This window comes from Arthrobacter sp. TmtSoilC79, assembly GCF_059739405.1.
Genome location: NZ_AP046051.1, coordinates 1,527,362 through 1,640,849 on the forward strand (window position 1 = coordinate 1,527,362; position 113,488 = coordinate 1,640,849).

Consider the following 113,488-nt stretch of genomic DNA (forward strand, 5'->3'; position numbering starts at 1 on the left):
CCGGCAGCTCCAATGTGCAGAACGTCAGCAGGGAACAGGCAGCAGCCAACCTTGCCGAACTGTTCGGCAAAATCGGTGGCGGCGGGATCGACGAGGTTTACGCCGGTGCCGGCGGGATCGATACGGACGAAGATGCACAGGCGCTCGCAGACCTGATCGCCCCCCATGCGCCCGGGGCCCGTATCACTGTGGTCCATGATTCCCGCTTGCTGTTGGCGGCCGGTGGCGCCAGTGCCGGTGTTGCCGTCATCGCCGGTACAGGCTCAGCCGCGTGGGGGAAGAACGACGCCGGCGAAGAGGCCCGCGCAGGTGGCTGGGGCTACCTCCTGGGCGATGAAGGAAGCGGCTATTGGCTGGGGCGTGAGGCCGTCCGGCACAGCCTGAAGCGCATGAACCAAGGTCTGGAGCCCGATGAGCTCAGCCAGGCCTTGTTGGACGCGTGCGGGGTGGATGAACCCGGCAAGCTGATCGCCTTGTTCCATTCGCCGGACACCGGTCGCCGCTACTGGGCACAGCAGGCAAGGATCGTGGTGGAAGCCGCCGCTGCCGGAGACGGGGTCAGCAGGGCAATGATGGCCCAGGCAGCCCAGGATCTGGCTGATCTGGCCGAACAGGCCGTTCGGCAACTGGGCCTGGACGGTCCGGTGATTCTCGGCAGCGGACTGGGCATGAACGTCCCGCTGCTGCAGGAAGCCTTCAAGGCAAAGCTGGCCGAACGTGGCATCACTGATGTCCGCATCCTCCAGCAGGATCCTGTGTTCGGTGTGCCGCGGCTGGTGGCCGAGCAGCGCCGTTAGGGGAGTTTTGTAGCGCCAATACCCCACACCGCGTGGGGGTATTGGCGGTACTAGGACTCAGCCTGGGACTTCGCCTTGGACTCAGCCGCGGGTTCTGGGGCGCAGCTTGACGCCTGGCAGCGGGGGAGCGGGAATTCGTCCGGCCTCCGGTCCGGCGTCGGGCCCGTGGCCTTGGACGTGCCCGAAGCGTGAGGTGGCGGCAGCGGCGTCGTCGAGCAAACCCTCTGCCTCCCATTGTTCGCGGGCCTGTTCCACTTCCTCGTGCGTCCGCCCAACGAAGTTCCACCACATGAGCAGGTCTTCACCGAATGGCTCGCCGCCCAGGAGCATGAAGCGGGTGTCGGGTTTTGCTTCCACGCCCAGAAGCGACCTGCCTGCGCCCAAGTAGGCCAACGGGCCGGCCTCGACGTCCTGGCCGTCAATGACAAGGTGGCCGTCCAGGACCAACACGGCGTGTTCGAACTCCGGTTGCAAAGGCAGCTCAAGGGTTCCAGTGCCGGTGATATCGGCTCCAAGGATGGGGCTGAACATGGTGGCGGGGGAGCGCTGGCCCGCAAATTCCCCCACCATCACGGTGGCGGTGAAACCCTGGCCCACCGCCACGGGCAGGTCCCGGACCTGCTCGAACGACGGCGCCCGGTGGCGATGCTCTTCGGGCAATGCAACCCACAGTTGCAGCCCACGGGAGACAGGCAGCTGTTCCACCAGCGGGCTTGTACTTGATCCGCTGGTGGCGGGCAGGACTGAGAACTCCGAGTGCGAGATTCCATGGCCCGCGGTCATGATGTTGAGCTCGCCTGGCCGGACCACGACATCGCTGCCCACGCTGTCCCGGTGCCTGACGGCCCCTTCGAGGGGCCACGTGACAGTTTGAAGGCCACTGTGCGGGTGGGGCAGGACGCTCATGGCCACCCGGTCCGGGCCAAAACTGTCCAGGAAGCACCACGCACCTACAGTGGGCAGCCCACGTTGGGGCAGGGTCCGCATGACGTTCATGGCCCGGACACCGCCGAGGGGAACTTCGCGTTCGGGCCACAGCTGCACGCAAGGCCCTTGACCTTCGTGGGCCGCCGGACATACTTCCTGGGCGGGGGAAGTATCAAGATTGGTCATGTGATCATCGCCTGTGCATAAATGTTGGAAATTGAGCTAATCTGTTCCACGTGAACAACGCCCTCCTGAGCTACCACGACGCCGTCCTTTACCGTTCGGGTGAACCGTATCGCATCCTCGCTGGAGCCATCCACTACTTCCGCGTGCACCCGGACCTGTGGCAGGACCGGCTGCGTCGTCTCAAAGCCATGGGCGCCAACACCGTGGACACTTACGTTGCTTGGAACTTCCACCAGCCTAAGCGCGACCAGGCCCCGGATTTCAGCGGCTGGCGTGACATCGGGCGTTTCATGGACCTCGCTGCAGGGGAGGGCCTGGACGTCATCGTTCGTCCGGGGCCCTATATCTGTGCTGAGTGGGACAACGGGGGTTTTCCGGCGTGGTTGACCGGCATTCCGGGGATCGGCCTGCGCTGCATGGACCCCGTGTTCACTGCGGCCATTGAGGAGTGGTTCAATCACCTTCTGCCGATCGTGGCTTCACGGCAGGCCTCGTCAGGAGGTCCTGTAGTGGCCGTGCAGATAGAAAACGAATACGGCAGCTACGGTGATGACCACGAATACATCCGATGGAACCGGCGGGCCCTGGAAGAGCGGGGCATCACCGAGATGCTCTTCACTGCCGACGGCGGCACCGACTACTTCCTCGACGGCGGCTCAATCGACGGCACCTGGGCCACCGCCACGCTGGGAAGCCGGGGCGATGAAGCCATAGCCACCTGGCAGCGGCGCCGCCCCGGAGAGCCGTTCTTCAACGTTGAGTTCTGGGGAGGTTGGTTCGATCACTGGGGCGAACTCCACCACCGCCGCGACGCCGATGACGCGGCAGCGGAAGCACGCAAGATGCTCGATCCCGGTGGATCGCTCTGCGCCTACATGGCTCACGGAGGGACCAACTTCGGCCTCACCTCGGGCAGCAACCACGACGGCACCATGCTCCAGCCCACGGTCACCAGTTACGACTCCGACGCTCCGATCGCGGAGAACGGCGCCCTGACGCCGAAGTTCCATGCTTTCCGAAAAGAATTCTTCCGTGCCCAAGGCATCGAAGAACTCCCTGAACTCCCAGTGGAATTGCTGGCGGATTCTCCCGTTATTCCGGCCCAGTCACTGCCACTGGGTAGCGGGCAAGGCCTGCTTTCGATCGTCCGGAACGCGGGGATTGCCGTTGCCAGCGTCAAGCCGCTGAGTTTTGAGCAGCTGGGACTGGACGCCGGCTTGGTGTTGTATTCAGCCGAAGCCATCCTGCCCGGACAACCCGGGATGCCCGTTGAAAGCCGGCTCAAGATCACCGGCCTTAATGACCGCGCCTATGTATGGGTGGATGGTAATTTTGCCGGTGTCCTTGATGACGTCACCGGTGCCGAAGGGCTGTTGGTTACCGGCACGGGTGTTGCTGCCAGGCTTGAGATCCTCGTGGAGAACCTGGGCCGGATCAACTACGGTCCTTTGACCGGACATGGCAAAGGCATCCTCGGAGGCGTCCTCATCAACCAGCGATACACCTTCCACTGGACGCAGACTCCGGTGTCCTTGGCCGAGTGGACGCAGGACCACCTGGATGTCCTGTCCGGAGTCGAGTTCGAGATTGGCGAGGCGGCCAATACCTACATCGCTTTGCCGGATTCGGAGAAGGGCTTCGTCTGGCTCAACGGCTTCCTGCTCGGCAGGTACTGGAACAAAGGCCCCCAAGTAACCCTTTACGCACCCGCTCCGTTGCTTAAGCCCGGCCGTAACAGCATCAAGGTGCTCGAACTCGGAAAGCCGGGGACCGTCGTCGAACTTCGCGAGGCGCCGGATCTGGGTCCGGTGGAAGCCGGCCCCATCGAGGCGGCCGAACTTCCCTAAGGGAGCCGGACAGGCAATTATGCTGGCACCATGACCCTGCAGTTCGACACCCGCCCAGCCGCGTACGCCGTAATGATCCGGGAAGGGAAGATCCTGCTGGCCTATTGGAAGCAGGATGGCAAAGAAGGGTGGACACTTCCCGGCGGAGGTTTGGACCTCGCTGAACATCCTGTGGACGGCTGCCGGCGCGAAGTTTTCGAGGAAACCGGCTACGAAGCGCGTATTGATCGCATGCTGGGAATCGACGTCGGCCACTGGCCCGGCGATGTCCGCCCGGATGGCTCAGTCAGGGACTTCCAGGCCTTGCGCCTGGTATATGAGGCCACGGTGGTGGGCGGCGAACTGACCCACGAGGTAGATGGAAGCACCACCCATGCCGCTTGGGTTCCGCTGGACGACGTCGGCAAACTCAACCGGGTTTCTTTGGTTGACACTGCCTTGCGGCTCCACCGGGAGCGCCCGGTAAATGGGAAGCTCGACTAAAACCGCGGAGCCTGGGACTAGCCAAAGTTGCGCGCCTTGGCTACGCTGAACAACGTTGCCGGCTTTTTAGTTGCCGGCCTGGATGCCGAGGAGGTGGATTTGATGATTGCCATGATCTTGCGTGCCCCGCTGCCCGTTGCAGCGCGCCGTCATCAGCCCATCATTCCTGTCCCGGCATCAGCCAGCCAAAGCTAGGCGGCCGGACCTCATCAGAGGCTTCCATTGAAAACTTACGCTTCAATAAGCGACCCATCTTTCAGCCCGGCATCAACCAAGCAACGTCCCGCCAGGGGACCAGTAGAGTACGGTTACACCGATAAAACCGCGGAGCTCTTCCGCGTCCACACTCCACCGGAACAGCAGGAAAACTCCAGCCCGGGCCGTATTGTGCGCCTGGACCGCAACCGGGTGCTCGTAGCGTCGGCAGAGGGTCTGCTGCACTTGCCCTATCCAACACAGGGACCGGTACCCGCTACCGGTGACTGGGTATGGCTGGGCCATAACACCGCGGGTGAGCCTGCCGTCGTCGAGGTTCTTCCCCGGCAGTCGGCGCTGAGCCGGAAACGCGCCTTTGAGGCCTCCTCCGAGGAACAGGTCCTTGGCAGCAACATCGACATTGTGGCCGTAGTGGTGCCGGTGGACCGTCCCCTGACCCACAACCGTCTTGAGCGGACGCTGGTTGCGGCGTGGGATTCCGGTGCTACACCGCTGGTGGTCATCACCAAAGCCGACCTGGCCGATCTGGCTGACGACGTCGTGGGGGAGGTCATTCTGCAGGCTGCAGGAGTGGAGGTGGTGACCACTTCTGCAGAGCAAGGGGACGGGCTCGATGAACTCCTGCAACACATACCCACTGGTGCAACCCTTGTCCTGTTGGGTCCTTCCGGTGCAGGAAAATCAACGCTCATCAATGCCCTTGCCGGCCATGAGGTCCAGCAAACCGGTGCGGTCCGGGCAGGTGACGGCAAGGGCAAACACACCACAACCTCACGTGAACTGGTGCCACTGCCCGGCGGTGCGGTGCTGATGGATACCCCGGGCGTCCGTGGTTTTGGACTCTTTGACGCGGACGAGGGCATGGAGGAGATGTTCGGCGATCTTGAAACTCTCTTCGCCCAATGCCGCTTCGCCGACTGTGCCCACCAAGCGGAGCCGGGCTGCGCGGTCCAGGAGGCGCTGGCGGAGGAAACACTGGATCCCCGGCGTTGGGCCAGCTACCAGAAACTGCAACGTGAGTTGGCTGCCCTGGCCCGGAAACACGACGCAGCAGCCCGGCGGGCGTACCAGCGCGAATGGCACCAAAAGGTCATGTCGGCGGACCGCGGCCAGCGCGCGGCGGAAAGGTACAGGCACGACCAAGCTGAGGCACGGGGAGGCAAAGCAGGCAAACGGCGGAAGCGATGAACATTGCCGATTCATTACAGAACTCGTGGCGGCGCTGACATCGTCGGTGGTGCTGGCTACGCTGGGTGAAGATTGCTTTGCAGCCAAGTAATAAGAGTGCATATGATCATGTGGCTCTACCGATGTTCTCCACCACAGATAGGTAAGCCCGGGTATGGCCGAAGCCATGATTGAGTTCAAGAGCGTCACCAAGCAATACCAGGGTGGGCAGCCGGCCGTGGACGCTCTCAGCATGTCCATCGACAAAGGCTCCATCACCGTGTTTGTTGGCCCATCGGGCTGCGGCAAGACCACATCCCTGCGCATGATCAACCGGATGGTGGAGCCAACCAGCGGAACCATCACCGTTGGGGGCAAGGACGTTTCGCAGGTTCCCGCCCCGGAGCTACGCCGCTCCATGGGCTACGTCATGCAGTCATCGGGCCTGCTGCCGCACCGGTCGGTGCTGGATAACATCGCTACAGTCCCGCGGCTCAACGGGGTATCCAAGTCCGATGCGCGCAAACGCGCAGAGGAATTGCTCGACGTCGTGGGGCTGGCTTCGGTTCTTGGCAAGCGCTACCCGTCCCAACTCTCAGGTGGCCAGCAGCAGCGCGTCGGGGTTGCCCGGGCGCTCGCTGCTGATCCACCCGTCCTGCTGATGGATGAACCCTTCAGCGCGGTGGATCCAGTGGTCCGTGACGAACTTCAGCAGGAGCTCCTTCGACTGCAACGGGAACTGGCTAAAACCATCGTCTTCGTCACCCACGACATCGATGAGGCAACTGTTCTTGGCGATAAAGTTGCCGTCTTCGCCGTGGGAGGAAAACTGGCCCAGTATGCTGCGCCGGAAGAAATCCTTCGGGCGCCGGCCAACGACTTCGTCGCATCCTTCGTCGGGCGCGACCGCGGTTTCAGGCACCTTGCGTTCAATACAGCCGATGCCGTCACCCTGCACCCGGTAACCATGGTCAGCCCTTCGGCTGGTCATCAGGCGGGCCGGGCATCGGGGGAGTGGGCCTTGGTAGTGGACGCCGACTCCCGCCCACTGGGATGGTCCTCGCCGCGTGACGGCGCGGGTTTGATCCCGGGCGGTTCGTTGTTCCGCAAGGGAGACACCCTGCGCCGCGCCCTGGACGCGGCGTTGTCCTCGCCGTCGGGTCTTGGCGTAGCAGTGGACGACGACGGCCGCGTCGCCGGAGTCCTGAAGGCGCCCGAAGTCCTGGCCCTCATTGAAGAAGTCCGGCACCACAGGGAGGACGCCACCTGATGGAGTGGTTCCTCGGCAATACCGGCCTGGTTTTCGGGTTGGCTGGGCAGCATATGGTGCTCGCCATCATTCCCATGGTCCTTGGCCTCCTGATTTCCATCCCGTTGGCCCAGCTGGCCCGGGCCAACAGCACGCTCCGCTCCGTAGTGGCTACTGCCACCTCGCTGCTGTACACGATTCCTTCCCTGGCTTTGTTCATCATTCTTCCCACCATCCTGGGCACCCGGATCCTGGACCCCCTGAACGTGGTGGTGGCCTTGACGATCTACGCCGTAGCCCTGCTGGTCCGTGCAGCGATGGACGCCTTTGATTCAGTGGATGACGACCTCCGGAATGCAGCCGTGGCCATGGGCTTCAAACCCCTGGCGCGCTTCTTCCAGGTGGACCTGCCGTTGTCGCTGCCGGTGCTGTTTGCCGGACTCCGGGTGGTCTCGGTCAGCAACATTTCGCTGGTCAGCGTCGCGGCGCTGCTGGGCGTGGGAAATCTCGGCGTCCTTTTCACCGACGGGCTGCAGCGGACCTTCGTCACCGAGGTAATGGTGGGCATCATTGCCATTCTGGTGCTGGCACTGCTGATGGATGCGGTGCTGGTGGTTCTGGAAAGGCTTCTGACTCCCTGGACCCGCGCAGCCGGTGGACAGTCCTCCCGCACCGACGCCAACACCCTGCTCACTGAGCCCAAGGCCGGACCCCGCGTGGCGAAGTCGGGCCTCCGCCCGGATCCGGGGGCGTCCGCATGAATATCTTTGCCGAGACGATTGCCTGGCTCGTTGACCCCAAGCACTGGGCCGGCAGCGGTGGCATTCCCACCCGTGTCCTGGAACATCTCCAGTACAGCGCCCTGGTCCTCCTCATTGCGGCCGCCATCGCCGTTCCCATCGGTCTCTTCATCGGGCACACAGGCCGTGGACGCGTGGTCGCTGTTGCCGTGGCCGGTGCGCTCCGGGCGCTCCCCACGCTCGGGTTGCTGGTGCTGTTTGCGTTGCTCGCCGGCAGCGGTTTGATGCCACCGGTGTGGGCGCTCGTGATCCTCACGGTCCCGCCGCTGCTTGCAGGTACTTACGCCGGTATTTCCAGTGTGGACGCCACGGTGGTGGATGCTGCCAGGGCCATGGGCATGACCGAGCTGCAGATCCTCTTCCGCGTGGAACTTCCCAACGGCCTGCAAGTCATGTTCGGCGGAATCCGTACCGCGGTGTTGCAGGTCATCGCAACCGTTTCCGTGGTGGCTTACCTGCCCCTCGGCGGGCTGGGCCGCTATTTGTTTGACGGACTCGTCCTGCAGGATTTCCCCAGGATGCTTGGCGGTTCCCTGCTCATCGCCGGCCTGGCCATCGCGGTGGACCTGATCCTCGCCGGCGTGCAACGGCTGGTCCTCTCCCCGGGCCTTACCCTCGACTCAAACGGCAGCCACAAGGCAGCCGACGATCTCACAGCCGCGGCTCCAGCCGGGGCTGCCGTTCAAGGAGGTACACCATGAAGAACCCCGTCCCCATGACCCTTACGCGCCGTGGTCTCGGCGGCCTCGCAGCCGGACTGGGTGTGGCCCTTGCGTTGAGCGCATGTGGCGGCAGCCCGTTGGCCACTCCGTCCACTTCGGCTTCGGGCGGTTCCGCTGCCGGTGGCTCGCTGGTGGTTGGATCGGCTGACTTCCCGGAAAGCCAGGTCATCGCCGAGATCTATGTTGGCGCCCTCAACGCGGCAGGACTCACTGCCACGTCCAAGCCCAACATCGGCTCCCGTGAAATCTACTTCAAGGCTGTCCAGGACGGCTCCGTGGACCTCGTCCCGGATTACTCCGGCAACCTCCTCTCCTTTGTGGATACCGAGGCAGCGGAAGTATCAGCCGAGGACGTCTACAAGGCCCTTCCCGGCAAACTTCCGGACGGCTTGGCAGTGCTGGATGCTTCCAAGGCCGAGGACAAGGACGCCATGGTAGTGACCAAGGCGACGGCGGAGAAGTACCAGTTGAAGTCCATCGAGGACCTGGCCAAGGTGTGCAAGGACTTCACCATGGCAGCTCCGGCCACGTTCGAGACGCGCTCGTACGGCTTCCCGGGGCTGAAGAAGAACTACAACTGCGAGCTCAAGGGACTGCAGCCGTTCAGCGACGGCGGTGGCAACCTGACCCTGCAGGCGCTGCTTGAGGACAAGGTCCAGGTGGCCGATATCTACACCACCACCCCGTCCATCGTCGACAACGACCTCGTTGTTCTTGAGGATCCCAAGAACAACTTCAAAGCCCAGCAGGTCCTGCCGCTGGTCAAGGAGGACAAGATGACGGACAAGGCCAAGGAAGCGCTGAACAACGTCTCCAAGATCCTCACCACCGATGACCTGATCAACCTCAACCGCGCGGTCAGCGGTGACCAGAAGCAGGCACCCAAGGATGCCGCCGCTGCGTGGCTCAAGGACAAGGGCATCGTTAAGTAACGCCTTTTCAATACCGTGCACGACGGCGGTGACGGACCCGTGCGGGCCCGTCACCGCCGTCGTCGCATGTGTGAGTTAAGTCTCAACTGAAGTGCATCACCCGTGTGGCATATTTGAGGAATGGCGAAATTCAAGCAGTCCACCAAACTTCATAATGTCCTCTACGACATCCGTGGACCGATTCTTCAGGCCGCCCAGCAGATGGAGGCGGAGGGTCACAGGATCCTCAAACTGAACATCGGAAATCCGGCCCCGTTTGGTTTTGAAGCGCCTGACGCAATTTTGGTGGACATGATCCGCCACCTTCCCAATGCCCAGGGTTACAGCGATTCCCGCGGAATTTTCTCGGCCCGGACCGCAGTCTCGCAGTACTACCAGACCCGTGGCATCCAGAATATCCACGTAGATGACATCTACCTCGGCAACGGGGTCAGCGAACTTATCACCATGTCCCTCATGGCCCTTCTTGAAGATGGCGACGAGGTCCTGATTCCCACCCCGGACTACCCCTTGTGGACAGCTTCCGTAGCCTTGGCCGGTGGCCGCCCGGTGCACTACCTCTGTGACGAGGATTCCGGCTGGCAGCCCGATCTTGAGGATATGGAAGCCAAAATCACGCCGCGAACCAAGGGCATCGTGGTGATCAACCCCAACAATCCCACCGGCGCCGTGTACCCGGAAGAGACACTCAAGAAGATCGTCGCCCTCGCAGAGAAACACGGATTGGTGCTCTTCGCCGACGAAATCTACGAGAAAATCCTTTACGAGGACGCCGTCCACATCAACTTGGCCGGCCTCACCGGCGACGATGTCCTGTGCCTGACATTCAGCGGGCTCTCCAAGGCCTACCGCGTCTGTGGCTACCGGGCCGGTTGGATGGCCATCTCAGGGCCGAAGAAGGACGCTGCGGACTACCTTGAAGGCATCAACCTGCTGGCCAACATGCGCTTGTGTGCCAACGTTCCCGCGCAGCACGCCATCCAGACTGCCCTGGGCGGGTACCAGAGCATCAACGACCTCATCCTGCCCGGCGGCAGGCTGCTTGAACAGCGCAACAAGGCCTATGACCTCCTGAATGCCATTCCCGGAGTGAGCACCCAACAGGCCAGGGGCGCCCTGTATCTGTTTCCGAAGCTGGACCCGGAGGTCTACCACATCCGCGATGACGAGAAATTTGTCCTCGACCTCTTGAAGGAACAGAAAATCCTGGTTTCCCACGGACGGGCCTTCAACTGGGTGCGCCCGGACCACTTCCGAATGGTCACCCTGCCCAACGTCAAGGACATTGAAGAGGCCATTGGCCGCATGGCGGACTTCCTGTCGAGGTACCCGGGGAACTAGCCTGAGGTCCATGGCCGTTCCACGAGGGCGCGGCCCTGCGGAAAGGCATGCCGGTGGCTGCAGTTGAGTTTGCCAAGAGTCCTGCTGAGGTATTGAGGGTCGGGCCAGGGTTCACGCTCGCCAGTGTGGACTCTGGCTCCACCCCCGGATATCCGGGCGCGAAAGCTGACGGCAAGGCCTTGCTGGGAGCCCAGGATGCACGGCTGGCAGAACTGCAGGAGAAGCTCTTTGCCCAAGGCCGGTTCGGGAGCACCAAGAGGCTGCTGCTGATCCTGCAGGCCATGGATACGGCAGGCAAGGGCGGCATCGTCAGCCATGTAGTGGGCGCCATGGACCCGCAGGGCGTTCAACTGCGCGCCTTCAAGGCTCCCACTGACGAGGAAAAATCCCATGACTTCCTGTGGCGGATCGAAAAGGAAGCTCCCGCTGCCGGGATGGTGGGAGTTTTCGACCGTTCGCATTACGAGGATGTCCTGATTCATCGGGTGCACGGATGGGCCGACGCTGCGGAGCTGGAACGCCGCTACGCCGCCATCAACGACTTCGAGGCCCGGCTCGCGGACCAAGGCACCACCATCGTCAAAGTCATGCTCAACATCAGCAAAGACGAGCAAAAAGAGCGGCTGATAGCGCGCTTGGATGACCCCAGCAAGCACTGGAAGTACAGCAGTGGAGACTTGGCCGAACGCGCGTTCTGGGACGACTACATGGATGCCTACAGCGTGGCGTTCGAGAAGACGTCAACGGACATAGCGCCCTGGCACGTGGTCCCGGCCAACAAGAAGTGGTACGCACGAATCGCTGTGCAACAGTTGCTGATCGATGCCCTTGAACGCCTCCAACTGGACTGGCCAAAGGCCGGGTTCGACGTAGCAGCCGAACGCGCACTGGTGGTGGATTCCTAGGGATCCCCCGAGGGCTGCTTGGACGTTGCTGCGCGGCTTGGACGCTGCTGCGCGGCTTGGACGCTGCTGCGCGGCTTGGACGCTGCTACGCGGCTGGGCGTTACTCCGCTGCTTGGACGTGCCTGCGCGTTACTGGGCGGCAGCACCGGCGTCGTTGCTTGCGTCCCGGGCTGTGGCCAGGCGTTTGCGGGCGCCTTCCAGCCAGTCCTCGCAGCGTTTGGCCAGGGCTTCGCCCCGTTCCCAGAGCGCCAGGGATTCTTCCAGGCTGGCACCTCCGGCTTCCAGGCGGCTTACAACGCCCATGAGCTGTTCGCGTGCTTCCTCGTAGCTCAAGGAATCCAGGGATTCCGGTGAAGATGCGGATGAGTTGTTCTCGGTCATGATGTCCTTTTGTGTTCGGTAGTGACGATGGTGACCGATTCATCAACGGTCCACGATGTGTCCTTGGCCTGTGGACACTGCCCTGAAGCGACCTTCGGCTACTCGAATGGCCAGGGAGGTTCCTTCAGGGGCTTCCTCAGGACTGCTGACCACTGTGTGCCCGGCTTGGTCCTCGCCAACAATCTGGACCACGGCATAGCCACGGTCCAGTGTCTTTTGCGGGGAGAGGGCCCTGACTTGTGCGCGCAGGTGATGGACCTGGTCCAGGGCGCGGGCAACGGCAGTGCTGACGGCTGAATGGGAGCGGCGCTGCAGGCGATGGATGTCATCGGCCCGGGCGTCCACCATCGAGGCCGGGGTGGCCAGCACCGGCCGTGACTTCAATGACTGCAGCCGGTCCGATTCCCGGTCCACCATCCTGCCGATGCTCCGGCGCAAGTGGTCCCTTGCCTGCCTCACCATGGCCAGTTCCTCGGCCACGTCAGGAACTATCCGCTTGGCGGCATCGGTGGGCGTCGACGCCCGAAGGTCCGCCACGTCGTCAAGGATGGGGCGGTCGGCTTCGTGCCCGATCGCGCTGACAACCGGAGTGGTGGCCGCCGAGACCGCCCGGATGAGGTCCTCGTTGCTGAACGGAAGGAGGTCTTCCAAAGCGCCGCCCCCGCGTGCCATGACAATGACGTCTACCTGGGGGTCGGCGTCGAGCTTCTTTAACGCCGCGATGATCTGGGCGACGGCGGTATTGCCTTGGACGGCAACCTCACGGACATCGAACTCGACCGCGGGCCAACGCAGCGCGGCGTTGCGCAGGACGTCCTTTTTGGCGTCGGAGTCGCGGCCCGTGATGAGGCCGATCCGGTGGGGGAGCAGGGGCAGCTTGCGTTTACGGGAGTCGGCGAACAGTCCTTCGGCTGCCAGAGCCTGCCGGAGCCGCTCGATCCTGGCCAGCAAGTCGCCCAGGCCCACAGGGCGGATGTCTTTGACGGACATGTTCAGCCGGCCCGTCTTGACCCAGAAATCCGCCTTGACCAATGCAACTACGCGGGAACCGCGTTCGAGGGGGATCTTTTGGCGATCAAGCACCGTGGACCACACCGAGGCAGGAAGGGAAATTTCGGCGTCAACGTCCCGCAAGGTCAGGAAAGCGTTGCCGCCCCGGCGGTTCAGTTCAATGACCTGCCCCTCGATCCACGCCGCGGGTGCCCTTTCAATATGGGCTTTGAGCTTCCGGGAGAGCAGTTGCAGCGGCCACGGATTGTCCGGGCTTGTTTCAGCCGCTGTTCCCGGCAAGGTGGATTCGGGTGTGGCTTCAGCGGACATGCGTGGTCCGTGCCCGTTCCGGTCTCCGTGTCTGTTGCTGCATGATGTGTCCTTGCTCGGGGATGCGGCTTTGGTGGCGGCCGCTTTCCAACTCTATCCATAGCTTCCCAACCCGCCCCGACATTTTTCCTATCATGTGGACAGACCTAGGATGGTGGCACAGCCGACGACCCTGAGGATGACCTTGCGTACATTTGTTTCAGCATTGGGAGTGATCCTCGCCGTTCTTTTGACAGCCGTCGCTGTCCCCGCGGCCTGGGTGGACCAAAACATCGTCAAAGAAGAGGGTTTCGTCCGGATTGCCGGCGGGCTGGGCAATGATCCCGAATTCCAGAACCGTCTGGCTGCCGCGGCGGTTGGAACCTTCGAGTCTTCCGTTGATCTGCCTGGACCTCTTCAGTCCCTTGCGGCCGGAGCACTTCGGAACGCGGCCACGGGGATGCAGTCCTGGAGCGATTATCCCCAGGCTTGGGAGGAAACCGTGCGGAGCAGCCACAGGCTGAACTTTGGGACCGCGGCCCCTGGCGACGGGTCGGCTGCATCCACGACGCTCGTCCTGGATATCGGGCCGCTTGTCAGGCTGATTCGCGACCATTTCGCCGAAGCGACACGCATCCGTCTTGATGTTCCCGCCGAGAGCCTCGTATCCCTGGGCGAACCTTCACATCGGCAGCTTGTGGAGCGTGTGGCAGCCTATGCGCCGTTGTGGTGGGTGGCTGCTGCCGGGGCGCTGGTTTCTGCCCTCCTGGCTTTGGTTGCTGCCCGACGACGCTCCCTGGTGTTGGTTTTCCTGGGGCTTGGGGGCCTGGCTTTGGCGGCTCTTTGGTCCGTGGGGGCAGATATGGCCGGTGGCATGGTCGGAAATCTTGCCAGCGCCAACGATGTTGCAGAACTCTTCAAGAACGAGTTCCTCACCACCGCGCGCAACGGCTTTGGTCAGTGGGTGGGGGTCGCGGCCCTGATCTCCGGAGCCATCCTGGTGGCGGGCGTCATAGCGGCAGTGCTCACAGGGCGACGAGGGTCACGTTCGGCCCGAAGCTAAAGGCTGGGCCGGTAGCATGGATGCATGACCAGCACAGCAGTTTCCATTCCTATGCCCACGGTGCCCCGCAGACGGCGATCTCCGGAAGAGGTACAGGCAGCGGCGCCCGTGACGGGTCCCAAGAAGGTTCTGCTGGCGGCCCCGCGAGGGTATTGTGCCGGCGTGGACAGGGCAGTCATTGCTGTTGAGAAGGCCCTGGAGCACTACGGGCCTCCGGTCTACGTCCGCAAACAGATCGTGCACAACGTTCATGTGGTCAGCTCCCTTGAAGAACAGGGAGCCATCTTCGTTGAGGAAACAGACGAGGTCCCGGAAGGCGCCTTGGTCATTTTCTCTGCCCACGGCGTATCTCCGGCCGTGGTCCAGTCTGCTGAAGACCGTGGCCTTCGGACCATCGACGCAACCTGCCCGCTGGTGACCAAGGTCCACAAGGAAGCCGTCCGCTTCGCCAAGGACGACTACGACATCCTGCTGATTGGCCACGAAGGCCACGAGGAAGTCGAAGGAACCGCCGGGGAAGCGCCGGAACATATCCAAATCATCAACGGGCCCCACGAGGTCGATAAGGTCACCGTCCGGGACCCCGAGAAGACGATTTGGCTTTCCCAGACAACCCTGAGCGTGGATGAAACCATGGAGACGGTGCGCCTCCTCAAGGATCGGTTCCCGACCCTCCAGGATCCGCCCAGCGACGACATTTGCTACGCCACCACCAACCGCCAGGTGGCTATCAAGAAGATTGCGCCCCAGGCAGACCTCGTGATCGTGGTGGGTTCAGCCAATTCGTCCAACTCCGTGCGGCTGGTTGAGGTCGCCCTTGAATACGGTGCCAAGAGCTCCTACCGGGTGGACTTCGCCAATGAGGTGGACGAGGCCTGGTTTGAAGGAGTTGCAACAGTTGGCGTCACCTCAGGGGCCTCGGTTCCGGAAGTATTGGTTCAGGATGTCCTGCGGCTGCTGGCGGACTACGGTTACGGCGAGGTCCAGGAAGTGGTGACGGCTGAGGAAGACCTGCTGTTCTCGCTTCCGAAGGAGCTGCGGGCCACCCTGAAGAAGGCCGGCGACGTTACACGTGCGCTTGGCGGGCGCGGAAACCGCTCCACGTCCTAGAACAACAGATGTAATCGGGCCAGCCCGTAGTGGTTGCCGTCCCAAGGACGGGAACCACTACGGGCTGCTTCGTTTAAGCGGCAGACTCGCGGTCTTCTTCATCCATGTCACTGTGATGGCCGAGCGATGTCTGCTGTTCGTGGGGTTCCACGGCCAGAAGCTCCGGTGCAGCCAGAGTGCGGGGGACTGCCTCTACTGACATGGGCGCGGCAAGACCGGCTTCGTCCATGGTGTTGAGCTTGCGTGCTGTCGGAAGGACCCGCGCCTCCAGCGTTCCCACCATTGCGTTGTAGCGGTCCACGGACGTTTTCAGGGAGCTGCCCAGCTTGCCCACATTTTCGCCCAGGGTGCCCATGCGTTCGTACAGTTGTTTGGCGAGCTCGAACAGTTCATGCGCGCTGTCCGTGAGGACGTCCTGGCGCCAAGTGAAGGCAACAGACTTCAGGACCGCGAGCAAGGTGCCAGGCGATGCCAGCACAACGTTCCTGGACAGGGCATATTCCAGGAGTGCCGGATCTGCCTCCAGGGCTGAGGCCAGGATGGACTCAGCAGGGAGGAAACAAATCACCAGCTCAGGGGAGTTCCCGGGGATGTCCCAGTACTTCTTGCCCGCCAAAGCATCAATGTGGGCCTTCAAGGCTTTGGCATGGTTGGCCAGCAAAGTCTTTGAATCATGGTTATTGGCCGGCGCTACGGACTCCCCAAAGGAACCGTCGCCGTGCATCTGTTCCTGCGCGGCCAGGTAGGAAGCCAGCGGGACTTTGGCGTCAACCACCAATTGCTTTCCCCCCGGCAGCTGGACCACCAAGTCCGGGCGAAGCGTGTTCTCGGTCCGGCCCGAATGGACTTGCTCGTGGAAATCCACATGCCGCAGCATTCCGGAAGCCTCCACCACCCTGCGGAGCTGAACTTCGCCCCACTGGCCGCGGGCACTGTTGGAGCGAAGGGCCGAGGCCAAAGCATGCGTGGACCGCAGGAGTTGCTCGTCGGACAGCCTGGCATCCTGGAGTTGCTGGGCAAGCTGGCCGTATTGTTCCACCCGGTCCCGTTCCAACAGCGACACTTGCTGCTGAACGGCCGTCAGCTTCTCAGCGACCGGAGCGAGGGCACGCAGAACACTGCCGTCCGAGTTCCTGGACGCGGTCAACTCGCGGTTCTGTGAGAACAAAAGCCGCCGTTCGGCGTCGGCCGCTGCAAGCTGCGCCGTCACCTCCGAGAGGCGCGCCGAAACGGCGTCGAAGTCTTCCTCCAAGCCCGCGCCCCGGCGTCGATATACAACGTAGCCCGCTGCCAGGCCTACGGCGGCGCCGATCAAGAGCATCAGCAGGGCCAAAACCAATCCAAATCCATCCATGAGGCAACCCTGTCACAGGGCTACGACAGTTTTAGTGAGGCTGCATGGGAGACACTGCCCTAGTGAGCGCCCTTCGCGGCCACCAACACGCGGGGATCAGGTTCCAACGGGTAGAATCAATGCTCGTGGCTCTTACTATTGGCATCGTCGGACTGCCCAACGTCGGCAAATCAACTCTTTTCAACGCACTGACCCGCAACCAGGTGCTCGCAGCGAACTACCCGTTCGCAACGATCGAACCCAACGTCGGCGTCGTGAACCTTCCGGATCCCCGCCTGGCAAAGCTGGCTGAGATCTTCGGTTCCCAGAAGTTGCTGCCCGCTCCTGTGTCGTTCGTGGACATCGCCGGCATCGTCAAGGGCGCCTCGGAAGGTGAAGGCCTGGGCAACAAGTTCCTGGCGAACATCCGCGAGGCCGAGGCCATTGCCCAGGTTGTCCGCGTGTTCGACGACCCCGACGTCATCCACGTTGACGGCAAGGTGGATCCGCGTTCCGACATGGAGACCATCAACACCGAGCTGATCCTGGCCGACCTTCAGACCATCGAAAACGCCATCCCGCGTATCGAAAAAGAAGTCAAGATCAAGAAGCGCGAAGCTGCCGAGCTCGCCGCCATCAAGGCCGCCCAGACAGTTCTGGAACGCGGAGACACCATCTTCTCCTCGATCAAGAGCGACAAACTGGAGATGGAGCACCTCAAAGAACTCGGCCTCCTGACCGCCAAACCCTTCATCTACGTCTTCAATGCCGATGAAGGCATTCTTGGTGACCAGGAAAAGCAGGATGAACTGCGCGCCTTGGTAGCCCCGGCTGATGCTGTCTTCCTTGATGCCAAGCTTGAGTCCGACCTCGTTGAACTGGACGAGGAAGAAGCCCGCGAGATGCTGGAAATGAACGGCCAAAGCGAATCCGGCCTGGACCAGTTGGCACGCGTTGGCTTCCACACCCTTGGGCTGCAGACCTACCTGACGGCCGGCCCCAAGGAAACCCGCGCCTGGACCATTCGCCAGGGCGACACCGCGCCCCAGGCCGCCGGCGTAATCCACTCCGATTTCCAGCGCGGCTTCATCAAGGCCGAGGTTGTCTCCTTCGATGACCTCATCGATGCCGGTTCCATGGCCGAGGCAAAGTCCCGCGGCAAGGTCCGGATCGAAGGCAAAGAGTACGTGATGGCCGACGGCGACGTGGTGGAGTTCCGCTTCAACGTCTAAGGTCATGAGCCGCGACAGGAATCCCCGATCCACGGCTGGCCGCCGCCAGCACTCTTCGGGCACAGATGAAGTAGCTGGCTGGGCTTTCCGTGGGAGCTCCGCGATAGGCACGGCCCTGCCAGCGGTGACTACATTGCCTCCAGCGCATTGGTGGTTCTGGTCATATTTGTGGCGGTATTCCCTGCGCATATGCATCCCAGGCAGTGCCATGGGAATGTTCTTCGGGTACCTGGACAGCACCGGCTACAAACTACACACGGATGCGGAGATGGTGGCCAACATTGGCATGTTCGGCCTCATGTTCGGAAGCCTTAGCCAGATCATTGCCTTCGTGGTTGCCTTGATTGCCTTTTTCGTGGGGAGGCCCGCCCGTCGGCAGTGGGCTGCTTACCGGCGAGCGGGTTGGACCACCACCGAGTGCCGGTCCGCGTATTTGCTTCAAAAGCAGGAGGCGGCCGCTCTTAGGCTGAATTCCCGTCTCCGCGGACTCGGGTTGGCCCCTGGCACAGCCTCCGGGTCCCATCACGCCTCGGCCGCGCAGGAAGCCGTCATGGACGGGGCGGGTTGTTCTTGGGCTCGCCCTTCTCATGCCAGCACTCCTGATCTTTATTCTTCTTGGTCCTTGGTTGGACTCGAAGGATGTCCAGACATTGGAGTGCGAGGTTGTGGCCGCAGAGCCGGTAACGAGTTCGGGCGGGACCAGAGGGGGAGCCTCGACTGCCTCCGTCCTGGTAAAGACGTCCAACTGCGGGACGCTTGGAGTATCGCGCGGCGTTACTTTCGAAAACCGGGACGAGGTGGCGTCGAGTTTCACCGTTGGCGCGACCTATGGCTTCGATATCGGCTGGTATAGCCGCACGTTCTTCAGGAATGGGGTTCAGTCAGTTCGGGGGTACCGGCTCATCTGACCTGGGCCGGCACAGCACAACTGACAAGGCATTCGCAACGTAAGCCACGCCGTATCTCAAAGGACCTTGATTCGACAGAACCAGGGTCCTTTTTCGCGATTAAAGCGTCCTGTCCTGCTGTCAGACAGCGAATGCTACCACCGGGTAACGTTTGACTTGAAATCCGCGGCAATTTAGGCATGTGTAGGTTGCGGAACGGTTACAGTTTGGCCAGCAAGTCCCAACATCCGGACACAATGTGGGTAGGCTTACACTCACATGTAGGCAACGTCACAGTAGGAAACTGTGCCTGTGCCTGGGGGATGTCACGAATTTCCCCTGCTCAACTCCACGACTCATAGGAGGCGGAATGCGTTTCTCGCGCACTTCCAAAGCTCTAGGCGTAGCGGCGATCATCGCCCTCGCAGTGACCGGTTGCGGCGGCGGTGGCGGCAGCAACACGAACAGCTCTGCCGCAACTGACCCGAACAGGGTCATTTCCGCATACAGCAACGAACCGCAGAACCCGCTGCTTCCGGCCAACACCAACGAGGTGTACGGTGGCCGCGTCGTCGAGCTGCTGTTCGAAGGCCTTCGCGCCTACGACTCCGACGGCAAGCCCGTCAACGCCTTGGCGGAGTCAATCGAGACAACGGACTCACAGAACTGGACCATCAAGGTCAAGTCCGGCGCCAAGTTCACCAATGGTGAGGCTATTACGGCCAAAACCTTCGTGGACTCCTGGAACTTCGCCGCGCTGAGCACCAACCTCCAGAACAACGGCTTCTTCTTCGAGTCCATCGAAGGCTATGCCGACGTCAGTGCAGTCAACGAGACCACCGGCGCGGACGGCAAGAAGACCTCCACCCCGGCTCCGACCGCCCAGACCATGTCCGGTTTGGCTGCGACCGATGACCAGACCATCACGGTCAAGCTCACTCAGCCCGAGGCTGACTGGTCCCTGCGCCTCGGCTACTCCGCCTTCTACCCGCTTCCCTCCGAGGCCCTGAAGGACCCGAAGAAGTTCGGCGAGAACCCGATCGGCAACGGCCCGTACAAGTTCGAGAAGGAAGGTGCCTGGGTACACGACCAGTCCATCTCCCTGGTCAAGAACGCTGACTACTCCGGCCCGCGTGCTGCCAAGAACGGCGGCGTGACCTTCAAGTTCTACACGGATCCGGGCCCCGCATACACCGATCTCCAGGCCGACAACCTGGACATCACTGACGTTGTTCCGTCGAACGCGCTGAAGACCTACACCACGGACTTCCCGGACCGTAACTCCACGCGTCCGAACGCCAACAACTCCACCCTGAACATCCCGGGCTACAACCCGAACTTCCAGGGTGAAGCCGGCCTCCTGCGTCGCCAGGCTCTGTCCCACGCGATCAACCGCGATGAGATCACCAAGGTTATCTTCAACGGCACGCGCACCCCGGCAACCGAGTACACCGCACCCGTCCTCGACGGCTACAACGACTCCATCCCCGGCAGCGACGTTCTGAAGTTCGACGCACAGAAGGCAAAGGATCTCTGGGCACAGGCCGAAAAGATCAAGCCGTACGACGGTTCCAAGCCCCTCCTGATCGCCTCCAACACTGACGGTGGCAACAAGGAATGGATCGACGCCGTTGCCAACGGTTTCAAGAACAACCTCGGCATCGAGGCTGAAATCCAGCCGTTCGCGAAGTTCGCTGAAGTTCTGGACCTCCGCAAGTCGCAGTCCCTCCCGGGCCTGACCCGCGCCGGCTGGCAGGGTGACTACCCGTCGCTCTACAACTTCCTCGGACCTGTTTGGGCAACCAACGCATCGTCCAACTATGAGAAGTACTCGAACCCCGAGTTCGACAAGCTCCTCAAGGAAGGCCTTGCAGCCAAGACTCCGGAAGATGCCAACAAGAAGTTCAACCAGGCACAGGAGGTTCTGTTCAAGGACCTCCCCGGCCTGCCCTTGTGGTACCGGGCAACCCCGATCGTTTGGAGCAACCACGTTGTCTCAGCTGAAACCGGCTGGAATGGCGGCATCCGTTACTTCGACATCGAGGCCAAGTAGTCCTCAGGATCTGAACTTGCCTTAGGGCAGCGGGGGTCCGGCCAGAGCGCCGGGCCCCCCTTGCTTGCTTGGCAGGAAGGCACACATGACATACCAACGCCCGACCACCGGAGAGGGGTGACCCGTGGTTCGCTTCATTTTCCGTAGGCTCCTCCAGGTCATCCCGGTATTCCTGGGGACCACGCTCCTTGTGTACTACATGGTCTTTGCACTCCCCGGCGATCCGATTGCAGCCCTTTTCGGGGACCGCCAGCCGCCGCAGAGCGTCATCGACGCACTTCGGGCCCAGTACAACCTTGACCAGCCGTTCTGGGTTCAATACGGGCTGTTCATCAAGAATCTTTTCACTTTCAACCTCGGCGTTGATTTCACCCAGCAGCCAATTGCGGATTCACTTGCCAGGGCGTTCCCGGTAACTGCAATGCTCGCCATCGAGGCCCTGATCATCCAGGCCGTTTTTGGCATCGCCTTCGGTGTCTTCGCAGGCCTGAAGAAGGGCAAGCTCTTCGACTCCACCGTTCTGGTGGTTTCGCTTCTGGTGATCGCAGTCCCCACGTTTGTGTTGGGCTTCGTTTTCCAGCTTGTGTTCGGTGTCCAGCTCGGCTGGGCCAAACCTACGGTGGGGGCCAACGCGGACTGGGGCAACCTGATCCTCCCCGCTGTTGTTCTCGGCTTGGTGTCCTTCGCCTACGTCCTGCGCCTGACCCGGGCCTCCGTCAGCGAGAACATGAACGCTGACTACGTACGTACTGCGACGGCCAAGGGACTCTCCCGGCCCCGCGTCGTGATGGCCCACATCCTCAGGAACTCATTGATTCCGGTGGTGACCTACTTGGGCGCCAACCTTGGCGGACTCATGGGTGGGGCCATCGTTACCGAGGGCATCTTCAACGTCCCCGGAGTGGGTAACAAACTTTTCCAGGCAATCCAGCGCAGCGAAGGTCCTACCATCGTCGCCATTGTGAGTGTCCTGGTTCTGGTTTTCGTTATCACCAACCTCTTGGTTGACCTCCTGTACGCCTGGCTTGACCCGAGGATCCGCTATGACCAGTAATAATGAACACTTTGTGGCTCCCATCGAGGAGACCCCGCTTCTGGCCACCGATGCCGTCAAAACAGACCAGGCGCCCCTGAGCCTCTGGGCTGATGCATGGCGAAAGCTTCGCCGCCGCCCTCTGTTCATCGTCTCCTCACTCTTGATCCTCCTTCTGGTGATCGTTGCCGTCTTCCCGGGACTTTTCACCAGCGTGGAGCCGAACAACGACTGCCAGTTGGCAAATTCCGAGGGCGCGCCCACGGCCGGCCACCCCCTTGGGTTCACCCTTCAGGGTTGCGACGTCTACTCCCGCGTGATCCACGGTACGCAGGCTTCGCTGTCCGTTGGTGTCCTGTCCGTGCTGGCCGTCGTCATCATCGGCGTCACGCTTGGTGCGCTGGCTGGATACTACGGCGGATGGCTTGACGCCGTTCTCGCCCGTCTGGGCGATATCTTCTTTGCCTTGCCGATCATCCTTGGCGCGTTGGTCATCACGCAGCTGCCGTTGTTCCGTGAAAACAGGAGCGTATGGACAGTGGTCCTGACAATCTCCTTGCTTGCGTGGCCCCAAATGGCGCGTATCACCAGAGGTGCCGTCATCGAAGTGCGCAACGCGGACTTTGTTACGGCAGCCCGGTCGCTGGGTGTTTCCAAGTTCGGTGCTTTGGTGAAGCATGCGCTACCAAACGCGCTTGCACCCGTGATTGTTTTGGCCACCCTGGAATTGGGTGTCTTCATCGTTCTGGAAGCCACGTTGTCCTTCCTTGGAGTCGGGCTTCCGGGCAGCGTGATGTCGTGGGGTAACGACATTTCCGCGGCCAACGCTTCCATTCGTACCAATCCTGGAATCCTGCTTTATCCGGCAGCTGCTCTGTCCATCACCGTCCTGAGCTTCATCATGCTTGGCGACGCCGTCCGCGATGCTCTTGATCCCAAGAGCCGTCAGCGCTAAGGAGGCGACCATGACTTCTGCGAACATCAGAATTGATGAAGCCGCGGCACCCGTCCGGCCCATCCTTGAGATCAAGGACTTGGCCATCACGTTCAAGACCGGCTCCGGTGAGGTTAAGGCGGTAAAGAACGCCCACCTGTCCATCATGCCGGGCGAAACGGTCGCCATTGTGGGGGAGTCGGGTTCAGGAAAGTCGACGACGGCGCTGGCCGCCATCGGCCTCTTGCCCAACAATGGACGGGTCTCTGCCGGGCAGATCCTGCTCGACGGCGAAGACATCGCCCACGCTTCGGAAAAGCGCATGATCGAACTTCGCGGCAGCCACATTGGCATGGTTCCCCAGGACCCCATGTCCAACCTGAACCCTGTGTGGAAGATCGGTTACCAGGTTCGGGAAACCCTGAAGGCAAACGGTCGCCCGGATGGTCCGGATGATGTTGCCCGCGTCCTCGCGGAAGCCGGACTCCCTGATGCTGCACGGCGTGCCAAGCAGTACCCGCATGAGTTCTCAGGCGGCATGCGACAGCGCGCGCTGATTGCCATCGGCCTGAGCTGCCAGCCCAAGCTCCTGATTGCCGATGAACCTACATCGGCACTGGATGTCACGGTGCAGCGCAGGATCCTGGACCACTTGGACACGATGACCACTGAGTTGGGCACTTCCGTGCTGCTCATTACCCACGATCTCGGTTTGGCCGCAGAGCGGGCAGACAAGGTGATCGTGATGTACCAGGGCAACGTGGTTGAGGCAGGTCCTTCCTTGGATCTTCTTCGCAACCCGCAGCATCCGTACACCCGTCGCCTGGTTGAGTCGGCACCTTCACTGGCTTCCCGCCGTATTCAGGTGGCCAAGGAACAAGGTGTGGAGTCTGAGGATCTTTTGGCGCCTGTAGCGGCCGCAAAGGACCGTGTCCAGGACGAGGTCCTGCAGATCAAGAACCTGCGCAAGATTTACAAGCTGCGCCAGGGGCTTGGCCAGGCTTCCGATTTTGCTGCAGTTGACGATGTCAGCTTTGCGGTCAAAAGGGGAACCACGACGGCGATCGTGGGCGAATCCGGTTCGGGTAAGTCCACTGTGGCCAAAATGGTTCTCCAGCTGGAAAAGCCCACTGAGGGCCAGATCATTTTTGATGGCGTGGATACCGCAGGGCTTAAGGGTAAGGAACTCTTCAAGTTCCGCCGCCGCGTCCAGCCCATCTTCCAGGACCCTTACGGTTCGCTTGATCCGATGTACAACATCTTCCGGACCATCGAAGAGCCGCTGCGCGTTCACAAGATCGGCAACGCTGCGAGCCGGGAAAAGAAAGTTCGGGAGCTGTTGGACCAGGTGGCTTTGCCGCAGTCCATGATGCAGCGGTACCCCAACGAACTTTCCGGTGGGCAGAGGCAACGTATTGCCATCGCGCGCGCATTGGCGCTGGACCCGGAAGTCATCATCTGTGACGAGGCAGTTTCGGCCCTGGACGTCCTTGTCCAGGCCCAAGTGCTGAACTTGCTGGCTGATCTGCAGGACAACCTCGGCCTGACGTACCTGTTCATCACCCACGACCTCGCCGTCGTTCGCCAGATTGCGGACCACGTTTGCGTTATGGAGAAGGGCAAGCTGGTGGAGACCGGCAGTACTGACGGCGTCTTCGACAATCCGAAGCAGCCCTACACGCAGGCCCTCCTGGATGCTATTCCGGGTGGTTCGCTCCTCTTGCCGCCCGCGGTGGCCTGACCGGCGTCGTACGTTCTAAAAGCCGTTCACAACAAGAGCCGGTGGGTTCCGAAAGGAAACCACCGGCCCTTGCCGTTAAAACGCTTGTTGCGGGGCCCGCTTTGCGCGCCCTAAGGTCCATGAACCGAGCAGAGCGGGCCTCACAACGCCAGACGCGGACGACGCCACAACGCAGGAGACGACGACGCCGCGGGCTACTTCGCCGGGATGGCGCTGTCCGGGCGTGCAGTGAGGCCCAGGGCGCCGAGCTCCTTCGCCAGAACCCCACCAAGCTTGGCGTGGCCGGAGGGTTTGAGGTGCACCCCATCCTGGAGATCGCCTACGGCGTTGTATCGGGTGAGCCAGTCGCCCGTGCTGACAAAGGGAATCCCGTGTTTCGCAGCGATACGTCCAAGGAGGGCATCGACTTCCGTCCGACGACCGCCACCATTGTCAGCCCCGCGTGCCAAGGTGCCGATCATGGCGACGGCTGCGCCTGGGTAGCGCTTCTTCAAGGCAGCCAGCAGGCGCTCAGCGTTACTGGTGATCTGTGCGTCCGTTGCCTTCTGGGAAGCGTCGTTGCCGCCGCCCTGCACCACGATCAACGGCGGATCTCCATAGGGGAGTATCCAGTCTCCGCGCTGCAGGGCGTCGATGTAGTTGCCAGTTTTGCCATTGGAGGCCACAAAGCCGGTGCCGCCCATGCCCACTACCAGCAACTTGTAGCCCAGGGCTGCGATGCCTTGCTGCGGCCACGACTCTTTGGGCATGGCCTGGGAGTCGCCGATCAGTACCGCCGTGTGGCGCACGTCGGCGAGCACCACTTCATTGCGGTTGTTCGCCGGGTTCTTGTAGAGCGAGCCGACAGGCAGGTCCAAGGGTCCGGGGGCCTGAGCGGCCCGCAGGGGCGGGGCAGCGGCTGTCTGGGCGGGCCCGGGCGCAGCAGATCGGGTGGGTGTGGAAGCGGGGTTGGTGGGGCTGGGTCCGCAGCCTGTTGCCAGAACGCCGACGGCGATCAATGGTGCGAGCAGGCGGAACGCGGCCGAAGATTGTCGCATCAATGGGTCTCCGTGTGGCACTGGTTCTGCAGCAATCATGAGGCACAACGAACAGAAAATCCAGCATCTGGAGTAGCGGTTACTAAAGCGTGACGATATGTGAGCAGCACCACATTCGGCAGGTCAATGGCTTGCTTTTTAGGCTGGGAAATGCAACTGCGTTTAGACTGGATGCAGGTGCCCTGTGTCCCGGGGTCTTTTCGCTGTGTGTTCCGATCAAGTCGATCAGGTATGCGCGCGGATACAAACAGCTGACTTCACCACTGAATCGAGTCATTAACGCATGTCTGAAACCATCACCAACACTGCGTCGCGGAGCGATCTGCGCAACGTCGCGATCGTCGCACACGTTGACCACGGTAAGACCACCCTGGTCGACGCCATGCTCAAGCAGACCAACTCCTTCGCTTCCCATGGTGAGGTTGAGGACCGTGTCATGGACTCCGGTGACCTGGAACGCGAAAAGGGCATCACCATCCTCGCCAAGAACACCACGGTTGCCTACAACGGCCCGTCGTCCAACGGCGAGACCATCACCATCAACGTCATCGACACCCCTGGCCACGCCGACTTCGGTGGCGAGGTAGAGCGCGGCCTGTCCATGGTTGACGGCGTCGTCCTGCTGGTCGACTCCTCCGAGGGCCCGCTGCCGCAGACCCGCTTCGTGCTCCGCAAGGCCCTTGCTGCGCACCTGCCGGTCATCCTCCTGGTCAACAAGACCGACCGTCCCGATGCCCGCATCGATGAGGTCGTCCACGAGTCCATGGACCTGCTCCTTGGCCTCGCTTCCGACCTCGCCGACGAAGTTCCGGACCTGGACCTCGACAAGGTCCTCGAAGTTCCCGTCGTCTACGCTGCCGCCAAGGTTGGCCGCGCGTCCCTGGACCAGCCGGAGAACGGCTCGGCACCGGAGAACGAGGACCTCGAGCCCCTCTTCAAGACCATCATCGAGCACATCCCCGCTCCGACGTACAACCCGGACGGCGTGCTGCAGGCACACGTGACCAACCTGGACGCTTCGCCGTTCCTTGGCCGCCTTGCCCTGCTTCGCATCTACAACGGCACGCTCCGCAAGGGCCAGACCGTTGCCTGGGCACGTGCCAACGGTGAGCTCAAGAACGTCAAGATCACCGAACTGCTCGCCACCAAGGCACTGACCCGCGTTCCGGCCGAGTCCGCTGGACCCGGCGAGATCGTCGCCGTCGCCGGCATCGAGGAAATCACCATTGGTGAAACCCTCACCGACGCCGAGAACCCGCAGCCGCTGCCGCTGATCACCGTGGACGATCCCGCGATCTCCATGACGATCGGTATCAACACTTCGCCGCTGGCCGGCAAGGTCAAGGGTGCCAAGGTCACGGCCCGCCAGGTGAAGGATCGCCTGGATAAGGAACTGATCGGTAACGTCTCCATCAAGGTTCTCCCCACTGAGCGTCCCGACGCCTGGGAAGTCCAGGGCCGTGGCGAGCTCGCGCTTGCCATCCTGGTGGAGCAGATGCGCCGCGAAGGCTTCGAGCTGACCGTGGGCAAGCCGCAGGTAGTCACCAAGACCATCGACGGCAAGCTGCACGAGCCGATGGAACACATGACCATCGATGTCCCCGAGGAATACCTCGGCGCCGTCACACAGCTCATGGCTGCCCGCAAGGGCCGCATGACCAACATGGCCAACCACGGCACCGGCTGGTGCCGCATGGAGTTCATCGTCCCTGCGCGTGGCCTGATTGGCTTCCGTACCCGGTTCCTGACGGACACCCGTGGCGCCGGTATCGCTGCCTCCATCTCCGAAGGCTACGAGCCGTGGGCCGGTCCGATCGAATACCGTACCAACGGTTCGATGATCGCTGACCGTGCCGGTGTTGTGACGCCGTTCGCCATGATCAACCTGCAGGAGCGCGGTTCCTTCTTCGTCAAGCCCACCTCCGAGGTTTACGAAGGCATGATTGTTGGCGAGAACTCCCGCGCTGATGACATGGACGTGAACATCACCAAGGAAAAGAAGCTCACCAACATGCGTGCCGCTTCCTCCGACACCTTCGAAAACCTGACGCCGCCGCGCGATCTCACCCTCGAAGAGTCCCTCGAATTCGCCCGCGAAGACGAGTGTGTCGAGGTAACTCCGGAATCCATCCGTATCCGCAAGGTCATCCTGGACTCCAACGAGCGCGCCAAGGCCAACCGCGCCCGCGCCAAGTCCTAGCCCGCACTGACTGACGCAGTCAAAGGCAGCTGAATGAAGAGGGGAGCCGTTGGTACGGTTCGTGGCATTGCCGCGGCCGTACTGGCGGCTCCTTTCGTTGCCATTGCAGGAACAGGCCTGCACCGCCAGGTGCTGCAAGTGTCAGGCGTCGAGGTCCCGTGGGGTGTTGCAGCGGCCCTGCTGCTGCTGGCATCGGTGCAACTGTGGCTTGCTGCCTGGTCCCGCTCAATAGTCCCGACGGCGGTTGCCGGCGTGGTGGGCTATGCCGCCGTCGGCGTCTTCTCATCAGCCGGAGCCGCCAAGCAGCTGGTACTGGGCGACGCAGCAGGCAACGTATGGGTCTTTGGTATCGCTGCAGTCACGCTGGTCATGCTGGTGGCTGCGAGCCGCCTGCGTGCCGGATGGACTGCCGCCGGGGCGGTGGCGGGGGAACCTCTTTCGCCGCGATGACCATGGCCAAAGGAATTTCGACGTCGGAGGTGCGGGTCCGTACGGTGCAACTGTTTTCGCCGGCGTCCAGCAGGTAGCCCAGGGCGTCGGTCAGGCCGTCGTCGATCCTGTACCGGACCACCACCCGGATGCCTGGCTCCGCAGTGAGTAGGAATTGTCTGGGCGGCAAATGCGGGGGAGTCACCGTTTCATACTAAGACGCGGGCTAGGTTGGCGTCATTGCACTGTTGGATAATAGGCTCAGAAGTTCAGTGCCCGGCATGATGCCGGCCGTATTACCCCGGTCATCGCCGGGACAAACTGTGGAGAGGTCTGGGACGTGACGTACGTAATCGCGCAGCCGTGTGTGGATGTCAAGGACAAGGCATGTATTGAAGAGTGCCCTGTCGACTGCATTTACGAAGGTGAGCGTTCCCTCTATATCCACCCCGATGAATGTGTCGACTGTGGTGCCTGCGAACCTGTGTGCCCGGTGGAGGCCATTTATTACGAGGATGACACTCCGGAAGAGTGGGCCGACTACTACAAGGCCAACGTTGAATTCTTCGACGACCTCGGTTCCCCGGGTGGAGCAGCCAAGATCGGCAACACGGGTAAGGACCACCCGTTCATCGCCGCGCTGCCCCCGCAGAACCAAGACCACTAAAGGCGGTAGCTTCGTTGATTTCCGCGGCACCGGCTTTCGGCCTGAACCTGCCTGACTACCCGTGGGAGGCCATGGCGCCGTATGTTGCCACAGCTTCGAAGCATCCGGGCGGCGCAGTAAATCTTTCCATTGGAACGCCAGTGGACCCCACTCCGGGGCTTATCAGGGATGCCTTGGCAGCGGCAGCGGACGCCCATGGCTATCCCACGGTGCATGGTACCGAAGCCCTGCGCCAGGCCGTAGTGGACTGGTTCGCCGGCCGCCGCGGAGTTCCGGGCCTGGATCCCAAGGACGTCATGCCAACCGTGGGCTCAAAAGAGCTTGTCGCGTGGCTGCCATTCCTGCTCGGCCTCAACGCCGGAGACGTCGTTGTGCGGCCTACGGTTGCTTACCCGACCTACGACATCGGCGCCTCACTGGCAGGCGCCACAGCCGTTGCTGCCGATGACCTGGATGAACTGGATCCGGCCACCCGTGCCAAGGTCCGCCTGATCTGGATCAACTCTCCGGGGAATCCAACGGGCAGCGTCCGGGATGTCGAGTCGCTGCGCAGGATAGTGGGCCAAGCCCGCGAGCTCGGTGCAGTGGTGGCATCGGACGAGTGCTATGCCGAACTGGGCTGGGGCGAGTGGGATGCACAGCGCGGGGGAGAAGCTGTCCCCAGCATTCTTGATCCCCGCGTCACCGGCGGTTCCACGGATGGCCTGCTCTGCGTGTACTCGTTGAGCAAGCAGTCCAACCTCGCTGGTTACCGTGCCGCCTTCGTCGCGGGAGATTCCGCCATCGTGGCCAACCTGGTCAACAGCCGCAAGCACGCAGGGATGATCGTTCCCTACCCCGTGCAGGAAGCGATGCGCGTCGCTCTCGGCGATGTCGGCCACGTGTTGTCACAGAAAGACCTCTACCGCGGCCGCCGCGAGAGGATTGTCCCTGCCCTTGAGCAATTCGGGCTGAAAATCCACGAATCCAAAGCCGGGCTCTACCTCTGGTCCACGGCCGGCGAAGCCACCTGGGATACGGTGGCACGGTTCGCCGAACTTGGGGTCGTCGTGGGGCCGGGCGTTTTCTATGGAGATGCCGGGAACGGTTTCATCCGGGTGGCCCTGACGGGCACTGATGAACGGATTGACGCCGCAGTGGAACGGCTGGCCACAGCCTCATAACATTGCTGTGACTTGCGCCACTATCAGCGCCATTCCGCCAGTAACCCGACGGCACGGATTAGTTCCGGAGGGTTACTGGCGGTAGCTTTTAACTGACTATCAATGGTGGCCTTCTCTAAGAAAGCACTTCGGCCGTTGGAGCCCTGCAACAGCAGGGTCAAGGGCGGCGGCACCAGAAGTTGGTTGGACAAGCGTTCGATAGAGGCCCAAAGGCCTCATGAAGGGGACTCCATGACTGAGACCACCAGCGCAACACTGCGCCATGCCGGCGGCGAACTCGAACTGCCGCGCATCAAGGTTGTAGAAGGAAACGAAGGTTACGACGTTTCCAAGCTGCTGAAGCAGACGGGCGCCGTTGCCTATGACCCCGGCTTCATGAACACAGCGGCCACCACCTCGGCCATCACCTACATCGACGGCGACGCAGGAATCCTGCGTTACCGCGGTTACCCCATCGAGCAGCTCGCGCAGCACTCGAGCTTCCTCGAAGTTTCCTACCTGCTGATCTACGGCAACCTCCCCACTCCCACGGAGCTGGAAGAGTTTGACCAGAAGATCCGCCGTCACACCCTCCTGCACGAAGAGCTCAAGGGCTTCTTCGGCGGGTTCCCGCGTGACGCCCACCCCATGCCGGTGCTCTCCTCGGCAGTTTCCGCGCTGTCCACGTTCTACCAGGACTCGTTGGATCCCTTCAACGCGGAGCACGTGGAAGTATCCACCATCCGGCTCATGGCCAAGTTGCCTGTCATCGCGGCCTACGCCCACAAGAAGTCCATCGGCCAGCCGATGCTCTACCCGGACAACTCCATGAACCTGGTGGAGAACTTCCTTCGGTTGAGCTTTGGCCTCCCGGCCGAGCAGTATGAAATGGACCCGGTAGTGGTCAAGGCGCTGGATCTCCTGCTCATCCTGCACGCAGACCACGAGCAAAACTGTTCCACGTCCACCGTTCGCCTGGTGGGTTCGTCCAACGCGAACCTCTTCGCTTCGGTGTCCGCAGGCATCAACGCCCTCTTCGGCCCTGCCCACGGCGGCGCCAACGAGGCCGTGCTGAAGATGCTCCGCCAGATCCAGGCCGACGGCATCAAGCCCGAGGACTACATGGAGAAGGTCAAGAACAAGGAAGACGGCGTCCGCCTCATGGGCTTCGGGCACCGTGTCTACAAGAACTACGATCCCCGCGCCAAGATCATCAAGGCAACGGCCCACGAAGTTCTCGGCAAGCTCGGCGGCAACGACGAACTGCTGGACATCGCCATGCGCCTGGAAGAGAAGGCCCTGGCTGATGACTACTTCATCCAGCGCAAGCTGTACCCGAACGTCGACTTCTACACCGGCCTCATCTACAAGGCCATGGGTTTCCCGGAGAAGATGTTCACCGTACTGTTCGCCATTGGACGCCTCCCGGGCTGGATTGCCCAGTGGCGCGAAATGATCAACGATCCCCAGACCAAGATCGGCCGCCCGCGGCAGCTCTACACAGGGGAGCCGGAGCGCAACTACCCGGCCAACTGACACGGCAAAAATAGTCAATAACGACGGCGGCCGCTCACCTCGCGCGAGGTGAGCGGCCGTCGTCGTTGGTAGCGGAGGCTTCTGCAGCCTAGGCGTTGTTTGCCGCGGACGTCGCAGCAGAAGCGTTGTAGCCGTAGGGGTTGTTCTTCTGCCAGCGCCAGTGGTCCTCGCACATCTGGTCCACGGTCTTGGTAGTTGACCAGCCGAGGTCGGCCAGGGCAGAGGAAGCATCGGCCCAGAAAGCCGGGAGGTCTCCTGCACGGCGGCCGGTGATCTCGTACGGGATCGGCTGGCCGACTGCCTTTTCGAAGGACCGCAGGACTTCCAGGACGGAGGAGCCGCGGCCGGAGCCAAGGTTCCAACGCCGGACGCCTGCCCGCTCAGCGATGTAGTTCAGGGCTGCTACGTGGCCGTCGGCAAGGTCCACCACATGGATGTAGTCGCGCTGGGCGGTGCCATCGGGGGTGTCGTAGTCGCCGCCGAAGACCATGAGCTTCTCGCGGCGTCCCACAGCCACCTGGGCAATGAAAGGGACAAGGTTGTTCGGGATGCCCTGGGGGTCCTCGCCGATGCGGCCGGACGGGTGTGCGCCCACCGGGTTGAAATAGCGCAGCAGTGCGATATGCCAGCGGTCGTCCGCGTTGCCCAGGTCCGAGAGGATATCCTCGATCTGTTCCTTGGTCCGGCCATACGGGTTGTTGGCGCCGATTTCCATCTTTTCGATGTAGGGGATGGGGTTGTGCTCGCCGTAGACCGTAGCTGAAGAGCTGAAAACGATTGATCGCACGTTGTGCTTGTCCATGGCCCGGAGCAGGTTCAGGGTGCCCACAATATTGTTGTAGTAGTAGGCCAGTGGTTCCTGGACGGATTCTCCCACGGCCTTCAGGCCGGCGAAATGGATCACGGCGTCGATTTGGTGCTGCTCGAACACGGCCTCGACCGCAGGCTCGTCCACCAGGTCAACCTTGTGGAACGCGGCAGTCTTGCCGGTAAGCTCCGAGACCCGGCGGAGGGATTCCTCGCTGGAATTCACCAGGTTATCAAGCACGACGACGTCGTGGCCGGCTTCCTGGAGGGACAAAACGGTGTGGGAACCGATGTAGCCGGTGCCGCCCGTGACAAGAATTTTCATGGTCTCTACGCTATCGGAAAGTGGAGCCACGCCGCTCAGTGTTGAGCGGTGTTGAAGCACATTTGTGCTAAAAACAATTAGTGCCCAAAATTGTTGATGCCGAAGCCCGGCGCCAGGAAGTTGTCCAAGCCGTTTTCCGGATCATTGCCAGCGATGGCTTGGAACGGGCGTCCCTCCGGGAAGTAGCGGATGAGGCCGGTCTGGCCGTGGGCTCGGTCCGGCACTACTTTGCCAGCAGCGACGACCTCCTGGTGTTCTCTTTCGGCGCTGTCATTGACCGCATAGCTGCACGGCTGGAAGAATCCCTGGCACCCGTCGAACAGGAGCCGCAGGGAAGCCCGGAACAGCATTCTGCAGTGGTGAACTTCCTGGGCCAGTTCCTGCCCCTGGATGAGGAGCTCGCCGTGGACGCCTGCGTGTGGATGGCTTTCAGGCACGCAGCACGGATCAAACCTGTCCTGGCAGCCGAAGCCGAGCGCAGCCATCGCACCGTAGCTGCCGCCGTTGGGCGCTTGATCATGCTCCTGAACCCCGGAGGGGCCGATGCCCAACAAACCCTGGTTACCGAGGCTGAACGACTCCTGGCCACGATGGACGGCCTGTGCATGCACGCCCTGCTGCAACCGGAGTGGATGACAGCGGAGATGTGCAGCGATGTCATCACTGCCCATCTCCATTCCCTGTCCGGCGCACCCGCTGCCGGTTAGGGAGCGGGTGCCTATGCCTCAGCAAAGCAATGAAATCCGCCCCTGACGTCGCGTCCCAACGGGAATAGACTGGGAGATGTCGGCACCCTGCCAAGGGAGGAATTCGTATGCACGAGTCAGGTGGCCCGGGTTGGCGCATCACTATGGACACGTCCGGGCCGATGCTCATCGCACTGTACCTGCGGGAGATTGCCGGCCTGGATGGTGCGGGAACGCCGAGCCTGTCACATGCAGCCCCCAAAGTCCGGCACGCAGACCATAGCCACCTCACCTCGGACGTCGGAGGCATCCACGCCCTCAAAACCGAATGGGAAGCCTGGTGGGAAAGCCTGCTCAAGTCCTACCCCAACCCCGCCTCCGAACTGGCGCCACCCAGCTTCAAGGCTTTCGGTAACTCCCCGGCACTGCAGCGGGTGCTGCAAGCCCACTTTGGCTCTGCTTTAGGTTGGGCCACTGACAGGATTGACGAGTACGCCGAGATCGAGGCTGCCCGTGAGGTGAACGGTGTGACCCAGGTCCTCAATGAAATGGTGGAGGACAGGCTCTTGGAAGTCGGCCGGAGTTCGCGTGACTTTGAATTAACCATCATTGAGTTGCCGCTGAACGAGCCGCGTGCCTGGTATCTGGAGCCCAGCACCATGATCATGAGCCACAAGCTCTTGTCCGAGCCGGATGTTTTCCGGAGCTATGTTCAGCCGGTGGTAGAGATCCTCGCCTAAGCAGCGGGAGTGCAAAAACCTACGTGGCAGGTGCGGAAACGGTAATGGTGACCGCCCCGGAAGGAGCCGGAGAAACCTGCCAGCCGTCACGTTTCTCCCGGTTCCAGGCCTGGCCTCCAACATCCACCTGGGTAATTGACAGCGTTTTGGCGTTTGCCACAGCCCAATGCGCAACGGCCCAAGCTTGAGTGCCGGTGATGTCCAGTTGCACCGAGCGGCCTTGGACGGTGGCCGGCAGGGTGCCGAAGGCCGTGCTGAGTTCGTCGACGACGGCGGCAGGATCACCCGCCGCTTCGGGCATGCGCAGTTCGCAGCTCAGTGCCGCCCCGGAGTGCCCGGTAAGCGCAGAAGCGAAGGCCCTGCCCATGCCTTCATGCTGGGCGTAGGCCCGTGGGAAGGCCGAGCGTTGAACGGCTTGGGCGGCCTGGGTGATTTCCATGGATTCATAGCCAGGGACCTTGACCAGGCCGTCAAAGAACGCGTTCGCGGCGTAGGTGGGGTCCATGACCTGTTCCTCGGTTCCCCAGCCCTGGGAAGGTCTTTGCTGGAACAGGCCGCGGGAGTCAGGCCCGGCGTCGTCGCCGTAATTGATGTTCCGCAGCCTGGATTCCTGCATGGCCGTAGCCAACGCAATGGTTGCTGCCCGGGGTGGAAGCCCGCGCTGGACGGAGATGGCAGCGATCAGGGAGGCATTGGCGGCCTGATCCGTGGCCAGCTCATGGCTTTCAGTGCCGACAACAGCGAAGCAGCGCTCCGTGACCAGGGTCTCGGAGCGCTGCAGCACTGCGGCTATTGCGTAAATGGCACCTGCTACCAGTGCCAAAGCCAGCACCGCAACGATGCCGAGGCGGAACCGGCGCATTGGTTGATCTCCTGCTAGTTGGCGTGGAGGGCCTCGTTCAGCTCCACCGTCTGGCCCTTGCGCGGAAGGACTTCCACGCCGCCTGTGGTGGAGTTGCGGCGGAACAGCAGGTTGGGAACGCCGGAGAGTTCCACAGCCTTGATGATCTTGCTGGTGTCCTCGCCGTTCTCGTCCTTGGGGCCGGGAACGCGGACGCGGGTACCGGCGGTGACGTACAGGCCGGCCTCCACTACGGAGTCATCGCCGATGCTGATGCCCACACCGGAGTTGGCGCCGAGCAGCACCCGCTCACCCAAGGCAATCTTTTCCTTGCCGCCACCGGAGAGCGTGCCCATGATGGACGCGCCGCCGCCAACGTCGGTGCCGTCGCCGGCCACAACGCCGGCGGAGATGCGGCCTTCCACCATTGAGGTGCCCAGGGTGCCGGCGTTGAAGTTTACAAAGCCTTCGTGCATCACGGTGGTGCCTTCGGCGAGGTGCGCACCCAAACGGACGCGGTCGGCGTCGGCAATGCGCACGCCGGTGGGAATCACGTAGTCGACCATGCGCGGGAACTTGTCCACGCCGTAGACCACCACGTTGCCGCGCTTGCGCAGGCGTGCGCGGGTCAGTTCGAAGCCGTCCACCGCGGCCGGGCCGAAGTTGGTCCAGACCACGTTGGGCAGCTTGCCGAAGACGCCGTCCAGGTTGATGCTGTTGGGCTTGACCAGTCGGTGGGAGAGGAGGTGCAGACGCAGGTACGCGTCGGCAGTGTCTACCGGGGCGGCGTCGAGGTCGATCTGCGCGAAGACAACTTTCTGCTCCGTACCGCGGTCAGCATCCTGGCCTTCCTCGGCAAGTGCGGTGAGCGCGGGATCGGCGTTCCCGACGTCGCGCAGGGACTCGGCGGCAACGCCCAGGGCAGGCGCGGGGTACCAGACGTCCAGCACGGTTGCTTCCCCGGAAGCCGAGGTGGCGATGGTGGCCAGGCCGAAGCCGTAGGCCGATCGGTGGTTGTCGGACGCGTTTGCGGGCGCAGCAGAGGAAGCAGTTTCAGTCATGGGGCAAGTCTATCCAGCAGGCAGAGGTCGGTTAAAACCCGTCTCATGCCAGAGAAGTCGCAATACGGGTGCAACTTGGTGGCCCGGATGACCAAGAATGGTAGATATTGTGGACGGGTGACCCTGAACCCTGCTCCCGCCCTCCTTGACCTGCGCCAGGACGTTGCCTTGCTGACGGCCGCGATCATCGACTTCAACAGCGTCTCCGGCAACGAGACTGAGCTCGCGGACGCCGTCGAGGCAGCTTTGCGCGCCATCCCTGCCTATACGGTGATCCGTGACGGCGACGCCATCATTGCCCGCACCGAACTGGGCCGGCCCGAACGCGTCATCCTCGCCGGTCATTTGGACACTGTGCCCCTGCCGACGGTTGACGGTTCGCTGGGAACTGTCCCGGCCACCTGGGAATCCGGTGTTCCCGGTGAGGGTGTGCTGTACGGGCGGGGGACCACGGACATGAAAGGCGGCGTCGCGGTCCAACTCGCCCTTGCCGCAACACTGTTCGACGACGACCGCCAGCCGGACAAGGACGTCACGTTCGTCTTCTACGACCATGAGGAAGTGGAAGCGGTCAAGAGCGGCCTGGGAAGGCTGGTCCGGAACCACGGGGACAAGTTGGAGGGTGACTTCGCAATCCTCCTGGAGCCCACGCACGGCACGGTGGAAGGCGGCTGCAACGGCACCAGCCGGTTTGAGGCCACCACCATCGGCGAAACAGCACACTCAGCGCGGGCATGGATGGGCGTAAATGCCATCCATGCAGCAGCCCCCATCCTGGCCCGGCTCGCCGCTTACCAGCCGCAAACCATCAACGTGGACGGGCTCGATTACCGTGAGAGCCTCAACGCGGTGAAGATCAAGGGTGGAACCGCCGGCAATGTCATCCCGGACCGCTGCGTGGTGGAAATCAACTACCGCTTTGCCCCGGATAAGACACCGGACCAGGCCGAGGCCCATGTCAGGGACTTGCTGGAAGGATTCGACGTCGTCCGTACGGACGCTGCTGCCGGCGCGAGGCCCGGACTCAACCACCCCGCCGCCGCGTCCTTCGTTGCCGCAGTAGGTGCTGAGCCCAAGCCCAAATACGGTTGGACCGACGTCGCGCGATTCAGCGAACTGGGTATCCCGGCGGTGAATTTCGGCCCCGGCGATCCCCTTCTGGCGCACAAGGACAACGAGCACGTCGACGCCGATGCCATCCGTGAGTGCCTCCGTGCACTGAGGACGTGGCTGGCGCCGTAGTCTGCCGGGGCTTCCTGAACGAGGGCATAAAAGAAGGTCCGCAGCCTGGTGGCTGCGGACCTTCCTAGTTTGGTGCAGGACTACTTCTTGTCCGGTCCTTCTACCGAATCCTTGGCGATGGGGTCGTTTCCGCCCACCATCAGGCCGGTGCGAAGGCTCGGGGCAGCAACGCCACCGGCTGCCTTCTTGGAACCGCGGCGCTCGATCATGATCGCAATCCGCGAGACGGTGAGGTTGATCAGGATGTAGATCGCGGCACCGACGAAGAAGGCCGGGAACAGGAAGTCGGGACCCAGGAAGTCGGCCATGATCTGGATCTTCCGCAGGAGTTCCTCATAGCCCACGATGTAGCCAAGCGAGGTGTCCTTGAGCAGGACCACCAGCTGTGCGACCAACGAGGGCAGCATGCGGCGGACAGCCTGGGGGAACTCGATGGACATCCGCGATTGGAAGCTCCGCAGGCCAATGGCGAGGCCGGCTTCGCGTTGACCCTTGGGCAGCGACTGGATGCCTGCACGGAGGATTTCGGCGAAGATGGCGGCGTTGTAGAGGGTCAAGCCCACCACGACGGCCTGGAACTGACCGGTTGCGAAGACCAGCAGCACGAACAACATCATGAGGACCACGGGCATGCCGCGGAGGAACTCAAGGACCACCTGGGTGGGAATGCGGACCCAGGCGATCAGGGAGATCCTCAGCAGGCAGAGCGCGATGCCCAACGGGAAGGCAATGACTGCTGCGACTGCGGCTGCGGCCAGCGTGGACAGGATGCCCTGGCCGATCAGGCTCCAGACATCCGGTGCCATGGGACCGTAGAAGATTTCCCAGCGGTCGGCGTCGAAAATTCCCTGCTGCGCGAGGGTCATGACCGCAATGGCAAGGATGCCAAGAATGATCAGGATGCCCGCTGCGGAGCCGATGAGCGAATAGAGGCGGGCCTTGGGCCCGGGGACGTCGTACAGGACCGAAGTCATCGGGCAATCGCCACCTTTCGTTCAACAAAGTGCGCCAGCAGGCCCAGTGGAACCGTGATCAGGAGGTAGAAGAAGGCCACCCCGAGGAGGATCCAGAGGACCTGGTCACCGTAGTCGTTGGAGAGCTTGCGGCCGTAGCCAAAAAGCTCGAGGACGAAGAACGCGCCGGCCACCGAGGAGTTCTTCACCAGTGCGATCAGGATGTTGATCAACGGCGGGATAACGGTACGGACGGCCTGGGGAAGGACAATGAAGCCCAGGACCTGGGTAAAGGTCATGCCGATGCTGCGGGCAGCTTCGGCCTGGCCCACGGGCACGCTGTTGACACCGGAACGGACGGCTTCGGCGATGAAGGCGGCCGTGTAACTGCTCAGCGCGATGATGGCGGCAACTTCGAACTGTTCGAACTTAACGCCCAGCCGGGGGAGAACGATGGCTGCGAAGAAGAAGATGATGGTCAGTGGGGTGTTACGGGCGACTTCAACATAGAACATGCTGAAACCGCGCAGCGCAGCCACGGGGGAAACCCTCATGGCCGCCAGGAGTGTGCCGACAATGAGGGCAATGATTCCTGAAATTACGGAGAGATAGAGGGTGCGGAGAAATCCGTCCCAGTATTCGGGGAGGCTTGCTATGACGGCGTCCATGGCTTCCTTTGGCTGCAGCTAATCAGGGAACAGGGTCCTGGAGTCGTCAACTGCCGCCACCCGGACGGGCGGCGGCAGTCAACGGATCCCGACTAGTAGCGGTTGATCGCAGGAAGTTCAGGAGTGGTCTTGATGACCTTGCCTGCAGTGGCTTCCCAAGCCTTCTTGTAATCGCCGTCCTTCTGGAATGCCTCGAGCTGGTCGTTGATCCAGTTTCGGAAGACGGTGTCGTCCTTCTTCAGGCCGATGCCGTAAGGCTCCTTGGTGAAGGTTTCATCCGAAGCAAGCTTGAAGGCATCCGGCTCCTTGTCCACGTAGCCGGCGAGGATCACGTTGTCCGTGGTGACTGCAACAACCTGCTTGTTGCGCAGCGGCTCCAGGCAAGCGGTGTAGGTTGCAGCGGGAACAACTTCAGCGCCGTACTTCTCCGCGATGGTCTTGGCGGGGGTGGACCCGGTGACGGAGCAGACCTTCTTGCCCTTGACGTCTTCAGGCTTGGTGATGGAGTTGTCGTCCTTGTTCACCAGCAGCGCCTGGCCTGCTTCGTAGTACGGTCCGGCGAAGGCGACCTTTTCCTTGCGGGCGTCGTTGATGGTGTAGGTGGCGATGACCAGGTCAACGCGGCCCTGCTCGATGAACGATTCGCGGTTCTGGGAGACGGTCTCTACCCATTCGATCTTGTCCGGAGCGATTCCCAGCTTGGCGGCGATTGCCTTGCCCATTTCAACGTCGAAACCGACAGGCTTGCCGTCCAGGCCCTTCTGGCCGAACAGGGGCTGGTCAAACTTGGTACCGATGGTGATCTTCTGCGCCTTGTTCAGCTTCTCCATCGTGGTGCCGGCTTCGAAGCTGGCCGAGGCAACAGGAGTGGTGGTGGTGCTGCCGCCGCCACATGCGCTCAGCGAGAGGGCGAGGGCCGCGGATGCGGCCACCAGGAGTGATTTCCTCCGGGTAATGAAAGCCTTCATGACATTCCTTTCATAGATTGGCCGTCTTGCGGCCTGGGTGCGGTCTTTACGGCCTGGGTGCGGGCGGTAAAGAGCTAGTGGGTCAGGAGCTTGGACAGGAAGTCCTTGGCTCGGGTGCTCTTGGGGTTGGTGAAGAATTCCTCGGGGGTGGCATCTTCGACAATTTGGCCGTCAGCCATGAACACCACGCGATCGGCAGCCTTGCGGGCGAAGCCCATCTCGTGGGTGACGACGATCATGGTCATGCCCTCTTTGGCCAACTGGATCATGACGTCGAGGACTTCGTTGATCATTTCGGGGTCCAACGCGGACGTGGGCTCGTCGAACAGCATGACCTTCGGCTTCATGGCGAGGGCGCGTGCGATGGCCACACGCTGCTGCTGGCCGCCGGAGAGCTGCGCAGGAAGCTTGGGGGCCTGGTGACCGACCCCAACACGCTCCAGGAGGGCCATGGCTTCCTTGTCGGCCGTGCCCTTGGCCACGCCCTTGACCTTGATGGGACCCAACGTGACGTTCTCAAGAATCGTCTTGTGGGCGAACAGGTTGAAGGACTGGAAGACCATTCCGACGTCGGCACGCAGGTGTGCGAGGTCCTTGCCTTCTTCGGGAAGCTTCTTCCCGTCGATGGCGATGTCGCCGTCGTCGATGGTTTCCAAACGGTTGATGGCACGGCACAGCGTGGATTTACCGGAACCGGAGGGCCCGATAACCACTACCACTTCACCCTTCTTGACCTGAAGGTTGATGTCCTTGAGGACATGGAGTTGACCGTAATGCTTGTTGACGCCATTCAGGGAGACGAGGGCATCGCCGGACGCTTGAGTAGTCATACGACGAATCTAGCGAACAAAGAAGCAAATATGACCACGGTCACGGCAACTTCCCCAAGATCGTGACTGAACAGAAACCTGCCCCACAGCGAGATATCAGACTGCAATGCAAGAAGCGGGTCGCAGCAACGGGGCAGGCAGGTGAAAGCGCTAGCCTTGTGCGATGAGCATCAGCCAGCACCCAGTACCCCGCCCGGATGCCAACGGCCAGGTCAGGGCCACCCAAGTGCCCCTGCCCTCGGACATCGCTCCGGCCAAGCACAAGGGCTCCTTGGAGCTTCGCCGCAAACAAGCGGATACGGGGATGTCTGATCAACACTTGCTCGATACCAGCGGCGCCGGACAGTTCATCCACACCGATCCCTGGCGTGTCTTGAGGATTCAGAGCGAGTTCGTGGAGGGCTTCGGAGCCCTCGCGGACCTGGGTCCTGCGGTCAGCGTGTTCGGCTCTGCCCGGACCAAGCCCGGAACCGAGTACTACGAAATGGCCGTGGATGTAGGGCGCAAGCTCGCTGAAGCGGGCGTTGCCGTGATCACCGGCGGCGGTCCCGGCTCCATGGAAGCTGCCAACAAAGGTGCCGTGGAGGGCAACGGAATCTCCGTGGGCCTGGGAATCGAACTTCCCTTCGAGCAGGGACTGAACCAGTGGGTGGACCTGGGGATCAACTTCCGCTACTTCTTCGCCCGAAAGACCATGTTCGTCAAGTACGCACAGGGCTTTGTGGTCCTGCCCGGCGGCCTGGGCACCCTTGACGAGCTTTTCGAAGCCATGGTGCTGGTCCAGACACGCAAGGTCACCTCATTCCCCATCGTTCTTCTGGGGGTCCGGTTCTGGGGGCCCATGATCGAGTGGATCCGGGAGACCTTGGTGGCCGAGGGCATGGTGTCCGAAAAGGACCTCGACCTGATCCAGCTGGTGGATGACCCCGCGGACGCTGTGCACCGCGTTCTGCACGGCGAACCGCTGCCTCCCACCCCCAACGGAAACCAGCGCCCGGAATAGCCGGCCGTTTCTGGCACGATGGACCTGTGAGCTTTTTCCTGGTGTTTCTCGCGATCGTCATCGTCGGCGCTGTGCTGTACCTCGGAGCCGGGATCGTCCGGGGGCGCCCGGTCGGGGCCGGCCTTGACGAGCCCGTACCCAACCTGCCCCCGGTGGTGCTGCCGTCCAAGGCCAAACCGTCCGACGTCGACTCCCTGCGTTTCGCCCTTGGCCTGCGCGGCTACCGCATGGACCAGGTTGACCAGGTACTCGATGATCTCCGGGACCAGTTGCAGGCCAAGGACAGCGAGATCGAACGGCTCAGCGCGCTGGCAGAGCCACGGCTTGAGGATGGCGGAACCGGCCGGATCAACCTGTGAACCGACCGGCCGGGAGCAAGGCCGGGCTGGGGCCCGCGGAGCGGATCTCCCGCTCCGCAACAGCAGCCACCGCAAGAATGGCGGCCTGGCCGTGGTGGGTCCAGGTGTCCTTGGCCTTCGTGGTGGCCAGGCTGGTCAGCGCGTGCATCTTCATGGCCGCGGCCATTCACCAGGGCACCAGTCCGTGGTTTCCGCCTGCACCGGATTATTGGAACTTCATCACCATCTGGGACGGGCGCTGGTACCAGGAGGCAGCGGACAAAGGCTATCCCGCTGAGCTTCCCGTGGACGCCAACGGCGTCGTCAAGGAAAACGCCTGGGCCTTCTACGCGTTGTTTCCTTTCCTGGCCAGGGGCTTGTCTGCCATCACCGGGATGGGGACGTTGCCCGCCCTGACGGCAATTGCCATGCTGGCCGGCCTCGGGGCGGCCCTGGTCATCTACCTGCTCTTCCGGGAGTTCGCAGGCCGGCGGTCGGCAATGTGGGGCGTTATCTTCGTTTCCACCTTCCCGGTCTCTCCAATCCTGCAGGTCCCGTACGCGGAGTCGTTGAACCTGCTGCTCCTGGCGGCATCGTTACTGCTCGTGGTCCGGCGCCGCTATCTTGCCGCCATTCCCGTGGTGCTCCTGATGTGTCTGTCCAGACCCACGGGCGTGCCGTTTGCCGCGATGCTGGGTCTGTTGTTCGTTGGGCGGTTGTGGCAACGGTACCGGGAGTCGTCCACGGAGCTTCCGGGCAATGGCGCCACCGGAACAACGGGCAGCAACAGGAAGCCGACGTCCACCCGCAGCCTGGTATCGATGGCCGTCCTCGTGGTCGCCACAGGCCTGGCGGCTCTGGCATGGCCGGGCATCGCGTGGGCCGTCACGGGAGATCCGACCGCCTATACGCGCACTGAAACGGCGTGGCGTGGCCATGATCTGGTGCCGTTCAAGCCGTGGTTCGATACCGGCCGTATGTTGTTCGGTCCGGTGCTGGGAGTACTGGCACCCTTCGTTTTCACAGGGCTCTTTGTCCTGGTGATGGTTTCCAGGCCCGTCCGGGCGATCGGAACGGAGCTGCGGCTGTGGTGCGCCTGCTACATGGGCTACCTGCTGGTCTTCCTGCACCCGCAGACCAGCACGTTCCGTATGCTCCTGCCGTTGTTCCCCCTGGCCCTCGGCGCGGCCCTGCTGTCCAAATCCAAGGCCTACCGGGGCACCGTGGTGACCATGTTCATCCTGCTCCAGATTGTCTGGGTGGTATGGCTGTGGGCATGGGCCCAGTTGCCCGGGGGAGGCGACTATCCGCCCTGACGTGGAGCTATGCCGGAGAACGGCAATATGTACAACGCCCGGACAAATGGCGTGCTGATTAGCTTACGGGCGGGTAAGTACGGGATAATGGTCTACGAGCAAGGACAAAGCACCTAAAAGTGCCCGGCCAAGGCGGCCTCCCAAGCGTTGCCGCCGGCTGCAATTGCGATGCGGATCCAGCCCGGCCGGGTTGGGCGTGACTTGGGACAAATGGAGGGGATTTTCCTAATGGCGGCGATGAAACCACGTACTGGCGACGGCCCGATGGAAGTTACCAAAGAGGGACGCAGCCTGATCATGCGTGTGCCGCTCGAAGGCGGAGGGCGGCTTGTTGTCGAACTCAACGCCGCTGAAGCGGAAAACCTCAAGGAATGCCTCGTAGGCGTCACCGAATAGATCTACCAAGCAGGGCCCGGCTGAGCCGGGGCCCTGCTTTTTGGTTTAAGGCAGGGCTGGTGCCTTACCTCTTGACAGCTACCAGCAGCCCATCGCCGGTGGGAAGCATCGCTGAAGCGAGCCGGTCGTCGTCGCGGATTGCCTTGCCGATCTGGCGCAGCACCACGGTTGTGGAATCGCGTGCTGCCGGATTGGCGACCCGGTCCTTGTCCAGGGCATCGTTGATCACCAGTGTCCCGCCTGACTTGAGGAGGCGGATGGCCTGTTCAACATACTTGGGGAAGTTGGGCTTGTCAGCGTCGATGAACACGAGGTCATAGGCAGAATCGGTAAGCCGCGGCAGGACGTCGGCCGCGCGGCCTGAAATGGTGCGCGTGCGGTTGGCAGGGCTGCCGGATTCAAGGAACGCCTCCCTGGCCGCCTTGAGGTGTTCGACGTCGACGTCGATGGTGGTCAGGACGGCCTGCGGGCTCAATCCGCGCAGGAGGCAGACGCCGGACACCCCGGCCCCCGAACCGACCTCGACCACGGTCTGTGCCTTGGACGCCGCAGCCAGGACGGTCAGCACCGCACCTACGCCGGGGCTGATGGGCGTGACTCCGAGCTCGAAAGAGCGTTCCCGGGCGCGCAACAAGACGTCATCCTCAGCAGGCAGATCTTCTGCATAGGACCAGCTGCTTGACTTGTCGGCACTCATGAAGGGTTTCGCTTTCCGCGGGTAGGGGTGGTTGTACCAAGACTACTGTGTAAGCACCGGGAAACCCGCTGTTGGATGGCCGCCCCGGCGCTTGTGTCCGGGACAGTTTTCAGCCCTGCGGGAAAAACCTGCACCAGTCAGGAAATTCCCAGACAACCTTGGGATGATATTGCTCCGGCCACCCATGAGGCAGCCGGCGCCGAAGGACTCGGTGAACCACATTTTGAGGGGAGTGGACGATGCCGGCATCGCATGCTGCGCCAGTCCAAACATCGGAGAGCATTGAGGGCGTTGCCGACTGGGTCATGCCCAGCTGGGAGGAAGTGGTTTCCAACCACTCCGCCAAGGTTTATCGCCTCGCCTATCGCTTGACGGGCAACAAATTCGACGCCGAGGACCTCACGCAGGAGGTCTTTGTCCGGGTTTTCCGTTCACTCGAGAACTTCAAACCGGGGACATTGGACGGCTGGTTGCACCGCATCACCACCAACCTGTTCCTGGACCAGGCCCGTCGCAAGAGCCGGATCCGGTTCGATGCCCTTGCCGAAGACGCCGATTCCCGCCTGCCCGGCCGCGAACCGGGGCCCGAACAGAGCTTTGAACACAACAATCTTGACCTGGATGTCCAGCGTGCCTTGGAAGAACTGCCGCCTGACTTCCGCGCCGCCGTCGTGCTGTGCGACCTTGAAGGCCTCTCCTATGACGAGGTCGCAGAGGCATTGGGTGTGAAGCTGGGAACCGTGAGGTCCCGCATCCATCGCGGCAGGACCATGCTGCGCGAGAAGCTTGCCCACCGCGATCCCCGTCCGGCAGAGGCCCGCAAGCCACGCCTGAAGATGCCGCGCATCGCAAGTATCCTCTAGGACGTCGATGCCTCGACATCCCCGCCGTCCGGGACTGTTTTCCCGGCACAAGCTGGCTGCCCTGCGCCACACACGAAACCCCGATCATGTCCGGGAATGCACTGAGTGCCGCAGTGCCCTTCGCCGGGAACGGCAGTACCTTGAACGCCTACGGGGTGCTTCGGTGCCCGAAGCCAGCCAGGATCTTGCCACGCGGCTGATTCAGCATACTGAACGCCTCGCCAACGAACCGGATGAACATCTGGAGGCCAGGTCAACGCCAGGCGAAATGCGCCGTGGACTTCGAGTTGCCGCAGCTGCTGCCGGTACTTTGGCTGTCAGCGCCGGCGCCCTGGCGTTGTCGGCCTACGTCGTGGCCGGCAACGACGTTCCCCAACTGAGCGCCGGCAGCGACGTCGGTGCCCTCGCCGGAGCGTGGACGGGAAACCCTGTGGGAAGCATGGCGGGCCCCACGTTCCGGGCAGGGAGCACTGTCAGCCTGGACGCTGCCCAACTCGATGCCCTGCGGGAAGAAGGGTGGGCATGCCCTGAGCTTGCAGGGATGGGCTTCACCGTGGTCTCTGCCCACAGCACCATGTACAACGGGCGCCCTGCAGTGGAGATCAGGCTTGAAAACAACGGCCACTACGCCACGATCGTGGAGGAGCACCTGCCAGTCGATCAGTCCGGGCAGGGCACCACCACGTCCGCGCGGCTATCTGTCACGCAGGGGAGCCCCTGGAAGGCCGTCTACACCATGCCTGCGGCCGTGATCAGCTACGTCTCCGACCTCCCAGCCGATGCCGCGGATGACGCCGTTCCTGAAATCGTCAGGGCAGGCGAATCCATGGCAGCTTCACACCCCAACGAAGGAACCGAGGCCTGGTACGCGCGACTGCTGCGTGGGCTCCAGACCCTTCTCCGTCCCGCTGGTTTATGAGCGGCACCACAGACAAGGTAATCTTCGTAGCGTGTTTGGAATCAACGGCCCGGAGTTCATACTCCTTCTGATTATCGGCGTACTCGTCATCGGTCCCAGCCGTTTGCCCGAATACACTCAAAAGCTTGCCAACTTGGTCAAGGAAGTCCGGCGGATGGCTTCCGGTGCGCGTGAGCAGATCAAGGAAGAAGTCGGCATCGACATCGATGAGGTCGACTGGAAGAAGTACGATCCCCGCCAATACGACCCGCGTCGCATCATCAAGGATGCGCTGCTGGATGACGACACCAAGCCAGTGAGCGCCGGAGGGCCCGCCATGGCCGCTACGACAGCCGCCGCAGCATCGGTCGAGACCAAGCCAAAGGCACCCACCCGGGTGATCGAGCGGCTTGCAGAAGGCGAAGCTGCGCCCTTCGATACCGAAGCGACCTGATCCGCGCCAGCCCCTAGGCGAACAGGGGCGGCGGTCACCTGACTGCGGCCACCAGGAAACGGTCGCCCGACTGCGAACACAGGTCCTAGCGGGGTTCGATGCCCAGCGACAATCCCGACAATCCCCGCGGCCGGGATGCAAGGCCCGAGGCGATGTGCTGCATGGCCTTCGCTGCGGCCGTTTCCGGGGCGGCCAATACCACCGGGTTCCCGGCATCACCGCCCTCCCTCAGCCGGATGTCCAAGGGAATCTGGCCAAGTAGAGGAACATCGCTGCCGACTGCGGCGCTCAAGCGCTCCGCCAGGATGGCACCGCCGCCACTTCCGAACAATTCCATCCTGCCGCCGTCGGGCATTTCCAGGAACGACATGTTCTCGATCACCCCGGCCACCTTCTGCCCGGTCTGCGTCGCGATGGTTCCGGCACGTTCGGCGACGTCGGCAGCAGCAGCCTGGGGGGTGGTCACCACAAGGATCTCGGCGTTGGGCAGGAGTTGGGCCACGGAAATGGCGATGTCACCCGTGCCCGGCGGCAGGTCAAGGAAAAGGGCGTCCAAATCGCCAAAATAGACGTCGGTGAGGAACTGCTCCAGTGCCCTGTGCAGCATGGGACCACGCCAGGCCACCGGCTGGTTGCCTGCCACGAACATCCCAATGGAGATGACCTTGACGCCATAGGCCACCGGCGGCAGGATCATGTCATCCACCTGGGTGGGCTTTTGCGTGATGCCCATCAGGGCGGGAACAGAGAAACCATGGACGTCGGCGTCAACGATGCCCACGCGAAGACCCTGGGCGGCCAAGGCACAAGCCAGGTTGACGGTGACCGAGGACTTGCCTACGCCGCCCTTGCCGCTTGCTACGGCGTAAACCTTGGTCAGGGAGCCCGGTTTGGTAAAGGGTATGCCGCGCTGGCCGCCTGGTCCGCGGAGCTGTTCCTTCAGTGCCTCGCGTTGGGCCGGGGTCATGACCTTCAGTTCCACGTCCACGGCCGTGACGCCGTCGAGTTTGGACAAAGCCGCAGTGGCGTCCTGGGTGATGGTCTCCCGAAGGGGACAACCGGCGATGGTCAGCAGGACAGCGACGCTAACGGTCCCGGTGTGGTCGGAGGAGACCGATTCCACCATCCCGAGCTCGGTGATCGGGCGGCGGAGTTCGGGATCGATGACGGTTGCCAGGGCAGCATGGAGCTCCTCGGCAGATGGGGCGCTCATGTTCTCAAGCCCGGCTTTCAGGGGTTTCAGGCGAGGGTTTTGCCGTGGAGTGTTGTGGCCCAGTGGGCCGCGGCTGACGGACTTTGGGGATCTGCTGCGTGCGGGGACCGCGGGACTTGTCCCGTTTGTCCTTGAGTTTGTCCTTGACCTTCTCGCCGGGAGACTCAGTTCCATCACCGGCATCGTTCTCGCGCAGCTCTTCCTGGGCATCAATGATGTCCTCCAGGAGGCTGCGGAGTTCGGCGCGGACGTAGTCACGGGTGGCTACTTCGCGCAGGGCGATGCGCAGCGAGGCCAGTTCCCGGGTCAGGTACTCGGTATCGGACAGGTTCCGTTCGGCACGCTGGCGGTCCTGCTGGAGGGAGACGCGGTCGCGGTCATCCTGGCGGTTTTGGGCCAGGAGCAGCAGCGGAGCGGCATAGGAGGCCTGGAGCGACAACATGAGGGTCAGCAGGGTGAAGCCCAGCTCCATCCGGTCGAACTGCCACTCCGTGGGCGCGAACGTGTTCCAGACCAGCCAGAAGACACAAAAGATGGTCATGTAGACCAGGAAGGTCGGCGTCCCCATGAAGCGGGCGAAACCTTCCGTTGCGTTCCCGAATGCGTCCGGGTTGGGAGAGAACTTCGGCAGGATCCGCTGGCGGCCGCTCAGTGGCGTGTCAAGGCTGCTGCTGGAGCGTCCCGGCGACTTGGGGGATCGGGTGGCGTTGTTATCAGCCAATGCGGCCTCCAAGTTTCCTTATAGGGGCGTCGTCCTCATGGGCGCGCCAGTCATCCGGCAACAGGTGATCCAGCACGTCATCAACAGTCACCGCCCCGACAAGGCGGCCGTCGTCATCGACGACTGGAAGGGAATTGAGGTTGTAGGTGGCCAAGGTCCGGGCAACTTCGCTGATGTGGGCCTGGTCCGACAACGGTTCGAGGTTTTTGTCCACGAGGTTGCCCAGCGGTTCCGGTGGCGGGAAACGTAAAAGCTGCTGGATATGCACTACGCCCAGGAATCGGCCGGTGGGTGTCTCCAAAGGCGGCCGTGCGATGAAGATGGAAGAGGCCAGCGCCGGGGAAAGTTCTTCGCGGCGGACGTGTGCCAATGCTTCGGCAACAGTTGCTTCGGGCGGGAGGATGACCGGGACCGGGGTCATCAGACCGCCTGCGGTGTCTTCGTCGTACTCCAGGAGGCGGCGGACGTCTTCTGCTTCCTGGGGTTCCATGAGCTGGAGCAGCTCCTCAGCCTGGGCGGAGGGGAGCTCGGCCAGGAGGTCGGCGGCGTCGTCTGGGTCCATCTCTTCGAGGACGTCGGCTGCGCGCTCCACATCCAGAGCTGAGAGGATCTCCACTTGGTCGTCTTCCGGGAGCTCCTGGAGGACGTCGGCAAGGCGCTCGTCCTGGAGTTCGCTGGCCACCTCGAAGCGGCGTTTGTCGCTCATCTCTTGGAGGGCCTCGGCGAAGTCGGCAGGCTTAAGGTCCTCGTGTGTTGCCACGAACTGGGTTGCTGCCTGGGGTTCGTTGTGGGCCCCGGTCTGGGCGTCAGCCCAGTCAATGATCAACGTTTCGTTCCGGCGGAGCCTGCTCAGGGGCGACAACGAGTGGCCGCGGCGCACGAACAGCTTGCTGACAAACCAGTCCTTGGACCGGTGCTGGTCCATGGCGATGTCCTCGATGGTGGCGTCGCCGGAACCATCCGCCAACGTCACACGGCGGTCGAACATCTCGGCAACCACCAGTGTTTCCGCGCCGCGCTGCTCGAAGCGGCGCAGATTGACCAAGCCTGTGCAGATGATCTGCGTCTGGTCGATGGAGGTAATGCGCGTCATGGGCACGAAGACGCGTTTCTTGCCCGGTACCTCCACCACGATGCCCACCACGTGCGGAGCGCCCCGGGTCCCGCGGGAGAGCACCACGACGTCGCGCAAGCGGCCCAAACGATCACCCAAAGGGTCAAAGACGTCCAAGCCGAGCAGGCGCGCGACAAAGACGCGTGAAGGATGTGTGCTCATGTTTACAGGCTACCGAGTCTGCTCTCTTTTAGCTGAATTCCAGCCAGTTCACATGTCCATGGGACACAATGGGGCTATGTCTAACATTTTTGGTGGTCCCAAAGCCGTTGAGGAATCCCGCAGCGTCCCCCAGGGCGACACCGTGGGCTCATACACCTCGTATTTGGATGCCCAGAAGGCGGTGGACTACCTTGCTGACCAGCAGTTCCCGGTGCAGTTGGTGTCGATCGTGGGCAATGACCTCAAAATGGTGGAACGGGTGACCGGGCGCCTCAGCTACCCGAGGGTGGCGCTCTCCGGAGCGTTGAGTGGTATGTGGTTTGGCCTCTTCGTGGGTGTGATGCTGTCCTTCTTCACCCCGGCAGGCGGCCCTTTCTCCATCATCACCTCGGTCCTGATGGGTGCGGCCTTCTTCATGTTGTTCGGGATCGTCACCTACGCCACCCAGCGTGGGAAGCGCGACTTCACGTCCACCAGCCAGGTGGTGGCCACCAATTATGACGTCATCGTCGCCATGGAAGCCGCCCATGAAGCCCGCCGCTTGCTCCAGCAGCTGCCCATGAACCCGGCACAGGCAGCAACGGCGCAGGCCACCCACTACAACCCGCAGAACACGCCGGTGCAGCAACCCGGTCAAGCTCCTGAGCGGCCTTCCACGTGGAACGACCCCTACGGCCAGCGCGGTCCCGAGTCCACTGCGGGCGCTCCCCAGGGACAGAACGCACCCGCCGGGACACCGGGCCCCGCCGCCCAACAGCCCGTGCAGAACCCGGCACCGGCGGCTGTGCGCTATCCCGACCTCCCGGACGGCCGTCCGCAGTACGGCGTCCGCGTCACCGAAGGGCAGAACCCGCCGCAGAACGGGCCCCGGGAGGACGGACAGGAGTCCGGCCCGGAAGGCTCGCCCAAGCACTAGGCGATCACCGGCAGGCCCGCCCAAGGGCTGCGTATAAGAACACATAAAGGAAGGCCACCGGATAACCGGTGGCCTTCCTTTATGCGCTCTGGAGCAGGGTCTTTAGCCCTGCGCGTCCTGGTAGATGCCTGCCATCCACGCCTCGACGTCCTCTGCCTTGCGGGGCAAAGCGGCGCTGAGGTTCAGGGGGCCATCGGCAGTCATGAGGATGTCGTCTTCAATGCGGACGCCGATTCCTCGGTACTCCTCGGGGATGGCAAGGTCCTCGTTCTTGAAGTAGAGGCCAGGCTCGATCGTGAAGACCATGCCTTCGGTGAGGATGCCGTCGAGGTAGAGCTCGCGCTTGGCCTGGGCGCAGTCGTGCACGTCAAGGCCGAGGTGGTGGCTGGTACCGTGCGGCATCCACCGGCGGTGCTGCTGGCCCTCGGGGCTGATGGCTTCTTCCACGGAGACAGGCAACAAGCCCCACTCGGCGAGGCGCTCGGCCAGGACCGTGGTGGCGGCCGTGTGGATGTCGCGGAACTTCACGCCCGGCTGGGCAGCTGCGAATCCGGCGTCGGCAGCGTCCAGCACGGCCTCGTAGATCTTGCGTTGGATATCAGTGAACGTGCCGGTTGCAGGCAACGTGCGGGTGACATCTGCGGTGTACAGGGAATCTGCCTCGACGCCGGCATCCAGGAGCAGGAGCTCCCCGGCGTTGACGGTACCCGAGTTGCGGTTCCAGTGGAGGACCGTGGCGTTGTTCCCTGAAGCTGCAATGGTGTCGTAGCCGAGCTCATTGCCTTCCTCGCGGGCACGGGCAAAGAAGGCGCCTTCAACAACGCGCTCGCCACGCTTGTGGGTCAGTGCACGGGGCAGGGCACGGACAACATCGGCGAAGCCCTCCACGGTTGCCGCCACGGCGACCTTCATCTGTTCGATTTCCCATTCGTCCTTGATCAGGCGCAGCTCGGAGAGTGCTTCACTGAGCTTTTCATCAAGGGCGTCGAGCTCGCCGAGGTCCAGGTTTTCGGGATCCTTGGCGGTGTTGTACCGAGCGGTGTCCACCAGTGCGTCAATGTTCTCATCCACCTTGCGGACCAAGCGGATCGAGATGCCGCCAATCTCCGGGGCGCCAACGTTCTTGGTGATGGCCATTTCCAGCTCGGCGATGTGCGCGGTGGGCAGGCCCAGGCGCGCTTCGAACTCAGCCAGGGTGGGGCGGGCGCCGATCCAGAACTCGCCTGCGCGGGAGTCCGCATAGAACTGTTCGGTATCGCGGCCTGCCAGCGGGCGGAAGTAGAGCGTGGCAGTGTGGTGACCGCCGTCGTCGCCCTTTCCTTCAGCCACCGGCTCCAGGATCAGGACGGCGTCCGGCTCGTGGTCAAGGCCCAAACCGGTGAGGTGGGCGAATCCGGAGTGCGGGCGGAAACGGTAGTCGCAGTCGTTGGAGCGGACCTTCAAGGGACCCGCCGGGACAACAAGCCGTTCGCCCTTGAACAGTTCGGAGATGGTACGACGGCGGCGGGCGGCATGGTCTGCGACGGCGTCACGCGCAGGGGTCACCTGCGGGGCCGGTGCCCAATTGCTTGCCATGAATGCCTTGAAGGCATCCGATGTGGGCCTCTGTGAGCGGTTGTTGACGCGCTCTTGCAGCGGCTGGGAATTTGAGGAATCCATGTTTTGGGTGTTTTCAGCATCGTTCACCGTTACATCGTCCCACCAGTTCGGTGAGGAGGCCAACGGCGCAACCGGCCAAGAAGGCCCACATCCCCTAGGCTGGGAAAGTGAGGATAGACCTGCATGCGCACTCCAATGTTTCCGACGGAACCGAGACCCCGGCGGGGGTGATCATTTCTGCTGTTGCCGCGGGCCTGGACGCGGTGGCGCTGACGGACCACGATTCCACCGATGGCTGGGATCCGGCCGCTGCAGCCGCCCGCGAACATGGCATTGCCTTTGTTCCGGGCATGGAGATTTCCTGCCGGACCGAACAAGGCATCAGCGTCCACCTGCTGAGCTACCTGCATGATCCCTCACACGCGGGTCTCCTGGAGGAAATCACCAAGTCCAAGGATGCCCGGCTGACCCGTGCCGAGCACATGGTCACCTTATTGTCTGAGGATTATCCCTTGACATGGGACGACGTCATCCACCACGTGGCCCCCGGCGCAACAGTGGGACGCCCCCACATTGCCGATGCCCTGGTTGCCGCCGGGGTGGTCGCGGACCGTACCGAGGCCTTTACCTCCATCCTGACATCACACTCGCGGTACTTCGTGCAGCACTATGCGCCGGACCCCGCTGTCGCCGTCGAGCTTGTACGCGCAGCCGGCGGTGTTCCTGTCTTCGCCCATCCCGTGGCGTCGTCCAGGGGAAGGATCGTGGGGGAGGGGACCTACCGGGACATGATCGATGCCGGGCTGCTGGGCCTTGAGGTTGAACACCGGGACAACCCGGAGGACGGGCGGGCCTTCCTGCGGACATTGGCTGCCCGGCACGGCCTGCTTATCACGGGGTCATCGGATTACCACGGCGCGGGCAAGCCGAACCTGCTGGGCGAGAACACTACCTCGCCCACGGTACTGGCCCGGATTGAGGAACTGGCAACAGGCAGCACCGTTATTCGTTGAAAGGGGTCCCTGAGTGGATTTGCAGCTGCTCGCCTCGGTGATCGTCACGCTGTTCGTGATCATGGACCCGCCCGGGACGGTCCCGATCTTCATGTCCTTGACGGCCCAAATGTCGGCCAGGGACCGCAACCGCTCGGCCTTCCAGGCACTGCTGGTGGCCACAGGCGTGATTGTGGTGTTCGCGATTTTTGGCCAGTCGATCCTCAACTACATGCATATTTCGCTGGCTGCCTTGCAGGGTGCCGGCGGACTGTTGTTGGTCCTCATTGCCTTGCAGCTGCTGACCGGCTCCACCAGCGGCGAGGAAAATGCGGCCAAATACAAGAATGTGGCCTTCGTGCCGCTGGGCACCCCACTCATGGCCGGTCCCGGCGCGATTGTTGCCGTGATGGTGTTCGTGCAGCAGTCCGGCCAGCTATCTGAGTACCTGGCCGTGGGGCTTGGAATTGCCGTGGTGTTGGCCTCGCTGTACCTGGCCATGCGGTTCGCGGGCGTGGTGCAGCGCGTGCTGGGCGAGAACGGCGTGGAGCTTGTCACCCGGATTGCCGGTTTGCTCCTTTCGGCCATTGCCGTCCAGATGATCGCGGATTCCGTGACAGCTTTCGTGCAAGGCGCAGCCTGACGCGCTGAAACCCCGACTCAGCCTTGCCTAAATCGGCCTCGCCATAAATCGGCCTCGCCATAAATCGGCCTCGCCAAATTGGCTAGAGGCTGCTTGGCTGGACCTCATGGAACACGGCCTTGCTGCCCAGCCGTTTCCGCATGACCTCAATGGCCTGTTCATTCTGGTCCACGCAGACAAAGCTGCGGCCAAGCTTCGCTGCCACCGCTCCCAAGGTCCCTGATCCGGCGAAGAAATCGAGGCACCAGTCACCTTCGCGGCTGGAGGCCGAAACGATCCTGCGGACCAGGCCTTCGGGTTTTTGGGTAGGGTAGCCGGTCTTCTCGCGGCCCGTGGGGGAAACGATGGTGTGCCACCAAACGTCGGTGGGCAGCTTGCCGAGCTCGCGCTTGGCGGGGGTCACCAGGCCGGGGGCCATGTACGGTTCGCGGTCCACTTCGGCGTTGTCGAAGTGGTACTTGGCGGGGTTCTTCACGTACACCAGGATGTTGTCGTGCTTGGTAGGCCAACGGTTCTTGGCCCGGGCGCCGTAGTCGTACGCCCAGATGATCTCGTTCAGGAAGCATTCCCTGCCGAAGATGGCGTCAAGCATCACCTTGGCGTAGTGAACCTCGCGGTAGTCCAGGTGCAGGTACAGGGTGCCGTCGTCGGACAGCAGCCGCCAGGCCTCGACCAGTTTGGGTTCCAGGAAGGACCAGTAGTCGCTGAAGGCGTCATCGTAGCTGTGCAGGGCACCCTTGATGGTGTCGTAGGAGCGGCCCTTGAAGCCCACGCGATCGCCGTCGCCATCAGCGTTGCGCACCATGCGGGTTTCCTGGCGGCGCTGAACCCGGCCCGTGTTGAAGGGCGGGTCCACGTAGATGAGTGTGAAGGCGCCGTCCGGCAGCGTAGGGAGGAACTCCGCGTTGTCCGCGTGCACCACCAAATTGCCGCCGTCCGGCGCCCAAACAGTTTCAGTCATTGAGGTTTTTAGGCCTCGGCGCTGCCGGACTGGGCAGCTGCGGTTTCACCGGAAACCACTTCGCCGTTGCGGCGGCGCGTGCGCGTACGACGCGTCCGGGCAGGCTTTTCTGCCCCGTCGGTCGCAGCTGTGCGGCTTTCCGAGGCGCCGGCTGCGGGGGCTGCTTCAGCGTCGGAGGTACGACGGCGGCGCGTACGGTTGCGTCCGCCCTCACCCTTGGATTCGCTTGAGTCACTGGACTCGCCGGAGACACGGTCGTTGTTCCTGGCTTGCCGTCCACGGCCGCTGTCACGACCGCCGTCGCGCTTGCCGTCACGACCGCCGTCGCGGCCCGAACGACCGGAGCCGGCGTTCTTCTTGCCGGTCTCGCCGAGGTCTTCAAGGACCTCCGCGTCGACGCCGGCGAGGACACGCTTATTGCGCGGCAAACGGCCCTTGGTGCCCTCCGGGATGTCCAGGTCGGAGTAGAGGTGCGGCGAGGAGGAGTAGGTTTCCACCGGCTCGGGAACGCTGAGCCCCAGGGCCTTGTTGATCAGGCCCCAGCGAGGCATGTCATCCCAGTCGACAAACGTCACTGCGGTGCCCTTGTTGCCTGCGCGGCCGGTACGTCCCACACGGTGCAGGTAGATCTTTTCGTCTTCCACGCACTGGTAGTTGATGACGTGCGTGACGTCATCGACATCGATGCCGCGGGCTGCGACGTCTGTGGCCACCAGGACGTCCACCTTGTTGTTGCGGAAAGCGCGGAGGGCTTGCTCGCGGGCACCTTGGCCGAGGTCGCCGTGGATGGCTGCGGCAGCAAAACCGCGGTCAACCAGTTCCTCGGCAACTTTGGCAGCGGTGCGCTTGGTCTTGGTGAAGATGATGGTCCGGCCGCGTCCGCGGGCCTGGAGGATACGGGCTACGACCTCAGTCTTGTCCATGCTGTGTGCACGGTAGATGAGCTGGCGGATGTCCCGTTTGGTGAGGCCCTCGTCGTTGGGATCAGCGGCGCGGATGTGGGTGGGCTGCGTCATGTAGCGGCGAGCCATCGCGATGACCGGGCCGGGCATCGTCGCTGAGAAGAGCAGCGTCTGCCGGACGGCGGGAGTACCGGCAATCAGCGTCTCTACGTCCGGGAGGAAGCCGAGGTCCAGCATTTCGTCGGCCTCGTCAAGAATGACCATCTTGACGTTCTTCAAGCTCAGGTGCTTCTGCTTGTAGAGATCGATCAACCGGCCAGGGGTGCCGACGACGATTTCGACGCCCTTCTGCAGGGCATCGACCTGGGGCTCGTAGGCACGGCCGCCATAGATCGTGGCGATGCGGGCGTTGCGCTTGCGTGAGGCGGTCTGGAGATCGTTGGCTACCTGCACCGCGAGTTCACGCGTGGGCACGATGACCAAGGCCTGGGGTGCACCCGGAACGGCAAGCTTTTCAAAGCCGGCATCGTCGCGGCCGACTACGCGCTGAAGGGCGGGAATGCCGAAGCCCAGCGTCTTGCCGGTACCCGTCTTGGCCTGGCCAATGATGTCGTGGCCGCTCAGGGCCACCGGCAGGGTCATGGCCTGGATGGGGAAGGGGTGGGTAATCCCTGCGTCAGCCAGTGACTCTACAATGTCCGCACGGACGTTGTAGTCCGCGAACGACTTCTCTTCGATCTCGTGGGGCGTCTCATCCGAGGTGATCGTTTCCTCGGGCTCGATGGTTTCAGTTCCGGTGGAGTCCGTCAGGACTTCATGGGTGTGCAATTCACTCACAGGGAGTTTCCTTATTCATTTGGGCATTGGCGCTGCATGCTCAACGGGGGCGGCGGAGCCGTACCGGAGCACGAACGGGCGCGCAAGCAAATCCAGTGGAAGCCGATCGCGGGCTATCTAAGTACTGGCACTGGTGACCAGTTGGTACATCTCAAGATCGCGTAGGGGCGGGCTTGTTGAATTCAAAAAATCTACTGAATCAACGACCGGGCATCCATTACTACAGTTCCAGTCTATCCTCTGGGAGCCATAAAGCCCGGATCGCCCGTCCCAACGCGTTACGGCATCAGTTCGAACCTGATTTCCCGGCTGGCAATATCGGCCTTGACCAAGCGCACGCGAACCTTGGTTCCGGATTCCAGTTCGCCGTCGCAGCGGGCCGTGACGGCGGGTTCTGCGATCTGGACAGTCCCGTAGGGGTCACCGCCGTTGGTTCTGTTGCCGTTACTGCCGTTGGCGTTGTTCCCGTTGGCGGTCTTGGAACCTGAAATCACCACGGCATCGAATTCCTGGCCAACGTGGTTTGCTACCAGTGCCGCTTCCACGGTGTCCAGTGCTGCACGCTCAAGCCGCCCCGCCAGTTGGTCCGAGGATGCCATGATCTCGGGCAAGGAGGGCAAGGCTTCACGGGCCCAACCTGGAATGTCCCTGTTGTTGCTCAGTGCCTCGCAGATCACCAGGACGAATCTGTCGATAAGGCGCCGCAATGGTGCTGTTGTGTGGGCGTAGGGAGCTCCAATGGCCGCCTGGATGACGGTGTCAGGGACTTCGCCGTCGAAAGGCGTGTAACCGGCACCCCTGAACAGCATTCCCGCAGAGTGCAGGATGGCCAGTTGCCGGGGGTCGGACGCATCAAGGGTCCGCAAGTACTCGCCGTAGGTGACGTGGCCGTCCCACGGCTTGCCCAAGGCGGTGGTTTGCCGCTTGAAGTGCTGCAGCGAACGTTCGTCCGGGGCGGGCATGGTGCGAAGGATGCCCACTTTTCCTTCGAGCATCAGTTGGGCGGCGGCCATGCCGGTCATCAAGGAGATCTGGGCGTTCCAGTCCTCCACCGGCAAGGAGGGAGCTGCGACGATCCTGTACCCGCCGCCGTCGGTTGCCTGCACGATTTCCTGTTCCGGCATGTTCAGGCTCGCGCCTCCACGCTGCCTTTCCAGTTCAACCCGTTTCAGTCCCACTTCTTTAAGGAGCTGCAACACAGGCGGGGCCGTGTCGTCGTCGATTTGCTGTTGGGCGCCCTTGTAGCTCAGTTTGGCCCGGCTGCGGACCGCAGCCCGGGACAGGCCAACGGAGACGACTTCGGCCATTGCGTTGAGGTCGAAGTCCCACACGAAGGCACCGCAATCCTGGCCGGCCAGCAGGCTGCCGGCATTTTCGCTGATGACCTCCGGGTGCAGGGGAATGCGGCCGTCGGGCGCATAGAACGTCTGTCCGCGGTGCCGGGTCTCGGCATCAAGTGCCCCGCCTGGAGCCACGAAGGATGGCACGTCGGCAATGGCGTAGAGGACCTTGTAGCCCTCTCCGGCGCGATCGATGAACAAGGCCTGGTCCAGGTCAGTGGAGGTCGCGGGATCGATGGTGACAAACGGAATGTCCCGCAAATCCTGCTCCGGCAACCCATGGGTTTCCACGGCCTGCTGAGCCTCGGCCACTGCCTCCGCCGGGTAGGCAGAAGGGAGTTCCAACTCCGTCCTTAGGGCCGCAAGTGCTTCAGCAAGCTGGTCCGAGGAGTCGTCTACGTTGGGCGCTATCCGATGATGTGACACGAAAATCAGGGTAGCCCGAAACCAGCGGATAGTCTTCGCCGCCGCACGCAAAAGCCCGTTGCTCCGAGGAGGCAACGGGCTTTTGGCACGGCTGTTGGCCTGGTAGGGGGTTAGCCTGCCGGGGTCAGGGTGAAGCTGGCTGCTTTGTCGCCAACGTCATTATTGATGACCACTGTGGTGGGGCCGTTCTTGATGTCGAAGGCAATGACGCCCTGCTGCATGTCTCCGGCGGCGACCTCACCGGACTTCAGGCCACCCAATTCGCTGCCAAGCAGGATCCGGTCGCCCTTCTTGCCATCAGCGTCGAAGGCTTCGAAATTGGTGAACGTGGCGAAGCTTGATCCGGCGGTTGTCTCCCAGGAAACCTCCACCAGGAGGAACCCTCCATTGAGAGGCTTCATAAAAGCCATTTCGGGAATCTCGGTGGTGTATCCGGAGTCAAGGACTGTGACTTTGACGTCGTTGCCCTTGGAGACGGTGATGTCAAAGGAATTTCCGGCAGTGGCAGCGCCTTGGGACGGGACCGGTGCCTCTTGCGAGGCCGATGGGACGGCGGGGAGGGGCGTGGACTGTCCTTGGACGGCGGCAGCCACCAAGGTCAGGGACAACACTGTGGACAGGATTCCAAGAATCAGGCCGGCGAACCAGACGACGAGCGTGATGATCCACGCCTTCTTCTTATTTTCCGGATAGCCCTGCAGCGGGCGGCCTTCCTTATCCCGTGCGTTGCCGGTCAGTGTGATGATGAGGTCCACGATGGACCAGATGCCGAGCCCACCCGCCGTGAGCAGCTTGGCAATGCCGGTGCCGATCTTGCCCAGGTAGAAACGGTCAACACCGAGGCCACCCAGAAGCAAGGACAGGATCCAGGTGACCATGAAGGACTTTGCCGGAGCACCCGTGCCGGGAACACCGTAAGGGTTGGAGGCCGGATCAGGCTGATAAGTGGATTGCGGCCCGCCCTGGTATTGGCCCTGGTATTGGTTGCCGTAAGCACCGGGTGCGGGCGGAACTGGCGGGGCAGCATTCCCGTTCCCTGGCGTGGGAGGGTAGCTCGGATTGCTCATGGATCATCCTTCGGGGGAGTGGGTGCGAGGGGAGGACACGTGGCCTGCGGGCAGGCTGGACAGTCAACTCACTTCGACTCAGCCTAGTAGGACCACCGCGGCCGGCAGCAAATCTTCGCCAAGGGGCTTGTGGACAGCCTTCCGGGACTACCCGCCGCGCAATGGCCGGCTCAGGCGGCGTCCAAGGCCTCCAGCAGCGACTTCGCGGCCGTCGTCGGATCCGTCGCTTCGGTGATGGCGCGGACCACAACGATCCTGGTGGCTCCGGCAGCCACTACCTGTTCGACGTTGCTGAGATCAATCCCTCCGATGGCAAACCAGGGCAGGTTCACGGCGCCGCCTGTGGTCTCCCCGGCCCGTTTGCCTGCTTCTGCGGCATATGTGACCAAGTCCAATCCCACAGCTGCGCGGCCCGGTTTGGTAGGTGTTGCCCAGAGGGGACCAACACAGAAATAGTCCAGGCCACCCTGGCCCGGCGAGGCTGCGATTGCCGCGTTCACTTGCTCGGGAGAGTGGGTGGACAGGCCGATCGTGACCGGCTGCGGCAGCAATGTCCTGGCCACTCCCAACGGCAGGTCCTTTTGCCCGATATGGAACACGGGAGCCCCGGAAACACTGGCAACATCGGCACGGTCGTTGACGGCCCAGAGCCGTCCGTGGCGTTCGGCAACTCCGCGCAGGACGGCAAGGAGCTCCAACTCTTCGGCAGCTTCCAGGGTTTTGTCGCGCAGCTGGATGATGTCCACCCCACCGGCAAAAGCGGCGTCCACAAAGTCTTCAAAATCGCCTTGCCGTCTCCGGGCATCAGTGCACAGGTACAGGCGGGCGGTGGCGAGGGCGTCAGTCGGGGTCATGGAAACCAGCGTAGTTCCTCTAAACTGGGCACGTACTGCGGGAGCCGCGACGTTCGTTATATGACCGTCCGGCTGAGAGGGCTTCAGCGCCGACCGCTTGACCTGATCCGGCTAGTACCGGCGTAGGGAAGGAAACGAATGGCAGATTCCGGCCATCCCCAACTCCAGGCAGACGTGGCCGTCATCGGCGCAGGCGTGATCGGACTCGGCATTGCCCACCAAGCACGCCGGCTGGGCCGCTCAGTGGTGGTCATCGATCCCGCGCCCGCTACGGGAGCCACGTATGCTGCCGCTGGAATGTTGGCACCGGTAAGCGAGTTGCACTACCAGGAGGAAGACCTTCTGGACCTGATGCTCGAATCGTCCCGCCTGTGGCCCTCCTTTGCCGCAAGCCTGGGTCACGGAGGACGGGACACCGGATACCGCACGACGCCGACGCTGGCCGTAGGTGCCGATGCCGCGGACCGGAAGGCGCTGGCAGATCTGCGTACGGTCCAGCTTGCTGCCGGTCTTGGGGTTGAGCCCCTGACCTTGCGTGAGGCCCGCGAACGCGAGCCACTCCTGAGCCCGCAAATTTCCTGTGCCTTCGACATTCCCGCAGATCACCAGGTGGATCCCCGAAAGCTGGCCTCATGCCTCATCGCAGGGTTGGCAGACCACGCAGCCGGCGACTCCACCTGGGTCCAGGGCGCCGGGAACGGGTTTGCCGTTGCGGCCAAGGCGACACGATTGCTCTGGCAATCCGGTCGTGTCACGGGAGCCGAACTTGAGTCCGGGGCCACAGTCCTGGCCAAAGAAACCGTAGTGGCCAACGGACTGGGGTCATCTGAGCTTGAGGGCCTTCCGGACGGGCTGACCCTCCCTGTGCGGCCGGTATACGGCGACATCCTCAGGCTCCGGGTGCCCGGACACCTGCGCCCCCTGCTCAGTTCCACTGTCCGGGGGATGGTCCGCGGAGTACCCGTTTACATCGTGCCCCGCGACGACGGCACCGTGGTCATCGGTGCTACCCAGCGGGAGGACGGGCTCTCAGCATCCTCCAATGCCGTCTCCGCAGGTGGCGTCTACCAGTTGCTGCGGGACGCCCAGGTGCTGGTTCCCGCAGTGGCCGAACTCGAACTGCTCGAAGCAACAGCCCGGGCCCGCCCCGGAACGCCGGACAACGCCCCGTTGCTGGGTCGCGCGGCCGGCCCCACCGGGGACGTTGAAGGTCTGGTGGTCGCTACGGGCTTCTTCCGGCACGGTGTCCTCCTGACACCGGTAGCCGCAAAAATCGTGGGCGGGTTGTTCAACGGTTCATCAGACCCCAGGTGGGACCCCTTCCGCCCCGACCGTTTCAGTGCAACCCGGGGTCACTTGTGGCCCTTTGAAGCCTCCGCAGTGGGCCATAAGTGACACTGCGTTGCCTCAATCCCGAGAACAAGGAAGCAGCATGAACATCAAACTCAACGGTTCCGATCACGCCGTGCCGGAGGACGCGTCCGTCAGCACCTTGGTCACCGCTGTCACCGGCCGCGCCCTGGACCACAGCGGACAGGCGGCCGACGGCGGCAAGCTGGGTATCGCCGTCGCCCGCAATTCCGAGGTGGTACCGCGCAGTCAATGGGCCGCGACGGCGCTCGCCGACGGAGACGAACTCGAACTTGTAACAGCAGTCCAAGGAGGCTGAACCATGACTACGACAAATACTGAGGTCCGTACCGACGCCCTGGTGATCGACGGCGTCGGGTTCGGCTCCCGCCTGATCATGGGTACCGGGGGTGCCCCGAGCCTGGACGGCCTTGGTGCCGCGCTGCTCGCATCCGGAACCGAGCTCACCACCGTGGCCATGCGCCGCTACTCCCCGGCGGAAACGGGATCGCTCTTCCAGCTCCTGGTGGACCACGGGATCCGTGTCCTGCCCAACACCGCCGGCTGCTTCACGGCCAAAGACGCGGTGATGACTGCTGAATTGGCGCGTGAGGCGCTGGAGACTGACTGGGTGAAGCTGGAGGTCATCGCTGACGAGCACACGCTTCTCCCCGATGCCGTGGAACTGGTCGAGGCAACGGAACAACTGGTCAACCGGGGATTCAAAGTCTTCGCCTACACCAACGACGACCCCGTCCTGGCCTTGCGCCTCGAAAATCTGGGAGCTGCCGCTGTGATGCCCCTGGGCTCGCCCATCGGAACCGGACTGGGCATCCTGAACCCGCACAACATTGAACTCATCGTCTCCCGGGCCTCGGTCCCAGTGGTGCTCGACGCAGGAATTGGGACGGCCTCCGATGCTGCCCTTGCCATGGAGCTGGGGTGCGACGCCGTGCTGCTGGCCACCGCGGTCACCCGGGCGCAGAACCCGGTGCAGATGGGCGAGGCCTTCAAACATGCTGTGATCGCGGGCCGGCTGGCCAGGCTGGCGGGCAGGATTCCCCGGCGTGAGCACGCTTTGGCGTCCTCGGCCATGGAGGGCCGGGCGGAGTTCCTCTAACAGTGACCGGTTAAGCAACAGTGACCGGTTAAACAACAGTGACCGGCGCCCCAGGGCGTCGGTCACTGTTGTTTGTTCTTGCGGCTGCTAGAGCCTGAGCGCCTTGGTCAGGGCAGCGGTATCGTGCTGCGTGCGGACCCGGCCCAGGTAGACCACAACGCCTGCAGCTGCGGCTGTTCCCAGAACGATGGGCAGCACCCACGGAATCCAGGTGGCCCCGGGCTGATAGCCCAGTCCGGCGCTGATGAACGCAATCCAGCTCAAGGTGCCCACAGTCGCCGAAACTCCGGCGGGCAGAGCGACACCGTATTTGCCGTGCCTTTTGTCGTTGGCCCACACGATGAATCCGGTGGCAACGGTGGCCAGGACCACAACGACGAGTGAAAGCATGAAGACTCCTTAGCGGACTGCGTTGGTTTGGGCCGGTGCCCTAGAGGGCGCCGAAACCGACGCGGCGGACTTCCTCGGCGCCGATCTCCACATAGCCAAGGACGCTGCCGGGAACAATGATCTGGCGGCCCTTTTCGTCGGTCAGGCGCAGTTCCGAGCCCTTGGACACGGCCTCTGCCACGATCTTGGCCACGGCGTCTGCATCCAAAGCGGATTCGAGCACGATTTCACGGCCAACGTTCTGAATGCCGATCTTTACTTCCACAGCAAGGCCTCCAAGCCAATCAAGTTGTAAGTCTGTCCTCTATTTGTAGCCTAGGACTCTTTGGGGAATCGACTGATTCCGCGCCAAGCTAAACGATAGATCAGATCACTGGCCACATCGAGGTCAAGGTTTCCGTCTGTTTCAAGCCAGTAGCGGGCGCTGACCTGCGCCATTCCGGCCAGGCCGCGGCCCAGGAGCTGGGCCTCCAAAGGAGGCAGCTTGGTGTCCTCGGCAATGACGTGGGCCACTGCATCAGCGAACGTCTTGTTGAAAGTCTCCAAGCGGGAACTGACGTCGGGATCGTTGATGAGGTCCGACTCGAAGACCAGCCGGTGGGCCTGGTCGTCATCGGCGATGAACCGGTAATAGGCGCGCATGACGGCCTTCACGCGCTCTTTGTTGTCCGAAGTGGAGTTCAAGGCGCTGAGCATCAGCTCTGTCAGCGTGGCCAGGTGGCTGTCCAAAAGGGCCATATAGAGCTCGCGCTTGGACGGAAAGTGCTGGTAAAGCACCGGCTTGCTGACGTGGGCGGCTTCAGCGATTTCGTCCATGGCCGCACCGTGGAAACCGTTGGAGACAAAGACTTCAAGTGCGGCATTCAACAACTGTGCGCGGCGCTCGTCGCGCGGCAATCTTGGTGAACGGGTTGAAACAGCCCGTTCCTGCTTGGCCGGTACCCCGTCGTGTGCCCTTGTGCCGTCAGCCACAGTCTGCCGCCTTTCCTTTGCAGTTATGACCACTCTACCGGTGGGTAATATGACCGGGCGGCATCGGCGGGCATACATTGGGGTATGGCCTCAATTGTTGCTGCCCGCCCTGCTGCGCCCGCTGTCCTGCCGCCCTTGGTTGAACCTGCCGCCGAACTCACGCCGGCCGAGGTGGAGCGATACTCCCGGCATCTCATCATTCCCGAAATCGGCGCCCTGGGCCAACGCAGGCTCAAGAATGCGAAGGTCCTGGTCATAGGCGCCGGCGGATTGGGTTCTCCGGCGCTGCTGTATCTGGCGGCGGCAGGCGTTGGCACCCTCGGAATCGTGGACGACGACGTGGTGGATCTCACCAATTTGCAGCGCCAGGTCATTCACGGCGTCAAGGACGTGGGAATCCCCAAAATCGAATCCGCCCGTGACGCAATCGCCGGGCTCAACCCCCTGGTCAACGTGGTCCTGCATAACATCCGGCTGGACTCATCCAACGCCCTGGAGCTGTTTGCCCAGTACGACCTCATCCTGGACGGCGCAGACAACTTTGCCACCCGGTACCTCGTCAACGACGCCGCGGCCATCCTCGGGAAGCCTTACGTCTGGGGGTCCATCTTCCGGTTCGACGGCCAGGTCAGCGTCTTTTGGGCCGAGCATGGTCCGACGTACAGGGACCTCTATCCTGAAGCTCCTCCTGCCGGGTCGGTACCGTCCTGCGGCGAGGGCGGAGTCTTCGGGATGTTGTGCGCAGCGGTAGGGTCGCTGATGGTGACCGAAGCCGTGAAGCTGATCACCGGCGTCGGGCGTTCATTGCTGGGCCGGGTGGCCCTTTTTGACGCGCTGGGCGGCAGCTGGCGCGAAATTAAGGTCTCCAAGGACCCGGAAGCCGAACCCATCACGGAACTGACTGACTACGAGGCCTTTTGCGGTGTGACGCCACCGGCGGCAACCGACCAGGACCATACTGTTTCGGCCAAGGACCTCTCGCGGATGCTGGCAGAGCGCCAGGCGGGGGAGAGGGATTTCGATCTCGTGGACGTGCGCGAGTCCGGCGAGCACAGCATCGTCAGCATCAACGGCTCTGTCCTCATCCCGCAAGGCCGCATTCTCTCCGGTGAGGCGTGGGCGGACTTGCCCCAGGACAAGGACATTGTTTTCCACTGCAAGGCCGGGACACGCTCGGCCGCTGTGCTGGAGGCGGCGCAGAAGGCCGGGTATACCCGCGTCAGCCATCTCGACGGCGGAATCCTCGCCTGGGTGCGGGACGTCGAGCCGGGCAAGCCAGTGTACTGATCGTTGCCCGTTCCCGGCGGATCTGCGAAGCTCAACCATGAGCGAAGAATGGACAGAAACCCCGCAGCACCCCATCGACTCCGGATTCGGGCACGGTTCAACAGCCGCAGATGTCATTGAAGGCATTGACCTGACCGGCAAGAGCGCAATTGTCACAGGCGGATACTCGGGCCTCGGTTTGGAGACTGTGCGTGCCTTGGTCTCCGCCGGTGCGGAAGTCACTGTCCCTGCCCGCCGGCCTGAACACGCCAGGGGTGTCCTGCAGGAAGCGGGCCTCACCGATGTTGGCGTGGAGCACCTGGACCTGGCAGACCAGTCCAGCGTCAAGGAATTTGCCGCACGGTTCCTCGCCGGCCATGACACGTTGGACATCCTCATCAACAACGCTGCCATCATGGCCAGTCCGGAAGAACGCGTGGGTCCTGGCTGGGAAGCGCAGTTCGCTACCAACCATTTGGGCCATTACACCCTGGTGAATGAACTGTGGCCGGCCCTGGCAGCGTCCGGTTCGGCCCGCGTCGTCTCCTTGTCCTCCACAGGACACAAGCTCTCACCAATCCGTTTTGAGGACATCAACTTTTCCGCCGGGTATGAAAAGTGGCAGGCCTATGGCCAGGCCAAAACCGCAAATGCCCTCTTCGCGGTGGAATTGGACCGCCGCGGACAGAGCTCCGGCGTGCGGGCTTTCGCCGTGCATCCAGGGGGCATCATGACAGAATTGCAGCGCCATTTGCCCAAGGAAGAAATGGTGGCCGCAGGGTGGATGGATGCCGAAGGAAACCTGCGGGAAGGGTTCAAGTCACCGGAGCAGGGCGCAGCGACCTCCGTATGGGCAGCGACTTCCCCTGCGCTGGCAGGCAAGGGCGGTGTCTACTGTGAGGATTGCGATATCGCCAAGCCCACGGACAAGAATTCACCGCTGGCCCGCTACCAGGGAGTTGACGCTCACGCCGTGGACAGGGCAGAGGCGACAAAACTATGGAATCTGTCGGCGGAACTGACTGGCGTGAATGCCTTCGGATAAGGGGGAGCTTCAGGCGCTTTCGGAGCGCAGCTGCTGGTGGTCCACGGGGCATTCTGCGGCCGGAGCGGCAGCCTGTGGTTGTTCCACCTGGATCCCGTACAGGGCCTCGAGGGCTGCAACGTAATCGTCCTGCTGACCGTTGGCGGCAAGTTCACGCGCCCGGACGGTGGGGATGTGCAGCAGCTGCTTGACCATGCGGCGCAGCGCGAACTCCACTTCCTCGGCGGCTGCAGTGCAGCCATGCCGGGCGCGGACCTTTTCCATTTCTGCGTCCAGGACGTTCATGGTGTGGCGGCGAAGCGCCACGATCGCCGTGTCCACGGAGCGGGCTTCGCGTTCAGACTCGAAGGATGCCGCAGCGCCGGTGACGATTGCGCTTGCCTGGGTCAGGGACTCTGCCTGTTCCTGCGGTGCAGCGAGCCGTACGGACTCCAGCGTCAGGAGTTCGACGCCGTCGAGTTCGCCCACCGCGGGATCGAAGTCGTGGGTGAGGGCGAGGTCTATGGCAATCAAAGGTTTACCGGAGTTGGCACGGACGCGCGCAAGTTCTTCAGCTTCCACGCGGTTGTCCGATCCGCTGCAGCCGATCATGACGTCCGCTGCGGCAACAGCGGCGGGAAGAGTCCCGGCGTCGAGCGCTGTTCCCCCGCGGGTGGCTACGAAAGCTTCCGCGCGGCCGGACGAAGAGTAGACGGAAACATCGGTGCAGCCGCGTTCACGCAAGAGCGACATGGTAGCGCCGGCGTAGGCTCCGGTTCCGAAGACCACCACTTTCTTGGCGGACCAATCGTCGTTCTCAGCGAGGTCGGTGGCAAGGTCCAGCGCGACGGATACGATCGAGAGCCCGCGGGAGCCGAGCGCAGTTTGCGCACCGACGTCCTTGGCCGTCTTGGACGCCGCCTGGAAGAGACGCACCAGGCCGGAGCTTGCGGTGCCTTCCTGCTGGGCGGTGATCAATGCCCGGCGGACCTGGCCGGCGATCTCGCGTTCACCCACGACGGCGGAATCCAAACCGGCGCTGACGGCGAAGAGATGCCGGGTGACATCCGAACCGGTGTTCGTGGCGAAGGAGCGGGAGACAAGTTGCTCGTTGAGGCCGCTGAGTTCGCTGATCTGCGAAACAAGGGCCGAACGGGCAGCTTCAAGGTCAGCGCCGTTGGCTGTTTCGCCATAGATTTCGTAGCGGTTGCATGTGGCCAGGACCACGGCACCGGAAACCACGGAGGAGTCCGTCAGGGCTGCCGAGGCAAGCTCAGAGGAACCGTTGCTCAACTGAGCGACGGTTTCGAGGTCGATGTCGGCGTGTGTAGCCACCAATGAGAAAAGAACCACAGCACCCCAATCATAGCTTTTTCGTAGCCCGGTAGAACAATATGGCACCGTGGCGATCCACACGCACCGGCGTGATCACCGCCACAGCGGCCTGTGCAGAGCCTTGCATGACAGCTTGTCGTTATCTTTTGCCCCGGATTTTGGGCACAATCGAAGGCATGACTTCTAGCTCGGCAGCATCCCAGAGTACGGCCTCCAACGCCCCGGCGGGAACCCTCGGCGCCAACCACCCGCTGAAGGACGGCCGCACCTCGGATTCTCCGTTGATCACGGCCTACCGTGGCGGCACACCGACCCGCAGGCCCGTATGGTTCATGCGCCAGGCTGGCCGCTCACTTCCGGAGTACATGAAGGTGCGCGAGGGCGTGGCCATGCTCGACTCCTGCCTGCGCCCGGAGCTTGCATCCGAAATCACCCTCCAGCCGGTTCGCCGCCACGACGTGGATGCGGCCATCTTCTTCTCCGACATTGTGATTCCGCTGAAGCTGGCCGGTGTCGGCGTGGACATTGTCCCCGGCGTCGGGCCGGTCCTGGATAAGCCGGTACGCACGGCCGCCGACGTCGCAGCCCTGCCCACGCTGACGTGGGAGGCGCTCGAACCCATCCGTGAGGCCGTCCGGCTTACTGTCGCCGAACTCGGCAAGACACCACTGATCGGCTTCGCCGGTGCCCCCTTCACCCTTGCCGCCTACATGGTGGAAGGCAGGCCGTCCCGGGACCACCTTGGCCCCCGGACCATGATGCACGCCGATCCTGAAACCTGGGCGGCGCTGGCCAATTGGGCCGCCGACACCTCAGGGATGTTCCTGCAAGCCCAGCTCGAAGCCGGCGCTTCGGCTGCGCAGCTCTTTGACTCGTGGGCCGGTTCCCTGGGCCTGGCCGACTACCGGAAGTACGTGGCTCCGGCCTCGGCACGGGCACTGGACCACGTCCGCGGCCTGGGTGCTCCCTTGATCCATTTCGGTACCGGCACCTCCGAGCTCCTGGTCGCCATGCGCGATGTCGGTGTTGACGTGGTGGGAGTCGATTACCGGCTGCCCCTGGATGAGGCCAACCGCCGGCTCGGCGGCACCGTGCCGCTGCAAGGCAACATCGATCCCGCACTTCTCTCCGCTCCGTGGGAGGTTCTTGAAGCCCACGTCCGCGAGGTCATTGCGGCCGGGGCCCATGCGCCGGGCCATGTGCTGAACCTGGGCCACGGCGTGCCTCCGGAAACGGACCCCACCGTCCTGACCCGCGTGGTGGAACTCATCCACTCCATTCCTTCGGAGTAAGGCCAATGCGCGGGGGGCACCCTACGCCCGGAATGGCATCGGACGCACCGGCAGCCCTTGTGGTGGGCGGTGGCATTTCGGGACTGATCGCGGCCCGGGAGCTTGCCATGTCGGGCTTTGCCGTCACCGTCCTTGAGGCCGGCCCCGCCTGGGGTGGCTGCGTGGGAAGCCATGTTGTGGCCGGGCTGAAGCTGGACAGTGGCGCGGAATCCTTCGCCACCCGTTCCCCGGCTGTTGCGGGCCTGGCCCGCGAGCTTGGCCTGGCGGACATGATCGTGGCCCCGCACCCTGGAGGTGCGTGGGTCCAACTGCCCGATGGGCCGCAGGAACTACCCAAGACCGGAGTCCTGGGCATTCCGGCCAATCCCTGGGATCCGGAAGTCCGCCGCTCCCTGGGTCTGGCGGGAGCGGTGCGGGCGGCGCTTGACCGTTGGCTTCCTGCCTCTGTTGGCACCTCCTCGGAGGTCACCAGTGTTTCTGCTCTGGTTCGGAAACGCATGGGCAAAAGGGTTCTTGAGCGGTTGGTATCCCCAGTGGTTGGAGGTGTCCACTCGGCCGATCCCGGTCTCCTGGACGTCGACATGGTTGCACCTGGCCTGAGGGCAGGGATCCGGAAGCATGGCTCGCTGGCTGCCGCCGTTTCGGCGCAGCGCAAGGCCGCTGCCGGATCCGTTTCCGGCCCTGCCAAGGCGGGGTCCGCCGTCGCGGGCTTGAAGGGCGGCATGAACACCCTGGTGGCTGCACTCGTGGAAGAGCTGCGCGTGCGCGGCGTCGCGTTGTTGACCGGTCGGCGCGCTGACGCTGTGGCGAAGACCCAGGATGGATGGCAGGTAACGGCCGGCGGTTCCACTTACGACGCCGGCCGGCTGGTGGTGGCGCTCGACGGCCCTTCTGCTGTTGGGCTTCTGGAGCCGTCCATGCCGGAGCTGTCCGCGTTGCGGCCTGCCCCCGGACCTTTGGTGAGCCTGGTGACGATGGTGGTGGACCTGCCTGAGCTTGATGGCAGGCCCCGCGGTACGGGCATCCTGGTGGCGCCGCAGACTCCCGGCATTAAAGCGAAGGCGCTGACCCATGCAACAGCCAAATGGGACTGGTTGGCCGGCGAGGCCGGTCCGGGGACCCACGTGCTGCGGCTCTCCTATGGCCGGCGTGAAGAAGCGGGTGGGGGAGCAGACATCGTCATGGATGACGAATCGCTCCTGGCTGCGGCCTTGGAGGACGCCTCTGCACTCTTGACGGTGCCGGTTGTGCGTGCCGACATTGTGGACTGGGACGTGGTGCGATGGGCTGGTGCTTTGCCGTTCGCCGCCGTCGGTCATAAACAGCGCGTCGGGCAGGTGCGCGCGATCTGCGCTGCTGTGGATGGCTTGACGGTAGTTGGGGGCTGGTTGGCGGGCAATGGCCTGGCAGCGGTGGTGGCCGACACGAGGTCCCAAGTGGCTGCTGCAACCTCCCGCGAGCCCACTGGTATGTGATTTACCTCACTTCTACGCGTTGTAGAACTGATCCGTTTCGACTTAGGGGCCGGCACGGGGCAAACTTGAACCATGAGCCACACTTCTGCCGAATCTGTCACTAAAACTGCTGAAACCGAAGAACAGTTCTACACGCTGTGGACGGTCTTCAAGCGCTCGGCCGACGTCCTGCGCAGCGGCGATGCTGCCCAGGAATTCGAAGCCCTTGCGGAGAAGCTCGCGGAGGGCGACGTGATCCTGCGCGGCAGCTACGACGTCTCGGCGATGCGCTCCGACGCCGACATCATGGTGTGGCTCCATGGCCCCAAGCCCGAGGACCTGCAGTCCGCCGTCCGCTCCATCCGCCGCAGCAAGCTCTTCGCCGGAACAGAGATCGTCTGGTCCGCCATGGGCGTACACCGCGAAGCTGAGTTCTCCAAGAGCCACGTACCCGCCTACGCCCGTGGCGTCGAGCCGAGTACCTGGCTCTGCGTCTACCCATTTGTACGCTCGTACGAGTGGTACCTGCTCCCGACGGACGAGCGCGGCAAGATGCTCCGCGACCATGGCCTGCTGGGACGCGAATTCCCGCAGGTCATCTCCAACACCGTTTCCTCCTTCGCGCTCGGCGACTGGGAATGGATCCTTGGCCTCGAGGCACCGGAGCTGGTGGACCTGGTGGATTTGATGCGCCACCTGCGGGCCACCGAGGCACGCCATCACGTTCGCGAAGAGGTCCCCTTCTACACCGGCCGCCGCGTGACGGCTGCCGAGATTGCCGAGGTGCTCGCATGAACCAGCCCGTTATCTCCACAGCACCGAACGCTGTCACCGAGCGTGGGCGCCAGGAGCCCAAGCGATACGACGCCGTGCTGCTGGCGTCCTTCGGTGGTCCCGAAGGCCAGGATGACGTCATTCCGTTCCTACGCAACGTCACCCGTGGCCGGGGCATCCCGGATGAGCGGCTCGAAGAGGTCTCGCACCACTACCGCGCCTTTGGTGGCATCAGCCCCATCAACCAGCAAAACCGCGAACTGAAGGCTGCCATCGAAGCCGAGCTGGCCCGCCGCGGTATTGAACTGCCGGTCCTCTGGGGAAACCGGAACTGGGATCCGTACATCGCCCCGGTCCTCCAGGACGCCTACGACGCCGGACACCGCCGGCTCCTGATGCTCACCACCAGCATCTACTCCTGTTACTCCAGCTGCCGCCAGTACCGCGAAGACATCGGCGTTGCCCTGACGGAAACCGGGCTGGACGGCAAGCTGCAGGTGGACAAGATCCGCCAGTACTTCGACCACCCCGGCGTAGTCCAGCCCTTCCTGGAAGGTACTGCAGCGGGCTTGGAAGAGATCCGTGGCAAACTCGCTGCGGCCGGCGAGGATGATCCGGATTCGAAAATCCGCGTCCTGTTCGCAACCCACTCCATCCCCACGCGGGACGCCGAGGCGGCAGGCCGGTCCGAGGACGAGCCGCGCGAATTTGCCGAAGGTTCGGCTTATGCTGCCCAGCACTTGGCCAATGCCCAGGCCATCATGGATGCTGTGGCTCCCAACGTTGCCTGGGACCTGGTGTACCAGTCCCGTTCCGGTGCCCCGCACATCCCCTGGCTCGAACCGGACATCAATGACCACCTCGAGGAAATCGCCCCTGCAGGTGTTCGCGGTGTTGTCATCGTTCCGCTGGGCTTCGTCAGTGATCACATGGAAGTTGCCTGGGATCTTGACACCGAAGCGCTGGAAACCTGCAAGAACCTGGACATCGAAGCCACGCGCGTTCCCACTCCGGGAACCCATGCCGCCTTCGTGTCCGGCCTGGTTGACCTGATCTGCGAACGCACGGTGGAAAACAACATCGCCGAGCGTCCCCACGTGACGGACCTCGGACCCTGGTACGACGTCTGCCGCCCCAACTGCTGCGAGAACTTCCGCGGCGCGAAGCCGGTTATTTCAGAAGTCGGAACCACTGTGGGTCTTGGCCATGACGCCTATCCTGCAGCGGAGGCCGCCAAGTGACCGTACGCATCGGCACCAGGGCCAGCAAGCTGGCTTTGACGCAGACGCAGCAAACGGCAGACAAGCTGGCCGCTGTTGGCGGGTTCCCGGTGGAACTGGTCCACATCAAGACCGAGGGCGACGTCAAGACAGGTTCCCTGTCCCAGATGGGCGGAACGGGCGTGTTTGTTGCGGCCTTGCGTGACGCCTTGCTGGCCGAGACGTGCGATGTCGCCGTCCACTCCCTCAAGGACCTGCCCACGGGGGCAGCCCTGGGACTGAGTATCGCCGCAACACCTCAACGGGTGGATGTCCGCGATGTTCTGTGTGCACGCGAGGGGATGACACTCTCCGAGTTGCCCGGCGGGGCCAAGGTGGGCACGGGTTCACCGCGCCGTGCGGCCCAGCTCCGGGCAGCGCGGCCGGATATCGAAGTCCTGGACATCCGCGGCAACGTCGATACCCGCCTCGGCAGGGTTCCCGGCTTGCCGGGAAACCTCACGGAGGAAGTAGTGCCGGGCAAGTCCTGTGACCTTGATGCCGTGGTGTTGGCAGCTGCAGGTTTGGAACGCATGGGCCGGCTGGACACGGTCAGCGAGTTCTTCGACACCACCGTGATGCTCCCCGCGCCCGGTCAGGGTGCGCTGGCCATTGAATGCCGCACCGATGACGCTCCGCGCCAGGACGGGTCCGCTGACGGCTCGAGCGGAGTCCTGGCCCAGGCGCTTGCCGCGTTGGACGACGACGACACCCGTTTGGCCGTTACCGCCGAGCGTGCCGTGCTTGCCAGGCTCGAAGCGGGGTGCGCTGCTCCTGTAGGTGCTTACGCTTTCCGCAAGGGCAGCATGCTGCACCTTGAAGCAGTGGTCTGCGCGGTGGACGGTACCAAGACCGTGCGGGAGAAGAAAGCCACCGATGGGCTCACGGAAGTGGGCGCCACGTTGCTCGGCATCGAAGTGGCTGAGCTTTTGCTCGCTGCCGGTGCCGCGGAGATCGCGGACCTTGCCGCATCCTGAACAGCATGATCCCCAAGGATTGAGCGGTCGGCGCATCCTGATTACCAGGAGCGCCGACCGGGCCAGGGACCTGGCCTCACTCCTGCACAGCCGCGGCGCCGCCCCCTTGGTTTTGCCACTGATCGATTTCGAGCGTGCCAAGGACCAGCGGGCCCTGGACTCCGTTTTTGACCGCCTGGCCGCGGGTGACTTCGACTGGCTGGTGATCAGCAGCATCACCAGCGCCAAAGTCCTCCTCGAAAAAGCTGCCCAGAGGGGAACGACGCCGGCAGGCTTGGTCCCTGCCACTACCAGGGTGGCCACCATTGGGCCCACCTCGGTCCGCATGCTCGAATCCATCGGCCTCACGGTTCATCTTGCGCCTGCCGGGCAGCAGTCCGCCGATGGTCTGGTGGAACTGTGGGAACCGGGGCCGTCCCGGGTGCTCCTGCCCCAAGCCGACATCGCAGCACCTGGGCTGCGCGAAGGCCTGGCCTCCAAAGGCGCGGACGTCACCGCGGCCGTCGCCTACCACACAGTGGACTACCCGGCCCGGGCGGAACTCCGCCTCGAAGCGGAACTGCCGGACGTCGTCGGGATTTCCGGTAACAAACTGCCGCCGACGCTCAACCCGGAAGAGGCCCGGGATGCCCTCCAGGCCGGGGCTGTGGACGCAGTGGTGGCGGCCTCACCCAGCGCCGCGCGGCGCATTGCTGAGACCTTGCTGCCGCTGGGCAGATGCCGGCTGGTAGCCATAGGGCGTCCGACGGCGGCTGAAGCCACCCGCCTGGGCCTCACCGTAGCTGCCACCGCCAAAGAACCAACTCCGGGCGGCATCGTGGCCGCCTTGGAATCTGTTTTCGCCAACGAAGGGAACCCACAATGAGCTTTCCGAACCATCGTCCCCGCCGTCTGCGCACAACTCCTGCCATGCGCAGGCTTACCGCGGAGAACCGGCTGGCACCGGCTGACCTGATCCTCCCGGCATTCATCCGGGAAGGCCTCACGGAACCGAGCCCCATCAACTCAATGCCGGGGGTAGTCCAGCACACCACCGACTCCCTGAAACGTGCTGCGGCCCAAGCAGTGGAGCTCGGCGTGGGCGGCATCATGCTGTTCGGCATCCCAGCGGTACGCGACGCCCAGGGCACGGCTTCCCTTGACCCGGAAGGCGTCCTGAACAAGGCCATCCGCGATGTCAAGGCCGAGGTGGGCGATGACCTGGTCATCATGGGTGACGTTTGCCTGGATGAGTTCACCGATCACGGCCACTGTGGTGTCCTCGACGCCGCCGGCTACGTGGACAACGATGCCACGCTGGAAATCTACGGACAGATGGCAGTAGCCCAGGCCGATGCCGGGGCGCATGTGCTGGGCCCGTCGGGCATGATGGATGGCCAGATCGCCGTGATCCGCCAGGCTTTGGAAGAAGCCGGCCACAAGAACACCGTGGTCCTCGCCTATGCCGCCAAGTACGCTTCGGCCTTCTATGGACCGTTCCGTGAGGCAGTCGATTCCCAGCTCAAGGGCGATCGCAGGACCTACCAGATGGACGCCGCCAACCGTCGGGAAGCCATCCTGGAAGTTGAACTTGACCTTGAAGAAGGTGCCGACATGGTGATGGTCAAACCTGCCATGAGCTACCTGGACATCCTGGCCGACGTGGCCGCGATGAGCCCGGTGCCGGTCTCGGCCTACCAAATCTCCGGCGAGTACGCCATGATCGAAGCGGCTGCGGCCAACGGCTGGATCGACAGGCGCGGTGCCATCACCGAATCCGTCCTGGGGATCAAGCGCGCCGGAGCCGATACCGTGCTGACCTATTGGGCCTCCGAACTCGCAGGCTGGCTGAAGGAGTCCTGATGACATCCGTTCCCTCTGACCCTGAAGTGTCTTCGGACCCTGCTGTTTCCCCGGATCCAGTGGCGCCTGTACCGGCCAACGAAATTCTCATGGGCTTGAATACTTTCGGCGACGCCGGTGTCGACGCCGATGGGAATCCCAAGGAACACGCCCGGGTCCTGCGTGAACTGCTCGAAGAAGCAAAGCTGGCGGACGCCGTCGGGATCCATGCCTTCGGGGTAGGGGAGCACCATCGCCGGGACTTCGCAGTGTCAGCGCCGGAGGTCTTCCTTGCAGCTGCCGCGGCTGTGACCTCCCGCATTCGGCTGGGCTCGGCTGTCACCGTGCTGAGCTCGGATGATCCGATTCGTGTATTCCAGCGTTTCTCCACCGTTGATGCGCTGTCCAACGGCAGGGCCGAGGTAATGCTCGGCAGGGGTTCGTTTGTTGAATCCTTCCCGCTGTTCGGCCTTGACCTGGCCGACTACGAAGTTCTCTTCGAGGAAAAGCTGGAGCTTTTCGACAAGGTACGTGCTCAGAAGCCGGTTCATTGGGAAGGCCGCACCCGTCCCAACGTCAATGGGCTGCAGGTGTACCCCAAATTGCAGCATCACCTGCTGCCCACCTGGATTGGTGTGGGCGGAACACCGGAGTCCGTCCTCCGTTGCGCGGAATATGGCTATCCGATCATTTTCGCCATCATCGGGGGAGAACCCCGCCGCTTTGCCCCCTTGGTGAACCTTTACCGTGAAGCGATGGCAAAGTACGGCCACCCCATGCGGCAGATCGCAACGCATTCGCCCGGTTATATTGCCGATACCGACGAAGGTGCCCGGGAAGAGCTTTTCCCGCACTGGCTCGACCAGCGGAACAGGATCGGTGCCGAACGCGGCTGGGGTCCGGGCAACCGGGGCGAATTCGAGGCCATGTGCGGCCCCGAGGGCGCGCTGTACGTCGGATCGCCGGAGACCGTGGCGCAAAAGATCGTCCTGCTCAAACGGAATCTGGGCGTGGACCGCTTCGACCTCAAATACAGCAACGGGACGTTGCCCCACCAGTCCATGATGCGCTGCATCGAGCTTTACGGTACCGAGGTGGCCCCGAGGGTCGCCGAGCTGCTGGCCTCCCACTAGCGCGTGCCCGGCCAACCACTGCTGCTCCTGAATCACTGAAAGAATAGGAACCATGACTTCCAATACCCCTGTCTCCGATCAGCTGTTCGACCGTGCCCGGTCCCTGATGCCCGGTGGCGTGAACTCCCCGGTTCGTGCCTTCGGATCCGTAGGCGGTAACCCGAAGTTCATGGTTTCCGCCAAGGGCGCCTACCTCACCGATGCCGATGGCAAGGAGTACGTGGACCTGGTCTGTTCCTGGGGACCTGCCCTGCTGGGCCATGCGCACCCGGCCGTGCTCGAGGCCGTTCATGCAGCTGTGGACAGGGGACTGTCGTTCGGTGCTTCGACACCGGATGAGGCCAACCTGGCCGAGATCGTCAAGGAACGGGTGTCCGCCGTCGAGCGTCTCCGCATGGTCTCAACCGGCACTGAAGCCACCATGACCGCCGTGCGCCTGGCACGGGGCTTCACCGGCCGGAACCTCATCATCAAGTTCGCAGGCTGCTACCACGGTCACTTGGACGGACTGCTGGCAGCGGCAGGTTCCGGCGTTGCAACCCTGGCACTCCCAGGTTCGGCGGGTGTCACTGCGGCGACGGCGGCCGAAACCCTGGTTCTGCCCTACAACGACCTCGCTGCCGTAGAGGCTGCCTTCGCCACCCACGGCAACAACATTGCCGCCGTCATTACTGAAGCCGCTCCTGCCAACATGGGCGTCGTCACCCCGGGAGAGGGCTTCAACGCAGGGCTGTCCCGCATTACCAAGGAATACGGTGCACTCCTGATCGTGGACGAAGTCCTCACCGGTTTCCGTACGGGCTACTCGGGCTACTGGGGCCTCACCGGACGCCAGGAAGGGTGGGCGCCGGACCTGCTCACCTTCGGCAAGGTCATCGGCGGCGGAATGCCGACGGCGGCCCTGGGCGGCCGCGCCGACGTCATGGACTACCTCGCGCCGGTTGGCCCGGTGTACCAGGCAGGCACACTGTCCGGTAACCCGGTAGCCATGGCCGCCGGTGTGGCAACGCTCAGCAACGCGACGCCCGAGGTCTACGCCTACGTCGATGCCCGCTCGCTTGAACTCTCCGCGGCACTTTCCTCAGCCCTGGATGCTGCCGGCGTTGACCACTCCATCCAACGGGCAGGAAACCTCTTCTCGGTTGCTTTTGGCACCTCGGCCCACGGCGTGCACAACTATGACGACGCCCAGGCCCAGGAGAGCTTCCGCTACGCGCCGTTCTTCCACTCCATGCTGGATTCGGGCGTTTACCTCCCGCCTTCGGTCTTCGAGGCCTGGTTCCTGTCTGCCGCCCACGACGACGCTGCGATGAACCGTATTTTCGAAGCCCTCCCGGCGGCCGCCCAGGCTGCTGCCGGCGCCACTGCCTGATATGGCGCCGATGCCCCGGCCACGTGCGGAAAAGCACAGGGCCGGGGCATCGCAGTCTTCACACGGGGTAGGCTCGTAGGTGGAAACCCACCCCCAACGAACTAACGGTTTACCATGCGCAAGACCCAGACATTTGCATCTTTTGGTGTGAGCATCGCAACGGCTGGAGCTTTGCTCGCCTTGGCGTCCGGCTGCTCAAGCGGCAGCGGAAGCACGGCGGCGTCCCCAACGGAAGGGACGGCGTCGACCTCTGCTTCTCCGCCCCCAAGTTCTCCCCGGCCGGTAACGCCGGCACCAGGAACCACGACGGCGACACCGGCGCCATCCGCCGTTCCCACAGCGTCTGCCGCGCCCGCTACGAGTGCGCCCACTGCTGCCGAGCAACAGTTGGCGAAGCTCAGCCTTGAGCAGAGAGTGGGCCAGCTGTTTATGGTGGCAGCCAAAGCCACCGGCGCTGAGCCGGGAACCATGCAGGCACTGAAGGAATACCACGCAGGCAATGTCTATCTGAGTGGTCGCAGCAAAGCAGGCAGCGCCGCCACCGCTTCCGTGGTGTCTTCCCTGACGGGCACAGTCTCCGCCGGGACCACTGGCGGTGTGCCGCTTTTCGTAGCCACCGACCAGGAAGGCGGGTATGTCCAGGTTCTTTCGGGTCCGGGATTCTCAACAATACCAACGGCCCTGGTTCAGGCAGGGGCCGGGCAGGCAAAACTCCGGGCTGACGCTGCCGTGTGGGGCAAGGAGCTTCGGAGCGCCGGGATCAACGTCAATCTAGCCCCTGTGCTGGACACTGTCACCAGCCCGGAATTTGCTCCTTCCAACGCCCCCATCGGCCACTTCCAACGCGAATACGGCTATGCGCCCGGAACGGTTTCGGCGCTCGGCAATGCCTTTGCCGATGGCATGAAAGATGCCGGCGTAGCGCCTGTAGTGAAGCACTTCCCCGGTTTGGGGAAGGTGGTTCCCAACACGGACGTGACCAGTGATGTCAGGGACACCTCCACCACTCGGCAGGATCCCGCCCTGGAGCCCTTCAAGGCCGCCATCTCCTCCGGCACCCGGTGGGTCATGGTTTCAAACGCCTACTACGACAAGATCGACCCCGCAAACATCGCACCCTTTTCGCCAACCGTCATGGACACGATGCTGCGGAAAGACGCCGGCTTCACCGGAATCGTCCTCTCGGACGATCTCTGCAGCGCCGCGCAATTGGAAGCCTGGTCGGATGCGGACCGCGCCCTGAACTTCTTTGGTGCCGGCGGAACCATGCTGGTGTGCGCGGATCCTGCGAGTATTCCCGCCATGCACCAGGCAGTGGTGAAGAAGGCCCAGGCAGATGCCTCGTTCCGCGCCAAGGTCGATGCCGCGGCCCTGACCGTGCTGCGGGTCAAAGCCGGGCAGTGATTGAAGCCGGGCAGTGATTGCAGGGGGCTGTGATCACAGCAGGGCCAATGCCACAGCAAAGAACCCCGTCTTCGCAACGAAGACGGGGTTCTTTGGGCTGGTGCTTTTTTGCCTAAAGGACGTCCGACAGGAAGCCCTGCAGGCGTTCCGTTTGCGGATTGGTGAAAAGCTGCTCCGGAGGTCCGGATTCCACCACAACGCCGGCGTCCATGAAGGTCACCACATCGGAGACGTTGCGCGAGAAGCCCATCTCGTGGGTTACCACCACCATGGTCATGCCGCCTTGGGCCAGGTCGGTCATGAGGGCAAGGACGCCCTTGACCAATTCCGGGTCCAGCGCAGAGGTGGCCTCGTCAAAGAACATCACCTCCGGCTTCATGGCCAGGGCACGGGCGATCGCCACGCGCTGCTGCTGGCCACCGGAAAGGTTTGCCGGACGCGAGTCGGCCTTGTGCTTCAGGCCCACAAGGTCCAGTTGGGACAGGGCCTCGTCGCGCGCCTGCTCCTTGGACATGCCACGGAGTTTGCGCAGCGCCAGCGAAATGTTCTCAGCCACGGTCTTGTGGGGGAACAGGTTGAACTGCTGGAACACCATGCCGATCCGGCGACGCAGTTCGTCCGGATTGTCCTTGAGCACAGAACGTCCGTCCAGCAGGATGTCGCCCTGGTCGGGTTCGATGAGGCGGTTCATCACGCGCAGAAGGGTCGACTTGCCTGAGCCGGAAGGGCCGATCACGGAGGCCGTGGTGCCCTTCTCGACGTGCAGGTCAATGCCCCGCAGCACGTGGTTGCTGCCAAAGGACAAGTGGATGTTCTTAGCAGTTAATGTGCCGGATGCGAATTCACTCATGCCTGCGCTCCTTTTCCTACCACGGCTGCTGCCTCATCCGGTTCCTTCTTCTCCGGCTTGCCGGAGCGCATGCGGGCGTCGATCCAGTTCACAAAATGCGTGAGCGGGATGGTCAGCGCGAGGTAGAAGATGGCGGCAGCAACGTACGGGGACAGGTTTCCGCTGTTGGCGGCGGCGTCCTTGCCGATCTGGAAAATCTCGCGTTCCGTGGCCAGGAGGCCCAGCATGAACACCAGTGAGGATTCCTTGATCAGTGCAATGAACTGGTTTACCAGGGCCGGAAGTACCCTGCGGATTCCCTGGGGTACTACCACCAGGCGCATGGAGGAGCCGTAGCTGAACCCGAGGGCACGGGTCGCTTCGAGTTGTCCCTTGTCCACACTCTGGATGCCGGAGCGGAAGATCTCGCCGATGTACGCGCCGGACATCAACGACAACGCCGCGATAGCCATGGGGTAGGGGCTGGTGGACCCCGTCAGTTCACGAATGATGGGGCCGAAACCGAACCCGATCACCAGAATGGTCAGCACCGGAGGAAGCCCGCGGAGAATGTCCGTGTAAATGCGGGCTATCCACCGTGCTGCTGCGTTCCGGGAAATCCCCATCAGGGCGAGCAGCATCCCGATCGCGGTCCCGATGATGCCGGAGACGACAGCCAGGACGATGGTATTGGGCAGGCCGACGGCGAACATCTTGGGAAGGACTTCGCCCATTGCCTCCCAGTCAAAGAAGGTCTCGGCAAGTTGATTGAGGATATCCATGGAACGCCTTGTTTACTTGGCGGGGAGCTGGACGGCCTTGCTGCCCGGCTTCCAGCCCTGGGGGGTCTGCTCGGCAGCAGTCGGACGGTCCTTGTACCACTCGGCTGTGAGCTTGGCCCAGGTGCCGTCGGCAATGACGGCATCCAAGCCGGAGTTCAAGGCGTCGATCAGCGGCTGGTTGTCCTTGTTCACTGCATAGGCGGTGAAGTTCTGGGTGTTGACAACCTTCTCGGCGATCTTGGTGTTGTCGCCTTCCTTGACCTGGCCTTCAGCCTGCTGGGAGGGGGCGACCCAGGCGTCGATCTGGCCGTTCTTCACGTTGCCGTAAACGGTGTTGTAGTCAGGGAAACGGACAGGTTCGATCTTGAGCGTGTTCGTCATGTAGTCGTCCTGGACGGTGCCCTGGACGACGCCGATGCGCAGGCCTTCCTTGACGTCGGCGAAGCCGCCCACCTTGGAGTCGCTCTTGGTCACGATGGCCATGTAGCCGAAGTCGTAGCCGTTGGTGAAACCGACCGTCTTACGGCGGGCGTCGGTGGTGGAGATCGAGGAGGATCCGACGTCGAACTGCTTGTTGCCCACCTGGGAGAGCAACGCGGAGAAGTCGGTGGATGCGAACTCAACCTTCAGGCCCAGCTTGTCGCCGATGGCGCGGAGGAGCTCGTTGTCATAACCGGTGAATTTGCCCGAGGGGTCAATAAAGATGTTCGGCGGGGCATCGGAGAGGGTGCCTACGCGCAGGGTGCCGTCGGTAATGAGGCCCAACTTGGACTTGTCGATCTTGTCCAGCGGGGTTACCTCGGCGGTGGTGAACGTGTCCAGGGACTTCTGGTCGCTGCCGGCCAACGCATCGGTGGGCGAACCGCTGGGCTCGGAAGTTCCACCGCCACAAGCTGCCAGGGAAATCACCAGGGCTGCGGCCACGGGGGCAACAGACAGCCACTTAGGGGCTTTGAATTTCATGAAGAAATCACTTTCATCGGGTCACGAAGACGTTTCACGGTGGGCGGGGAATGTGGCAACCGAAAGGAAGGGTGGCTGCCCTAGCAGACTTCAACCCGCCAAACTTAATTATGTCACCCGCCCACCGGGGCAGCGTGAATCGAACAAATGATTGCTCGCCATCGATTTGGCCGAACAAAGTTCCCTTGGGTGAGTCCTCGGGTTCCGGACTATTCCGTCAGCCGGTGGGTGTGTGGAATCCGCACGCGAAGTGGGTGGCCTTTGGGGTTCCCGCTGTTTCGTGTGACATGCGTCGCAGAATGCAACCCCGTGGGAGGAAGCTTTGGTTAGAAGCCGCCCCGACCCGCATCCTCAGGCGGCAGGACCGGCCACTCGCCCTCGATAACTGCGGTGGGTTTGCTGCGCCGCAAATACTGCTGGAAATCGGCGGCCTGGGACGCGGCCCAGTCTACTTGCAACTGGTGGAGTGTGGACGCAGGCATCTGCAGCTTGGGGAACTTGCCGGCCATTGCATCCAGGACGCGGAGGGTGGCGAGCGCATCCGCTGCGGAGGTGTGGGCGTTGGTCAGGTCAACCCCGTATTCCTCGCACAGGGCAGTCAGCGTGCGCTTTCCCTTGCGGTAGCGATCCACTTGTTTGTTCATGACATAGGGGTCCAACACGGGGAAGCGGCTCAGTTGCGGCACTCCATAGCGTGCAGACTCAGCGGCCAGCACGGTGAAGTCGTAACTGGCGTTGAAAGCGATGACGGGAGTGCCGGCGTCGAAAAGTTCCTGGAGAACCGCGGCAACTTCACGGGTGACTTCTGCCGCCGGACGGCCTTCTGCCCTGGCCTTCTCCGTGGACACGCCATGGACTTCACTGGCTTCAAGGGGAATCTCAACGCCCGGGTCAGCCAGCCACTCGTGCTCGGCAATGAGTTCTCCGTGGTCATCGACAACGGTGATCGAAGCGGTGACGATGCGGGCTGACCGCGAGTTCTTCCCGGTGGTCTCGAGGTCGAATGCGGCGCGGGAGAGGGTGTTCCAGGAGCTCATGTCTTCAAGCTACCGGCTGGGTCCGACAGTCTTTGGACGCGACACTCCTGCCGTTACGCTGAACACATGCGGATGGAGTATGTGACGGCGGTTTTGGCCGTTGTGGACCTCGTTCCTCCCGGTTCGGCGGTTTCCTACGGGGATGTCGCAGAGCTTCTTGGTGCCGGCGGGCCGCGACAGGTTGGGGCAGTCATGAGCCACTACGGCAGCTCCGTGGCCTGGTGGCGCGTCCTGCGGGCCAGCGGCGAGGCACCCTCCGGGCACGAAGTCGAGGCACTGAAGCACTACCTGGAAGAATCGACGCCGCTGCATGGCGCCTTTGAGGCCTTCTCCAGGACGGGAGAAGGCCGTTGGCGCGTTGACCTTGCAACGGCGCGATGGGCACCAGGGGAGGCCGATTTTGATCAACTGGATGTGATCTCGGACCAGTTGGAGCGTCAACTCCATAAATTGTCGGTGCCCGATGATGAAATGACTGTGTGACCGCCACTCCTGCCAAGACCCGCCCAGCACCAGCTGCTCTCCGCCTGCTGCCTCCGCGCGAGACCCACTACGCGGCCCCCGTTTTGTCACCGGACCAAAGTGCCGTTGTTTCCCTGCGGCAAGGCAGTGGCCCTGTGCTGGTACCCGGTGGTCCCGGAACCGGAAAATCCACCGTGCTGGTCGAATCGGCGGTGCGCCGCGTCCGGGAGGACGGCCTGGATCCTGAACGGATCCTGATACTTGCCCCCGGACGGCATGCCGCCGCCGCGCTGCGGGATACCTTCACCGGGCGGCTGGACCGCAGTCTCAGCACGACGCCGGCACGCACCTGGGCGTCGTACGCGTTCGACGTCATCCGGCGGGCCAAAGCCGAGGGCGTCATACCGCTGGCCCGGCCCCCAAAGCTCCTCTCCGGTCCGGAACAGGATCTCATCATCAAGGAGCTGCTTGAAGGGCACTCCCGCTCGGGATTCGAATTGCCTTGGCCGGAGGATCTCAACGCGGCCCTTCCCACCCGGGGCTTCCGGCACGAAATCCGCCAGTTGTTCGACCGCATTATTGAGTCCGGGCGTACTGCAGAGGACCTGGTGGGACTCGCCTACGAATGCGGAAGACCTGATTGGATGGCCGCGGCCCAGCTGTACAGCGAATACCGGGACGTCCTGGACCTCCGTATGCCCGAGGCCTTCGACCCCGCGGGAATCATCACCACGGCGCGGCAGATCTTTCAGGACTCGCCGGAATTCCTGGCTGCGGAACGGGACCGGCTCCAACTGATCCTGGTGGACGATTCCCAGGAGTCCAATCCTGCAGTATTTGAACTCCTGGCCGATGTCGCCGAGGGAAAGGACGTGGTGGTCACCTACTCGCCGGACACTGTGGTGCAGGGCTTCCGTGGTGCCCGTCCTGATCTTGTGGCAGAACTGCCTTCCCTGCTGGGAGGCATGCCGGGCGTGGTCCACGAGCGTCCTTTGTGGTTTACCCACCGGCACAAGCCCTCGGTAGCGGAAGCATGGACACGTGTTGCGGCACGCATTTCCCAACGTTCCGGCGGCCAGCTTGCCAGGCGGCTGGAGCAGCCGCCTGGCCCGGACACCGCAGGAGAGGCCCCCGGCAGTGAAGGCAGGGTGGAAGGACATGTCCTGCCATCTGCCGTCCATGAGCTGAGATACGTTGCCCAGCGGATCCTGGAAGCTCAACTGAGGGAGCAGCGGGAGTTCAGTGACATTGCCGTGATCGTGCGCAATGGCGGCCAGATTGCGCAGATGCAGCGTTATCTCAGCGGCCAGGGAATACCGGTGCGTGTTCCGGTGGCGGACTCGGCTGTCCGCGATGAGGTGGCCGTCCGTCCGCTGCTGGAGGCCTTTGCGATTGTCCTTGACCCGGCCAAGCTGTCTCCGGAAACGGCCGTGTCGCTGCTGACATCGCGCATTGGAGGGGCCACTGCCATAGAACTGCGCCGGCTCAGGCAATCGTTGCGACGCGAGGAACTCCTGGGTGGAGGCGGCAGGTCCAGCGATGCCCTCCTGGTCGAAGCACTGCTGGAACCCGGGGCCCTGGCGTCCTTGGGAATCGAAGGCAGCTCGGCCCGTCGTCTTGCCCGCATGATTGCGGCAGGATCCAAGGCCGCAGCCGAGCCGGGCGCCAACGCGGAGTCGGTCTTGTGGGCTTTGTGGCAGGCCACCGGTTTGTCATCACGCTGGGCCGAGATGGCGCTGGAGGGCGGCAACGCCGGCGCACGGGCCGATCGGGACCTCGACGCCATGATGGCACTGTTCCATACCGCCGAACGCTTTGTGGACCAATTGCCGGGATCCGGTCCCGAGCAGTTCCTGGACTATCTCTTGAACCAGGAACTCCCCATGGACACTCTTGCCGCACGTGCCCAGTTGGAGGCGTGCGTGGAAATCATGACCCCAGCCAGTGCTGCGGGCCGGGAATGGCCTGTGGTGATCGTCGCCGGTCTCCAGGAAGGCGTCTGGCCGAATACCCGGCTGCGCGGCGAACTCCTCGGCAGTACCGTGTACGCCGACGCTGTGGAGCATGGAGTGGACTACGCCGTCAGCCGGGGCCCCTTGAGCAGGCTCAGGGACATCCGTTACGACGAACTCAGGAGTTTCTCAACGGCAGTTTCCCGGGCCCGGGAGGTCCTGATCTGCACAGCGGTGTCCTCGGAGGATGACCAGCCCTCGGCTTTCCTGGATTATGTTGCCCCTTTGGAATCAGGGCAGTACAAACGCGACTACACCTTTGTCGAGCGTCCCCTGACTCTCAGGGCCCTTGTTGCCGAGCTGAGGCAGCACGCACAAGCGGTCACCTCCTCTACGGGGGAAGCCGGTGGAAGCGCGGCCAGCCAGGAAGCCGCGCGGATACTGGCCCGGCTCGCCAGCTCAGAACCGCCCGTTCCCGGTGCCAACCCCGATACCTGGTGGGGCCTGGCCCCGCTGAGCTCGGGGGAGCCGGTGGTCCCCCCGGGGGCTACCGTGTCCGTGTCCCCATCCAAGGTTGAAGCTGTCCATAAGTCCCCGCTGGACTGGTTCGTGCAGGCTGCCGGGGGCGAGGCCGCCACCGACTTCGCGCGCAGCCTCGGAACTCTGGTCCACAGCATCGCCCAGGAAATGCCCGAGGCCTCTGGTTCGGAGTACGTAGCCGAACTTGTCCGCAGATGGCCAACCCTTGGCATGAAAGAGAACTGGGAGGGCAAGCTCGACTTCCAACGCGCGGAACTAATGGTGCGCAAATTGGCCCAATACGTCCTCGTCATGCGCAGCGAGGGACGCAGCTTGCTCGCTGTGGAACATGACTTCGAAGTCCAGCTTCCTGATGTCTGCCTGGATGCTTCGGGCTCTGCAGATCCTGAAGCGGACTTTACCCGGCATGCTGTGCTTCGGGGTCAGGTGGACCGCCTGGAGGTTGATGACCAAGGCCGGCTTGTTGTGGTGGACCTCAAAACCGGCAAGCGGCAACCAGGCAAGGCAGAAGTTGCCAGGCACCCGCAATTGGGTGCATATCAGGCAGCGGTGCTAAGAGGAGCCTTCAAGGACGCAGGAACCTCAGAGGAAGCCACCGACTCCGGATCCAACACCGAACATGAAGGTTTTGCCCCGGGCGGCGCGGTGCTGGCCCACCTGGGAACAAAGACAAAGACGCCGGCAGTTCAGCAACAGGACCCCTTGGATCCTTCAGCGAACTGGGCGGAAGAACTGGTCAACGAGGCTGCTGTCTTGATGGCAGGGGCCTCCTTCGAAGCACGTCATGATCCTGGCAAGAGCGGGCATGGTGGCCATGGATGCCGCCTTCCGGATGTTTGCCCGTTGTGCGCCAGAGGAAAGCAGGTCACCGAATGACAACCGAAGTCCTGGACGGAGTTGCCGCTACACAACCCGGCACTATTGGCGGCGCGTTTGTTCCTGAGCCCCGGTTCACTCCCTCTGAACTGGCTGACATCCTTGGCGAGAAAAACCATCCCACTGCCGAACAGTCGGACATCATCGCCTCTCCGCTGTCCCCACGATTGGTGATCGCCGGAGCCGGCTCCGGCAAGACCGCAACCATGGCGGACAGGGTGGTGTGGCTGGTCGCCAATGGGTGGGTCCGCCCGGAGGAAGTGCTTGGTGTGACTTTCACACGGAAGGCTGCCGGCGAACTGGCCAGCCGGATCCGGAGCAAGCTGGCCACCCTCCAGCGCATCGCAGCAGAAGATGACGGCAGCATCGGATTCCCGGAGGGGCTGCTGGGGGCTGACGACCTCGAACCCAAGGTCTCCACCTACCATTCCTACGCCAGCGGAATAGTGTCCGATTATGGACTCCGGCTGGGCATCGAGCGGGACGTCGTCCTGCTTGGCGGAGCCCAATCCTGGCAGCTGGCCAGCGAAGTAGTGGAAGCCTACGACGGAGAGTTCGAGCATTTCACCGCCGCCAAGTCAACCTTGGTCAACGCTGTCATCCAACTGGCGGGGGAGTGCGCCGAACACCTTCAGGATCCCGGCACAGTGCGCAACTGGGTGCTGGAGCGCGTGGCCACCTTCGAACAGCTTCCTTATCTGGCGGGAGCAAGCAAGAATCCCACCACGGCTGCTGCCTCACTCTCCGCCATGCTCCGGACCCGCGCCAGTGTGGCAGACATGGTGGTGCGCTACCAGGAAGCCAAGCGGCAACGCGGTGTCCTTGACTTCGGAGACCTGGTTGCCCTGGCTGCCCGGATCGCCAGCGACATCCCTCTCGCAGCAACCACCGAGAGAGCCCGGTACAAAGTGGTTCTCCTGGACGAATTCCAGGACACCTCCCACGCCCAGTTGGTGCTTTTTTCGCGTCTTTTCAGCCAGGGCCACGCCGTCACTGCAGTGGGTGATCCCAACCAGTCCATTTATGGGTTCCGTGGGGCTTCAGCCGGACAGCTTTTCCACTTCGTGCAGGAGTTTCCCGTCAAACACGTGGGTACAGGGGATGGCGCCGAGACCTTTTCAGTGGCTCCAACCTCGTACCTGACCACCGCCTGGCGGAACGGAAGGAACATCCTTGCGGCAGCCAACACCATCGCCGCACCTTTGAACAAGGCAGCTGCAACGGACGGCCCTGCGGGGGATCGGGATGCAGCGGGAGATGTCTCCGTCCCACCGCTGGTTCCGAGCCCGGCGGCAGTCGACGGAAGTGTGGTGATTGGACGATTCAGCACCGACGAGGACGAAGCCGCGGCCATAGCCCGCGATGTCCGCCGCTATCAACGGACCGTCTTTGAGGAAGAGAAGGATGGCACGCCCATCAAGCCGACCATGGCCGTCCTGTGCCGCCGCCGTGCACAGATGGAGTGCTTGCGCCGGGAATTCGAGCTGCAGGGAATTCCGTACGAGATCGTCGGTCTCGGCGGATTGTTGGACACACCGGAAATCGTGGATCTTGTGGCCACCCTGCGTGTGCTGGCCGATCCCGGGCGGTCCGATGCCTTGATGAGGTTGCTGGCCGGGGCCCGCTGGCGCATTGGCCCGGCGGATTTGATGGCCTTTAACGACTGGTCACGTTTCCTGGCCCGCCGCCGGTCAAATCCTGGCACGGCTTCTGAACCCATGGATGAAAACGAGGAACCAGCATCGGTGGTGGTTGAAAGCGATATCACCGATGCCTCAAGCCTTGTGGAGGCCCTTGACTACCTGCCAAAGCCCGGATGGACCTCCAGGAACGGCCGTACCCTGAGCAGTACCGCCCTGGAACGGCTGGACTTCCTGGCCTCGGAGCTGCGATCCCTGCGCACATACATCGGGGATGACCTCACTACGCTCCTTGGTGAGGTTGAGCGTGCCATGCTCCTGGATATCGAAGTAGCTGCAAAGCCTGGAACCACTATCCACCAGGCCCGGCGGAACCTTGATGCATTCCAGGATGCCGCAGCGGGATTCCTGCAGACATCCCAGCGTGTCGATCTCTTGGCTTTCCTGTCATGGCTGGAGGCAGCGGCATCCGAAGAAGGTGGATTGGACCTCGCCCCCGTGGAGACCAACCGGGAAGCCGTGCAGCTGCTTACCGTCCATGCCTCGAAAGGGCTGGAGTGGGACGTTGTTTTCGTTCCGGGCCTCAACGCAGGATCGTTCCCCAGTACCAGGGATTCACGGTGGAGCAGTGGAGCTGCGGCCCTGCCATGGCCCTTGCGGGGTGACCGTGCAGACCTCCCGCAGTGGGACTTGGACCAGCCTGACCAGAAGGGGTGGCTGGATGCGGAAAAAGATTTCAAGTCCGAGGTACAGCACCACGGTGAGGCCGAGGAACGGCGGCTCGCCTACGTCGCCTATACCCGGGCAAAATTCGTCCTATGCGCATCCAGCGCTGCCTGGAACGGTTCGCGTTCCGGAATGGCCGGGATGTCCGCATTCCTTGCAGACTTGGCGCCTCTCGCGGGAGCTGCTGGAGTCGCCGCAGACGGCGGCCGGGGAACCTCTGCAGTTCAAACAGGGTCAGCGGTGGTCCATCCTGGGTCCGTGGCCGAGGAAGCACTCCCGGAGGAAAGCCCCCTGACAGCCGCGCTTGAAGTTGCAGGGTTCCCTTACGATCCCCTTGAAGGTCCTGTCGACCCCCGGACGGGCGCACGCCTCAGGTTGGTTCCCGGGCGCCGGGTCGTCATGGACCAGGCCGCAGCAAATGTCCGTGCCTATCTCGCCGATGCCTCTTGTGAGGCCCAGGTCCCTGGGCTCACGGGCCCTGCGGCGAAATGGTCTGAAGAGGCAGAACTCCTCCTGGACCGCCAACAGCGGGGCCGGACCACACAGGACGTCCACCTTCCCAGCCATATCTCTGCATCACTGTTCGTTGACCTTGGCGCCGATCCGGGTGCGGTGCTTTCCCAGCTCCGCCGGCCGGTGCCGCGTGAACCGGGCATTTCGGCCCGCAAAGGCACGGCCTTCCACGCGTGGGTTGAGGAGTATTTCGGGACTACCGGCATGCTGGACCTGGACGAGGCCCCGGGCTCGGATTCCCACATCGACGAGGCCTACGGTTTGGACGACATGGTGGCGGCATTTAAAAAGTCCGAGTGGGCCCAGCGCGCGCCCGCCTTCGTCGAGGTGCCAGTGGAAACGCGGATCGGCGACGTCGTGGTCCGAGGACGTATTGATGCCGTATTCCGCGACGCCGATGGCCGCTGGCAACTGATCGACTGGAAAACCGGACGACGCCCTGCGGGTCGGCAATTGGCGACCCGTGCCGTGCAGCTGGCCGTTTACCGGTTGGCTTGGGCGCGCCTGAAGGGTGTGCCCCTCGAGGAAGTCAGCGCCGCGTTCTACTACGTAGCCGATGACTCAGTGGTCCGGCCCCACGATTTGGGCACAGCCGAAGACTTGGAACAGATCGTGGCCACGGCGTTGGAGTCAGGCAGCCTGGGTCGGTAGATCAACGGTGGGAGTGGCAAGGACCGATGCGTTTCAGGACCGATGTGTTCTAGGAGCGATCGGCCGTATGGAGCGGAGTTACGTTCACCACGCTGATTGCGGCGGTGGACGTGTCATCCGGGTCGTTGGTTCCCGATGAGACGCGGCCTTCGGTCGGGGGCAGCCCACCCGCTTGCGCGGCGTCGTCCGCTGTTTCGGTGCCGTCGGTCGGCCCAGGCGCTGCCGGTGCCGGCTTGCTGGCGTCCACGGGCGCCGATGCGCTGGCGGCCGCCGTCCCCGGCTCCGCGGCAGGTGGTATAGCTGCCACCGTAACCGGCGATCCGGCGTCGGGAATCACCGCAACACTGACCGCAGGGATCGCACCAGCCGGAGCACCGGCAGCCTGTGCTTCAGCCGCCTCATCCTCTGCGGCCCTTGCTGCTTCTTCGTCACGCCGCGCTTGTTCATCAATGTCATCCGAGAGCGTCTGAAGCATTGACTCCGCCTCCGCCGTCATGCTCTGGTGCCCGGCGGCCATTGCCTTGACCAAATACTGGGCCAGGGCGAACTCGGCCAACAGCGCTGCCCTGCGGAGCAGGTGCATGTCCGGTTTCTCACGCCTTGCCTGGGTGTAGTGGTTCAGTACGGCGTCGACGAATGAGGCTTCGTTGGACGCCACCAACCATGCAAAGTCGTCCGCTGGATCACCAATACGGAGGTCGGTCCACCCTGTCAGGGCCGTGACGGAATCGTCCTGCACCATGAGGTTGTCCTCGTGGAGGTCGCCATGGACCACTGAGGTGTTGAACCGCCACAACGCCACATCTTCAAGGGCGTGTTCCCAGCGCCGGAGCAAGGTGGCCGGAATCTTGCCGGTGGTAGCGGCCTGGTCCAGTTCGTTGAGCTTGCGCTGCCGGAATTCGTTGGCAGAGTAGCTTGGCAGGTCGGCGTTGGTCACCAAGGTCAACGGGAGATCGTGGATGGCGGCCAGAGCCGCACCAATCTCACGGGCAAGGGCAGGACTGCCGGCCGAGAGCTCTTCGATGGAGAGCACGGCGCCCTGGAGGTGGGTGTAGACAAAGGTGGTCAAGGCGCCTTGGCGCACGGTGCCGGCCACGGTCGGCACGTGGAAGGGCAGCTCGGCACGAATGGCAGGAGCGAAGGCGCGCAGCACCATGAACTCGGTTTCCAACCGGGTGCTGGCCTCAGGATGGCGCGGCGAACGGACGCGCCAACGTTTCCCATCGGCATCGAGCAGCAACGCCGAGTCAAAGTCGGCGTCATCGTCGGGGGAAAAGGCTGTAGCCGTCGGCGCCAGGCCAGGCACCGCCGCGGTTGCTACAGCGGCCAGTTCGAGCGGTGTTCTTCTCACCTTCCCAACGGTAGATTGAGTGTGGCCTGTGGTCATGATGCAGTGCGGCGAGTCTTCAGATCCGCCATGAAACAGGACATTTCTGTGCACGATTGATGCCGGAACCGGGTGCGTCCACAAGGGGGACCCTCCCAAATGTTTTTTGTCGGTACGAGTCAGTACGGTAGATACATGAGCTATTCGGAGTCACCGGCGCTGGCAAACCACCTGATGGACACTGTTCTTCCAGTCCGCCCTGCCATGGTGGATCGTGGCTCCGGGGTGCGGATGAAGCCGGGCATGGTGGATGACCTCATCGCTTCCGGTACTGCCAAGGCCATGGTTATTTCCCAGCGCCAGGCTCTGGTGACCGGTGACGGACTCTGGTTCGGGGACGCCACGTCGCTGTGGAATGCCCTGAGCGGAGCGGATTACGGCGCCACTACCGCTGTTTACCTGGGAACCACTTTGGAATCGTCGTCTTTGCCTGAAGGCACGGCCGTCCTGCTGTTTACCTCGGATGAACCGCCCGCGCCAGGCAACGGCACAGTGCCGGCCGATGCCCGATGGGCAGGTTTCCGGGATGTCGCCGCGAGTTTGGACGCCAGTGATACTGCGCTGTTCATCGAGGCCAGTGCAATCTCCAACTGGCACGCCACACACACGCACTGCCCCAAGTGTGGACATCCCACTGACATTGAGGCAGGTGGATGGGTGCGCCGTTGCCCCAAGGACAATTCAGAGCATTACCCTCGGACGGATCCCGCCATCATCGTGACAGTAGTTGGCCCTGACGGCCGGTTGCTCCTGGGCGGTGGTGGTCCCACGGACGCCAGGAACTATTCCACGCTCGCAGGTTTCGTGGAGCCCGGCGAGTCGCTGGAACAGGCGGTTGTCCGGGAGATTGCCGAAGAAGTGGGCGTTCGCGTGTCGGCATGCCAGTACCTCGGTTCTCAATCATGGCCATTTCCCGCGTCGCTGATGCTGGGCTTCACCGCCACCACTGAAGACTCCGTTGCCCGGCCGGACGGAGTTGAAGTCACGAGGGCACGCTGGTTCAGCCGTGAAGAGTTGCAGGCAGCTGTCTCCAGCGGTGAGATCACCATCTCCACGCGCCTGTCCATTGCCCGTTCCTTGATTGAACATTGGTACGGCGGCGTCATCGAAGACCTCCAGCCGTGACAGAAGACATTTTCGACGCCGGTGGTTCACTTGAGGAACGCATCCTCGGCGGCTTGGATGAAGAACAGCGTGAAGTAGCAAGTACCTTGACGGGTCCCCTGTGTGTTCTCGCGGGGGCGGGCACGGGAAAGACACGTGCCATCACCCACCGCATAGCTTACGGAGTCCACTCCGGCGTCTACAGCCCCCAGCGCTTGCTGGCCGTGACGTTTACGGCGAGGGCAGCAGCGGAAATGCGCAGCAGGCTTCGGGACCTCGGCGTGGCGAATGTCCAAGCCCGGACTTTTCACGCTGCCGCCCTCAGGCAATTGCAGTTCTTTTGGCCACAGGCCATTGGCGGCACCTTGCCGAATCTGCTGGACCACAAGGCCAACATGATCGCCGAGGCTTCACGCAGGCTCCGGCTCAGCACTGACCGCGCAACCATCCGGGATTTGGCCGCTGAAATTGAGTGGGCCAAAGTCTCCATGCTGACGCCCGCCAATTATCTTGAGAACGCGCAGGACCGTGGAACACCAGGCGGGTTTGACCTGACTGCGGTCTCAAGGGTTTTCCAGGCGTACGAGGATATCAAGACCGACAGGAACGTCATCGACTTCGAAGACGTCCTGCTGATTACGGTGGGAATTCTCCAGGAAGATCCGAAAGTCGCCGCCACCGTCCGCGAGCAGTACCGACACTTCGTGGTGGACGAATACCAGGATGTCTCGCCGCTGCAGCAGCGGCTCCTGGACCTGTGGCTCGGCGGGCGCAACGAGTTGTGCGTGGTCGGCGATGCCAGCCAGACGATCTACTCCTTTACGGGAGCCTCACCCAAGCATCTCTTGGGATTCAAGGCACAGTTCCCGGATGCCACCGTAGTTAAGTTGATCCGCGATTACCGGTCCACCCCGCAAGTTGTGAAGTTGGCCAATGACCTTCTTGGGTCCCGGCGAAGCGGTGGACCCGTGGCAGATGCTGCCTGGGCACCTCCGCTCAAACTCGTCGCCCAAAGACCAACCGGTCCAGAACCGCGCTTCATGGAATGCCCGGATGACGAAGCCGAGGCGGCGGTGGTGGCAGGCCGGATCCAAGAACTGCTCGATACCGGGGTCAAAGCCAGCGAGATCGCAATCCTGTTCCGCACCAACGGCCAGTCCGAAGCCTACGAACAAGCACTGGCTTCAGCCGGCATTGGATATCAGCTTCGCGGAGGCGAGCGGTTCTTCGCCCGCAAGGAAGTCCGGGACGCCATCCTTCAACTGCGTGCCGCAACCCGGGCCGTCGCCGAAGGACCCCAGGAGCCACTGGGACAGATCGTTCGCGACATTGTTGCATCGCTTGGCTACACGGACGCAGCACCGCACAACGGGGGAGCCCTGCGCGAACGTTGGGAATCCTTGGCAGCGTTGGTTGCCTTGGCAGATGAACTGGCCGTCAGCCGCGGCGAGGCCTTCACCCTGGCCGAGTTCGTCAACGAGCTTCAGGAACGCTCGGTCGCACAGCACGCCCCCACCGTCCAAGGCGTAACACTTGCATCCCTTCACGCGGCCAAGGGGCTCGAATGGGACGCCGTGTTCCTGGTGGGCCTCAGCGAAGGACTTATGCCCATTTCCTTCGCAGACACACCGGAAGACGTTGACGAGGAACGGCGGCTGCTTTATGTCGGGATCACCAGGGCGCGTGAGCACCTCAATTTGTCCTGGTCCACTGCCCGAACTCCGGGTGGCCGAGCCAATCGCAAGCCATCCCGCTTCCTTGACGGACTCCGACCCAACTCAGTGGCCTCGGCAAACGCCCGCAGCAAGACAGGTCCCGTGCGCCGAAAAGCCGCCGCACCGGCGTCGTGCAGGGTATGTGGAAGCATGCTCGCCAGCGGGGCCGAGCGCAAGGTGGGACGATGCAACCAGTGCCCGCCGACATATGAGGAACAGACATTTGATGCGCTAAGGCAGTGGCGAAAGGACGAAGCGAAGTCCGCCGACGTCCCCGCCTATGTCGTTTTCACCGATGCGACGCTCACGGCAATCGCTGAGGCGAAGCCTTCCTCGCTGGAGGAGCTGGCCCGTTTGGCGGGCATTGGGCCATCCAAACTTGAGCGCTATGGCGAGGCTGTATTGGCGGTCCTGACCGAAAGCTCGGAACTCTGATGGCTCGCCGGTCGGCTGCGGAGCCTGATGTTCCCTTGGTCACCGAGGACGGCGCTCCCGTAGTAGTGCGCCGCTCGAGCAGGAGGCGCAGGACTGTTGCTGCCTTTTGGGAAGACGGGAAAGCAGTAGTGGCCATCCCGGCCAGCTTCACCAAGTCCCAGGAACGGGAGTGGGTCCACCGCATGCTGGCCAAGCTGAAGAAGCAAGGTGAGCAGCGGCCGGGCAAGGGCCGGCAGCGTCCAGCTACCGACGAAGCCCTTGCTGAGCATGCGGCGCACCTTTCGCGGACTTATCTGGGCGGGCGTGCCGTCCCTACATCCGTGCGGTGGGTCAGCAACCAGAATTCGCGCTGGGGTTCTGCCACCCCGGCGGACGGCACCATCAGGCTATCGAACAAGCTGCAGCCCATGCCGCAGTGGGTCATCGACTACGTCATGGTGCATGAGCTTGCGCATTTGCTGGTGGCGGGGCACAACGCAGACTTTTGGCGGCTGGTGGACGCGTATCCCGAGGCGCAGCGTGCCAAGGCGTTCCTTGAGGGCGTTGCTTTTGCCACGTCAAGGGGCCTCCAGCCGGACTCAACCCCAGCGACGGAGACCGGGGTTTAAAGCAGCAACGGCCGCCATGGACATGGCGGCCGTTGCTGCGTGGTGTGCGGCTTCCGTGCTTGCTTACTTGGCCGGACCGTCGGTGTCGGTGTCTTCGGGTTCAGCTTCGCTGTCCGGCACCTCATCCGCGGCCGAACCTTCTGCCTCGGAGTCCTGTGGGTCGGTGCTGTCATAGCCGCCGCTGAGCAACTTTTGCAGGGCATCGTCCACTTCACTGTCGCTGGCTTCGGCCAGCCGGCGGCGCTCGGAGAAGCCCTTGGGGTCGTCCAGGTCTTCACCGGTGGGCAGCAAATCCGGGTGATGCCAGATGGCGTCGCGACCCGCGATGCCGCGTTCTTCCTTGAGCGTTGCCCACAGAGTGGCGGCTTCCCTGAGCCTGCGGGGACGCAATTCCAAGCCAACAAGGGAGGAGAACGCATGCTCGGCCGGGCCGCCGGTGGCACGACGACGACGAACGGTTTCCCGAAGCGCGGTGGCAGAGGGAAGGACTTTGTCCGTGGCCTCTGCAGTGAGTTCGTCCACCCAGCCTTCAACAAGGGCGAGGGCGGTTTCGAGTTTCTCCAAGGCAGCAGTTTGAACCGGCGTGCGCTCGGGGGTGAAGACGCCTTGCGAAAGCGCCTCCTGGATTCCCTCAGGGTTGCTGGGATCAAGGTCCCGCGCCAGGTCCTCAATGCGGGACATGTCGATGTGGATGCCGCGGGCATAGGCCTCAATGGCACCCAGCAGGTGGCCGCGCAACCAGGGCACCTGGACGAACAACCTTGCGTGCGCTGCTTCACGGACGGCAAGGAACAGGCGTACATCGTTCTCAGGGAGGCTTAGGCCTTCACCGAACTTGGCGACGTTGGCCGGCAACAACGCCATTTCCAGGTCGGCCAAAGGAACGCCGATATCGGTGGAGCTGACAACCTCGGCAGAAAGCGCCCCGATGGCCTGTCCCAGCTGCATTCCGAAGATCGCACCGCCCATGTTCTGCAGCATGGACGAGGCGCCGCCCATCATGGATTTCATTTCCTCGGGCATCTGCTGCGTGAGCGCGTTGGACAGGGCATTGGCGACGCTGTTGGCAACGGGTTCGGTCAGGCGTTTCCAGGTGCCCAGGGTCGCTTCCACCCATTCCGCACGGGACCAGGCGCGGCCGATCAGGCCGGTGGCGGAAAGATCTGTTACGGGGTCCAACCAAAGTTCGGCAAGCCTGAGGGCTTCGTCGATCTCCCGTGCCTGGACAGCGCTCACCGAAGGATCGTTACCGGCCGCTGCAACCCGGCGCGCATTCTCGTGGGCCAGCTGCCAGTTCACGGGACCGTCCGAGGTGGAGCTCATCATGGCCTGGACCTGGGCGAACATCTGCTGGAGCAGTTGGGGATCGTTGGGCAAGCCGGCGGCCTTGGCCAGCTCGGCGGGATCGATGTTGCCCATGCCCTGGCCACCCATCAGGTTCTGCAGCATTTCTGCCAGCGGGTCCTTGGGAGTGTCGTCGTCGTTGGACGGATTGTTGGGGTTGGATGTCATGGTGCCGCCGATCGTCGAACTGGCTGGTGATCTCTTTCACCGTACCCCGCGGCCGGAACGCTGTCTGCCTGCATGCGGCGTAGTTCGCTCTAGGCAAAGCAGCCCGCGAACGCCGGACCGCGTACTGTTGATGTTTGGTATGTGCCGCTGCCGTATTCGGTGGCAACAGCCGTGGAACCGGTCACGCAATGCCGGCATAGAGAGGCCTCAATGCTTACTTCGCCCAGCCCCGAGGGCTCATTGGACCCGCGTCAAACGTCCGACGCCGGTCCCTCCCCAGTGCCTCCGGCACCAGCGCGGGACAACAGGTACATGATCATGGTGATCTCGGGTCTTTTGGCGTTGGGACTCGGCATTGGCGCTGCGGCGCTTCCCGTTCCCTATGTGATCGAATCGGCCGGACCTACCTTCAATACCTTGGGTAAGGACGGCGATAAGCCAGTCATCACCATTTCCGGACGGGAATCCTTTCCGGCAAACGGCAACCTGGATCTCACCACGGTGGTCTTGACCGGCGGTCCCAAGACTCCCGCAACCATCTTTGACGTCTTCCGTGCATGGTTGGACAGTTCCAAGGCCATATATCCGGAGGAACTGATCTATCCCAAGGGCACCACCGCAGAACAGACGGTGCAGGAGGGGGAGATTGCCATGGAGACTTCCCAGGAGAATGCCTTTGCTGCCGCCTTGCGTGAGCTGGACATCCCGTTCGAGCAACGATTAAACGTCGCGGGCCTGTCGGAAGCGTCCCCTGCTGCCGGCAAGATCCAGGAGGGCGACCTCCTGAAGTCCATCAACGGCAAGGCCATTACCTCGATGAGCGTGATCCAAGCTGAACTGGCCGCCGGTGCAGGGGCCCCGGCGGTTGTTGTGGTGGAACGGAAAGGCGCTGCCGTAACGGAGACCATCACTCCCACCAGGAATTCGGCCGACCGCTATGTCCTGGGTGTGCTGCTCGCCAGTGACTTCACGTTCCCCTTCGACGTCAGCATCTCCCTTGAGAACGTGGGCGGCCCCAGCGCGGGCATGATGTTTGCCCTGGGTATCATCGACAACCTCACGCCGGGCGACCTTACGGGCGGAAAACACGTAGCCGGCACTGGAACGATCACAGCAGATGGCGCCGTGGGTCCCATCGGCGGCATAGCCCAGAAGATGATTGGCGCCCGGCAGCAAGGGGCCACGATGTTCCTGGCTCCGGCCGCCAATTGCTCCGATGTCGTTGGCCACGTTCCCGATGGATTACAGGTAGTCAAAGTCGAAACATTGGCCGATGCCAACTCCGCTGTGGAGCGGCTTGGGTCGGGAGAAGACACGGCGGGCCTTCCCACCTGCACAAACAACTAGACTGGCGGTGGAACTTAGCTCCACCGCCACTCGTGGCATATATGACGGCCTCCGCCATATCCCAGCGGCAGAGAATGTCAACCACTCGCATACCGACTGTTCACTGACACCAATGAGGTACAGAGTTTGTCCCGTCCCGCCAGCTCCAACCCGCCCGGAAGATCACCGCTGAGACGAGGTGCCCTGACTCCGACGCTCATTGTCGTGGCAGTGGCCGTCGTCGGGTTCATTTTCTTCGCCAATGTGTGGACCGACGTCCTCTGGTACCAGCAGCTTGGTTTCTTCGAAGTGTACATACGCGAAAATCTGGCCAGGATCATCACGTTCCTGATCGGCTTCGCCATGATGTTCGCCGCTGTTTTCTTTGCCATCAGGATCGCCTACCGCTCCCGCCCCGTCTACGCTCCGGATGCGGAATCGCGGGACAACCTCAACCGCTACCAGGCCCAGCTTGAGCCTGTACGCCGGGTTGTCATGATTGGCCTTCCCATCCTGTTCGGCCTGTTCGCGGGCAGCGCGGCGGCCAGCCAATGGCAGAAGGCCTTGCTGTTCTTCAACCAGGAGCCATTCGGCCAGACGGATCCGCTGTTCAACCTGGATATCAGCTTCTACCTGATGTCCCTTCCTTTCCTGGGCTTCGTCACCGGATTCCTGATCAGCATCGCCGTCGTCGCCGGCATTGCCGGAATCCTGACCCACTACCTTTACGGCAGCATCCGCCTGATGGAGCGCGGTATATTCACCAGCCGCGCCGCCCAGATCCACATCGCCGTGACCGGTGCGCTTTTCCTGGTCCTGCTGGGCGTTAACTTCTGGCTCGATCGGTACACCACTGTCCAGAGCAACTCCGGTCGCTGGGCGGGTGCCCTCTATACAGATGTCAATGCTGTGGTTCCCACCAAAGCCATCCTTGCGGTTGCCGCCGGGCTGGTAGCCATCCTGTTCATCATTGCCGCAGTCATCGGACGCTGGCGCCTCCCGGTGATCGGTACTGCGATGTTGGTCATCACTGCCATTCTGGCCGGCGGGGTGTACCCGTGGGTCATCCAGCAGTTCCAGGTCCGTCCTTCCGAGAACACGCTGGAAAAGGAATTTATTGACCGAAACATCAAGATGACCCGGGCCGCCTATGGCCTGGACCAGATTGATGTCTCGGCCTATAACGCAACCACTACCGCCACCACCGGCGCACTGGCGGCAGATGCGCAAACCACGGCCAACATCCGGCTTTTGGACCCGAACCTCATTTCCTCAGCGTTCGCCCAGCTGGAACAGTACCGCCCGTACTACCAGTTCCCGCAGACCCTGAACGTGGACCGCTACATGGTTGACGGCAAGGTCCAGGACACCGTGATCGCTGTTCGCGAGCTGAACCCGGACGGATTGAGCGCCAACCAGCAGACGTGGGTCAACAGGCACATTGTCTACACTCACGGCTACGGTGTGGTTGCTGCCAAGGGCAACAAGTTCACTGCTGACGGAAAACCCGAGTTCCTGCAGTCCGGCATCCCCTCCAACGGCGTGCTCGGCAACGACACCACGTACGAGCCCCGCATCTACTTCGGCGAAAACTCTCCTGAGTACTCCATCGTGGGTGCACCTGACGGTGCTCCGAACCGTGAGCAGGACCGACCCGCAGGCAGGGAAGGTGGGGGAGAGACCCAGTACACCTTCAGCGGCAACGGTGGACCCAACGTAGGCAACTGGCTCAACCGGATCCTGTACTCCATCAAGTTCCAGTCCTCGGATCTGCTGCTTTCCGATGGTGTCAACGCCGAGTCCCAGATCCTTTACGAACGCAATCCGCGCGAACGCGTCGAGAAGCTGGCTCCGTACCTGACTGTTGACGGCAACGCCTACCCGGCCGTTGTTGATGGACGCGTGAAGTGGATTGTCGACGGCTACACCACCAGCCAGTACTTCCCGTACTCCCAGCCGCAGCAGTTGCAGAACGCCACGGCCGACTCCCAGACGAACGCAGGCCGCACCGTGGCCTTGCCGAACAGCTCGGTCAACTACATCCGCAACTCGGTCAAGGCCACCGTGGACGCTTACGACGGTTCGGTCAACCTGTACGCGTGGGACGATCAGGACCCCATCCTGAAAGCGTGGCAGAAGGTCTTCCCGACCGTCATCAAGCCATACTCGGAAATGTCCGGCGACCTCATGAGCCACGTTCGCTACCCGGAGGACCTCTTCAAAGTCCAGCGCGAACTTCTCGGCCGTTACCACGTGACAGACCCGGACAGCTTCTACCAGAACAACGATGCTTGGAGCGTTCCGAACGATCCCACCGTTTCGGAAGCCGTCAAGCAGCCGCCGTTCTACATGTCCCTGCAGATGCCGGACCAGGAGAAGCCGGCCTTCCAGCTGACCTCCTCGTTCATTCCGCAGACCGTCAATGGCAGTGCCCGGAACATCCTGTACGGATTCCTGGCTGCCGACTCCGACGCTGGAAACGAGAAGGGCGTCAAGGGGGAGAGCTACGGCAAGCTCCGGCTGCTTGAACTCCCCACGGACACCCAGGTCCCGGGGCCGGGCCAGGCACAGAATAAATTCAACTCCGATCCCACTGTCTCCCAGGCGTTGAACCTCCTCCGGCAGGGTGCTTCGGATGTGCTGAACGGCAACCTGTTGACGCTGCCCGTAGGTGGTGGCCTGTTGTACGTGCAGCCGGTCTACCTGAAGTCCACGGGTGAAACGTCCTACCCGACGCTGCAGCGTGTTTTGGTGGCCTTCGGTGACAAGATCGGCTTTGCGCCCACCTTGGACGAGGCACTGGACCAACTCTTCGGTGGCAATTCCGGCGCCACAGCCGGAGATGCCGACAACAATGGCCAGACGCCTACCGCGCCTCCGGGAACCACTGCGCCGCCTACTGGCCCGACCGATGCCAAGGCTGACCTCAAGGCAGCCCTGGACGAGGCGAACAAGGCGATTACGGACGGCCAGGCCGCCTTGGCCAAGGGCGACTTTGCAACTTATGGCGCCCAGCAGGCCAAGCTGTCCGAGGCCTTGAAGAAGGCGTTGGATGCGGAAACGCGTCTTGGCGCCACAACTGCCCCGACGGCGACCCCCGGTGCCAGCCCCAGCGCCACACCGTCACCTTCTCCGAGCAGCTAGGCAGGGCAGCCACGCGGCTGCGTGGCTGAACAGCGACTGATAAGGGCCGGTGCCCGTTCCCTGCAAAGGGGGCGGACACCGGCCCTTTTTGGCGGGGGGGAGACGCACATCACGCAGTCAGGATTTGGTCTCCCCTTCACCTGCCGGTAATGTTGTTCTTGCGACGCGGGGTGGAGCAGTTCGGTAGCTCGCTGGGCTCATAACCCAGAGGTCACAGGTTCAAATCCTGTCCCCGCAACTGGAGAAAAGGTCCGGATCAGTAATTACTGATCCGGACCTTTTGTTTTCCCTCAAACCCTCCTTGGAAGACGCGGCCCTCGCACGTCCCGCGGGGTTTGAGCGGGACCCTCTTTCATGTCCCCCGGGTTTGGCCGTGATCGTCTCTCATGTGCCCCGGGTTTGGCCGTGATCGTCTCTCATGTCCCCCCCCGGAGTATGGGCGCGACCCTTTGGCAGGATCACGGTGATGCTGCGCCCTCTTGCAGGTTGGCGGTAGGGGAACGGTGAGTGATCTAGGGCACCTTTGGTGCTATTTGGTCGGAAGGGCCGCGGAGGTGCGGTAGTGTTGTTCTTGCGACGCGGGGTGGAGCAGTTCGGTAGCTCGCTGGGCTCATAACCCAGAGGTCACAGGTTCAAATCCTGTCCCCGCAACTGGAGAAAAGATCCGGATCAGTTTTCACTGATCCGGATCTTTTGTTTAAGCGGCCTTCGGGGTAACGGGTGCTAGCATCAAGTCCGGATTCGCTGAGGCAGGAAATTGGAGGGGACGGCCCCATGGTCAATGAAGACGTCAGGTCCGGTCCCACTAGGGAAGTCCTGCAACGGGACAGCCCTGTGGCCGTCTACCAGCAGGTGGCCGACGTTCTGACGGATCAGGTCAGCCGTCTGGAACCGGGATCGCGGATACCCACGGAAGAGTCGCTCATGGATGAGTACGGCATCAGCCGCACTACAGTCCGCAAGGCAATCGAAACGCTCGTCGTTAAAGGACTGCTGGTCCGCAGGCAGGGCAAGGGCACATTCGTAATGGCGCAGCGGCCGGTCAAAATGCTGAACCGGTTGGCGCCCTTTATGGAGACGTTCACCGCGGCAGGGATGAAGACTGTCAAAGGGCTGATCGAATACAAATGGATGGAAAAAGACAGGACCGTGCCGGCAAAGCTGGTCTCCGATGACAATCTTGTCCTGGTGATCCGCCGATCATATTCAAGTGCCGGCTGGCCTTATGCCATTGCGGAGATCTTTATCCCCTCGCATATAGGGCGGCACATCAGCCTCGCCGATGCAGAGAGGAACTCCATCTACCAGGTCATCCAGGACAGGACGCTGAAGCCGCTCCAGCGCGCTGAAATCACCGTGACCATGCACGAGCCTCCGGAGCACCTTGCAGACGCCCTCAACGTCCGTGGCTTCGCCATGGTGCCCCGGCTGGAGCGGACGACCCTGGGCGCTCACGGGGAGGTTCTGGAATGCACGGTGACGTACTTCCATCCCAAGGGTTTCGAGATCCGCGCCGAAGTGGCAACGGACGTCAGCCCGGGGCAGGACTCCGCCGGCGGGCCCCACTCAGGGCAGCAAACCCCGTAGTTTCGACAATTGCACCCAAGACCAATGGGCCGAATCCTTTCAGGATCCGGCCCATTGGCATGTTCAGCGATATGTCACGGCCAAGCGGGCCGGGGGGGGTCTAGAGCTTGTCGAAGTCGGCTTCGTCGATGGTAGAGCCCGTTGCTGCAGGAGCTCCCGCGCCGATGGCCGGCTTGGAACCGCCGGACTTCAGTGCTGCGAGGCGGGCCTCGATCTCAGTCTGCTCTCCGAGGTCCTCGAGCTGGTTGAACTGGGCGTCGAGGCTCGAGCTTGCAAGCTCCTGCTGGCCCAGGACCTTGGCCTCTTCGCGGCGGATCTTCTCTTCGAAGCGGCCGACCTCGCTGGTGGGATCCATGATGTCGATGCTCTTCAGGGCGTCGTGGACCTGGGACTGTGCAGCCGCGGTCTTGGAGCGTGCAACGAGCTCGTTGCGCTTGGCAGTGAGCTGGTTGAGCTTGTTCTTCATCTGGTCGAGACCGGTCTTGAGCTTGTCCACAACCTCGGTCTGGGAGGCAATGCTCGGCTCAGCTGCTTTGGCCTCGGATTCCGCAGTCATCTGACGCTGAATGGCGACCTTGGCAAGGTTGTCGAACTTCTGGGCATCAACCGAATCGCCGGCGGAGCGGTACTCGTCGGCCTTCCTGGACGCGGCGAGGGCTTTGTTGCCCCAGTCCTGGGCGTTCTTGATGTCCTCGTTGTAGTCCGCCTGCAGCATCCGGAGATTGCCGATGGTCTGGGCCACGGCTGATTCGGCCTCGGCAATGTTGTTCGTGTAGTCGCGGACCATCTGGTCCAGCATCTTCTGCGGGTCCTCAGCCTGGTCCAGCAAGGCGTTGATGTTTGCCTTGGCGAGCTGTGAGATCCGACCGAAAATGGACTGCTTAACCATGGTGTTGCCTTTCGTCCTGCTCAGTGGTGCCACTGAAATCAGTGATCAGTTGTTGTACCGCTTCTATGCGGGGCATTGACCCCACTTAGTCTGTCTGGCTAGAAGCTGCCGGAGTCTCCGCCGCCGAAGTCGCCTCCGCCACCACCCCAGTCTCCGCCGCCGCCGGAATCGCCACCGAAGAAGCCTCCTCCTCCGCCGCCGTCGTTATTGCCGCCGCCCCAGCCGCCTCCGCCGCCATTGAGGATGGAGTTGATGAGGATGCCGCCAAGGATGGCGCCGCCAAGGCCACCGCCGCCTCCACCGCCACCGCCGAACATGCCACCGCGGCCGTAGCCCTGCCCCTGGTCTGCATAGCCGAACTGATCGACGTCGGACTGGGCAAGCTGGGCGGCCTGCGCGGCAAGCGAATGCGCCTGTTGGGCGTAGGTCAGCGCCGTGACGGGATCATTGCGGGAAATGGACAGGGCGTAATCCAGGTTTCGCTGAGCCTCTGCCAGCCTGGTCCGGGCTTCAGTACCAACGCCACCTCGCCGGGCAGTGATGTAATCGGACGTGGCGCTGATCTGCGCTTGGGCAGCCATGATGGTCTGTTGCAAGGATGCCTGGGCCCGGCGCGCCTGTTCCTGCTGGTCACGGATACCGGACAGCGACTGATCCAGCGCCTGGTGTGCGGACTCCACGCGGCTGAGAGTAGCAATGGGGTCGATCTTTCCACCCTGGATCTCAGTCTTCACCTGGGCCAAGGCAGCTTCCACACCGGCCACGGGGCCGGCAAGCTCGGGGTGTTCGCCCGATTGGATCATGGCCCGTGCCTGGGCAAGGTCCTGGCTGGTCTCAGCAACAGCTCCTTCCAAGGATGCCCGGGCCTCATCCAAGCTGCCGGCAGTCTTGGAAATGGCATCGATCAGCACGTTGGTTTGGTGCAGGCTTTCCTCAGCGGCCCGAACGGCTACTGCCGCCATGCTGTTCTCGCCTGCGGTGAGCTTCTCTTGGGCTGCGGCAACGGCGTTCTGCACGAAGGCAAGACGCTCTTTGGCCTGCAGGATGTTGTCAGAAACCTGGGTCAAGGCAGACTCGGCATACTTGACCCGTAGGCCCGCGAGGGATTGTTCCGCGTTGGCGATCTTTGAATCCGCGTCCTTGGCTCCTGCCGAAACGGCGGCCAAGGCTTGGGGAGCATTCTTTTCCAGCTCGCGCAGTGAGTCGAAATCGGCCTTCTGGTCACGCAGCGATGAAAGCGCTGCCTCGGACCGGCGGATGATTTCGCCGAGCCAGCTCCGCTGCTGCTCTTCGGTGTCCGGGATATGGTCGTCCAACTGCTGCTGAAGCTTGAACGACTCCGTCATATGGGCCTTGGCTTCTTCCAGCGCTTTGGTGAAGTTGCCAATTGCGGCATCACCGTACTGCGCCTGGGCGAAGCCGAGCTCCTGCTCACTGGACTTGATGGCGTCGTCGGCCTCGATCAACAGCGAGCCGCTCTTCTGTCGCAGTTCCGGAATACTCAATCCGGCGAGCGGATCAAGCTGTTCGCCCTGTGGTCCATAGCTGGCGCTGACGGCTTTGGTGCCGCCCTTCTTGCGTCGGTTCCGGAGGTACAGGTAGGTGCCGGCACCTCCGGCGGCCACAACGCCAACCCCGACAAGGACGCCGACGCCGGCGTTCCCGCTGGGCACCGTCCCGCTTCCACCACCTGCGGCATCGCCGATGGCGGCAGCTGTGTCTATGGCTGCCTGGGCGTAGTCCTTCTTGCCGCCTGCCAGATTGGCAACGACGGCGTTCTGGGCAATTGCCGACTGCTTCGAGTAGATGGAGCTGCCCGAGTTCAGGGCGAAGTTGTACTGTCCAGCCGTGGAAATTGCCAGGATGGCGTCCGGTTTGCCCATGAGCTTTTTCTTGGCGACGGCCTCAGTCCATTGTTTGGGGTCCGTCGGGTTTTCGAAGGAGTCCACCGTGACCACGTACAGGTTGTACTTGTGGTCCTTGAGCGTCTTTTGGATGGCTTCCTGGACTTCACCTTTTCGGCTTCCCAAGACATTGGCGTCGTCCACGATGTTCTGCCCGGACGGAATGGTCACCGGATCGGTGGCCCAAGCAGCTGTCGCCGGGAACGCCAGCAATCCAGCCACGCCAATTCCGGCGAGTACGCGTTTAACTATTGACCGCATGTGCAACCCTTCAGCACGTCTGCGACTGGAACAAGGCGTACCAATCGTCACAGAATGCTCAGCGCCCCCACGCATGGTGTAAAGCCGCAGGTCGCTGTGGCAATTCCTCTTGATTCTATGGTGCACCCCATGCTCCGTCCACAGGGGTGAATATGCCACCAGCGAAATATAGGAGAGGTCGGGATTGCTCAGCCGTTGAGGACAATTCGGCAGGTCTGTTGCAGCCCGGCCGGACCTTTCAGGAAGCTCCCAGCGAACGTCCGCTTTTGTTCCAGTTACTGGGTACATAGTTGTTGGAGACGAGGACGAAAGGAAGACCCATGACGGAGAACCCAGCGCAGGGCACCGCACCGGAGAACCGCGAGCCATCCGAGCCGCGGGAGACAACCGGCGGGCACAGCGACGCCACAGCCACCCAGCAGCAGCCGGCCTGGACTTCAGGGCAGGAGAATGCCGGTCAGGAAACTGCAAATCATGAAACTGCGGGGCATGGCCACGGGGACACCCACGCCACCACCCCCTTGCCGGCCTACCAGCCGCCTGCAGCCGACCAGAGCGCCCAAACCTACCAGGGCGCCCAGGCCGGCGCGCAAGCGCACCACGCAAGCCAGCACGCTGCCCCGGCCCAGCACTCGCCGCAGCAGTACACGGCCCAGCACCCCGGACAGCACACCGCTCCCGCCCAGGCCTCCGGCCAGCCCAACGCGACCACGCAGCAGCCGCAGTACTACGGCGTTCCGCAGCAGGATCCGTCCCATCGTCCCAGCTACCCGCAGCACCAGCCGTTCTACGGCGGAGGCGCCGGCCCCCAAGGACCCCAAGGCCCCCAGGGACCTCACGGCCCGGGCACGCAGCACTCCCCGGCCACCAATGGCCCTGCCAAGCGCAAGCCCGCTTTCGGCGTGGGGACCTTGGTGGCGAGCATGCTGGCGGCGGGCTTGATCGGTGGCGGTGTGGTGGCCGGAAGCAATGTGCTCTGGGACCAGCCGGCTCCGGCAGCGTCAACGAGCGGGCAGTCCAGCACTGTCATCGTCAACAACAAGGATGACGTCAACGTCATCACCGCTGCAGCTGCCAAGGCTTCGCCCAGCGTGGTCACCATCAAGGCAACCAGCGGCAACGAGGGCGGAACCGGTTCCGGCATCATCCTTGATGACCAGGGCCACATCCTCACCAACACGCACGTCGTAACGCTCGACGGCGCCACGGCCAATGCCGCGATTGAGGTCCGGACGAGTGACGGGAAGGTCCTCAAAGCCACCGTTGTTGGCACGGATCCGCTCTCGGACCTGGCCGTGATCAAAGTCAGTGATGCGTCCGGGCTGGTTCCTGCAACGCTCGGCGACTCGTCCAAGATCAACGTGGGGGACACCGCCGTCGCAATCGGTTCGCCTTTGGGCCTGACCGGTACCGTGACGGACGGAATCGTCTCCACGCTCAACCGCACCATCAGCGTTGCCTCCTCCGCTGTTCCCGAGGGCACGCCGGACGAAAGCCAGGGTGGCGGCGAGGGCTTCCAGTTTGCGCCACCGAACGGTGGCCAGAGCCAGGCCACTGCCAATGAGGGTTCGATCGCCATCAACGTCATTCAAACCGACGCTGCGATCAACCCGGGCAACTCCGGTGGTGCGCTGGTGAACAGCAAGGGTGAAGTCATTGGGGTCAACGTCGCCATCGCATCTGCAGGCAGCGGAACCTCCGATTCTTCCACCGGAAACATCGGCGTAGGTTTCAGCGTGCCGATCAACCACGCCAAGAGGGTGGCCCAGGAGATCATCGACAACGGCAAGGCCAGCCACGGCCAGTTTGGCGTGTCGGTTCGGTCCAAGTCCTCCACCGGCAGCAACTCGGGCTTCTCTGTGGGTGCAGAGGTTGCCGCGGTGACCAGCGGTTCGGCCGCAGCGAAGGCCGGCCTGAAGGTTGGCGATGTCGTGACCAAGTTCGGCGATTACACCGTCAGCGATCCAAACCAGTTGACCGCAGCGGTCCGCGAGCAGCCGGCAGGTGCCAAGGTCAAGGTCACCATCCAGCGGGGCGGCCAATCGCAAGAGGTCGAAGTTACCCTCGACGCCGCGCAGCAGTAGGCGGCAGCAAAAGCGCACGACGGCGGGCGTCACCTCACTGGTGCCGCCCGCCGTCGTGCTGCGTCGGGTAAGCCGGGGTATCGGCTGCGGCGCCGCTGGCGTCGGCAGCCGGAGGCATCGGGAGTCATCCTAAACAGTGCTTAACGCTGGGAGTGGTTTTCTGCGGGCAATATGCTTAGCTAGGACGAGCCCACGCGCTGGGCAATTCACGGCCACGCTGTTGCGGTTGGCCGTCCACAAGCATGGAAGGCTGCTTCGAAGACAGTGGAAGAGACATTGAAGATTGTCGTTCTGGTCAAGCACGTCCCGGACGCGCAGTTCGACCGGCACATCACCGGACCTGGCAACACAACCGACCGTGACGAGAGCATCTTGTCCGAGCTGGACGAGTACGCGCTCGAGGCAGCGCTGCAGCTAGCCGAAGAACGTGGCGGACCCAAGGCCGGCAACGAGGTCATTGCGCTGAGCATGGGCCCGGCAGGCGCGGTCAACGCCGTCAAGAAGTCGCTGCAGATCGGCGCGTATTCGGGCGTCCACCTCAGCGATGACGCTCTGGCAGGCTCCGATGCCGCTGCCACCTCGCTGGCACTGGCTGCCGCCATCAGGCATCTGTCAGCCGACGGCCGCCCGGTGGACCTGGTCCTGACCGGCATGGCGTCCACCGACGGTGAGACATCGTTGATTCCGTCCCAGTTGGCCGAGCGGCTGCAGTTCCCGCAGGTCACTTTCGCTTCCACCCTGGAAGTTGCAGGCAACCAGGTCACTGCCCGCCGGGATGCCGGTGCCTTCTCGGAAACCGTTGAAGCGCAACTTCCGGCCGTCGTTTCGGTGACCGATCAAATCAATGAGCCCCGCTACCCCAACTTCAAGGGCATCCTCGCGGCCAAGAAGAAGAAGATTGCTTCCCTGTCACTTGCCGACATCGGTGTGGACGCCTCGCAGGTGGGCCTGGCTGGTTCCTGGACCGTAGTTGAGGCCGCAGAGGCCCGACCGCCGCGGACAGCCGGCACCATCATCACCGACGACGGCGACGCCGGCATCAAGCTGGTCGACTTCCTCGCCGCACAGAAGCTGCTCTAAAGGGGATCGCAACCATGGCAAACGCACTTGTTTTCATTGACAACCCGGGAGCGGCTCTGAAGAAGAGCAGCCTCGAACTCCTCACCATCGCCCGCTCGCTGGGGGAGACCGCCGTCGCGTTCACCGGTGAGCTGAACGACGACGTCGCCGCCACCTTGGGTGCCTACGGCGTCGGTACGGTTTACCAGCCGTCGACGCAGGACCTCGAGAACTATCTGGTTGGCCCGAAGGCCGCTTACCTTGCTGCTGCGGTGCAGAGGTCGGGAGCCACGGCTGTTCTCCTGGACAACTCGCCCGAGGGCAAGGAAATCGCGGGCAGGCTGGGTATCAAGCTCAACGCGGGCGTCATTACCGACGTCGTAGGCGTGGAGGCTGACGGCACAGCGCACAAATCGGTCCTTGCAGGCTCGTACAACACCACCGCGAAGGCCACCACCCCGGTGACGGTCCTTTCGATCAAAGCCAACAATGTCGAGCCCGCCCCGGCCGAAACTGCGGGAACCCCGGAAGTTGCCACGGTTGAGTTGCCGGCGGGTGCCGCGGCCAACTCTGCACGCATCGCTTCCCGGTCCGAGAAGCCTGTCAGCGGCAGGCCGGACCTCAGCGAAGCACGCATCGTCGTGGCCGGTGGCCGGGGCGTGGACGGCGACTTCGGTCCGGTTGAAGAACTTGCAGATGCCCTGGGTGCGGCAGTGGGCGCATCCCGCGCCGCCACGGATGCGGGCTGGATCGGTCATGACGCGCAGGTGGGCCAGACGGGTGTGACCGTTTCACCCCAGCTATACATTTCTGCAGGCATCTCCGGAGCCATCCAGCAGAAAGCCGGCATGCAGACCTCCAAGGTCATCGTGGCCATCAACAAGGATGCCGAATCACCGGTATTCGAGATCGCCGACTACGGCATCATCGGCGACCTCTTCAAGGTTCTCCCGCAAGCCGCTGCCGAGATCAAGAAGCGGAAAGGCTGATCCCTTTGTCTACTGGCGTATCGTCAGCGAAGAGCCCGTTCGACGCCTCCACGGAGCGCGTCGAGCGGGTGCTTTGTTTTACCGCCCATCCTGATGACATCGATTTTGGTGCCGCCGGTACCATCGCCGCCTGGACGGCTGCCGGGGTGGAGGTCAGCTATTGCATCATGACCGACGGCGACGCCGGCGGCTTTGATCCGGTGGACAGGGAACGGATTACCGAGCTCCGCACCGGGGAGCAACAGCGGGCCGCCGCCCTTGTGGGCGTCACCGACATCCACTACCTGCACGAGCTCGACGGCTACCTTGAGCCGACACATGGCGTCATCAAGCAGGTGGTGAAGCTGATCCGGGAAGTCCGCCCGGACATTGTGCTGACCATGCATCCGGAGCGGAACTGGGACCGTCTCCAGAAGAGCCACCCGGACCACCTGGCAGCCGGCGAAGCAGTCACCCGGGCCGTCTATCCTGCAGTGGAGAATCCCTTTGCGTATCCGGAACTTGCCGAAGCAGGCTTGGATGCCTACAAGCTGCCGTGGCTGTGGTTTATCTGCAGTCCGGACGCCAGGGAGAATCACTTTGTTGATGTCTCGACCCATGTCGATGCCAAGTTGGACGCCATCCGGGTCCATGCGAGCCAGCACCCGGACATTGAGGGCATGGAGCGTGTTGTCAGGGGTCAGATGCTGACGAACGGACAGCGCGCGGGTCTGCCTGCCGGGACCAGTGCAGAAGGCTTCCACGTGGTGTCGGTCAACGGGTCCGGAACCATAGCCGGCTTTTAACATTGCCGTGGTGTTACCCGTGTCATATGCTTGATCTCGGTTAAATCATATTTATTCGAGGAAGGCAGACTTTGATGGCGAAGACTGCGCAACAACCTGTACTGGTGATTATGGGAGTTTCCGGCTCCGGTAAATCAACCGTGGCCGGAGTCCTGGCCGGAAAGCTTGGCTGGGACCTTGCCGAAGGCGACGACCTCCATCCCGAAGCGAACGTCGCCAAGATGCACGCGGGACAAGCCCTCAGTGATGAGGACCGCTGGCCTTGGCTGGGCATCATCTCGGCCTGGATTCGCGAACACGTAGAGTCCGGAACTCCGGCGATCATTACCTGTTCGGCATTGAAGAAGAAATATCGCGATGTCCTTCGCAGCGAAGGTGTGGTGTTCGTCTTCCTGCAGGGGAGCAAGGACAAGATCTCCGACCGCCTGGCCTCAAGGCACGGCCATTTCATGCCGCCTTCGCTCCTTGAGTCCCAGTTCGACGCACTGGAGGAACCGACCGAGGACGAAAACTACATCTCGTTGTGTGTTTCGGCCTCCCCGGCTGAGGAAGCCGACGAAGTCATCGAACGGCTCGGCCTCCGCCCCGCAGCCGCCGGCAGCGAAGCGACCGCCTCGTGAGCATCCTGGAAACTGCCACGCAAGTACAGGAATGGACCGGGCACGACACCCGGCTCCTGGTAGTAGCTGCACTTGGCATTGCCTTGATCGTGGTGCTGATTGCCAAACTCAAGTTCCACCCGTTCCTGGCCCTGGTGCTGGGGTCTGCCTTCGTGGGCCTTGCTTCGGGCGTGGAACTGGGCAAGGTCATCACCAACTTCGAGGACGGCGTGGGCGGTGTCCTCAAGGAAGTCGGGCTGCTGATTGCGCTCGGGGCCATGCTCGGCAAGCTCCTGGCGGATTCCGGTGGTGCCAACCGCGTGGTGGATACCCTGTTGGCCAAAGCCAGCGGCAACAAGCTGGTCTGGATGATCACCCTGGTGGCCGTGATCATCGGCTTGCCCATGTTCTTCGAGATCGGCCTGGTCCTCCTGCTCCCGGTGATCGTCCTGGTGACGCAGCGTTCGAAAATGAAGCTGATGCGGATTGCGATCCCGGCACTGGCTGGTTTGTCTGTGCTGCACGGCCTGGTGCCGCCGCACCCCGGCCCCCTGATTGCCATCAGCGCCGTGAAGGCCGAGCTCGGAACGACGCTGGGTTTGGGGATCCTGGTAGCGATTCCCACCGTCATCATCTGTGGGCCGCTCTTCTCCCGGCTGGCCGCACGGTGGGTTCCGGTTGATGCGCCCGCCGTAGCAGGTGGCATCGACACCCAGCACGCTGCAGACATGAGTGAAGTCAAACGGCAACCATCGTTCCTGGTGACCCTGCTGACCATCATCTTCCCCGTAGTGCTGATGTTGCTGAAGGCCTTGGGCGGCATCATTTGGCCGGATCCTGCGACGGCACCTGCCCTTCGGATCTTCTTCGACTTTGTGGGCCAGCCTTTGGTGGCCATGACGCTGGCTGTGTTGGTGGCCATGGTGACTTTCGGGTATGCCGTAGGTTTCACCGGCGGCAGGATCACGGCAAAACTGGGCGAAAGCCTCGGGCCGATCGCGGCGATCCTCCTCATCGTGGGTGCCGGCGGAGGCTTCAAGCAGACGCTGATTGGGGCCGGCGTGGGCGACGCCGTCAAGAAGTGGGCCGAGGGCGCCAATATGTCCGTCCTCGTACTCGGCTTCATCGTTGCGGTGGCACTCCGCCTTGCCACAGGATCGGCGACGGTGGCCACAGTGACGGCAGCCGGCATCGTGGCGCCGCTGGCGAGCAGCCTGAGTCCCACTCATGCTGCCCTGCTCGCCCTGGCAATCGGCGCAGGATCCTTGTTCCTCTCCCATGTCAACGACGCCGGTTTCTGGTTGGTCAAAGAACTGTTCGGACTCACCGTCGGGCAAACGTTCAAGACCTGGTCCGTTATGGAAACGCTGATTTCGGTGGTGGGGTTCGGGTTCGTCATGCTCCTGTCCCTGGTGTTATAGCTGGCTGCAAAAAGAACAAAACGCCCGACGGCGGTCATCCCCAAGGTGGGACGGCCGCCGTCGGGCGTTAGGTGCTTTTACTTCAGGCGCTCAGTGCAACCACCAGGACGGGGTCCGTGGTGGGGGCGCTTGATCCACCCGTGGGTTCCACGGTGATCGCTACGGACGAGGCTGAGGACAGGCCCTTCACCACGGCCGGCTTGGAGAGAGTCTGGGCATCCATGGTTCCCTGCGGTACCGGTGCTGAACCGTCCTTGGGCAGGGTCCACAATTGGTACACCTT

General features: G+C 62.9%; 104 protein-coding genes, 2 tRNA genes and 1 riboswitch (2 of these 107 cut by a window edge). Of the genes, 69 read left to right on the forward strand and 37 right to left on the reverse strand.

Going from position 1 to position 113,488, the window contains the following annotated elements:
* Window positions 1-797, forward strand: the 3' portion of a protein-coding gene (locus AC6JA3_RS07120) for an N-acetylglucosamine kinase (RefSeq protein WP_497920037.1). Its footprint begins 139 nt before the window's first position; 797 of the gene's 936 nt are visible here — the last part of the coding sequence; the start codon falls outside the window, past its left edge; its stop codon occupies window positions 795-797.
* 81 nt (window positions 798-878) lie between these two features.
* Here AC6JA3_RS07120 and AC6JA3_RS07125 read toward each other — a convergent pair whose 3' ends face one another.
* Window positions 879-1,910, reverse strand: coding sequence for a pirin family protein (locus AC6JA3_RS07125; RefSeq protein ID WP_497920038.1), 1,032 nt, complete (start codon window positions 1,908-1,910; stop codon window positions 879-881).
* Window positions 1,911-1,960: 50 nt separating this feature from the next.
* On the opposite strand from AC6JA3_RS07125, the gene AC6JA3_RS07130 reads away from it, so the two are divergent.
* From AC6JA3_RS07130 to AC6JA3_RS07175, 10 genes are all read left to right on the forward strand, one after another.
* Window positions 1,961-3,757 (forward strand): glycoside hydrolase family 35 protein, encoded by a 1,797-nt coding sequence (locus tag AC6JA3_RS07130; RefSeq protein WP_497920039.1) that lies wholly within the window; start codon window positions 1,961-1,963, stop codon window positions 3,755-3,757.
* 30 nt (window positions 3,758-3,787) lie between these two features.
* Window positions 3,788-4,240, forward strand: a complete 453-nt coding sequence (locus AC6JA3_RS07135) for an NUDIX hydrolase (protein WP_091550025.1) — start codon at window positions 3,788-3,790, stop codon at window positions 4,238-4,240.
* A gap of 36 nt (window positions 4,241-4,276) precedes the next feature.
* The gene (locus AC6JA3_RS07140; RefSeq protein ID WP_167332876.1) at window positions 4,277-4,435 is read left to right on the forward strand and encodes a hypothetical protein; all 159 of its coding nucleotides are present in this window, start codon (window positions 4,277-4,279) and stop codon (window positions 4,433-4,435) included.
* Window positions 4,436-4,462: 27 nt separating this feature from the next.
* Complete coding sequence (gene rsgA / locus AC6JA3_RS07145) at window positions 4,463-5,644, forward strand: ribosome small subunit-dependent GTPase A (protein WP_497920040.1); 1,182 nt, start codon at window positions 4,463-4,465, stop codon at window positions 5,642-5,644.
* A 154-nt stretch (window positions 5,645-5,798) separates the two neighbouring features.
* Window positions 5,799-6,893: an ABC transporter ATP-binding protein gene (locus AC6JA3_RS07150; protein ID WP_026546230.1), complete on the forward strand. Its 1,095-nt coding sequence runs from the start codon at window positions 5,799-5,801 to the stop codon at window positions 6,891-6,893.
* Window positions 6,893-7,633, forward strand: a complete 741-nt coding sequence (locus AC6JA3_RS07155) for an ABC transporter permease (protein ID WP_497920041.1) — start codon at window positions 6,893-6,895, stop codon at window positions 7,631-7,633. The genes AC6JA3_RS07150 and AC6JA3_RS07155 overlap by 1 nt, the downstream gene beginning before the upstream one ends.
* The gene (locus AC6JA3_RS07160) at window positions 7,630-8,373 is read left to right on the forward strand and encodes an ABC transporter permease (protein WP_497920042.1); all 744 of its coding nucleotides are present in this window, start codon (window positions 7,630-7,632) and stop codon (window positions 8,371-8,373) included. The genes AC6JA3_RS07155 and AC6JA3_RS07160 overlap by 4 nt, the downstream gene beginning before the upstream one ends.
* The gene (locus AC6JA3_RS07165; RefSeq protein WP_026539909.1) at window positions 8,370-9,326 is read left to right on the forward strand and encodes an ABC transporter substrate-binding protein; all 957 of its coding nucleotides are present in this window, start codon (window positions 8,370-8,372) and stop codon (window positions 9,324-9,326) included. The genes AC6JA3_RS07160 and AC6JA3_RS07165 overlap by 4 nt, the downstream gene beginning before the upstream one ends.
* Before the next feature lie 120 nt (window positions 9,327-9,446).
* Window positions 9,447-10,667, forward strand: coding sequence for a pyridoxal phosphate-dependent aminotransferase (locus AC6JA3_RS07170; protein ID WP_026546228.1), 1,221 nt, complete (start codon window positions 9,447-9,449; stop codon window positions 10,665-10,667).
* A 47-nt stretch (window positions 10,668-10,714) separates the two neighbouring features.
* A complete protein-coding gene (locus AC6JA3_RS07175; protein WP_347783070.1) occupies window positions 10,715-11,572 on the forward strand; it encodes a polyphosphate kinase 2 family protein in 858 nt (285 codons plus the stop codon).
* A 129-nt stretch (window positions 11,573-11,701) separates the two neighbouring features.
* Here the strand turns inward: AC6JA3_RS07175 and AC6JA3_RS07180 are convergent, their stop codons facing one another.
* Together AC6JA3_RS07180 and xseA are read right to left on the reverse strand one after the other, a co-directional pair.
* Complete coding sequence (locus AC6JA3_RS07180) at window positions 11,702-11,953, reverse strand: exodeoxyribonuclease VII small subunit (RefSeq protein ID WP_026539912.1); 252 nt, start codon at window positions 11,951-11,953, stop codon at window positions 11,702-11,704.
* Window positions 11,954-11,995: 42 nt separating this feature from the next.
* Entirely contained in the window at window positions 11,996-13,273 is a 1,278-nt protein-coding gene (gene xseA / locus AC6JA3_RS07185; protein WP_347783072.1) for an exodeoxyribonuclease VII large subunit, read from the reverse strand.
* Window positions 13,274-13,451: 178 nt separating this feature from the next.
* On the opposite strand from xseA, the gene AC6JA3_RS07190 reads away from it, so the two are divergent.
* Together AC6JA3_RS07190 and AC6JA3_RS07195 are read left to right on the forward strand one after the other, a co-directional pair.
* Complete coding sequence (locus AC6JA3_RS07190; protein ID WP_347783074.1) at window positions 13,452-14,315, forward strand: hypothetical protein; 864 nt, start codon at window positions 13,452-13,454, stop codon at window positions 14,313-14,315.
* Between the two features lie 24 nt (window positions 14,316-14,339).
* Window positions 14,340-15,425 (forward strand): 4-hydroxy-3-methylbut-2-enyl diphosphate reductase, encoded by a 1,086-nt coding sequence (locus AC6JA3_RS07195; protein WP_026546225.1) that lies wholly within the window; start codon window positions 14,340-14,342, stop codon window positions 15,423-15,425.
* A gap of 73 nt (window positions 15,426-15,498) precedes the next feature.
* Here the strand turns inward: AC6JA3_RS07195 and AC6JA3_RS07200 are convergent, their stop codons facing one another.
* Complete coding sequence (locus tag AC6JA3_RS07200; protein WP_497920043.1) at window positions 15,499-16,779, reverse strand: DNA recombination protein RmuC; 1,281 nt, start codon at window positions 16,777-16,779, stop codon at window positions 15,499-15,501.
* A 125-nt stretch (window positions 16,780-16,904) separates the two neighbouring features.
* Between AC6JA3_RS07200 and ychF the strand changes: the two genes are divergently transcribed.
* The 6 genes from ychF (at window position 16,905) to AC6JA3_RS07230 (ending at window position 24,638) form a co-directional block, all read left to right on the forward strand.
* Window positions 16,905-17,990 (forward strand): redox-regulated ATPase YchF, encoded by a 1,086-nt coding sequence (ychF, locus tag AC6JA3_RS07205; RefSeq protein WP_497920044.1) that lies wholly within the window; start codon window positions 16,905-16,907, stop codon window positions 17,988-17,990.
* Window positions 17,991-18,577: 587 nt separating this feature from the next.
* Window positions 18,578-18,898, forward strand: coding sequence for a hypothetical protein (locus AC6JA3_RS07210; RefSeq protein ID WP_497920045.1), 321 nt, complete (start codon window positions 18,578-18,580; stop codon window positions 18,896-18,898).
* A 349-nt stretch (window positions 18,899-19,247) separates the two neighbouring features.
* The gene (locus tag AC6JA3_RS07215; RefSeq protein WP_347783079.1) at window positions 19,248-20,930 is read left to right on the forward strand and encodes a peptide ABC transporter substrate-binding protein; all 1,683 of its coding nucleotides are present in this window, start codon (window positions 19,248-19,250) and stop codon (window positions 20,928-20,930) included.
* 124 nt (window positions 20,931-21,054) lie between these two features.
* Complete coding sequence (locus tag AC6JA3_RS07220) at window positions 21,055-21,984, forward strand: ABC transporter permease (protein ID WP_026539948.1); 930 nt, start codon at window positions 21,055-21,057, stop codon at window positions 21,982-21,984.
* Window positions 21,974-22,918: an ABC transporter permease gene (locus AC6JA3_RS07225; protein WP_026539949.1), complete on the forward strand. Its 945-nt coding sequence runs from the start codon at window positions 21,974-21,976 to the stop codon at window positions 22,916-22,918. Before AC6JA3_RS07220 ends, AC6JA3_RS07225 begins: the two co-directional genes overlap by 11 nt.
* Before the next feature lie 10 nt (window positions 22,919-22,928).
* Window positions 22,929-24,638 (forward strand): dipeptide ABC transporter ATP-binding protein, encoded by a 1,710-nt coding sequence (locus tag AC6JA3_RS07230; RefSeq protein WP_026539950.1) that lies wholly within the window; start codon window positions 22,929-22,931, stop codon window positions 24,636-24,638.
* A 194-nt stretch (window positions 24,639-24,832) separates the two neighbouring features.
* On the opposite strand, the gene AC6JA3_RS07235 is transcribed toward AC6JA3_RS07230, so the two are convergent.
* Window positions 24,833-25,675 carry an SGNH/GDSL hydrolase family protein gene (locus tag AC6JA3_RS07235; protein WP_497920046.1) on the reverse strand — a complete coding sequence of 281 codons (843 nt, stop codon included), beginning with the start codon at window positions 25,673-25,675 and terminating at the stop codon, window positions 24,833-24,835.
* Between the two features lie 283 nt (window positions 25,676-25,958).
* On the opposite strand from AC6JA3_RS07235, the gene typA reads away from it, so the two are divergent.
* Both typA and AC6JA3_RS07245 read left to right on the forward strand, forming a co-directional pair.
* Window positions 25,959-27,875 (forward strand): translational GTPase TypA, encoded by a 1,917-nt coding sequence (gene typA / locus AC6JA3_RS07240; protein ID WP_026539952.1) that lies wholly within the window; start codon window positions 25,959-25,961, stop codon window positions 27,873-27,875.
* Between the two features lie 33 nt (window positions 27,876-27,908).
* Window positions 27,909-28,325, forward strand: coding sequence for a hypothetical protein (locus AC6JA3_RS07245; RefSeq protein WP_497920047.1), 417 nt, complete (start codon window positions 27,909-27,911; stop codon window positions 28,323-28,325).
* On the opposite strand, the gene AC6JA3_RS07250 is transcribed toward AC6JA3_RS07245, so the two are convergent.
* Window positions 28,243-28,509 (reverse strand): putative acetyltransferase, encoded by a 267-nt coding sequence (locus tag AC6JA3_RS07250; RefSeq protein ID WP_431768462.1) that lies wholly within the window; start codon window positions 28,507-28,509, stop codon window positions 28,243-28,245. The two genes, AC6JA3_RS07245 and AC6JA3_RS07250, sit on opposite strands and share 83 nt — an antisense overlap.
* Before the next feature lie 135 nt (window positions 28,510-28,644).
* Between AC6JA3_RS07250 and fdxA the strand changes: the two genes are divergently transcribed.
* The 3 genes from fdxA (at window position 28,645) to AC6JA3_RS07265 (ending at window position 31,649) form a co-directional block, all read left to right on the forward strand.
* Entirely contained in the window at window positions 28,645-28,971 is a 327-nt protein-coding gene (gene fdxA, locus AC6JA3_RS07255) for a ferredoxin (protein ID WP_018776555.1), read from the forward strand.
* A gap of 14 nt (window positions 28,972-28,985) precedes the next feature.
* Window positions 28,986-30,134, forward strand: coding sequence for a succinyldiaminopimelate transaminase (dapC, locus tag AC6JA3_RS07260; RefSeq protein WP_497920048.1), 1,149 nt, complete (start codon window positions 28,986-28,988; stop codon window positions 30,132-30,134).
* 231 nt (window positions 30,135-30,365) lie between these two features.
* Window positions 30,366-31,649: a citrate synthase gene (locus AC6JA3_RS07265; protein ID WP_024817462.1), complete on the forward strand. Its 1,284-nt coding sequence runs from the start codon at window positions 30,366-30,368 to the stop codon at window positions 31,647-31,649.
* An 88-nt stretch (window positions 31,650-31,737) separates the two neighbouring features.
* On the opposite strand, the gene galE is transcribed toward AC6JA3_RS07265, so the two are convergent.
* Complete coding sequence (gene galE, locus AC6JA3_RS07270; protein ID WP_091550041.1) at window positions 31,738-32,781, reverse strand: UDP-glucose 4-epimerase GalE; 1,044 nt, start codon at window positions 32,779-32,781, stop codon at window positions 31,738-31,740.
* An 80-nt stretch (window positions 32,782-32,861) separates the two neighbouring features.
* On the opposite strand from galE, the gene AC6JA3_RS07275 reads away from it, so the two are divergent.
* On the forward strand, window positions 32,862-33,488 hold the full coding sequence (locus AC6JA3_RS07275; protein ID WP_497920049.1) for a TetR/AcrR family transcriptional regulator: 627 nt from the start codon (window positions 32,862-32,864) through the stop codon (window positions 33,486-33,488).
* 107 nt (window positions 33,489-33,595) lie between these two features.
* A complete protein-coding gene (locus tag AC6JA3_RS07280) occupies window positions 33,596-34,207 on the forward strand; it encodes a hypothetical protein (RefSeq protein ID WP_026539957.1) in 612 nt (203 codons plus the stop codon).
* Between the two features lie 19 nt (window positions 34,208-34,226).
* On the opposite strand, the gene AC6JA3_RS07285 is transcribed toward AC6JA3_RS07280, so the two are convergent.
* Together AC6JA3_RS07285 and dapD are read right to left on the reverse strand one after the other, a co-directional pair.
* On the reverse strand, window positions 34,227-35,069 hold the full coding sequence (locus AC6JA3_RS07285) for a transglycosylase SLT domain-containing protein (RefSeq protein WP_497920050.1): 843 nt from the start codon (window positions 35,067-35,069) through the stop codon (window positions 34,227-34,229).
* A 14-nt stretch (window positions 35,070-35,083) separates the two neighbouring features.
* Window positions 35,084-36,109, reverse strand: coding sequence for a 2,3,4,5-tetrahydropyridine-2,6-dicarboxylate N-succinyltransferase (gene dapD / locus AC6JA3_RS07290; protein WP_497920051.1), 1,026 nt, complete (start codon window positions 36,107-36,109; stop codon window positions 35,084-35,086).
* 87 nt (window positions 36,110-36,196) lie between these two features.
* Between dapD and dapE the strand changes: the two genes are divergently transcribed.
* The gene (gene dapE / locus AC6JA3_RS07295) at window positions 36,197-37,351 is read left to right on the forward strand and encodes a succinyl-diaminopimelate desuccinylase (protein WP_051420671.1); all 1,155 of its coding nucleotides are present in this window, start codon (window positions 36,197-36,199) and stop codon (window positions 37,349-37,351) included.
* Window positions 37,352-37,431: 80 nt separating this feature from the next.
* Here the strand turns inward: dapE and AC6JA3_RS07300 are convergent, their stop codons facing one another.
* The 4 genes from AC6JA3_RS07300 to AC6JA3_RS07315 form a co-directional block, all read right to left on the reverse strand.
* On the reverse strand, window positions 37,432-38,325 hold the full coding sequence (locus tag AC6JA3_RS07300) for an amino acid ABC transporter permease (protein WP_026539961.1): 894 nt from the start codon (window positions 38,323-38,325) through the stop codon (window positions 37,432-37,434).
* Entirely contained in the window at window positions 38,322-38,972 is a 651-nt protein-coding gene (locus tag AC6JA3_RS07305; protein ID WP_026539962.1) for an amino acid ABC transporter permease, read from the reverse strand. Before AC6JA3_RS07305 ends, AC6JA3_RS07300 begins: the two co-directional genes overlap by 4 nt.
* 92 nt (window positions 38,973-39,064) lie before the next feature.
* The gene (locus AC6JA3_RS07310; protein ID WP_026539963.1) at window positions 39,065-39,940 is read right to left on the reverse strand and encodes a glutamate ABC transporter substrate-binding protein; all 876 of its coding nucleotides are present in this window, start codon (window positions 39,938-39,940) and stop codon (window positions 39,065-39,067) included.
* A 74-nt stretch (window positions 39,941-40,014) separates the two neighbouring features.
* Window positions 40,015-40,770, reverse strand: a complete 756-nt coding sequence (locus AC6JA3_RS07315; RefSeq protein WP_026539964.1) for an amino acid ABC transporter ATP-binding protein — start codon at window positions 40,768-40,770, stop codon at window positions 40,015-40,017.
* 163 nt (window positions 40,771-40,933) lie between these two features.
* On the opposite strand from AC6JA3_RS07315, the gene AC6JA3_RS07320 reads away from it, so the two are divergent.
* From AC6JA3_RS07320 to AC6JA3_RS07335, 4 genes are all read left to right on the forward strand, one after another.
* Window positions 40,934-41,773: an LOG family protein gene (locus AC6JA3_RS07320; RefSeq protein WP_026539965.1), complete on the forward strand. Its 840-nt coding sequence runs from the start codon at window positions 40,934-40,936 to the stop codon at window positions 41,771-41,773.
* Between the two features lie 26 nt (window positions 41,774-41,799).
* Window positions 41,800-42,132 carry a DivIVA domain-containing protein gene (locus tag AC6JA3_RS07325; protein ID WP_347783094.1) on the forward strand — a complete coding sequence of 111 codons (333 nt, stop codon included), beginning with the start codon at window positions 41,800-41,802 and terminating at the stop codon, window positions 42,130-42,132.
* Between the two features lie 77 nt (window positions 42,133-42,209).
* Complete coding sequence (locus tag AC6JA3_RS07330) at window positions 42,210-43,427, forward strand: hypothetical protein (protein ID WP_497920628.1); 1,218 nt, start codon at window positions 42,210-42,212, stop codon at window positions 43,425-43,427.
* A gap of 228 nt (window positions 43,428-43,655) precedes the next feature.
* Entirely contained in the window at window positions 43,656-43,823 is a 168-nt protein-coding gene (locus AC6JA3_RS07335; protein ID WP_064721643.1) for a DUF3117 domain-containing protein, read from the forward strand.
* 64 nt (window positions 43,824-43,887) lie between these two features.
* On the opposite strand, the gene AC6JA3_RS07340 is transcribed toward AC6JA3_RS07335, so the two are convergent.
* Window positions 43,888-44,520, reverse strand: coding sequence for an O-methyltransferase (locus tag AC6JA3_RS07340; RefSeq protein WP_026539968.1), 633 nt, complete (start codon window positions 44,518-44,520; stop codon window positions 43,888-43,890).
* Between the two features lie 239 nt (window positions 44,521-44,759).
* Here AC6JA3_RS07340 and sigE point away from each other — a divergent pair, with 239 nt between their 5' ends.
* From sigE to AC6JA3_RS07355, 3 genes are read left to right on the forward strand one after another with little or no spacing between them, the layout of a single operon-like run.
* A complete protein-coding gene (sigE, locus tag AC6JA3_RS07345) occupies window positions 44,760-45,383 on the forward strand; it encodes an RNA polymerase sigma factor SigE (protein WP_026539969.1) in 624 nt (207 codons plus the stop codon).
* Window positions 45,384-45,390: 7 nt separating this feature from the next.
* Window positions 45,391-46,302: a hypothetical protein gene (locus tag AC6JA3_RS07350; protein WP_497920052.1), complete on the forward strand. Its 912-nt coding sequence runs from the start codon at window positions 45,391-45,393 to the stop codon at window positions 46,300-46,302.
* Window positions 46,303-46,333: 31 nt separating this feature from the next.
* Window positions 46,334-46,735, forward strand: a complete 402-nt coding sequence (locus tag AC6JA3_RS07355) for a twin-arginine translocase TatA/TatE family subunit (protein ID WP_497920053.1) — start codon at window positions 46,334-46,336, stop codon at window positions 46,733-46,735.
* Between the two features lie 85 nt (window positions 46,736-46,820).
* Here AC6JA3_RS07355 and AC6JA3_RS07360 read toward each other — a convergent pair whose 3' ends face one another.
* The 3 genes from AC6JA3_RS07360 to AC6JA3_RS07370 are packed head-to-tail and all read right to left on the reverse strand — an operon-like array spanning window position 46,821 to window position 49,945.
* The gene (locus tag AC6JA3_RS07360) at window positions 46,821-47,948 is read right to left on the reverse strand and encodes an Mrp/NBP35 family ATP-binding protein (RefSeq protein ID WP_026539972.1); all 1,128 of its coding nucleotides are present in this window, start codon (window positions 47,946-47,948) and stop codon (window positions 46,821-46,823) included.
* Between the two features lie 4 nt (window positions 47,949-47,952).
* Complete coding sequence (locus tag AC6JA3_RS07365; RefSeq protein ID WP_026546205.1) at window positions 47,953-48,681, reverse strand: DUF1003 domain-containing protein; 729 nt, start codon at window positions 48,679-48,681, stop codon at window positions 47,953-47,955.
* Window positions 48,662-49,945: a magnesium transporter MgtE N-terminal domain-containing protein gene (locus AC6JA3_RS07370; RefSeq protein WP_026539974.1), complete on the reverse strand. Its 1,284-nt coding sequence runs from the start codon at window positions 49,943-49,945 to the stop codon at window positions 48,662-48,664. Before AC6JA3_RS07370 ends, AC6JA3_RS07365 begins: the two co-directional genes overlap by 20 nt.
* Before the next feature lie 76 nt (window positions 49,946-50,021).
* Between AC6JA3_RS07370 and AC6JA3_RS07375 the strand changes: the two genes are divergently transcribed.
* Entirely contained in the window at window positions 50,022-50,861 is an 840-nt protein-coding gene (locus tag AC6JA3_RS07375; RefSeq protein WP_026546204.1) for a YflT domain-containing protein, read from the forward strand.
* A gap of 102 nt (window positions 50,862-50,963) precedes the next feature.
* Here the strand turns inward: AC6JA3_RS07375 and AC6JA3_RS07380 are convergent, their stop codons facing one another.
* A complete protein-coding gene (locus AC6JA3_RS07380) occupies window positions 50,964-52,547 on the reverse strand; it encodes an aminopeptidase P family protein (RefSeq protein ID WP_497920054.1) in 1,584 nt (527 codons plus the stop codon).
* Between the two features lie 80 nt (window positions 52,548-52,627).
* Between AC6JA3_RS07380 and AC6JA3_RS07385 the strand changes: the two genes are divergently transcribed.
* On the forward strand, window positions 52,628-53,473 hold the full coding sequence (locus AC6JA3_RS07385) for a PHP domain-containing protein (RefSeq protein ID WP_223943388.1): 846 nt from the start codon (window positions 52,628-52,630) through the stop codon (window positions 53,471-53,473).
* Between the two features lie 13 nt (window positions 53,474-53,486).
* Window positions 53,487-54,095 carry a MarC family protein gene (locus AC6JA3_RS07390; RefSeq protein ID WP_223943387.1) on the forward strand — a complete coding sequence of 203 codons (609 nt, stop codon included), beginning with the start codon at window positions 53,487-53,489 and terminating at the stop codon, window positions 54,093-54,095.
* Window positions 54,096-54,177: 82 nt separating this feature from the next.
* Here the strand turns inward: AC6JA3_RS07390 and AC6JA3_RS07395 are convergent, their stop codons facing one another.
* The 5 genes from AC6JA3_RS07395 to thiE form a co-directional block, all read right to left on the reverse strand.
* Entirely contained in the window at window positions 54,178-55,056 is an 879-nt protein-coding gene (locus AC6JA3_RS07395; RefSeq protein ID WP_026539979.1) for a DNA-methyltransferase, read from the reverse strand.
* Between the two features lie 8 nt (window positions 55,057-55,064).
* The gene (locus tag AC6JA3_RS07400; RefSeq protein ID WP_026539980.1) at window positions 55,065-56,795 is read right to left on the reverse strand and encodes a DEAD/DEAH box helicase; all 1,731 of its coding nucleotides are present in this window, start codon (window positions 56,793-56,795) and stop codon (window positions 55,065-55,067) included.
* A 278-nt stretch (window positions 56,796-57,073) separates the two neighbouring features.
* On the reverse strand, window positions 57,074-58,561 hold the full coding sequence (locus AC6JA3_RS07405; protein ID WP_497920055.1) for an RNB domain-containing ribonuclease: 1,488 nt from the start codon (window positions 58,559-58,561) through the stop codon (window positions 57,074-57,076).
* Window positions 58,562-58,671: 110 nt separating this feature from the next.
* Window positions 58,672-59,628 carry a TM2 domain-containing protein gene (locus tag AC6JA3_RS07410; RefSeq protein ID WP_497920056.1) on the reverse strand — a complete coding sequence of 319 codons (957 nt, stop codon included), beginning with the start codon at window positions 59,626-59,628 and terminating at the stop codon, window positions 58,672-58,674.
* A 170-nt stretch (window positions 59,629-59,798) separates the two neighbouring features.
* Window positions 59,799-60,482, reverse strand: coding sequence for a thiamine phosphate synthase (gene thiE / locus AC6JA3_RS07415; protein ID WP_026546199.1), 684 nt, complete (start codon window positions 60,480-60,482; stop codon window positions 59,799-59,801).
* A gap of 27 nt (window positions 60,483-60,509) precedes the next feature.
* Window positions 60,510-60,628: riboswitch (TPP riboswitch) on the forward strand.
* Here thiE and thiO point away from each other — a divergent pair.
* The 3 genes from thiO to AC6JA3_RS07430 all read left to right on the forward strand — a co-directional run bounded on the left by thiO (window position 60,621) and on the right by AC6JA3_RS07430 (window position 62,952).
* Window positions 60,621-61,877: a glycine oxidase ThiO gene (gene thiO / locus AC6JA3_RS07420; RefSeq protein ID WP_035760480.1), complete on the forward strand. Its 1,257-nt coding sequence runs from the start codon at window positions 60,621-60,623 to the stop codon at window positions 61,875-61,877. (Overlaps the previous riboswitch by 8 nt.)
* 37 nt (window positions 61,878-61,914) lie before the next feature.
* Window positions 61,915-62,151, forward strand: a complete 237-nt coding sequence (gene thiS / locus AC6JA3_RS07425) for a sulfur carrier protein ThiS (RefSeq protein WP_026539984.1) — start codon at window positions 61,915-61,917, stop codon at window positions 62,149-62,151.
* A gap of 3 nt (window positions 62,152-62,154) precedes the next feature.
* Window positions 62,155-62,952, forward strand: a complete 798-nt coding sequence (locus AC6JA3_RS07430) for a thiazole synthase (protein WP_347783111.1) — start codon at window positions 62,155-62,157, stop codon at window positions 62,950-62,952.
* An 87-nt stretch (window positions 62,953-63,039) separates the two neighbouring features.
* On the opposite strand, the gene AC6JA3_RS07435 is transcribed toward AC6JA3_RS07430, so the two are convergent.
* The 3 genes from AC6JA3_RS07435 to AC6JA3_RS07445 are packed head-to-tail and all read right to left on the reverse strand — an operon-like array spanning window position 63,040 to window position 64,392.
* Window positions 63,040-63,342 carry a hypothetical protein gene (locus tag AC6JA3_RS07435; RefSeq protein WP_026539986.1) on the reverse strand — a complete coding sequence of 101 codons (303 nt, stop codon included), beginning with the start codon at window positions 63,340-63,342 and terminating at the stop codon, window positions 63,040-63,042.
* Window positions 63,343-63,382: 40 nt separating this feature from the next.
* Window positions 63,383-63,607, reverse strand: coding sequence for a DUF3107 domain-containing protein (locus tag AC6JA3_RS07440; protein WP_026539987.1), 225 nt, complete (start codon window positions 63,605-63,607; stop codon window positions 63,383-63,385).
* Between the two features lie 50 nt (window positions 63,608-63,657).
* Window positions 63,658-64,392: a TetR/AcrR family transcriptional regulator gene (locus tag AC6JA3_RS07445; RefSeq protein ID WP_026539988.1), complete on the reverse strand. Its 735-nt coding sequence runs from the start codon at window positions 64,390-64,392 to the stop codon at window positions 63,658-63,660.
* A gap of 6 nt (window positions 64,393-64,398) precedes the next feature.
* On the opposite strand from AC6JA3_RS07445, the gene moeB reads away from it, so the two are divergent.
* Window positions 64,399-65,601: a molybdopterin-synthase adenylyltransferase MoeB gene (gene moeB / locus AC6JA3_RS07450; protein WP_347783113.1), complete on the forward strand. Its 1,203-nt coding sequence runs from the start codon at window positions 64,399-64,401 to the stop codon at window positions 65,599-65,601.
* Between the two features lie 37 nt (window positions 65,602-65,638).
* Window positions 65,639-66,625, forward strand: a complete 987-nt coding sequence (locus tag AC6JA3_RS07455; protein WP_347783115.1) for an SDR family NAD(P)-dependent oxidoreductase — start codon at window positions 65,639-65,641, stop codon at window positions 66,623-66,625.
* A 9-nt stretch (window positions 66,626-66,634) separates the two neighbouring features.
* On the opposite strand, the gene AC6JA3_RS07460 is transcribed toward AC6JA3_RS07455, so the two are convergent.
* On the reverse strand, window positions 66,635-67,957 hold the full coding sequence (locus AC6JA3_RS07460; protein WP_347783117.1) for a glutamyl-tRNA reductase: 1,323 nt from the start codon (window positions 67,955-67,957) through the stop codon (window positions 66,635-66,637).
* 158 nt (window positions 67,958-68,115) lie between these two features.
* Between AC6JA3_RS07460 and hemE the strand changes: the two genes are divergently transcribed.
* The 9 genes from hemE to hemL all read left to right on the forward strand — a co-directional run bounded on the left by hemE (window position 68,116) and on the right by hemL (window position 78,021).
* Complete coding sequence (gene hemE, locus AC6JA3_RS07465) at window positions 68,116-69,231, forward strand: uroporphyrinogen decarboxylase (protein ID WP_026539992.1); 1,116 nt, start codon at window positions 68,116-68,118, stop codon at window positions 69,229-69,231.
* Between the two features lie 5 nt (window positions 69,232-69,236).
* Entirely contained in the window at window positions 69,237-70,706 is a 1,470-nt protein-coding gene (hemG, locus tag AC6JA3_RS07470) for a protoporphyrinogen oxidase (protein WP_431768463.1), read from the forward strand.
* A 72-nt stretch (window positions 70,707-70,778) separates the two neighbouring features.
* Window positions 70,779-71,480: a hydrogen peroxide-dependent heme synthase gene (gene hemQ / locus AC6JA3_RS07475; protein ID WP_026539994.1), complete on the forward strand. Its 702-nt coding sequence runs from the start codon at window positions 70,779-70,781 to the stop codon at window positions 71,478-71,480.
* Window positions 71,477-72,700 (forward strand): ferrochelatase, encoded by a 1,224-nt coding sequence (locus AC6JA3_RS07480; protein WP_026539995.1) that lies wholly within the window; start codon window positions 71,477-71,479, stop codon window positions 72,698-72,700. The genes hemQ and AC6JA3_RS07480 overlap by 4 nt, the downstream gene beginning before the upstream one ends.
* On the forward strand, window positions 72,697-73,695 hold the full coding sequence (gene hemC, locus AC6JA3_RS07485) for a hydroxymethylbilane synthase (RefSeq protein WP_026546192.1): 999 nt from the start codon (window positions 72,697-72,699) through the stop codon (window positions 73,693-73,695). The genes AC6JA3_RS07480 and hemC overlap by 4 nt, the downstream gene beginning before the upstream one ends.
* On the forward strand, window positions 73,682-74,560 hold the full coding sequence (locus AC6JA3_RS07490) for a uroporphyrinogen-III synthase (protein ID WP_497920057.1): 879 nt from the start codon (window positions 73,682-73,684) through the stop codon (window positions 74,558-74,560). The genes hemC and AC6JA3_RS07490 overlap by 14 nt, the downstream gene beginning before the upstream one ends.
* A complete protein-coding gene (gene hemB / locus AC6JA3_RS07495; protein WP_026539998.1) occupies window positions 74,557-75,537 on the forward strand; it encodes a porphobilinogen synthase in 981 nt (326 codons plus the stop codon). The genes AC6JA3_RS07490 and hemB overlap by 4 nt, the downstream gene beginning before the upstream one ends.
* On the forward strand, window positions 75,537-76,649 hold the full coding sequence (locus tag AC6JA3_RS07500) for an LLM class flavin-dependent oxidoreductase (RefSeq protein WP_051421463.1): 1,113 nt from the start codon (window positions 75,537-75,539) through the stop codon (window positions 76,647-76,649). Before hemB ends, AC6JA3_RS07500 begins: the two co-directional genes overlap by 1 nt.
* 52 nt (window positions 76,650-76,701) lie before the next feature.
* Entirely contained in the window at window positions 76,702-78,021 is a 1,320-nt protein-coding gene (gene hemL, locus AC6JA3_RS07505; RefSeq protein ID WP_026540000.1) for a glutamate-1-semialdehyde 2,1-aminomutase, read from the forward strand.
* A 101-nt stretch (window positions 78,022-78,122) separates the two neighbouring features.
* On the opposite strand, the gene AC6JA3_RS07510 is transcribed toward hemL, so the two are convergent.
* On the reverse strand, window positions 78,123-78,392 hold the full coding sequence (locus AC6JA3_RS07510; RefSeq protein ID WP_026546188.1) for a hypothetical protein: 270 nt from the start codon (window positions 78,390-78,392) through the stop codon (window positions 78,123-78,125).
* Between the two features lie 43 nt (window positions 78,393-78,435).
* On the opposite strand from AC6JA3_RS07510, the gene AC6JA3_RS07515 reads away from it, so the two are divergent.
* Window positions 78,436-79,425, forward strand: a complete 990-nt coding sequence (locus AC6JA3_RS07515; protein WP_026546187.1) for a glycoside hydrolase family 3 N-terminal domain-containing protein — start codon at window positions 78,436-78,438, stop codon at window positions 79,423-79,425.
* A 112-nt stretch (window positions 79,426-79,537) separates the two neighbouring features.
* Here AC6JA3_RS07515 and AC6JA3_RS07520 read toward each other — a convergent pair whose 3' ends face one another.
* The 4 genes from AC6JA3_RS07520 to AC6JA3_RS07535 all read right to left on the reverse strand — a co-directional run bounded on the left by AC6JA3_RS07520 (window position 79,538) and on the right by AC6JA3_RS07535 (window position 83,036).
* Window positions 79,538-80,275, reverse strand: coding sequence for an amino acid ABC transporter ATP-binding protein (locus AC6JA3_RS07520; protein WP_026540002.1), 738 nt, complete (start codon window positions 80,273-80,275; stop codon window positions 79,538-79,540).
* Entirely contained in the window at window positions 80,272-81,036 is a 765-nt protein-coding gene (locus AC6JA3_RS07525) for an amino acid ABC transporter permease (RefSeq protein ID WP_026540003.1), read from the reverse strand. Before AC6JA3_RS07525 ends, AC6JA3_RS07520 begins: the two co-directional genes overlap by 4 nt.
* A 12-nt stretch (window positions 81,037-81,048) precedes the next feature.
* Complete coding sequence (locus tag AC6JA3_RS07530; RefSeq protein ID WP_026540004.1) at window positions 81,049-81,999, reverse strand: ABC transporter substrate-binding protein; 951 nt, start codon at window positions 81,997-81,999, stop codon at window positions 81,049-81,051.
* Window positions 82,000-82,325: 326 nt separating this feature from the next.
* Window positions 82,326-83,036, reverse strand: coding sequence for a 3'-5' exonuclease (locus tag AC6JA3_RS07535; RefSeq protein ID WP_026540005.1), 711 nt, complete (start codon window positions 83,034-83,036; stop codon window positions 82,326-82,328).
* A 66-nt stretch (window positions 83,037-83,102) separates the two neighbouring features.
* On the opposite strand from AC6JA3_RS07535, the gene AC6JA3_RS07540 reads away from it, so the two are divergent.
* From AC6JA3_RS07540 to AC6JA3_RS07550, 3 genes are read left to right on the forward strand one after another with little or no spacing between them, the layout of a single operon-like run.
* Entirely contained in the window at window positions 83,103-83,519 is a 417-nt protein-coding gene (locus AC6JA3_RS07540; protein WP_026540006.1) for an MGMT family protein, read from the forward strand.
* Window positions 83,516-86,866, forward strand: a complete 3,351-nt coding sequence (locus AC6JA3_RS07545) for an ATP-dependent helicase (protein ID WP_026540007.1) — start codon at window positions 83,516-83,518, stop codon at window positions 86,864-86,866. The genes AC6JA3_RS07540 and AC6JA3_RS07545 overlap by 4 nt, the downstream gene beginning before the upstream one ends.
* Complete coding sequence (locus AC6JA3_RS07550; protein WP_026540008.1) at window positions 86,863-90,396, forward strand: ATP-dependent helicase; 3,534 nt, start codon at window positions 86,863-86,865, stop codon at window positions 90,394-90,396. Before AC6JA3_RS07545 ends, AC6JA3_RS07550 begins: the two co-directional genes overlap by 4 nt.
* 49 nt (window positions 90,397-90,445) lie before the next feature.
* Here AC6JA3_RS07550 and AC6JA3_RS07555 read toward each other — a convergent pair whose 3' ends face one another.
* Window positions 90,446-91,747, reverse strand: a complete 1,302-nt coding sequence (locus AC6JA3_RS07555; RefSeq protein ID WP_035760484.1) for a phosphotransferase — start codon at window positions 91,745-91,747, stop codon at window positions 90,446-90,448.
* Window positions 91,748-91,918: 171 nt separating this feature from the next.
* Between AC6JA3_RS07555 and nudC the strand changes: the two genes are divergently transcribed.
* The 3 genes from nudC to AC6JA3_RS07570 are packed head-to-tail and all read left to right on the forward strand — an operon-like array spanning window position 91,919 to window position 95,645.
* Entirely contained in the window at window positions 91,919-92,908 is a 990-nt protein-coding gene (gene nudC / locus AC6JA3_RS07560; RefSeq protein WP_026540010.1) for an NAD(+) diphosphatase, read from the forward strand.
* Complete coding sequence (locus AC6JA3_RS07565; RefSeq protein ID WP_026540011.1) at window positions 92,905-95,037, forward strand: ATP-dependent DNA helicase UvrD2; 2,133 nt, start codon at window positions 92,905-92,907, stop codon at window positions 95,035-95,037. The genes nudC and AC6JA3_RS07565 overlap by 4 nt, the downstream gene beginning before the upstream one ends.
* Entirely contained in the window at window positions 95,037-95,645 is a 609-nt protein-coding gene (locus AC6JA3_RS07570) for a YgjP-like metallopeptidase domain-containing protein (RefSeq protein ID WP_026540012.1), read from the forward strand. The genes AC6JA3_RS07565 and AC6JA3_RS07570 overlap by 1 nt, the downstream gene beginning before the upstream one ends.
* A gap of 63 nt (window positions 95,646-95,708) precedes the next feature.
* Here the strand turns inward: AC6JA3_RS07570 and AC6JA3_RS07575 are convergent, their stop codons facing one another.
* Window positions 95,709-97,157: a zinc-dependent metalloprotease gene (locus tag AC6JA3_RS07575; RefSeq protein WP_026540013.1), complete on the reverse strand. Its 1,449-nt coding sequence runs from the start codon at window positions 97,155-97,157 to the stop codon at window positions 95,709-95,711.
* 210 nt (window positions 97,158-97,367) lie between these two features.
* Between AC6JA3_RS07575 and AC6JA3_RS07580 the strand changes: the two genes are divergently transcribed.
* The 5 genes from AC6JA3_RS07580 to AC6JA3_RS07600 all read left to right on the forward strand — a co-directional run bounded on the left by AC6JA3_RS07580 (window position 97,368) and on the right by AC6JA3_RS07600 (window position 103,214).
* Window positions 97,368-98,504, forward strand: a complete 1,137-nt coding sequence (locus AC6JA3_RS07580; protein ID WP_026540014.1) for a YlbL family protein — start codon at window positions 97,368-97,370, stop codon at window positions 98,502-98,504.
* Between the two features lie 126 nt (window positions 98,505-98,630).
* A complete protein-coding gene (locus AC6JA3_RS07585) occupies window positions 98,631-101,627 on the forward strand; it encodes a UPF0182 family membrane protein (protein WP_026540015.1) in 2,997 nt (998 codons plus the stop codon).
* Window positions 101,628-101,791: 164 nt separating this feature from the next.
* Window positions 101,792-101,865: transfer RNA gene (locus tag AC6JA3_RS07590), tRNA-Met, on the forward strand.
* Between the two features lie 339 nt (window positions 101,866-102,204).
* A tRNA-Met gene (locus AC6JA3_RS07595) sits at window positions 102,205-102,278 on the forward strand.
* Between the two features lie 123 nt (window positions 102,279-102,401).
* Entirely contained in the window at window positions 102,402-103,214 is an 813-nt protein-coding gene (locus AC6JA3_RS07600; RefSeq protein WP_026540016.1) for a GntR family transcriptional regulator, read from the forward strand.
* A 100-nt stretch (window positions 103,215-103,314) separates the two neighbouring features.
* Here the strand turns inward: AC6JA3_RS07600 and AC6JA3_RS07605 are convergent, their stop codons facing one another.
* The gene (locus AC6JA3_RS07605) at window positions 103,315-104,103 is read right to left on the reverse strand and encodes a PspA/IM30 family protein (RefSeq protein WP_026540017.1); all 789 of its coding nucleotides are present in this window, start codon (window positions 104,101-104,103) and stop codon (window positions 103,315-103,317) included.
* 98 nt (window positions 104,104-104,201) lie between these two features.
* A complete protein-coding gene (locus AC6JA3_RS07610; RefSeq protein ID WP_026540018.1) occupies window positions 104,202-106,268 on the reverse strand; it encodes a TPM domain-containing protein in 2,067 nt (688 codons plus the stop codon).
* Window positions 106,269-106,588: 320 nt separating this feature from the next.
* Between AC6JA3_RS07610 and AC6JA3_RS07615 the strand changes: the two genes are divergently transcribed.
* The 6 genes from AC6JA3_RS07615 (at window position 106,589) to AC6JA3_RS07640 (ending at window position 113,205) form a co-directional block, all read left to right on the forward strand.
* Complete coding sequence (locus AC6JA3_RS07615) at window positions 106,589-108,352, forward strand: S1C family serine protease (protein ID WP_026540019.1); 1,764 nt, start codon at window positions 106,589-106,591, stop codon at window positions 108,350-108,352.
* A gap of 276 nt (window positions 108,353-108,628) precedes the next feature.
* Complete coding sequence (locus AC6JA3_RS07620; RefSeq protein ID WP_035760560.1) at window positions 108,629-109,432, forward strand: electron transfer flavoprotein subunit beta/FixA family protein; 804 nt, start codon at window positions 108,629-108,631, stop codon at window positions 109,430-109,432.
* Between the two features lie 14 nt (window positions 109,433-109,446).
* Window positions 109,447-110,400 carry an electron transfer flavoprotein subunit alpha/FixB family protein gene (locus AC6JA3_RS07625; RefSeq protein ID WP_026540021.1) on the forward strand — a complete coding sequence of 318 codons (954 nt, stop codon included), beginning with the start codon at window positions 109,447-109,449 and terminating at the stop codon, window positions 110,398-110,400.
* 5 nt (window positions 110,401-110,405) lie between these two features.
* Window positions 110,406-111,185, forward strand: a complete 780-nt coding sequence (locus tag AC6JA3_RS07630) for a PIG-L deacetylase family protein (RefSeq protein ID WP_026540022.1) — start codon at window positions 110,406-110,408, stop codon at window positions 111,183-111,185.
* A gap of 74 nt (window positions 111,186-111,259) precedes the next feature.
* The gene (locus AC6JA3_RS07635; RefSeq protein ID WP_026540023.1) at window positions 111,260-111,805 is read left to right on the forward strand and encodes a gluconokinase; all 546 of its coding nucleotides are present in this window, start codon (window positions 111,260-111,262) and stop codon (window positions 111,803-111,805) included.
* Window positions 111,802-113,205 carry a GntT/GntP/DsdX family permease gene (locus AC6JA3_RS07640; RefSeq protein ID WP_026540024.1) on the forward strand — a complete coding sequence of 468 codons (1,404 nt, stop codon included), beginning with the start codon at window positions 111,802-111,804 and terminating at the stop codon, window positions 113,203-113,205. The genes AC6JA3_RS07635 and AC6JA3_RS07640 overlap by 4 nt, the downstream gene beginning before the upstream one ends.
* 82 nt (window positions 113,206-113,287) lie before the next feature.
* Here the strand turns inward: AC6JA3_RS07640 and AC6JA3_RS07645 are convergent, their stop codons facing one another.
* Window positions 113,288-113,488 carry the end of an anti-sigma factor gene (locus tag AC6JA3_RS07645; RefSeq protein ID WP_347783131.1) on the reverse strand. The gene runs 633 nt beyond the window's last position, so the window shows 201 of its 834 coding nt (coding positions 634-834); the start codon falls outside the window, past its right edge — the gene reads right to left on this strand; its stop codon occupies window positions 113,288-113,290.

Excerpts from the sequence above, each read along its gene's own strand:
- galE (WP_091550041.1), bottom strand. The coding sequence starts at position 32,781 with ATGAAAATTCTTGTCACGGGCGGCACCGGCTACATCGGTTCCCACACC.
- AC6JA3_RS07200 (WP_497920043.1), bottom strand. The coding sequence starts at position 16,779 with ATGGATGGATTTGGATTGGTTTTGGCCCTGCTGATGCTCTTGATCGGC.
- AC6JA3_RS07375 (WP_026546204.1), top strand. The coding sequence starts at position 50,022 with ATGTCTAACATTTTTGGTGGTCCCAAAGCCGTTGAGGAATCCCGCAGC.
- AC6JA3_RS07370 (WP_026539974.1), bottom strand. The coding sequence starts at position 49,945 with ATGAGCACACATCCTTCACGCGTCTTTGTCGCGCGCCTGCTCGGCTTG.
- AC6JA3_RS07525 (WP_026540003.1), bottom strand. The coding sequence starts at position 81,036 with ATGGATATCCTCAATCAACTTGCCGAGACCTTCTTTGACTGGGAGGCA.
- AC6JA3_RS07605 (WP_026540017.1), bottom strand. The coding sequence starts at position 104,103 with ATGGTTAAGCAGTCCATTTTCGGTCGGATCTCACAGCTCGCCAAGGCA.
- AC6JA3_RS07280 (WP_026539957.1), top strand. The coding sequence starts at position 33,596 with ATGCACGAGTCAGGTGGCCCGGGTTGGCGCATCACTATGGACACGTCC.
- AC6JA3_RS07155 (WP_497920041.1), top strand. The coding sequence starts at position 6,893 with ATGGAGTGGTTCCTCGGCAATACCGGCCTGGTTTTCGGGTTGGCTGGG.
- AC6JA3_RS07180 (WP_026539912.1), bottom strand. The coding sequence starts at position 11,953 with ATGACCGAGAACAACTCATCCGCATCTTCACCGGAATCCCTGGATTCC.
- AC6JA3_RS07230 (WP_026539950.1), top strand. The coding sequence starts at position 22,929 with ATGACTTCTGCGAACATCAGAATTGATGAAGCCGCGGCACCCGTCCGG.
- AC6JA3_RS07175 (WP_347783070.1), top strand. The coding sequence starts at position 10,715 with ATGCCGGTGGCTGCAGTTGAGTTTGCCAAGAGTCCTGCTGAGGTATTG.
- sigE (WP_026539969.1), top strand. The coding sequence starts at position 44,760 with ATGCCGGCATCGCATGCTGCGCCAGTCCAAACATCGGAGAGCATTGAG.
- AC6JA3_RS07330 (WP_497920628.1), top strand. The coding sequence starts at position 42,210 with ATGGCGGCCTGGCCGTGGTGGGTCCAGGTGTCCTTGGCCTTCGTGGTG.
- moeB (WP_347783113.1), top strand. The coding sequence starts at position 64,399 with ATGGCCTCAATTGTTGCTGCCCGCCCTGCTGCGCCCGCTGTCCTGCCG.
- AC6JA3_RS07455 (WP_347783115.1), top strand. The coding sequence starts at position 65,639 with ATGAGCGAAGAATGGACAGAAACCCCGCAGCACCCCATCGACTCCGGA.
- AC6JA3_RS07570 (WP_026540012.1), top strand. The coding sequence starts at position 95,037 with ATGGCTCGCCGGTCGGCTGCGGAGCCTGATGTTCCCTTGGTCACCGAG.
- dapD (WP_497920051.1), bottom strand. The coding sequence starts at position 36,109 with ATGACTGAAACTGCTTCCTCTGCTGCGCCCGCAAACGCGTCCGACAAC.
- AC6JA3_RS07430 (WP_347783111.1), top strand. The coding sequence starts at position 62,155 with ATGACTACGACAAATACTGAGGTCCGTACCGACGCCCTGGTGATCGAC.
- AC6JA3_RS07350 (WP_497920052.1), top strand. The coding sequence starts at position 45,391 with ATGCCTCGACATCCCCGCCGTCCGGGACTGTTTTCCCGGCACAAGCTG.
- thiS (WP_026539984.1), top strand. The coding sequence starts at position 61,915 with ATGAACATCAAACTCAACGGTTCCGATCACGCCGTGCCGGAGGACGCG.
- AC6JA3_RS07445 (WP_026539988.1), bottom strand. The coding sequence starts at position 64,392 with ATGTATGCCCGCCGATGCCGCCCGGTCATATTACCCACCGGTAGAGTG.
- AC6JA3_RS07245 (WP_497920047.1), top strand. The coding sequence starts at position 27,909 with ATGAAGAGGGGAGCCGTTGGTACGGTTCGTGGCATTGCCGCGGCCGTA.
- AC6JA3_RS07600 (WP_026540016.1), top strand. The coding sequence starts at position 102,402 with ATGGTCAATGAAGACGTCAGGTCCGGTCCCACTAGGGAAGTCCTGCAA.
- hemQ (WP_026539994.1), top strand. The coding sequence starts at position 70,779 with ATGAGCCACACTTCTGCCGAATCTGTCACTAAAACTGCTGAAACCGAA.
- hemB (WP_026539998.1), top strand. The coding sequence starts at position 74,557 with ATGAGCTTTCCGAACCATCGTCCCCGCCGTCTGCGCACAACTCCTGCC.
- hemG (WP_431768463.1), top strand. The coding sequence starts at position 69,237 with ATGCGCGGGGGGCACCCTACGCCCGGAATGGCATCGGACGCACCGGCA.
- AC6JA3_RS07210 (WP_497920045.1), top strand. The coding sequence starts at position 18,578 with ATGCCAGCACTCCTGATCTTTATTCTTCTTGGTCCTTGGTTGGACTCG.
- AC6JA3_RS07135 (WP_091550025.1), top strand. The coding sequence starts at position 3,788 with ATGACCCTGCAGTTCGACACCCGCCCAGCCGCGTACGCCGTAATGATC.
- AC6JA3_RS07580 (WP_026540014.1), top strand. The coding sequence starts at position 97,368 with ATGCTTACTTCGCCCAGCCCCGAGGGCTCATTGGACCCGCGTCAAACG.
- AC6JA3_RS07315 (WP_026539964.1), bottom strand. The coding sequence starts at position 40,770 with ATGACTACTCAAGCGTCCGGCGATGCCCTCGTCTCCCTGAATGGCGTC.
- thiE (WP_026546199.1), bottom strand. The coding sequence starts at position 60,482 with ATGACCCCGACTGACGCCCTCGCCACCGCCCGCCTGTACCTGTGCACT.
- AC6JA3_RS07300 (WP_026539961.1), bottom strand. The coding sequence starts at position 38,325 with ATGACTTCGGTCCTGTACGACGTCCCCGGGCCCAAGGCCCGCCTCTAT.
- AC6JA3_RS07535 (WP_026540005.1), bottom strand. The coding sequence starts at position 83,036 with ATGAGCTCCTGGAACACCCTCTCCCGCGCCGCATTCGACCTCGAGACC.
- AC6JA3_RS07310 (WP_026539963.1), bottom strand. The coding sequence starts at position 39,940 with ATGAAGGCTTTCATTACCCGGAGGAAATCACTCCTGGTGGCCGCATCC.
- AC6JA3_RS07540 (WP_026540006.1), top strand. The coding sequence starts at position 83,103 with ATGCGGATGGAGTATGTGACGGCGGTTTTGGCCGTTGTGGACCTCGTT.
- hemL (WP_026540000.1), top strand. The coding sequence starts at position 76,702 with ATGACTTCCAATACCCCTGTCTCCGATCAGCTGTTCGACCGTGCCCGG.
- AC6JA3_RS07335 (WP_064721643.1), top strand. The coding sequence starts at position 43,656 with ATGGCGGCGATGAAACCACGTACTGGCGACGGCCCGATGGAAGTTACC.
- AC6JA3_RS07395 (WP_026539979.1), bottom strand. The coding sequence starts at position 55,056 with ATGACTGAAACTGTTTGGGCGCCGGACGGCGGCAATTTGGTGGTGCAC.
- AC6JA3_RS07125 (WP_497920038.1), bottom strand. The coding sequence starts at position 1,910 with ATGACCAATCTTGATACTTCCCCCGCCCAGGAAGTATGTCCGGCGGCC.
- AC6JA3_RS07170 (WP_026546228.1), top strand. The coding sequence starts at position 9,447 with ATGGCGAAATTCAAGCAGTCCACCAAACTTCATAATGTCCTCTACGAC.
- AC6JA3_RS07305 (WP_026539962.1), bottom strand. The coding sequence starts at position 38,972 with ATGGACGCCGTCATAGCAAGCCTCCCCGAATACTGGGACGGATTTCTC.
- AC6JA3_RS07500 (WP_051421463.1), top strand. The coding sequence starts at position 75,537 with ATGACATCCGTTCCCTCTGACCCTGAAGTGTCTTCGGACCCTGCTGTT.
- hemE (WP_026539992.1), top strand. The coding sequence starts at position 68,116 with ATGACTTCTAGCTCGGCAGCATCCCAGAGTACGGCCTCCAACGCCCCG.
- nudC (WP_026540010.1), top strand. The coding sequence starts at position 91,919 with ATGAGCTATTCGGAGTCACCGGCGCTGGCAAACCACCTGATGGACACT.
- AC6JA3_RS07150 (WP_026546230.1), top strand. The coding sequence starts at position 5,799 with ATGGCCGAAGCCATGATTGAGTTCAAGAGCGTCACCAAGCAATACCAG.
- AC6JA3_RS07320 (WP_026539965.1), top strand. The coding sequence starts at position 40,934 with ATGAGCATCAGCCAGCACCCAGTACCCCGCCCGGATGCCAACGGCCAG.
- xseA (WP_347783072.1), bottom strand. The coding sequence starts at position 13,273 with ATGTCCGCTGAAGCCACACCCGAATCCACCTTGCCGGGAACAGCGGCT.
- AC6JA3_RS07435 (WP_026539986.1), bottom strand. The coding sequence starts at position 63,342 with ATGCTTTCACTCGTCGTTGTGGTCCTGGCCACCGTTGCCACCGGATTC.
- AC6JA3_RS07265 (WP_024817462.1), top strand. The coding sequence starts at position 30,366 with ATGACTGAGACCACCAGCGCAACACTGCGCCATGCCGGCGGCGAACTC.
- AC6JA3_RS07190 (WP_347783074.1), top strand. The coding sequence starts at position 13,452 with ATGACCTTGCGTACATTTGTTTCAGCATTGGGAGTGATCCTCGCCGTT.
- AC6JA3_RS07520 (WP_026540002.1), bottom strand. The coding sequence starts at position 80,275 with ATGAGTGAATTCGCATCCGGCACATTAACTGCTAAGAACATCCACTTG.
- AC6JA3_RS07550 (WP_026540008.1), top strand. The coding sequence starts at position 86,863 with ATGACAACCGAAGTCCTGGACGGAGTTGCCGCTACACAACCCGGCACT.
- typA (WP_026539952.1), top strand. The coding sequence starts at position 25,959 with ATGTCTGAAACCATCACCAACACTGCGTCGCGGAGCGATCTGCGCAAC.
- AC6JA3_RS07195 (WP_026546225.1), top strand. The coding sequence starts at position 14,340 with ATGACCAGCACAGCAGTTTCCATTCCTATGCCCACGGTGCCCCGCAGA.
- AC6JA3_RS07225 (WP_026539949.1), top strand. The coding sequence starts at position 21,974 with ATGACCAGTAATAATGAACACTTTGTGGCTCCCATCGAGGAGACCCCG.
- AC6JA3_RS07610 (WP_026540018.1), bottom strand. The coding sequence starts at position 106,268 with ATGCGGTCAATAGTTAAACGCGTACTCGCCGGAATTGGCGTGGCTGGA.
- AC6JA3_RS07480 (WP_026539995.1), top strand. The coding sequence starts at position 71,477 with ATGAACCAGCCCGTTATCTCCACAGCACCGAACGCTGTCACCGAGCGT.
- AC6JA3_RS07165 (WP_026539909.1), top strand. The coding sequence starts at position 8,370 with ATGAAGAACCCCGTCCCCATGACCCTTACGCGCCGTGGTCTCGGCGGC.
- AC6JA3_RS07625 (WP_026540021.1), top strand. The coding sequence starts at position 109,447 with ATGGCAAACGCACTTGTTTTCATTGACAACCCGGGAGCGGCTCTGAAG.
- dapE (WP_051420671.1), top strand. The coding sequence starts at position 36,197 with ATGACCAAGAATGGTAGATATTGTGGACGGGTGACCCTGAACCCTGCT.
- AC6JA3_RS07360 (WP_026539972.1), bottom strand. The coding sequence starts at position 47,948 with ATGAGCGCCCCATCTGCCGAGGAGCTCCATGCTGCCCTGGCAACCGTC.
- AC6JA3_RS07285 (WP_497920050.1), bottom strand. The coding sequence starts at position 35,069 with ATGCGCCGGTTCCGCCTCGGCATCGTTGCGGTGCTGGCTTTGGCACTG.
- AC6JA3_RS07410 (WP_497920056.1), bottom strand. The coding sequence starts at position 59,628 with ATGAGCAATCCGAGCTACCCTCCCACGCCAGGGAACGGGAATGCTGCC.
- AC6JA3_RS07215 (WP_347783079.1), top strand. The coding sequence starts at position 19,248 with ATGCGTTTCTCGCGCACTTCCAAAGCTCTAGGCGTAGCGGCGATCATC.
- AC6JA3_RS07530 (WP_026540004.1), bottom strand. The coding sequence starts at position 81,999 with ATGAAATTCAAAGCCCCTAAGTGGCTGTCTGTTGCCCCCGTGGCCGCA.
- thiO (WP_035760480.1), top strand. The coding sequence starts at position 60,621 with ATGGCAGATTCCGGCCATCCCCAACTCCAGGCAGACGTGGCCGTCATC.
- AC6JA3_RS07615 (WP_026540019.1), top strand. The coding sequence starts at position 106,589 with ATGACGGAGAACCCAGCGCAGGGCACCGCACCGGAGAACCGCGAGCCA.
- AC6JA3_RS07160 (WP_497920042.1), top strand. The coding sequence starts at position 7,630 with ATGAATATCTTTGCCGAGACGATTGCCTGGCTCGTTGACCCCAAGCAC.
- AC6JA3_RS07575 (WP_026540013.1), bottom strand. The coding sequence starts at position 97,157 with ATGACATCCAACCCCAACAATCCGTCCAACGACGACGACACTCCCAAG.
- AC6JA3_RS07635 (WP_026540023.1), top strand. The coding sequence starts at position 111,260 with ATGGCGAAGACTGCGCAACAACCTGTACTGGTGATTATGGGAGTTTCC.
- AC6JA3_RS07340 (WP_026539968.1), bottom strand. The coding sequence starts at position 44,520 with ATGAGTGCCGACAAGTCAAGCAGCTGGTCCTATGCAGAAGATCTGCCT.
- AC6JA3_RS07235 (WP_497920046.1), bottom strand. The coding sequence starts at position 25,675 with ATGCGACAATCTTCGGCCGCGTTCCGCCTGCTCGCACCATTGATCGCC.